The organism is Prescottella equi (genome assembly GCF_020171745.1).
Classification (GTDB): domain Bacteria; phylum Actinomycetota; class Actinomycetes; order Mycobacteriales; family Mycobacteriaceae; genus Prescottella; species Prescottella equi_A.
The window spans coordinates 55,904-168,680 of sequence record NZ_JAIVAH010000009.1; the positions used below are offsets into that span (position 1 = coordinate 55,904).

Sequence of the window (112,777 nt, forward strand, 5' to 3'; positions counted from 1 at the left end):
TCGCGACGATGCCGCCGGTGCGGAACTTCGCGGAGTACGGCGAGCCGACCATTCCGGCCAGGATCGCGGGGCGGCGGTCGTCACGCGGAACCTCGACGAAGATCTCCACGCCCGGTGCGGCCGCGGCGATCTCGTCGAGAGCGCCGAACAGCGCGTCCGGCGTCTGCCCCTCGGGAACACCGATCTCCATCGCGACCAGCTTCACGTCGTCGATCGCACGCAACTGCTCGAGCGCCGCCGGAACGGCGTCGGTGCCGGCGGGCACGGTCAGGCTCAGCTCGAGCTCGCCGTCCTGCTTCGCGACGATCTCGGGCAGCTCACCGAGGCGGGGTGCGGGGAACACGAACGGCCCCACCAGCGCAGCGTGATCGCTGCGCTCGTGCGCGAGGTGCGCGGGCACCGCGGCGTCCATCGGCGCGTTCCCCGGGGGGAACAGCGCCGCGTCGTCGCACAGGCCGGCCAGCAATGGAGAAATGGTCACTTGTTCGGCCCCCGCCCGGACCAGGACCACGCGTAGGCCTCGTCCTCGCACGCCAACGCGCCCTCACCGAGCTCGAGCGGACGGAAGGTGTCGACCATGACGGCGAGCTCGTCGAAGAACTCGACGCCGATGCTGCGCTCGTACGCGCCCGGCTGCGGGCCGTGGGCATGGCCGCCGGGGTGGATCGAGATCGAGCCCTGGCCAATGCCCGAGCCCTTGCGGGCCTCGTAGTCGCCGCCGACGTAGAACATGATCTCGTCGGAGTCCACGTTCGAGTGGTAGTACGGCACCGGGATCGCCAGCGGGTGGTAATCGACCTTGCGGGGCACGAAGTTACAGATGACGAAGTTGTTGCCCTCGAACGCCTGGTGCGCCGGCGGCGGCTGGTGCACGCGGCCGGTGATGGGCTCGTAGTCCGAGATGTTGAAGGTGTACGGGTACAGGCAACCGTCCCAGCCGACGACGTCGAACGGGTGGTTCGGGTACACCATGCGGGTGCCGACGATCGCGCCACCGGCGCGGTGCTTGACCAGCACCTCGACGTCGGTGCCCTCGGCGACCAGCGGTTCGGCGGGGCCGTGCAGGTCGCGCTCGCAGAACGGCGCGTCCTCGAGGAACTGGCCGAACTTCGACAGGTAGCGCTTGGGCGGAACGATGTGGCTGTTCGCCTCGATTGCGTACGCCCGCAGCGGCTCCGAACCCTGCGGCACCCAGCGGTGGGTGGTCGACATTGGGATCAGGACGTAGTCACCCGGGCGGGCGTGCAGTGCACCGAAGACGGTCTCGACGATCGCCTCGCCGGACTCGACGTAGACCATCTCGTCGCCGACCGAGTTGCGGTACAGCGGCGACTCCTTGGCGGAGACCACGTACGACAGGCGCACGTCGGCGTTGCCGAGGATCAGCCGGCGCCCGGTGACCACGTCGGTCTCGGCCCAGATCTCCTCGGGGAAGAGATCATGCAGCTTGAGGTGCCGCGGCTTGAGCGGGTGGTTCGGCGTGGTGGTCTGGTCGCGCAGCTCCCACACGGTCGCGTCGACGATGGCCGACGGGATGTGGCGGTGGTACAGCAGCGACGAATCGGAGGAGAAGCCCTCCTCGCCCATCAGCTCCTCGAAGTAGAGCTGGCCGTCCTCGTCCCGGTGCTGGGTGTGACGCTTCGGCGGAATGTTGCCGAGCTGTCGGTAGAACGCCATGACCGGCCTCCTGAGGTACTCGCGCCCGATCTCGGGCTGTGGTCGTCACCGTCGGCGAGACAGCAGCGCGGCTGTGGTGGTCACGGCCGCCGGTCCCTCTCCGAGGTTAGTAAACAGATTAACTAGTTTCGGGGCGTGAGCGCAACCACACGAGCGGTCTTCTCCTCACCCACCCCCCGCGTTTCGCGCACTTGTCGCGCCTCCACGCCCGCCCACCCCGCGTTTTGCGCACTTAACGCGCGGAGAGGGACCCCGGCGCAGCGATAAGTGCGCAAAACGCGGGAAGGCGGGAAAGAGGGAGATGCCGTGGGAGCGGCGGCGGTTCTAGTTGCGGCCGCGGACGTCGAACTGGCTGCGGTTGGTGATCAGCTTGTCGAGCAGCATCACGAGAATGTGCTGCTCAGCCTCGGTGAGCACACTCGCCCAGGCGTACTCGCGCTCGTTGTGCTCACGGTAGGTCGCGGCCATCTCGGCACGCCCCTGCTCGGTGAGCGACAACTGCACCGACCGGCCGTCGTGCGCGTCCGGCGACCGCTCGATCAGACCGCTCGCGACCAGCGTCTTCGCCAGGTTGGAGACGGCGGCGCGGCTCATACCGGTGAGCTTGGCGGCGCTCTTGGGCTCGATGGGCCCGGCCAGCCACGTGACGAACATCAGCCGGAACGCCGACCACGACAGGCCACGCGGGCGATGGACCGACGATTCCAGGTCGTAGGTGACGACGTTCGCCGCCCGGTTCAGGGTCAGTAAAACCTGCGTGGCCAAATGATGGGTGGACCCGAACTCCGTGCTCAGACGCGTATTGGCAAGGTCGATGAAGGACCAGAAGTCGAGCGACCCGGGCGCCGGCGTCGCCGAACCCTCCGCCGCCTGCGCGCTGCGCCCCTCGTCGCCGTTCATTCGGCCAGCCTATCGCGGCTGCGCAGCGGCTCGCGCAGCTCAAAACGTCGTACAGACTCCACCCAATTAGTATATCTATTTACTAGTTGGCGACGCTTCTGTGGCGCCGCACTCACTCCCGGCGGATCTTCGCCGCGCCCGTTCGGCCCTGTGCGCCAACGGGTTACCCATACGCAGCTTAAAGTCTGTACAAAGGACCGAGACCAGCGAAAGTGTCGCCCAGAACCGGGCGCGACGACCCCCCGAACAGGATGAACATGAGCACACTGCAGACCCTGGACCGTGGGCTGCGTGCACTCGACGTCGTCGCACAGTCCGCAGCCGGCATCTCGGTGGCCGACCTCGCCCGCGAACTCGATGTGCACCGCGCCATCTGCTACCGGATCGTCGCCACGCTCGAGGCGCACGGATTGGTCGCCCGCACCGCCGACGGCCGGATCCGGCTCGGCGTGGGCGCCGCCGTCCTCGCCTCGCGGTTCGAACCGCAGTTCGCCGGCGACGTCCAGCCCCTTCTCCACTCGCTCGCCAACGAGACCCGCGCGACCGCGTTCATCTCCGCAGCTCAGGGGCAGAACTGCGTCGTGATCATGGTGGCCGAGCCCGAGGCGACACTGCTGCGGGTCGGCTACCGCGTCGGCAGTAGCCACCCCCTCGACCGCGGGGCCGCCGGAATCGCGATCCTCGCGATGCGCCCCGAGAAGCCGAACGACTCCGACGAGGTCTGCCAGGCGCGGATCGACGGCTTCAGCCTCACCCGCGGACAGCTCGAGCACGGCGCGGTCGGCATCGCGACGGGTATCTGCCTGCCCGACGGCGTCGGCGCCACCACCGGGCTCGAGCGCAGCATCGGCGTCGTCGCGATCGACGGCCTCGACACCGACCGGGCCGCCGGCGCTGTTCAGCGCACCGCCCGCCACATCGAGCGCCTCATCACCGTCTGACAGGCACCCACCTGACGAGCACCACCCAGCGGCACCCGCACCTCGCGGGTGCCGCTTCTCGCGTTTTGCGCACTTGACGCGCCAAACCCCGGCCCTCGACTCGCGCTAAGTGCGCAAAACGCGAGGGGGCGGGGAGCCGGGGCGGTGAATCCCGGTGGCGGCGCGGGCATTCGGCCAGCTCAGGCCCGGTAGTTACAGACCACTTACGTCGTTACGGGGGCCGCACTTGACCCCGAATGTGACCGCACTTACTCTGTGCGAAGTTCGCTCACCGATACAAGGTGTGCACTATTCGTAAATGCGCAGTTGGCGCCAGTTTCACTTCAGACGGAGATGCAAGTCATGAGCGTGTGCCCGATCGACCACGCAGCCCTGCAGAGCACGGGCTGCCCGGTTTCCGCGAATGCCGCCGCCTTCGACCCCTTCACCGGCCCGTACCAGGTGGACCCGGCCTCGTCGCTGCGCTGGTCGCGCGACGAGGAGCCGGTGTTCTACAGCCCCGAGCTCGGCTACTGGGTGATCACCCGGTACGAGGACGTCAAGGCCGTCTTCCGCGACAACATCCTGTTCTCGCCGTCGATCGCGCTCGAGAAGATCACCCCGGTCTCGGACGAGGCGACGGCGACGCTCGCGAAGTACGACTACGCGATGGCGCGCACCATGGTGAACGAGGACGAGCCCGCGCACATGCCGCGCCGTCGCGTGCTGATGGATCCGTTCACCCCCAAGGAACTGGTCCACCACGAGCCGATGGTCCGTCGCCTCACCCGCGAGTACGTCGACCGGTTCATCGAGACCGGCCGGGCCGACCTCGTCGACGAGATGCTGTGGGAGGTCCCGCTCACCGTCGCACTGCACTTCCTCGGCGTGCCCGAGGAGGACATGGACGAGCTGCGCAGCTACTCGATCGCGCACACGGTCAACACCTGGGGCCGGCCCGCGGTCGAGGAGCAGGTCGCGGTCGCCGAGGCGGTCGGCAAGTTCTGGCAGTACGCCGGGACGGTGCTCGACAAGATGCGCAAGGATCCGTCCGGCCACGGCTGGATGCCGTTCGGCATCCGGGTCCAGCAGGAGCAGCCCGACGTCGTCACCGACTCCTACCTGCACTCGATGATGATGGCGGGAATCGTTGCGGCGCACGAGACCACGGCCAACGCTTCCGCGAACGCCTTCCGCCTGCTGCTCGAGAACCGCAGCGTGTGGGAGGAGATCGTCGCCGATCCGAGCCTGATCCCCAACGCCGTCGAGGAGTGCCTGCGCCACTCCGGTTCGGTCGCCGCGTGGCGCCGCCTGGTCACCGACGACACCACCATCGGCGGCATCGACATCCCGAAGGGTGCGAAGCTGCTGATCGTCACGTCGTCGGCCAACCACGACGAGCGCCATTTCGACAACGCCGACGACTTCGACATCCGTCGCGAGAACTCCAGCGATCACCTGACGTTCGGGTACGGCAGCCACCAGTGCATGGGCAAGAACCTCGCCCGCATGGAGATGCAGATCTTCCTCGAGGAGTTCACCAAGCGTCTCCCGCACATGGAACTGGTCCCGGACCAGGAGTTCACCTACCTGCCCAATACCTCGTTCCGCGGCCCGGATCACGTTCTGGTGCAGTGGGACCCGGCGAAGAACCCGGAGCGTTCCGACCCGTCGATCCTCGACGACCGCCAGCCGGTCAAGATCGGCGAGCCGTCGAAGACCAACATCTCGCGCACCGTCTCGGTCGACGCGATCACCCCGGCCGCCGACGGCGTCGTGCGCGTGACGCTGTCGGATCCATCGGGCAAGCCGCTGCCGAAGTGGACCCCCGGCTCGCACGTGGACGTCGAGCTGGGCGACCTGTCGCGGCAGTACTCGCTGTGCGGTGACCCGAACGACCTGTCGCACTACGAGATCGCGGTGCTCGAGGAGCCCGAGAGCCGCGGCGGATCGCGCTACGTGCACCGCACCCTGCAGGTCGGCGACACGCTGAAGATGCGCGGCCCACGCAACCACTTCAAGCTCGACCCGGACGCGCAGCGCTACGTCTTCGTCGCGGGCGGTATCGGCATCACCCCGGTCATCGCGATGGCCGACCACGCAAAGGCCACCGGCAAGGACTACGAGATCCACTACTGCGGACGCGATGTCGCGACGATGGCGCTGCTCGACCGGCTGACCGCCGATCACGGCGACAAGGTCGAGATCCACTCGAGTGCCGCGGGCAACCGCCTCGACATCCCGGCGCTGCTCGCGACGCCGGCCGACGGCACCCAGATCTACTCGTGCGGCCCGGAGCGGCTGCTCGCCGCGCTCGAGGAGGCCACCGCGCACTGGCCCGAGGACTCGCTGCACGTCGAGCACTTCACGTCGAACCTGGCCACGCTCGACCCCGCCAACGAGCACGCGTTCGAGGTGGAACTGCGTGACTCCGGCCTGACCATTCAGGTCGCGGCCGACCAGACGGTGCTCGACGCCCTGCGCGCGTCGAACATCGACATCCAGAGCGACTGCGAGGAGGGGCTGTGCGGATCGTGCGAAGCCCCCGTCCTCGACGGCGAGGTGGACCACCGCGACATGGTGCTCACCAAGACCGAACGGGCACAGAACAAGTCGATGATGACCTGCTGCTCACGCGCGTGCGGCAAGAAGATCAGCCTCGCGCTCTGATCCCCCCTCCCCCAGAATCTCTCCAGCACCCGAAAGGATCCGTCATGGGATCTCCGACCGTCACCGGGGCCGCCGTGCCGCCGGGCTCGGCCACCACCGACCAGCCCCCGAAGTCCAGTTTCAAGCGCGTCCTCACCGGCAGTATGGCCGGCGCCGTGCTCGAGTGGTACGACTTCGCGATCTACGGCATCCTCGCCGCGACCGTCCTCGGCCCGCTGTTCTTCCCCGGTGACGACGGCGTCGCGAAGCTGCTGCTGGCGCTCGCGACGCAGGGTCTCGGCTTCATCGCCCGCCCGTTGGGCGGCATCGTGTTCGGCCACCTCGGCGACAAGTTCGGCCGGAAGCCGATGCTGGTCACCACCTTCATCCTGCTGGGCACCGCGACGGCTGCGATCGGCCTGCTGCCGACGTACGACCAGATCGGCATCTGGGCCACGGTCCTGCTGGTGGTGCTGCGCATGATCCAGGGCTTCGCGCTCGGCGGCGAGTTCGGTGCCGCGGTGCTGCTGGTCAGCGAGTACGGCGAACCGAAGAAGCGCGGCTTCTGGGCGTCGTGGCCGCAGGCCGGAGCCCCGATGGGCACGGTGCTGGCGACCGTCATCGTCTCGGTCCTCGGCTTCTTCCTCAGCGACGACGCGTTCGACCAGTGGGGCTGGCGTGTGGCCTTCCTGTTCGCGATCCCGCTGCTGATCGTCGGCTTCTGGGTGCGCCGCGGCGTCGAGGAGTCCCCGGTCTTCAAGGCCGCACAGGAGCAGGCCGCGAAGGCGCCTGCCACGCAGGAACGTTCGTCGATCCTCGAGGCGCTGCGCAGCCCGCGCGCCGTGCTGATCGGCCTGGGCATGCGCCTCGGCGAGAACATCGCGTTCTACGTGTACACGGTCTTCGTCATCGCCTACGCCACCACGTACTTCGACTTCCACCGCGGCGACATCATCCTGGCCGTGACGTTCGCGTCGCTGTTCCAGTTCGTCGGCATGATCGGCGGCGGCGCGTGGTCGGACCGCGTCGGCCGCAAGAAGGCGATGCTCGTGCCCGCGATCATCCTCGTGGTGTGGGCGCCGGTGTTCTTCTGGCTGGTCCAGCTCGAGAGCCTGCCGATGCTCTGGCTCGGCGTGTGCGTGGGCGCGTTCTTCCACGGCATGCTCGCCGGCCCGGAGGCCGCGTGGATCACCGAACTGTTCCCGACCCGCTACCGCTACGCCGGCTCGTCGCTGGTGTTCCAGGGCTCGTCGATCATCGCGGGCGCCCCGGCCCCGTTCATCGCGGTCTGGCTGATCGAGAACTACGGTGTCGGCACGGTCGTCGGCTACCTGGTGGTGACGATGTCGATCACCGTGGTGGCGCTGTTGCTGAGCCGGGAGACCAAGGGCGTCGACCTCGACGCGGTCGAGTGATCTCGACCCCCGGGTCTGCGGATCCGACCTGACGACCGGGCCCCGGTCCGATCTCCCGCGTGGGATCGGGCCGGGGCCCGACTCGTTCGGCATACTCGACGACGGTAGTTACAGACAGGAGACTTCGAATGACCATCGCACACAAGCTCGTCGGTCACGGCCCGGTCAAGGTGATCGCGCTGCACGGCTGGTTCGGCACGTCCGAGGGTTGGGGCATGCTCCCCGAGCTCGTCGACACCGACGCCTACACGTACGCGCTCATCGACTACCGGGGCTACGGTGCCCGCAAGGACGAGGCCGGCGAGTACACCCTCGAGGAGATCTCGGCGGACACCCTGGCCCTCGCCGACGAGCTGGGCTGGGACCGCTTCGCGCTGATCGGTCATTCGATGGGTGGCGCCGCCGCGCTGCGCGTGCTGGCCGACGCCCCCGAGCGCGTGACCGCGGTCATCGGCATCTCCCCCGTGCCCGCGTCGGGTGTCCCGTTCGACGCCGACAGCCAGGCGCTGTTCACGGGTGCCGAGAACGAGGACGGCAACCGTTACGCAATCCTCGACTTCACCACCGGCAACCGGCAGTCGGCCACGTGGCTGCGTCAGATGACGCAGTTCTCGGTGGACCACACGACGCGGCCGGCGTTCGGTGCCTACCTGCGCGCGTGGGGCGGAGCCGATTTCGTCGACGCGCTGCCGCAGACGTCGATCCCGGTCAAGGCGATCGTCGGCGAGCACGATCCGGCACTGGGCGCCGAGACGATGAAGGCGACGTGGATGGCGCAGCTGCCGCAGTGCCAGCTGGACGTCCTCGCGAACGCCGGCCACTACGCGATGTTCGAGGCCCCGGTCGCGATGATCACCAGCATCGAGGCCGTGCTCTCCGAGCTGAGCTGAGTCGACGCCGGGTCACCCGGCGGGCAGACGGATACGACAGCGCCGGCACCCCCGCAGACGGGGTGCCGGCGCTGTCGGGGTTCGAGGACCCGGAGATGTTGCCGGTCAGGGCTTCCCGGTGAAGACCGGGTCCTCGAACGAGCGACGGGATCGAACCCAGGAGGGGGACAGGGCGTCCACGATCTCGTCGGTCACGGACTCGTCGAACACGACTATGCGGTTCGCGATGCGCCACTCGCCGTCGCGCCGCTCGAAGCGGTCGACGTAACGGCACTTGACGGTGGCCCGCGACTGCGGGCCGCCCGGAACCTGCGGCGCCTGCCGCAGGTAACACAAACAATACGACTCGACGTTCGCCGTGTCGCCGTCGAGGTCGATCAACACGTTGGTGACGTAGTGCAGCGACGAGTCGATGGTCGCGTGCCGGGACTCCATGTCCGCGATCAGACCGTCGACGGTGCCGATGTAGCCGCCGTGGTTGTCGATCGCATCCGGGAAGTAGCAGTCGGCCACCCGGGCGAAGTCCTTGCGGTCCACCGCGCGTGCGTAGCGGTACAGGACCTCGGTGATCTCCTGCTTGTCGCTGAGCGACATGTTCGTCTCCTCTCGTACGAACGGGCCCCGCCGGTGTCGCCACCGGCGGGGCCCGACGGGTCCGGACTAGTCGACGCGGAGCTCGATGCCCTTGGTCTCCTTGACGAAGAAGATCGCACCGAGGGTGAGCAGCGCACAGAACACGAAGTAGAACGCCGGCGCGAGGTTGTTGCCGGTGATGTCGATCAGCCACGTCGCGATGAACGGGGCCGTGCCACCGAGGGCCATGTTGGTGATGTTGTTGCCCAGGGCGAGACCGCTGTAGCGGACCGACGCCTTGAGCATCTCGACGTACGTCACGTACGACGCACCGTTGACCACCGACACCGCGATGAACAGGACCGACTGGCCCAGGACGGCCTGCCAGATGCTGCCGCCCGCCATGAGCATGAACATCGGGACGCCCAGGACGACGGCGGCGATGGTGCCGGTGAACAGCACGGGCTTGCGGCCGTAGCGGTCGGCCAGGTAGCCCGCGATCGGCAGCGTGATGACACCGAGGACCAGTGCCAGCGACGTGGACAGGAACGCGACGGTCGACGACTGGCCGCCGGCCTTCTGCAGGTACGTCGCCGCGTACACGGAGGCGATGTAGTAGCCACCGGTGATGAGCGCACCCAGGAAGATGATCTTCACCAGTGCCGGACCGGAACTGGTGAGCAGTTCCTTGACGGGCACCTTGGCGGTCTCGCCCTTGTCCTCGAGTTCCTTGAACTGCGGGGTGTCCTCCATGTGGTTGCGGATCCAGATGCCGATCACGCCGATGACGACGGAGAGCAGGAACGGGATTCGCCACGCCCACGACATGATCTGGTCGTGCGTGAACACCGAGGTGAGCGCCAGCGCGGTCAGCGACGCCACGAGCGAGCCGAGGTAGGTACCCGAGTTGACCATCGAGGTCTGGAACGCGCGCCACTTCGCCGGAGCGGACTCCGACACGAACGCGTTGGCGCCGCCCAGCTCACCGCCGGCCGCGAAGCCCTGGAGGCAGCGGGCCAGCACCAGGATCGCGGTCGCCCACACGCCGAGCGTGACGTACGTGGGCATCATGCCCATCGCCGCCGTCGCGATGACCATCAGCAGAATGGTCCAGGACAGGGCATTCTTGCGGCCGTACTTGTCACCGATGTGGCCGAAGAAGATGCCGCCGGGCACCCGGAGGAAGAACGCGACAGCGAACGTCGCGAACGTGCCGAGCAGGGCCGCGGTGTCGTTCTCCGAGACGAAGAACAGCGACGCGATGATGGTCGCCATGTAGCCGTAGATACCGAAGTCGTAGTACTCGACGACGGTGCCGACGATGGCCGCACGCACCACCTTGACGGTGGACTGCTTCGGCTGGGTCTCTGTCTGCACGGGATCCGGTCCTCGGGCGGGCTCGGGGTTACGAACCGCGGGCTCCACAATATCGTTCGTTGGCATGGATGGTCCTTTGTAAGTGTCTGGTGCGCAACACGCTCGGTGTCAGATTCCTGCAGTTGTCAGTGCCGTCGGTGTCGTCGATTCGCCGCGTGCGGTGCGCGCGGCGCCTATTCCGGCGATCCGGCCCATCGTGAGGGCGTTCGCCACGGCGTTGCCGCCGCCCACGTACCGGAGGCCGAGGATGCCGGCCCCGGCCTCGCCGGCCGCGAAGAGTCCGTCGACAGGACGACCGGTCCGATCCAGAACGGATGCATTGCTGTCGATCTCGACGCCCGCATGGGTGCAGACGAGTTCGGCAGGCAGCAACCGGGCGGCGTAGAACGGGCCCTCACCGATCGGGTCCGGGTTGGCGGTCGATCCCTTGTTCGCGAGGGTGCGATGACGCAGGAAGTCGTCGTCGACACCGTTCGGGAGTTGGTCGTTCCAGCGCGCCACGGCCGCTTCGAGAGCGTCGGCCGGCACACCCATCGCCCCGGCGAGATCCGTGAGCGAGTCGGCTCGGAGCGTACGTCCGGAGTCGGCCTCTTCGAGAATCCGCTCCGGAGCCCAATCAGTATAGCCCACAGGAAGATTCACGCGAGCCTTTTCGTCGAACACAACCCAGGCCCCACCCTGCTGGGCGTCGATGATCCCGGTGGAGACCGCGTACGACGCGTCCTCGTCCATGAACCGACGGCCGTCACCGTTGACGTAGATCCGCGACTTCGGCGGGAAGCCCGACTGCCAGTGGTGGTACCGCTGGAAGTAGGCGGTGGGCAGCATCAGGCCCCAGCCCTCGCCGGTGACCGATGCGTCGACCTGCTCACCGAACGCGAGGTGATCACCCTGGCTGCCCTCGGCGGCCACGACGAACAGCGAGTCGCCGCCCCGGTTCGCGAACGGGTACAACCGGTCGACCAAATCCTTGTTCTGCGCGAAGCCGCCACTGGCGATCACCACGGCCGACGCGTGGACCTCGATGTCGTCGGCGACGACACCGGTGACCCGGCCGTCCTCGACGAGCAGCGACTGCACTCGGGTGTTCATGACCACCTCGACGCCCCGGTCGCGGCGCGCTTTGTCGAGCACCTGGACCAGCCCGTAGCCCTGGTCCTTGGGTACGTGACCGCGCCAGACGTCCTCGACACCCGCCTGCGCCAGGCCCGGCATGTGCGCGTTGGCCGACTCCCGGGCGGGGATCTCCACGCCCAGACCGATGAGCCACTCCAGCGTGGGGCCGGCGTTCTCGCAGAACGTGCGGACCAGACCCGGCTTGAGCATCCAGTGGTTGAGGTCCATGTAGTGCTGGAAGAACTTCTCGGCGGTGTCCTCGATGCCGAGGCCGCGCTGGACACTGGTGCCGGCGGCGGTGAACAGGCCCGCCGACAGCTGCGTCGAGCCGCCCAGTTCGGTCTGCGACTCGAACAGCAGCACCGACGCGCCCTGCTCGGCCGCTGACACCGCGGCCGCGAGTCCCGCTCCGCCGCCGCCGATCACGACGACGTCCCAGTTGTCTTCACTCATGAGAGGACTCCTCCCGTTTCGGCGAGGATGCGGTGGTACAGCCCGTTGGACACCAGGCCGCCGTCGACCGTCACCTCGCTGCCGTTCATGTACGTGGACCGGTCGGACAGCAGGAACAGCACCGCGTTCGTGATCTCGTCGACGGTGCCCATGCGTCCGGCCGGAATGCTCTCCAGCGAGGCCTTGACGAAGGCGTCCGCTCCCCCGACGAGAGCGGTGCCCACCAGTCCGGGGTGCACGGAGTTCACCCGGATGCCCCACTGCGCGAACTGTCCGGCCGCCGACTTCGACAGCCCGGTCAGTCCCCACTTGCTCGATGCGTACGCCGGCGAGAAGTAGCCGACCTGACCGGAGATCGACGAGATGTTGACGATCGATCCGCCGCTGCTCTCCCGCATCAGCGGTGCGGCGGCCTTCATCCCGTAGAACGGGCCGAACAGGTTGATCCGCATGGTCAGTTCCCAGACGTCGTCCGGGGTGTCCATGAACTCGCGCCGACGGCTGATGCCGGCGTTGTTGACCAGACCACCGAGTTCGCCCTTGGTGGAGCGGATCTCGTCGATCACGCGGGTCCATGCGGCGGAGTCCGCGACGTCGAGCTCGTGCGCCGACGCGCTGCCGCCCGCGGCCTCGATCTCGGCGATCACCGCGGAGGTGTCCGCGACGTCGGCGACGCACACGTGCACACCGCGGGCGGCGAGCGCCTTCGCGTGGTTGGCGCCCATGCCGCCGGCGGCGCCGGTGACCAGGACGACGTTCGGGAAAGTCTCAGGAGTGGAGCCTGCGGAACGACCCATCGACTCAGACATGGCGCGAACCACCGTCGACGGCGATGGAGTGGCCGGTGACGTAGCGGGCGCTGTCCGAGAGCAAAAACAGCAGCGGCCCGAAGACCTCCTCGGGCGAGCCCAGGCGGTGCAGCGGAACCACGTTCAGCGCGTGCTCGAGTGCAGCAGGATCCTCGCGGACCCAGCGGGTCATCTCGGTGTCGATGTAACCGGGAGCGATCGCGTTGACGCGAATACCCTTGTCGCCCAGTTCGACCGCGAGCGACTCGGTGAGGTGTGCGACGGCCGCCTTGGACGTGCAGTACGCGCCGCGACCGCGACGGATGCGCAGCGCCGACACCGACGACATGTTCACGATCGCGCCGCCCTGGGTCATGTGGCGGGACGCGGCCTGCGCGCCGAACAGCACGCCCTCGACGTTGACGTCGAGGACCGCGGAGATCTGCTCGGGCGAGATCTCGTCGACCAGCGCGAACGGGAAGATGCCCGCGTTGTTGATCCAGAAGTCGATGCGGCCGAACTCCTTCAGCGCGGTCTGCGCGAGGGCCTCGTGCTCGTCGGCCTTGGTGACGTCGATGCGGGCACCGACGACGCGGCCGGGGGTCTCGGCGACCGAGTTCGCGGCGAGCGCGGCGTTGATCTCGTCCGCGGTGGCCGTCATCTGCTCTTCGTTGATGTCGGCACCGACGACGTTGACGCCGCGGGTGGCGAGACCGGCCGCGAAGGCTGCGCCCATGCCGCGGGCGGCGCCGGTGACGACAGCGACCTTGCCGGCCATCTCCGGGTACAGCACGGTCATCAGCGACGCGTCGGTGCGGCCGGGGTTCTGGGTGTCAGCGGTTTCGGTCATGATCGGGTGTTCCTCCAAAAACAATGTTCTGCAAAAGATTCGGGATGCTCGTTCGTCGAGCCCCGAGGTGTCAGGACTGCGGGGCCTGATCGTCCCGCCGGACGGCGCGGCGCGCGATGCGCCACTGGCCGTCCTCTCGCACCACCCGGTCGGTGACGGTGGTGAACCGCACCAGGCGGGACTCCCCGCCGATCCGGGTCGCGACGATCTGCAGGTAGGCGTGGACCTCGAGTTCGTCGTCGCCGACGCGCTCGGCGGCGATGTTGGTGATCACGTGCCGGTGCGCTTCCCCCGCGACGGACGCGTTGGTGAAGAACGCGTCGGCGAACTCGGTGAGCGCGGCCGCCCCGACGACGGGCGCCGGGTAGCTGGGCGAGTGGAACTCGCCGTCAGCCGTGAACGTGGCCGCCCACTCGGCCGCGTGCCCCTCGTCGATGAGGTGGCTCTGCCGGCCGTACAGCTGGTGAATCTCCACGATCGCGACTGCACCGACTTCGGCGCGGCTCTCGATCCCTGTCATGACGAACTCCTCGGTCACTCTCCGGCGCATCCCGATCGGGATTGCACCGCCCCCGCCATGTGTGCGATAATCGAACGCATAGTGCGATTAAGATGAAGCGTAGGTGTCTCGCCTCACACGCGTCAAGGGAGGGATCCATGGCCTCGGTCGGTTCCGATGAACAAATGAACGAAAGTCCTGGGAGAACGGGCGGCGTCCAGCTCGATTCGCGGATGTCGAAGACGCTGCACAACGGGCTCGAGATCCTCGAGTTGCTGACGCAGCACAAGTACGGGCTGACGGTCACCGAGATCGCGGAGGGCATCGGCGTGCACCGCACGGTCGCGGATCGCCTGGTGCGCACGCTCGAGGCGCACCGGCTGTGCCGGCGCACCGAGGGCAAGCGGATCCTGCTGGGCGCGGGACTGGTCACGCTGGCGGGCTCGGTGGAGCAGGATCTACGCGAACTCGCGCGTCCGATCCTCGAGGAACTGGCGGATTCCGTGGAGGCGACCGCGCACCTCGCGGTCCGGGAGGGCGAGGACTCGGTCCGCGCGCTCATGGTGATCGAGCCGCGGAACTCGCGCGCGCACGTCGGCTTCAACGCCGGTCAGATCGACCCGATCAACCGCGGGTCGGCGGGGTTGGCGATGCTCGCGGCGCTACCGCCGCGGGAGGGCGAACGCCCCGAGGTCACGCGTGCCCGCGAGCGCGGGTTCGCGGTGACCTCGGGGGAGGTGACTCACTCGGTCACGGGCATCTCGGCCACGCTGCCGAACCGGCGGCCGGCCGACCTGGTGAGCATCGGTGTCTCGGTGTTCGATTCGTCGGAGGAGCAGAAGCTGGGCGAGGCCGTCATGGCCGCGGCCCGACGACTGGGGGCGCTGCTGCTGCGCTGACCGACACCGATCACGGCGCGGCCGGCGACTGTCGACGCGTCATCGTCGAGGAGTATCCGCCGCCACCCGGGTACACCCAGTCGCCGGTCATCGTTCGATCGCCGTCGTCGAAGCTGCCTCGGAAGTACGCCGGGCTCCCCTGCGCGCCGGCCCAGATGGTCAGGGTGTCGCCCTCGAGTTCGTAGACGTAGTCGAAGGTGTTGCCCGCCGAGTCGTAGAACCGGGAGACGATCTCGTCGCCGACCGGCTCTCCGAACGGATGCAGGTGCCCGATCACCTCGAACCCGTCGACGCGCTCGCCGTACTGCTCGAGTTCGACGTGCTGGATGAGGAAGTGTCCGCCCGGCATCCACTCGTACCGCACTGTGCCCGCCGCTCCCCCGGTCACCGCCCAGGTGCCGACCAGCCGGTCGAGCGCTCGAACCCGGTCGCTGGGCAGCGGCGGCTCGTTCCGGCCGACGCCGCCGACCGTGCTGCTGCTGGTGGTGTCGCTCATGATGTGCTCCTTGTCCGGTTCGGAGCAGCGTCTCAGTGGCTGCTCTCGTGGGAACCTCGGAGCCGCGGTCGGATTCTCGACATCCGGACCGGAAAAATCTTCGCCGGTTTCCTGTCCGGTGATGTCGAAGGAGCGATCCCGGCTCCGTGGTGTCCGTGAAAGCCGTCCGAATCCGGACGGGCGGACACGACGACCGGAGGACATCATGGCCACCACGGCACTTCACGAGCACGCGACGCATCGATCGGCCGAGCAGACACGGCACCTGCTCACCGCCGCCGCGAGCGTCGGTCCGCTGTTCTACATCTCGTCCACGGTGCAGGCACTGACCCGGGACGGCTTCGACCTTCGCATCCACCCCCTCAGCCAGCTGGCGACGGGCGACCTCGGCTGGATTCAGGCGGTCACCTTCGTACTGGCGGGACTGGGTGTGCTCGCCCTCGCTGTCGCGCACCACCGCATCGTGACCGACGGTGTCGGTTCACGTGTCGTGCCGGTGTTCCTCGGCATCTTCGGGGCGGGGTTCGTCGTTGCCGGCTGCTTCCCGATGGACCCGCAGAACGGATTCCCGATCGGGGCACCGGCAGGTGCGGCGGACATGTCGTGGCACGCCGTCGTCCACTCGGCCGCAGCGGCCCTGTCGTTCCTCGCACTCGCGGCGGCGTGCATCGCACTGCTGGTCCGCTCGCTCCGCGCGCGACGCCGATGGGCTGCAGTGGGCCACGGGATCACCGCCGTGGTCTTGCTGCTGCCGATGTCCCCGGAGTCCGGCATCCAGATCGCGGCGACCGGGCTGGTCGCATTCACGTGGGTCACGGCGTATTCGCTCGAACTGCGCCGCGAGCTGTGAAACACATAGGCTGCCAAAGAGAACGAGCTACGGAGGAGAGCGATGAAGTTTCTGCTGCTCAGCTATACCCCCGCGGATGCGTGGGACGCCGATACCGCCGATGTCCCCAGCGATGACGCCCTGGCCGCGTTCGCCGCCTACCAGAAGTTCGAGGCCGAGCTTCGCGAAACAGGTGAGTTCGTCCTGAGCGAGGGCCTGGGCCACCCTGTGGTGTCGACGACTGTCCGGAAGACGGATGCGGGAGTCGTTGCCACGGACGGCCCCTTCGCCGAACTGAAGGAGGTGCTCGCAAGCTTCGCGATCATCGACTGCTCGAGCCTCGAGCGTGCGCGCGACATCGTCGCCCGAATGGTCGAAGTCCTCGGCGAGCCGATGGAGATCCGACCGATCATGGGTGACGACTTCGCCTGATGGAGCACCCGGCCCCCGCAGCGCGAACTGGGGAGCGGCGCATCGAGGACGTGCTGCGCGCCGAAGCGCCGCACGTGCTCGGCGCGCTGGTGCGCCGCTTCGGCAGATTCGAACCGGCTGAGGATGCCGTGCAGGAAGCTCTTCTCGCCGCGAGTCGCACCTGGCGACAGGACTCGATACCGGACGAACCTCGGAGCTGGCTCATCCGCGTCGGCTACCGAAAGATGGTCGATCTCATCCGGTCCGAGCAGGCAACCCTTCGTCGCGAGGAGCAGGTCGCGTCCAGCAACGCCGTACTCGTCGACCCCGACCGGACCGGGCCCGTCCTTCACGATCGTGATGACAGCCTGCACCTGCTGTTCCTGTGCTGTCACCCGGCACTCAGCGAAACCTCACAGGTCGTATTGACCTTGCGGGCGGTCGGCGGCCTGACCACGGCGGAGATCGCCCACGCCTACGGCGCCACCGAATCCACGACGGGAACGCGGGTCAGTCGGGCCAAGCAGACGTTGAGGAAGGCGGGAGCCCGCTTCGAGATCGCCGCCGACGCGGATGTCGCGCAACGTACTTCAGCCGTCATGCGCGTGCTCTACCTCATCTTCAACGAGGGCTACACCGCCACAGCAGGCGACGAACTCACCCGGGCCGATCTCACCGTCGAAGCGATCCGTCTGACGCGGATGCTGTGCGATCTACTGCCCGACGACCCCGAGGCCTCCGGGCTGCTCGCCCTGATGCTGCTCACCGATGCCCGTCGGTCCGCCCGCACCGGCACGGACGACGAACTCGTCACCCTCACCGACCAGGACCGCACACGGTGGGACGAGCGACAGATCGCAGAGGGCAGCCGACTGATCGAACAGGCCTGGGCGCGCAATCGTGTGGGGCCGTACCAACTCCAAGCCGCCATCGCCGCAACCCATGCAGACGCGAAGACCGCGGCCGACACGGACTGGCCCCAGATCGCAGCACTGTATCTGTGGCTCGAGCGGCTACACCCCACGACGCCGGTCCGCCTCAGTCGAGTCGTCGCCGTCGCACACGCCTTCGGCCCACGTCGCGGCATCGCACTTCTCGACGAGTTCGATCGCGTCCACGGGCTCACCGACGATCCTCTTGTCGCACAACGCGCCCACGCGGTTCGCGCACATCTGCTCGATCTACTGGGTGACACGAACCACGCCCGGGAACAGTTCCGCGCGGCCGCCGAGCTCACCTCCAACGAGATCGAACGCCGCTATCTGCAGCGCCGCGCCGGCGGACACGACAACGAGCACGACTGAAACGCCGTCGTCACCCGCCGCGAGGTCGGCGGGTCTCTTTGGCCCGCAGGGCGAGCCCGGCCGCGAGGGAGGCCACAGCGGCGGTCGTCAGCACCAGGGGGCTCATCGACCAGCCCCCGACATGGGTGGCGACGAACGCGACGGTCGGCGGTCCCACGATCGAGCCGATGTTCGACATCTGCACCACGAGGCCGTTGACCGGGCCGATCTCGCGCGGTCCGCGGGCGGCCGAGGGCACGGCGGCGAACACGGCGGCCGGCAGGAGACCGCCGAGGAGCGCGAAAGCGATTGCGGCGCCGTAGGACAGCCCGAACGGCGCCCAGCCGGCGTAGACGACGACTGCGGCCAGGCCCATCGACGTCGCGGCCACCGCGATCAGCGTGCCGGGGCGCACGCCCCGGTGCAGCAACACGCCGGAGCCGACGTTGCCGACGATGTTCCCGAGGACGACCAGGGCCGTGAGCACCGCGGCCGAGGTGTCCGCCCAGCCGCCGGACGCGTACATCGTGGGCAGGAACCCGATCACCGCGAGGTACTGCAGCGAGTAGGTGCCGAACGCGACGGCCAGCAGCACAGCGGCCGGATTACGCCGGACGGGAGACGGTTTCGCGCCGCCCGATGCGGTCGAGACCGCAGCCACGTGAGGCACCACCGCCACCACCAGGGCCGCGCACGCGAGCAGCAGTCCGGCGTTGACCGCCCACAGTCCGCGCCAGCCGACCGCGTCGATCACCCACGGGCCCAGCAGGATCGCCGCGAACTGTCCGAGTGGCATATAGATGCCCCACAGCCCCAGCGCGAAGCGGCGGTGTCGATCCCCGGCCGCCGCCGTGATGGTGGCGGGCGCCGACACCGCGACGCCCATGAAGCCGAGTCCCTCGAGGACCCGGGAGAACAGCAGCGCCGATGTACCCGGGCCGACCGCACCGAGCCCGGCGCCCGCCGCGAGGGCGAGCAGCGCGAGGGCCAGCATCCGGCGCCGACCCAACCTGTCGACGAATCCGCCTGCGGCACTGCCCAGCAGCGCACCCACGAACGTGTACGACGACAGCAGCACACCCGCCGCGGTCAGGCTCATCCCGAGGTCGTCGCGCACGGTCGGCAGCGCCACGATGACCTTGCCGACCTGGCTGGCGGCGAGCACACCGGCGAGCAGCGCGACCGCGACGACACTCCACGAAGACGCGACCGGGGCCGCCGGCGTCTGCCGTGCGGCCCCGGTCGTGGAGACCTGCTCAGCCACCGATGGTGGCGTCCGCGTTCCGGTCGGCCGGGACGGTGAGCGACGGATCGGCGGCGGCCGCGATGGCCTCCTCGAACTCGCGCTGTCCCACCTGCGAGCCGAGCACGAGGGCGAGGCGGGCGAGGAAGCCCTCGCGGTCGTTCTCGCCGACCTGGTCGAGGGCGTCGGACAGGCCCATCCACACGTTCTCGCGGCGCAGTTCGGCCGGGTCGATGGCCGGTCCGCTGTCGACGGCGGCGCTGGCACCGGCCGGGGCGTCGCCCAGGCTCAGGTGGCGGGCGACGTCCTCGATGCGTCCGACACCGTCGATGCGGCACAGCAGCAGGCCGTCGGGACGGATCACGAAGACCTCACCGTCGCGGGCGCCGAGTGCGGACGCGACACCACCGTCGGCATCGGGCACGACCGAGACGGACGCGTCGGAAGTGTCGCTGCCGATCAGGATGGCGCGCACCGACTCCGGCGCGAGCGCACCGGCAAGGGTCGCGGTCGCGGCGGCGAGGGCGGCGGCATCGACGTTCACGCCGAGGACCGCGAAACCGGTGCCGCGCAACTTGTTGAGCGACGTCTCGGTGCCGTCGGCGGTCACCACGCGACGGTCGTCGACCGGGTCGCCCGCGGCGACGCCCGCGACGTCGGCCGGGGTCGGCCACGTGATCGGCGAGATCCGCGAGTTGGTGGCGCTGGACTGACGCGGGTTGATGAGGTGGCTGAACTCGGGGCGGTTGACCGCCAGCGCGAGGATCGCGTCACGGGTCGTCAGGTAGCCGTGGCTGCCGGGCGACATGATGAGCGTGCTCTTGCCGGCGTTCGCGACGTTCTGCCGCCACGCGTCGTGACGCTCCACCGAGTACGCCTGCAGCAGTTCGACACCGGCGTTGCCCTGGATCACGGCGGCCAGCTGCCACGCGAGGGTCTCGGCGTCCTCCATGCCCGAGTTCAGGCCGCGGACACCGAAGATCGGCACCAGGTGGGCGGCGTCGCCGGCGAACAGCAGGCGGCCGTGCGTGAAGTCCTCGAGCGCGAGGGCACGGGCGCTGTAGAAGCCGTGCCACTCGAGCGTCCACGGCAGGTCGTTCTGCAACCACTCCAGGTGCCGCGTGATGCGGTCCCGGATGCGGTCCTCCTGCGTCTCGACCTCGGCGTCCTCGGACGGGTCGAGCTGGTAGTCGATGCGCCAGATGTCCTTGGGCTGCTTGTGCATGATGATCGTCGAGCCGGGGTTGCTCGGCGGATCGAACCAGACCATGCGCTCGGCCGGCAGCTCCGACTCCCAGTGGATGTCGGCGATGACGTAGCGACCGTCGTAGTTGTTGCCCTGCAGACGCAGTCCGGCCAGCTCGCGCATGCGGCTGCGACCACCGTCGGCGGCCACGACCCAGCGGGCGCGCAGGTGGCGCTTGCCGTCGGCGCACTCGACCTCGAGGGTGACCTCGTCGTCGGAGCGCAGCACGCCGGCGATGCTCGCGGACCAGTGCAGCGTGATGAGCGGGTTCGCCTCGATCGTGTCGACCATGATCTGCTCGAACTCCGACTGGGAGACGTTGATCATGGGCGGGCGCACGTCGTGGTCGGCGTTGCGCATCTGGAAGTGCAGGACCTGCTGGTCACGGTAGAAGCTGCGGCCACCGACCCACGGCAGCACGATCTTCTCGAGCTCGGCGCCGAAGCCGAGGCGCGCGGCGGCCTCGAGGCTGTGGCGGGAGATGCAGATCGCGCGGCTGCCGAACGACACCTGGTCGGCGGCCTCGATGATCGTGACGGGGATGCCGCGCTGCGCGAGTCCGAGCGCGACGGCCATGCCGACGGGGCCGGCGCCGACGATGACGACGGGCAGCGTCTCGTCGGTGGCCGTCATCGACTCGAACGCCGAGGGGGCGTACTTCTTGGGCTGGTAGTAGGTCGACACTGACTTACTCCGCTTCCTGCTCGATCGGACGGGAGGGCTTGGTACCGGGAACCTTCAGCACGAGGATGCTGGCGAGGCTGATCAGCGCGATCAGCACGAAGTACCCGGTGATCGCGAGCGACGTCTCGAAGCTCGCGTACAGCGCGGTGGCGATGATCGGGGCGAGGCCGCCGCCGAGGATGGCGCCGATCTGGTAGCCGAGGGAGGCACCCGAGTAGCGGATCGCGGGCGGGAACAGCTCCGCGAACAGCGCGGACTGCGGGCCGGCGCAGCAGCCGAGGGTGAAGCCGAGGCCGATCATCGCGAGGACCATGACGGGCAGGACGGCGGTGTCCATGAGCGGGAAGAACACGGCGGCGGCGATTACCAGGGCGATCGAGCTGCGCACGTAGACCGGACGACGTCCCATCGTGTCGGACTTCCACGCACTGAACGCCATGCCAGCCATCCAGAACGGGCACGAGCCGATCAGCAGGAACAGCATCGTGGTCTTGCTGAAGCCGAGTTCCTTCTCGCCGTACTTGAGGACGTAGACCATGTACGCGTAGGCGATGCCGTTGGTGGCGATGAACGTGCCACCGGCCAGCAGGACCGTCTTCCAGTGCTTGGTCAGGACCTCCATGATCGGCAGCTTGTTCGGCTGCTCCTGATCCTTGGACTCCTTGAACTCGCTGCTCTCCTCGAGGCCGAGTCGGATCCACATCGCGACCAGCACGAGGACGGCGCTGAGAAGGAACGGGATGCGCCAGCCCCACGCCTTGAACGTCTCGTCGCTCATGAACGCGGTGAGCGGCAGGTAGACGAGGTTCGCGACGAGGACGCCCGCCGGGACGCCGATCTGCGGCGCCGCACCGTAGAGGCCCTTGCGGCCCTCGGGCGCGTTCTCGGTGGCGACGAGCACCGCGCCACCCCATTCGCCGCCCACACCGAGGCCCTGGATGAAGCGCAGCGTCACCAGCAGGATCGGGGCGAAGACACCGATCGCCTCGTAGTTGGGGAGCACACCGATGCCGACGGTCGCGAAGCCCATGAGCAGCAGCGAGATGACGAGCATCGACTTGCGGCCGACGCGGTCACCGAAGTGGCCCATGACGACGCCACCGATGGGGCGCGCGATGAAGCCGACGGCGAGGGTCGCGAACGACGCCAGCGTGCCGGCGAGGTCCGAGGAGTTCGGGAAGAACTGGTGACCGAGCACGAGCGCGGCGGCGGTGCCGTAGATGAAGAAGTCGTACCACTCGATCGCGGTGCCGACGAAGCTGCCCAGCGCGGCCTTGCGGGCCTTGCGGTGCAACTCCTGCGGCGGGGCCGCAGCCATGGTTGCCGTCATGGTTCGGGTGCCTTTCAACTCTGGAGGCGCGCAGGGAAGAGCCCACCTGCACGCATGCCGACGAAGCGGCCTGCAGGACATCTTGACCTGGATCACATCGCGTGAAAAGCGCAAGAAAACGGGGTGAATGTGCAGAAATTCTGAGGTTTGTCACTCAGATGGGACGCACGCCCGGGTAGCGGACTCGCCACCGTTGAATCCTGCCTTGTTCCGGACCGATTGTCCCGTGTGAGAGTGGCTACACCGATGCCGTCTCAGTGGGCTGCGACATCCCCGGCGGCATCGTCGGTCTCCCCGTCGACAGCGAAGTCGACGAATGCGCGCGCGGTCCGGCTCAGGAGCGCATCCTGCGACCAGGCGAGAAGGATGTCGACCTCGGGCACCGGCGGCTCCACCTCCGGCCGCACGACGACGCCGAGCCCCTCGTACGTGACGTCGAGCTGCGGCCGCTGGATCAGCAGGGTCCAGCCGAAGCCGCGGCCGACCAGCGCGCGGGCGGTCTCGAAGTTCTTGGGACGAAACCGCACATGCGGTGTGAATCCGGCGCGGCTGCACATCTGCAGCGCGTGGAACGAGCTGGGCGGGGCGTCGAGCAGCACCATCGGTTCGTCGGCGAGTTCGGCGAGTTCGACGACCGGGGCGTCGGCGAGGCGGTGGTCGGCGGGCAGCAGGATCGCGGGCTGCCGGGTGTCCATCCGGGCGCGCCGCAGTTCCGGGGACAGGTCGAGGTCGTAGACGATCGCGAGGTCCAGTTCGCCCGATATCAGCCGCTGCTCGAGCCGGTCCTGGGTGTCCTCGACGAAGTCGACCGTGATCCGCGGGTGCAGCTGGTTGAACTCGTACAGCAGCCGGGGCAGCAGCGTCGGGCCGAGCGACGAGTAACAGCCGATCGCGAGCGGACCGGTGAGGACGCCCGCGGCGCCGGACGCCTCGGCGGCCAGGTCCCCGGCCTGCTCGAGCAGCGCCTTCGCGCGGGTCAGCACCCGTTCGCCGGTGGGTGTCAGCTGGACGCCGTGGGCGCGGCGGCGCACGCACAGCTGCGACTTGAGCCCGCGTTCGAGTTCGGTGATCGCGAGGGAGACCGCGGACTGCGAGACGTGCAGTCGGTCCGCCGCGGCCCGGATGGTTCCGGTCTCGGCGACGGCGACGAAAACGAACAGCTGACGCATCGTGTACGCCGGCGGCCTTGCCGAGCTGACCATGGTTACCTCCGGGCATCGATTCTCGCACGGGTTCCACAAACCCCGGCCGAGGGGAATACTCGCCAGTAGCTTTGTGGATAGGTTCTTCGATCGCTCTCTTCGAGGAGGCGGATCATGGTGGCACCGACCCAGGTGACGGAAGAACAGGCCCGAGCGGTCGCCGAGGAGGCGCGGGAGAGCGGCTGGGACAAGCCGTCCTTCGCCAAGGAATTGTTCCTCGGCCGATTCCCGCTCGACCTCGTCCATCCCTTCCCCCGGCCCGACGCCGACGAGGCGGCACGCACCGACGCGTTCGTCGCCGAACTCGAGCGCTACTGCCGCGGCCTGGACGGGTCGGTGATCGAACGGGACGCCCGCATCCCCGACGACTACGTCGCGGGTCTGGCCGAACTCGGCTGCTTCGGACTCAAGGTGCCGGTCGAGTACGGCGGGCTCGGCCTGTCCCAGGTCGCCTACAACCGCGCGCTCATGGTGGTGTCGTCGGTCCACCCGAGCCTGGGCGCGCTGCTGTCCGCGCACCAGTCCATCGGGGTGCCGGAACCACTGAAGCTGGCCGGCACCGACGAGCAGAAGAAGAAGTTCCTGCCGCGCTGCGCGAAGGGCGCGATCTCGGCGTTCCTGCTCACCGAACCCGACGTCGGGTCCGACCCGGCCCGGCTGGCCTCCACCGCCGTCCCCACCGAGGACGGCTCCGCGTACATCCTCGACGGCGTCAAGCTGTGGACCACCAACGGTGTCGTGGCCGAGCTGCTGGTGGTGATGGCGCGGGTGCCGCACCGGGAGGGCAAGCGCGGCGGGATCAGCGCGTTCGTGGTGGAGGCGGACTCCCCCGGCATCACCGTCGAACGCCGCAACGCGTTCATGGGTCTGCGCGGGATCGAGAACGGCGTCACCCGGCTGAACCAGGTACGGGTACCGGCCGAGAACCTCGTCGGACGCGAGGGTGACGGCCTCAAGATCGCGTTGACCACGCTCAACGCCGGGCGGCTGGCGATTCCGGCGATGTGTGCGGCGGCCGGGAAGTGGTCGCTCAAGATCGCGCGCGAATGGTCCGCCGAGCGGGTGCAGTGGGGCCGGCCCGTCGGCGAGCACGGCGCGGTCGAGGCCAAGATCTCGTTCATCGCGGCCACCACGTACGCGCTCGAGGCGGTGCTCGACCTGGCCGGCCGGATGGCCGACGAGGGTCGCAACGACATCCGCATCGAGGCCGCGCTGGCCAAGCTGTGGTCCAGCGAGATGGCCTGGCAGATCGCCGACGACCTGGTGCAGATCCGCGGCGGACGCGGCTACGAGACTGCGGCGTCGCTCGCGGCCCGCGGTGAACGCGCGGTGCCCGTCGAGCAGTTGCTGCGCGATCTGCGGATCAACCGGATCTTCGAGGGCTCGAGCGAGATCATGCGACTGCTCATCGCGCGTGAGGCCGTCGACGCGCACTTGGCGGCGGCGGGCGACCTGGCCGATCCCAAAGCCGACATGCAACACAAGGCGAAGGCGGCCCTCGGGGCCGGCGGCTTCTACGCCCGCTGGCTGCCGCACCTGGTCTCCGGCAAGGGCCAGCTACCCACCTCGTACGGCGAATTCGGTTCACTGGCAACGCATCTACGATTCGTCGAACGGAACGCGCGCAAGCTTGCCCGGTCCACGTTCTACGGGATGGCGCGCTGGCAGGCGGGCATGGAGAAGCACCAGTCGTTCCTCGGGCGCATCGTCGACATCGGAGCCGAGCTGTTCGCGATGTCGGCGGCCTGCGTGCGCGCGGACATGGAGCACGCGGAGGACCCGGTCCGCGGCGAGGCCGCCGTCGACCTCGCCGATGCTTTCTGCAAGCAGTCGAGGCTGCGGATCGACCGGCTGTTCGCGGCGCTGTGGGAGAACACCGACGACACCGACCACCGAATCAGCCGCGGCGTTCTCGGCGGCGAGTACACGTGGCTCGAGGACGGGGTTTTCGATCCGTCGGAGGGCACCGGGCCGTGGATCGCGTCCTGGGCGCCCGGACCGTCGACGGAGGAGAACGTGGCGCGCAGGTTCCCGACCACGACCGCTGAGGGAGCTACGACCTAGCGGGCGTTCAACGCTGCCCTGACATACGAAAGCGCCTCTTTCGCAGGAATTCCGAGCAGGTGCGCGGTCTCCGCGTAGGCGACGGCAGATCTCTGCGCGCGCATTCGCGGATGCGTGCCCACTTCGGCGATCCGCGTGCCCTGCCGTCCCGACGTCGTGATGATCCCGAGTTCCCGCAACTCCCCGTAGCTGCGGGCCACCGTCGTCGGCGAAACATCCAGCCGGGCAGCCAGTCCGCGCACTGTCGGCAGCAGAGCGCCCGCCGGCAGCGCGCCGTCGTGCACGCCGGCGACCACCTGGTCGCGCAGTTGCGCGTGGATGGGTACGGGCAATGACGGGTCGATAGAGAGGTTCATAGCCCTTCTTCGTGCGGTTCCGAGGTCGGTCTCGGTCCGGACCGGCCGTGCCCGATTCTATGGCTCCGACATCGGCTACGCCCGAACAGATTCGTCCGTCGGGCGTACACTTTTGCGCCAGAGATGCACTTTTGTGCCATCGATCGACCGCGGCGGGAGTGACTGTCGCGCATCGACTTCAGTTTCGCGCCAGGGGACTGCACGGTTGCGCCTGGCGCCCGACGCCCGGCGCGGACCTGGGTACCGTCGACGTCGCGTGCCGCCCACTCGCCGGCACGCCCACACACACCAGTCGAATCTTCGATACCAGCGGCCGAATTCGGCTGGCCGGCAACCCTTCGGCGAGAGCGTCGAGAGGATTCCGGGGGGCAGTGTTTCGAGCACATCGACTCTGCGGTGCGAGATCTCGATCGTGTTGGCTCACAAAGCCCTTGAAAGGAGTCGAGTTTGTCCACTCGCACACACAGACGGTGGGGCCGTCGAAGGCGCACGGCGTCCGGACCCCTGACTGCGACGGTCGTACTCTCGCTGACCGCTGCGGTGGTCGGGATCGGTGCGCCCGCCGCATCGGCCCAGCCCGCGGCAGCCCCCGCCGCATCGGGATCCGCTTTCGCCTGCGACGCCTACGGATACCTGTTCCAGAGCACTGCGGGCGGCGCCGGGCCCAACTCGGTCACCAAGATCGACTTGGCGACGGGACAGTCGATCCCGTCCGGCACCACACGCGTCCCGGTCAACGCGATCGGCTACAACACCCTCGACAACTACATGTATGGCTGGGACACCAGCCGACAGTTGCTGGTACGAGTGGCAGCCGACAACTCCGTGACGGACATCGGGGTTCCGCAGGGCGTGCAGGTCCGCTCGTACAACGCGGGCGACTTCGACGACCGCGGACACTACTGGCTGACCGACGGCACCGCAGGCAGCCCGTGGTACGAGATCGACCTGGCGCCGGGATCATCGACCTTCGGCAAGGTGCTCTCGTCCGGAACGATGCAGGGCCTGAACGGCATCCAGTACCCGTCAGACTTGACCTGGGTGAACGGCGCCCTGCACGGCGTCTCGACGACGACGGGTGCCCCCTCCGCGGCGGCACACCTGGTTCGACTCGACCCTGCGAGCGGCAAGATGGTCGACCTGGGTCCGCTCGCCGGCACTGACAGCAATGTCGGGTACGGCGCCACCTACGCGGACTCGAAGGGCTATCTGTACGCACTGAACAATCCGACCGGCAAGATCTACCGGATCGATCCCGTCACCAGGAAGACGATCCTTGCGGCGAACGGACCGGCATCGAGCCTCAACGACGGCGCCCGGTGCGCCACCGCGTCGATCCCGACCGTGACGGTCACCAAGACAGTCGACCGACGTGTCGCCGACGGCGACCAGTTCACGGTCGGTCTGGTGAACACTGCCGGCACGACGTTGACGTCGGCGACCACCACCGGCACGTCCGTATCGGCGTCGACGACCGACTGGCCCGTGAGCCAGGGCGCGACCTACACGATCACCGACGGCATGGCGCCCGGTTCGGTGAGCGGCCTGTCCGACTACTCGCCCTCCATCTCGTGTGTGGACGACACGACGGGACAGCCGGTCCAGGTCACGGGGAGCGGCCCCGGCTGGAAGCTGACCGTGACCGAGCAGCACGATTACGCGTGCAACGTCGTCAACACCGGACAGATCCCGTCGCTGGGTGTGAAGAAGTCCTCGACGACGACCGAGATCACCGAAGTGGGCCAGAAGGTTCCATTCGCGTTCGAAGTGACGAACACCGGCACCGTGCCGATGACGGACATCGCGGTGACCGACAAGCAGGCGGCGCCCGCGAAGGACGAGAACCTGAGCGCGATCTCTTGCCCGGAAACCGCATTGGCACCGGGCGCTTCCACTACCTGCACCGCGGAATACACCGTCGCACAAGCCGATTTCGACCACGGATCGATCGCGGACACCGCGACCGCCTCAGGCAAGACCCCTGCGGGCGAGTCGATCGAGAGCCCGGAGTCGGACGTCGAGATCGGAGTCACGGGAAAGGCTCCGGCGCTCGCGCTCGTGAAGTCGTCGTCGACGACCGAGATCACCGAGGCCGGTCAGAAGGTGCCGTTCTCGTTCGAGGTCACGAACACCGGCAATGTCACGGTGACCGAGATCGTGGTCACTGACACACAGGTCGCGCCCGCCGAGGACGAGAATCTCAGCGCGATCAGCTGCCCGGAGACCGCACTCGCACCCGGCGCTTCCACCACCTGCACTGCGGAGTACACCGTCTCGCAGGCCGACTTCGACAACGGGTCGATCGCGGACATCGCAACCGCCACCGGCCAATCTCCCGACGGTGATCCGATCCAGAGCCCCGAGTCGGGCTTCGAGGTCGGCGTTTCCGGCGCCGATCCGTCGCTGGCCGTCGTGAAGTCGTCGACCGTCACCGACATCACCGAGGTGGGCCAGAAGGTGCCCTACACCTTCAAGGTCGTCAACACCGGCAACGTCACCATCAGTGACATCGCGGTCTCGGACGAGCAGGTCGCACCCGCACGGAACGAAAACCTGAGCCCGATCTCGTGCCCGGCCACCACCCTCGCACCGGGCTCCTCGACGGACTGCACCGCCGAATACACCGTCTCCCAAGCCGACTTCGACAACGGGTCCGTCAAGGACATCGCAACCGCCACCGGCACGAGCCCCCAAGGCGAGTCGATCACGAGTCCCCAGGCCGAGAAGGAGATCGGCGCGACCGGCATCGACCCGTCGCTCGCCGTCGTGAAGTCGTCGACCGTCACCGACATCACCGAGGTGGGCCAGAAGGTGCCCTACACCTTCAAGGTCGTCAACACCGGCAACGTCACCATCAGTGACATCGCGGTCTCGGACGAGCAGGTCGCACCCGCACGGAACGAAAACCTGAGCCCGATCTCGTGCCCGGACACCACCCTCGCACCGGGCTCCTCGACGGACTGCACCGCCGAATACACCGTCTCCCAAGCCGACTTCGACAACGGGTCCGTCAAGGACATCGCAACCGCCACCGGCACGAGCCCACAGGGAGAGTCGGTCGAGAGCCCGGAGTCGGGCATCGAGGTCGGTGTCACCGGTGCCGTGGCGCAGCTGTCCGTGGTGAAGTCGTCGTCCGCGACGGCGATCAACGAGGTAGGCCAGAAGATTCCGTACACCTTCGACGTGGTCAACACCGGCAACGTGACGATCGACGACGTCAAGATCGTCGACGTCCAGTCGGCACCGGCCTCAGACGACAACATGAGCCCGATCTCGTGCCCGGACACCACCCTGGCACCGGGACAGTCGACGGCGTGCACCGCGGAGTACACCGTCTCGCAGGCGGACTTCGACCACGGCTCCGTCAAGGATGCGGCGAAGGCGACGGGTGAGTCTCCGAGCGGGGAGCCGATCGAGAGCGTTCCTTCGGAGAAGGAGATCGTCACCTCCGGCGCGAACCCCGAACTCACGGTGGTGAAGTCGTCGTCGGCGACGTCGCTGGGCAAGTCGGGCACCACGGTCCCGTACACCTTCGACGTGGTCAACACCGGCAACGTGACGATCGACGACGTCAAGATCGTCGACGTCCAGTCGGCACCGGCCTCAGACGACAACATGAGCCCGATCTCGTGCCCGGACACCACCCTGGCACCGGGACAGTCGATGGCATGCACCGCGGAGTACACCGTCTCGGACGCGGACGTGAAGTTCGGCGCCGTCACCGACGTCGCCACCGCGACCGGCCAGACGGTCACCGGCGATCCGATCGAGAGCCTGCCGTCGGAGAAGACCATCAAGAAGCAGGGCTTCACCGGCAGCATTCCGGGTGTCGGTTCGCTGGCCCTGGGGTCCCTCGGCCTCGGCTCGCTGGGACTCGGCTCGCTGGCACTGGGCTCGCTCGACCTGCCCACCGGATCGGCCGGCTCCACTCACGGATCCTCGAACGGCTCCGACGGCGGCTCGACCGGCACCCATGTCGAGCAGCCGAACCAGCCCGGCAACGGCAACGGCAACGGCAACGGCAACGGCAACGGCAACGGTGACAACGCCGGCCAGCACACCGGCACCGGCAACGGCCAGTCGGGCACCCAGTCCGGCAACAGCCAGTCCGGAAACTCCACCGCACAGGGCGCACGCATCGACTCCGGTGCAGGCGCAGGTGAATCCGGCATCGACACCGGATTCCTCGCCGCAGGCGGCGTGGCTCTCGTGGCCGCACTCGCCGTCGGCGGAACGATCCTCGCCCGACGTCGTAACGGCGCGGAGTGACCGTGACCGTCTGACGGACAACTGAACACGAAGAGCCGGACCGCAGTGGGGATCGCGGTCCGGCTCTTCGAGCTCGGTACGAAGGACCGCCGATTGCGGCGAGTTGTCACACGAGAGCAGGCAGCGAGGCCCAGAAGTCGCGCAGTTGCGCCGGGCTCATACCGTGTTTCTCCTTGATCGCGAGCCGCAGATAGGCCATCGACGGTGCACCACAGCGGTGCGCGATCTCCGTCAACGTCAGATGGGCGTACTCGACCTCACGCAACAGGATCTCGGCCTGCTCCACCCGTCGACTACGGATCTCCCGGGAGATCGACGTCGAATGTGATTCGAAGGCCCGGTGCAGGCTCCGCAGGGAGACGCCGAGTCGCTTCGCGAGCGACGGTGCGTTGAGATCCGGGTCGTGGAACTCGCCGGCGATCACCCGGATTGCCTCCCGATGCAGGGAGAACGGCGAATCGGCGATCGGGGCGTCGGCGTCGTGCGGCACCGACTGGCCGAGTAGATCCAGCACGGCCGTCTCGGCGTCGGCGGTGGTCCCCTCATCGAGGGTGGTCGACGGAAGACACAGCCAGTCGCACAGGGCGTGGAGCATCCACAACGGCAGTTCTGTCATGCGGTATCGGCAGCCAGACGGTTCCGGAAGTTCATGCACGGCATGGAAATCCAGCGGCATCCCGACGATCGCGAGATCGACCGGCGAGTAGGTGCTGAGCGTTCCCCGCGCGTGCTCGACGAACGTGTACATGCCGCCGCGGGGGGCGCGCCCGGGCGACCGGCCCCAACCGAGGTAGGCACCGGTGGTGAGCGGAACGAGAATGTAGGCGTATCCGGGACGTCGGACCTCGAAGTCGGCATGGGTTTGCCCGGGCACGACGATTCGGCTGATAGTCGTCCTGGCCAACGGAATCGAGACACCGCTCACGGAGAAATCCGTGACACGGGAAGTGACGTGGACCGAGTCCGAGAACTCGCAGATCGCCTCCGTACTGTCCACTTTCCATTCGTAGATCACCCAAGCCTCCCTCACCATCCACGCAGCGCCACTCGGAGTGACGCGGGCGCGAGTGCGGCCGGGAGTTCTCTACGACGGTATCCAGCTACAGCCGAGCACGACCGTTTGCATCGGACCACCGAAATACCGTCACATGCACTCGGTTTCGTTGTCGATGACTCGCTCGGCACCATGTGCAGCTCCGGTCCCCGACCGGTCGCCCCGAAGTGAGGTTAATGATCTTGTTCGTTACGCTACTGGGCGAAATGGGTGAAAGATCGGGGTGAAAACGAGAGTGTCGGGGGACGAGTCAGCGGGTGGCGGGCATCCGCTCGCGGTCGCGGAGCACATTGCCGCGACCCTGACGGCAGCAGTCGACAATGCGGATTGGAAGCAGGTCGCCCGGATTATTCGGGAACACTGGATAGTCCTGACCTACTCCCATTGGCAGCTCGGTCGCGAGGCTGTCCGCGCCCTGCCGGATTCGTACGCGTCCGCGGACCCGGTCATCCGCGCTGCCGAGGCGTTCTTCCTGGAACTGGGGACGGGCCACGCGGAGGTGCCGGATGTCGTACCGGTAGGCGAGGAGGAACTCGACGCTCTGGGGCGGTCCAATCACGCGTTCGACGTGCTCGTGGTGGGAACGACGCGGATCATCATCCACCGGATCAGCGGGCAGTACAGCGCCGCGAGCGAGTTGTCCGAGCGTCTTCGACGAATCGCGGCGATTGCCGCACGGGGGCCCCAGACGGCATCGGCCAAGGCGGCCCTCCCCTATCTCCGGCTGCAGTGGGCCATCACCAAGCAGCTGGTCGGCGAGCTCGACGAGTCGACCGACGAGTTCCGCTTGGCCTATCGCGGCGGCGAAGGGATGGGCATCGATTTCCTGACCCGAAACACGGCCGGATGCCTGGCCTTGAACAACATCGTCGCCGGCGACGTTCACAAGGCACTCGAGTGGTTGAAAATCGAAGAAAGATACGACAATTCGTCGCACTGGGCCGAAGATCGGGTACGAGTGAGCGGGCGGATCGCGCGCGCGCTCGTTTGCCTCGAGCGTGCCGACACCGCTGGAGCGCGCGAATCCCTCACTGAGCTCGGCGAGATCAGCGACAGTGAGGAACTGTGGGCGTTCGCGGCCCATGCGCACTGCCGACTGGCCCTCCTGTCCGACAACGCCGCGGAGGGGATCGATCGTCTCGCCCGCGCGATCTCGATTCACAAGTTATGGTACCGCGAGGAGACGCTCGGCTACCAACTCCTGACGGACTCGGCAGCGGAGTTGCACTGCGCGCTCGGCAACGGCACCGCGGCGCTCGCTGTTGCGGCGTCCGCTCCGCCGCAGTTGCAGCGGTTGGTCAGGGCGCGTGTCGCACTACTCGCCGGCGACCCCTCGTCCGCTCTGTCCGAGGCGTCGACGCTGTTGTCGAGCACTGGTGTGAGTCCGCGGTTCACGCTCGACGCGCTGATGATCACGATCTCGTCCGCGGTTGCGACCGCTCGGCACGAACTCGCGTCCGAGTATCTGAGTCGGGCGCTGAGTCTGGCCGAACTGACAGGGGCGATCCGCCCCTTCCTCACCCTCACCCAGGAATCGCTGGACTGGATCGCCGCGGCCGGTCTCGAGACGGAGCTGACCGTGTCGGGGTTCGACCCGACGACCGGACCACGGTTGTTCAGCGAACGTGTGACCACCGTGCGGCTGACTCAGCGGGAACTCGAGGTACTCCGCGAACTCGCGAGTGGGCGAACGATGACGATGATCTCCGTGCGGATGTTCGTGTCCATGAATACGGTCAAATCCCAGATTCGCAGTGTCTACCGCAAACTCGGCGTGCATTCTCGGGCCGAGGCGATCGAGACCGCAGTTCGTCTGCGGCTGCTCTAGCGGGTTCACCCGATGAGTTTCGAGTCCGCGCCGGGTCTGTCTTTGCAAGAGCCGCTTTCGCGAGCCGCTCACGGGCCCGGCGGTACAGACGATCACGAGGGGAGACCCTGTGGCACAAAGGATGAGAACGATCGAGGCGAACGGCGTCACCCTCGGGGTGGAGCACTTCGGGGACCCCACCGCACCGCTGATTCTGCTCGTGGGCGGCGCCACCATGCTCTCGTGGCCTGACGCCCTGTGTGCCGCTCTCGCCCGCGGCGGGCACCACGTAGTGCGGTACGACCTGCGCGATTGCGGGGCGTCGACGACCGTCGACCCCGAGTCTCCGGACTACACGTTGCGCGATCTGGCGTCGGACGCCGCGGCGCTCGCCCACGAACTCGACGCGCGGCCGGCGCATCTGGCGGGCATCGGTGTCGGCGGAATGGTGGCCCAGGTCGCGGCGCTCGATCATGCGGACGCTTTCGGCGCGCTCACGCTCGTCGGAACGCGGCCGGTCGCTCCCGGGCCGGTCGACAACGATCTGCCCGACCATGACAACGCGACCATGGACCGGTTGTTCTCACGGCGGAAGCCGGACTGGTCCGACCGCGCCGACGTGGCGGAGTTCGCCGCCGCCGGCGCCGAGATCCTCGGTGACGACCCCGCCGCGGCGCGCGTGACCGCCGAACGCATCTGGGACCGCACGCCGAGCACCGAGCCCGCGATCCAGATGGCGAGCCATCTGAGAATGGTGTTCTCCAAGCTCGACTGCGGACCGCGCTGGCGCGAACGTCTGCCCGAGCTCACGATCCCGGCACTGGTGGTGCACGGCAGTCACGACCCCTTCTTTCCCGTCGGCAACGGCGAAGCGTGCGCACGGGAGATCCCCGGGGCCCGGCTACTCGTGATGGAAGATGCAGCGACCGCGATTCCCGATGCAGCCACCGATGAGGTGGCGACGGCGATGCTCTCTCTGAGGCGGTGATCCCGAATCAGTGCGCTGCGTTCTTCTTCCGCTTCGGAATCAGGTGCGCAATCAGAACGACGATCGCGCCCAGGATCAGTCCGACGACGGCGGACGCCACCGTGCCCGCGGTCCACGACAGGACGCCGCCGAAGCCGCCGTGCACGAGTTCGCCGAACCAGTGTTCGAGGTCGTGCAGACGATCGGCCGGCCAGTGGAATCCGGCCTCGCCGACGTTGACGATCAGGATGTGGCCGCCGACCCACAGCATCGCGGCGATACCGACGACAGTGAGCACCGCCATCACCTTCGGCATCGCGGCCACCAGGCCGCGGCCGATCTTCTGACTGACGGTCGATTTGCGCTGCGCGAGCGCGAGGCCCACGTCGTCCATCTTCACGATCACGGCGACGACGCCGTACACCAGAATGGTGATGAGGATCGCGACGACGATCAGGACCATCAGTCGGGTGAGGAACGGTTCGTCCTCGACCGACGACAGCGCGATCACCATGATCTCGGCGGACAGGATCAGGTCGGTGCGGATCGCACTGCTGACCATCGTCTTCTCGCGCTCCGGCCCATCCTGCGCGGCCGCCGCGTCCTCGTCCTCGTGATGACCGCCGGTGAGCGCCTCGTAGACCTTCTCGGCGCCCTCGTAGCAGAGGAACAGGCCACCGGCGATCAGGAGATAGGGCAGGGCCTGCGGCAGGAACTGGCTGAGGATCATCGCCACCGGCAAGATGATCAGGAGCTTGTTGCGGATCGACCCGGTCGCGATCTTGCGGATGATCGGCAGTTCCCGCTTCGGCGAGAAGCCGTGCACGTAGCGGGGCGTGACGGCGGTGTCGTCCACGACCACTCCGGCCGCCTTGATGCTCGCCTTGCCGGCTGCGGCACTGACGTCGTCGATGGATGCCGCGGCCGCTTTCGCGATCGCTGCGACGTCGTCCAACAGGGCGACGAGACCACCAGCCACGAGAACCTCCCACTTTCGAATGTGTCGAGCCGGATGTGCTGAGCCGGTCGAACGACAAGACGTCGCGGCCCGACACGAAACTTACCGAACCAGTGTCGGTACCGTCGCGCACACTGGACGCCGTGAGAACGGTGCTCGTACCCGACAGCGACGGTGCCACGTTGATCCGGACCGACGAGTCCGGTCAGGCACTGCGCGATCCGCTGCGTGTCCGGGACGTGGCGGCCGCGGTCCGCGAGATCGAGGCCGCCGAGCGGCCACGCTGGGTGTGGGAGGACACCGCGCGGGTGTATCAGCCCCTGCTCGCGGCGGGGGTGCGGGTGGAGCGCTGTCACGATCTGGCGCTCACCGGCGCGCTGCTCGAGACGCGTGCGGGACGGTACGTCCCCGTGGCCGAGACCCCGCTCGACGACCGACTCGGACTGTTCGACGCGGTGCCGTGGACGGCACCCGACGTTCTCGTCGAGCGACACCGGCGGCAGGTCGAGGCGATCGAGGGCGATCCGCGGCTACGCCTGCTGGTGGCCGCCGAGTCCGCGGGCGGGCTCGCGGCCGCCGAGATGAGCCACGACGGGCTGCCGTTCTCCACCGACGCGCACCTGGCGCTGCTCGCCGACGCACTGGGCCCGCGCACCCGCGACGACATGCTGCCCGCGCGCCTGCACGAGGTGGCCGACGAGGTGTCGGCGGCGTTCGGGCGTCAGGTCAATCCGGCGTCGCAGCCCGAAGTGGTCGCGGCGTTCACGCGCGAGGGCATCGAACTGGCCTCGACCCGCAAGTGGCTGCTGCGCGAGATCGACCACCCGGCCGTCGAACCGCTGCTGCGCTACCGCGATCTGGCGAAGCTGCACAGCACCAACGGCTGGACGTGGCTGGACGCGTGGGTGCGCGGCAACCGGTTCCGGCCGGTGTACGTGCCGGGCGGGGTGGTGTCCGGACGCTGGGCCAGTCGCGGCGGCGGCGCACTGCAGATCCCGAAGGCGTTGCGCACGAGCGTGATCGCCGATCGGGGGCACACGTTCGTGATCGCCGACGCCGGGCAGCTCGAGCCGCGCATCCTCGCGGCGATGTCCGGCGATCCGCGGATGACGGCCGCCGCCGGCGCCGACGACCTCTACGCGCTCGTCGCGGCCGAGGCGTTCGGCGGCGACCGGGCCAAGGCCAAGATCGCGATCCTCGGTGTCCTCTACGGCGCCACCGCGGGCGAGGCCCGGGCTCTCCTGACGCTGCTGCGCAGGCGTTTTCCCACCGCGGTCCAGCTGGTCGAGGATGCGGCCCGCGCCGGTGAGCGTGGCGAGGTGGTGCACTCGTGGCTGGGCCGCGCGTGCCCGCCGCCGTCGGATTCGTGGTGGTCGAACGGCGACTCGCACGCCCGCGGCCGGTTCACCCGCAACTTCGTCGTGCAGGCCACCGCCTCCGAGTGGGCGCTGTGCCTGCTGGCCGACCTACGACGACGCCTGGCCGCCTCGCCCGGCGACGGCGAACTGGTGTTCTTCCAGCACGACGAGGTGATGGTGCACACCCGCCGGCCCGACGCGGCGGCCGCGCACGTCCTCGCGTCGGCAGCGGCGGCGACGCGACTGCTGTTCGGCGACACCGCCGTCCGTTTCCCGATGGACGTCGAGATCCGGGAGTGCTACGCGGAGCCGGGGTCGTCCGGATGACGGTCGGCACCGCCGTGGGACACCGTCCGCGGTTCTGCCGCCCCTCCGCGGATGGTGCTGTGCTGCACCGGAACGAACCGCTTCTTCGGAAGCAGGAACAGCCACGTGGCGAACACGAAGGGCGCCGTGCCCACCGGTAGCGAGATCGGCGAGAACGCCGACAGCAGTGCGGCGTGCACGACGACCGTCACCAGCACCCCGAAGATCGTGTAGGTCAGCACCCGCCACGACGGGTCGTAGAACACCGAACCGAGCGCGATCGCGGTGAGGACCGCGCTGAGCCCGTACAGCCCGTTGCCGATCGCCGTGGCGTCGGCGCCGAGCGCGAGTACCGTCACGGTCGCGACGGCCGATCCGATCAGCGCGAACAGTGCCGCCCAGCGCGACGCGATCAGCAGGGCGACGACGAAGACGATCCCCGTCACGGTGTCGTTGATCAGGAAGATCTGGGACACGTTCCGGAACAGCGTGTTCCACAGATATCCGACAGTGATGTCCACGTGCGCGGCGGCGTTCCCGATCGGCTGGGGGAACTGCGCCGCGGCCAGCGGTGACGTCCGGATGTGCAGGAATTGGAACGCGGCCAGCACGAGAAACCACATCACCAGGTTGAAAGGGAACGTCAGTGCCGGCACACCCCAGGTCTTGAACACGTTGGCGACCGCCATGAACGCGACGGTCGAGGCGGCCGCCCCGACCACCAGGTACACCCAAAGCAGGGCGCCGCCGGCCAGGAAGGTGGGGATCGCGGCACCGACGAGGATGCCGTTGTACCCGTACAGTCCGGCGCGCATCGACGCATCGTCCGAGTTCAGCAGCATGCCGGTGACCGTCGCGACGACCAGGCCCACCACCGCACCGATCGCCACCGAGAGCGAACCGGTGGCGATCGCACCCCAGAAGATTCCGGCCAGGAACAGCAGGCCGGTGGCCGCGTTGCCCTGGAACATGACCTGACCGGCACCCTCGAGATTGGTGTCCACGAAACGGACCACCGAGTGTCGTGCTGCCGCACGATTCCAGGTCGCGCCGATCGAGGACATCGCGGTCAACCCCACAGCGGCACAGGGGGAATGGGCGCATCCAGCACGGCTCGACGAACCAGTGCCCAGAACTCGCGCACCTGCGCACGCACCGGCGCGCTCTCTTGCCCGAGCACCTTGTAGATCAGGCCGGCGTCGTTCGGCAGCCGGTTCGCGCCGACGAACACCGAGTTCCGTCGACCCGGGACGATCCGGTCCAGGACCGCATCCGCGTGGTCCGTCGGGGTGAGCAGCACGACGTTGGCGAGCACGTCGTGGTCCCGCATGGCTCCGGCCAGGCGCACCGGTCGACCGTGCGGTTCGATCAGCAACTTCTCGGCGAAGAGCGCGTCCCCGCCGGGATGTCTCGCGGTGACGGCGTTGGAGTACACGTCGTACTCGAACAGTTCGCCGCCGGCGTGATACTTGCGGCCGGGCATCACGATCTCGGAGAACAGGAGCGTCGCCGTCGGATCGATCGTGATGTCGGTGCGCGCGACGTAGCGGGCGTGCCGGTGCGGGATCGTCATGCCCGGCATCAGTTCCAGGTACGAGTGTTCCGCCAACGTCACGGTCTGCATCTGGGACGCGAAGTTGGCGTCCATCTCGTGCACCTTCGTTGCCGACTGCGTCGTCACGTGCGCCGTCGCCCCGGGTCCCATCGCGATATCGATGTAGAGCCGGTCCCCCTGCAGCACACACCCGGTGGTGGAAATCATGTAGACACAGGGCATCCCGGGCAGCGCCTCGTCCCAGTACAGCGCCTGCTGCACCAGCAGCGGGGTCTTGCGGTACAGGTGCGCCAGGATCGACCGTCCGCCGCGATCCTCGAAACGCATGTCGAGGATCCCGGTCTTGCCGATCCGTCCCGACGGCGCCTGCCGAGGCTCGTCCTGGTACGGAACCAGCTCCGGGACCGGTGGGACCGGCCGTACCCTCATGTCGCGGCCGCCTCCGTCCGGCCCGGGCTGTCGAACAGGACGCCGTGCACGATCTGCTCCACCACGTCCGGAATCCCCTCACCGGTCATACAGTTGGTGAAGATGAACGGCTTTCCGTTCCGCATCAGCGCCGAATCGTGTGCCATCACCTCGAGATCCGCGTGCACGTACGGGGCCAGGTCGGTCTTGTTGATCACCAGGATGTCCGACTGCGAGATGCCGGGACCGTTCTTGCGCGGGATCTTGTCGCCGGCCGCGACATCGATGACGTAGATGAAGTAGTCCACCAGCGCCGGGCTGAACGTGAGGGTCAGGTTGTCGCCGCCACTCTCGATGAACACCACGTCGGTGCCGGGGAACATCCGTTCCATGTCCTCGACGGCCGCGAGGTTCATGCTGGGGTCCTCGCGGACCGCCGTGTGCGGGCAGGCGCCGGTCTCGACGCCGACGATCCGCTCCTCGACGAGGACGCCCTTGAGTGCACGACGGACGTGCTTGGCGTCCTCGGTGGTGACCACGTCGTTGGTGATCACCAGGACGCTCGTCCCGCGGTCGATGAACTCGGGGGTGATCGCCTCGATGAGGGCCGTCTTTCCCGATCCCACCGGACCGCCGATCCCGATGCGCGTGGTCTTCTTCATCGTCGTCCCTCCTAGGTCATGAACATTCGGACGTGGGCACGCACGTGGACGGCGGCCAGGACGTCGGCCATCGGGGCGAACGTCGCCATGTCGTCGAGCGTGTGGTCGGCGAGGGCGGCGTAGTCCCGTTCCGCGTTCCCGTTGACTTCGAACAGGATTCGCTGCGTTGCGACATGGTCCACCCGGAGCAGTCGCAGGGCGGCACCGAGCACGGTCGTCGCCGCCCCGTACTGGTGTGCCGCGAAGGCGTCCTGCTCGGGGCATTCCATCTCCGCGAACGCGATCCCGACACCCACCGGATACGTGCCCGGCGTCTCCCCCGCTTCGACGGCCGCGAGCCACTTGCCGAATGTCACGCCCGCGGTGAGCCCGCAGCCTAGTTCGGCGAGCTTCCTGCCCATACGCGTCGACATGGTGCGGGCCTCCTCGCCGAGTTTGCGCGCCAGCACCGCGTGGTCCGCCGCCAGCACCCGGTCGAAGTCGCCGTCGACCACCCCACGGTGCGCGGCGAGCACCGCGATCCCGTCGCACGTGGCTGCCTGCTGGACCACGGTGAGCACGAATTCGCGCAACGTCGCGGCATCGGTCACCACCGACTCGGCCACCGCGGACTCGAGCCCGTTGGAGAAGGAGAACGCCCCGACCGGGAACATCGAGTCCGCGAACTGGATCAACCGCATCGCCCGGGTGATCCCGTCGGCCGGCGCGGCGTCGATGCCATGCCTCTCAGGGCTGCGGGGCATGGGTGTGCCCTTCACCCTCACGCGCCGCCGCCCCGAACAGCCTGCGCGCCTCGTGTGGGGCGAGGTACGGGATCACCTCGGCGCCGGGCCGGAAGTCGTACTCGATGCCCTCGAACGCGTGCGTGCGCATCACCGACCCCATCACCGCCTTGTCGACGGTGAGCGGCACGTAGACGGTGGTCCCCTTGACCACCGCCGGCCAGTGCTGGTTCCCGATCGCGTGCCCCAGCTCCAGGCAGGTCTGCACCAGGACCTCCGGTGCCGCGTCACGAAGCCCGGACAGCTCGATCGCCATGACGTCCTTGAGGTGGATCCGTGCCACCACCAGCGTGCCGTGGTCCTCGTTGCGGGCCAGCACGTCCCCGTCGCGGAGTTGGACACCCCGTTCGAGCGAGAGTGCGATCTCGACGCCGTCCCGAGTCCTGCGCCGCAGCCGACTCTTCTGCGCCTCCCACTGATCGAGGACCAGCAGGTCCACCTTCGCGTTCTCCAGGCGGGACCGCCACTCGGGATCGTCGACGTTGCCGAGGACCGCTTCGACTCGAACGAGTCTGTCCTGCAATCCTTTTTCTGTCACGATGCCCCCCTAACTGAAGAAGTAGAGTTGACCGAGCCGAACGGATTCGGCGGGCTCGACGTAGGCGTGGGCCCCGTCCACCATCACCGCGAACGTCTCGGGATCGACCTCGATTCGCGGGGTGGCGTTGTTGCGCAACAGATCCCGCTTGGTGACGGTTCGGGTTCCCTCCACGGCCATCACCTGACGCTCGAGCCCGAGGCGCTCCTTGATCCCGCTGTCGAGTGCCGCCCGGGAGACGAACGACACCGACGTCTCCGCCAGCGCCTTGCCGTGCGCACCGAACATCGGCCGGTACTTCACCGGCTGCGGCGTGGGCAGCGACGCGTTGGGATCACCCATCGCGTACCAATTGATCATCCCGCCCTTGATGACCATCTTCGGTTTGGCACCGAAGAATCCCGGCTCCCACAGCACGAGGTCGGCGATCTTGCCGGGGGCCACCGAACCGAGGACGTGCGAGACCCCGAACGTCAGCGCCGGATTGATCGTCATCTTTGCGACGTAGCGCAGGACCCGAAAGTTGTCGTTGCCGTCGGCGTCCTCCGGGAGCTTGCCCCGCGCTCTCTTCATGCAATCGGCGAGCTGGATGGTACGCAGCCACGTTTCGCCCACCCGGCCCATCGCCTGCGAATCACTCGAGATCATCGAGATGACGCCCATGTCCTGCAGGACGTTCTCACCACCGATGGTCTCGGCCCGCACCCGGCTCTCCGCGAACGAGACGTCCGACGGCACTTTCGGATTGAGGTTGTGACAGACCATGATCATGTCGAAGAGTTCGGCCTGCGTGTTGATCCCGTACGGCAGCGTCGGGTTGGTCGACGCCGGCAGTACATTGTCCTCGCCCGTCACCCGCAGGATGTCCGGTGCATGCCCGCCGCCGGCACCCTCGCTGTGGTACGTGTGGATGGTGCGGCCCTCGAAGGCCGCGATCGTGTCCTCCACGTAGCCGGACTCGTTGAGCGTGTCGGTGTGGATCGCCACCTGGATGTCCATGGCGTCCGCCACCCGCAGCGCGGCACGGATCGCCGCCGGCGTCGATCCCCAGTCCTCGTGCACCTTCAGGCCTGCGGCACCGGCCTCGATCTGTTCCATCAGCGAGCGGTCCCCGGACGAGTTGCCCTTGCCCAGCATGCCGATGTTGACCGGCAGGCCCTCGTTGGCCTCGAGCATCTTCTCGATGTTCCAGGTTCCGGAGGTGATGGTGGTGCCGTTGGTGCCGTCGGTCGGCCCGAATCCACCGCCGAACAGGGTGGTCACACCGTTGCTCAGCGCCGCGTACGCCTGCTGCGGCGCGACGAGGTGGACGTGCGAGTCGATCCCGGCGGCGGTGAGAATCAGCTGCTCCCCGGAGATGGCGTCGGTGGCCGGACCGGTCGTCAGGCCGGGGGTCACGCCGTCCATGGTCCCCGAGTTGCCGGCCTTCCCGACCCCGACGATCCTGCCGTCCTTGATCCCCACGTCGGCCTTGACGACGCCGAGCAGTGCGTCGATCACCACCACGTTCGTGATCACCAGGTCCAGCGCGCCGTCCGCACTGCACGACGTGGGGTCCTGCCCCATCCCGTCCCGCAGCGTCTTGCCTCCGCCGTACAGCGCCTCGTCGCCGATCGTCCGCAGGTCCTCCTCGACCTCCACGAACAGGTCGGTGTTGCCGAGACGGATCTTGTCGCCTTTCGAGGGCCCGAACAGACCCGAATACTCCAGTCGCGAGATCTCGGTCATGCGCCACGAACCTTCCCACGTCGGATGAGCACGTACACCTCACGCGGTTTCGAAGCCGTACTCCTTCGCCAGTGCCACCGCCCGGGCCAACCGCGGCCGGTACTTCGCGTGCGTCGGCCCCCAACCGTCGACGAATCCCTGGAAGCCGTAAACGCGCTGCTTACCGCCGAAAGGAACGAGCGTGACTTCTTTCTCGTCACCGGGCTCGAATCGGACCGCGGTGCCGGCGGGAATGTCGAGTCGCCACCCGAACGTCGCCTCCCGGTCGAACGCCAGGGCGCGGTTGACCTCCATGAAGTGGAAATGCGAACCGACCTGCACGGGACGGTCACCGGTGTTGCGTACCGTCACCTTCCGACGCGGACGTCCCGGATTCAGTTCGACCGGTTCGTCACGTAACACATAGCCGCCCACTGGTATCGAACTCGCCGGCGCGACCTGCTCGGCGGGTTTCGAGGCCTTCGTCGACGGGCTGGTCTTGTCCGCCTTGTCGGTCTTACGGGCCTTGCCGGCCTTGTTCGTCTTGCTCATCTCGATCACCATCCCTACTGGATCGGCGAGTGCACCGTGACCAGTCGGCTCCCATCGAGGAACACCGCTTCCACCTGCACCCGCGGAATCAGTTCAGGCACGCCGTCCATCACGTCGTCCGCAGTGAGCACGTGCGACGCGTCGGCCATCACTTCCTCGAGCGTCTTGCCCTCCCGCGCGCCCTCGAGTGCCGCGGCCGAGATCACCGCGACCGACTCCGGATGATTGAGCTTGAGGCCCTTCGCCTTCCGCCTCAGCGCCACCTCCGCGAGCATGAGGATGGTCAGTTTGTCGAGTTCACGCGGCGTCAGATGCATGCCGGCCTCCTGTGCGGGACAGAACCACGCTACGACAGATCCTCGACGTTCTCGCGGCTTATGGAGATCGAGGGCGTAACGAGACGGACACTCGGTCATCGAGACTGCCCGTGCGGATTCGCCCTCGTCGGCACCAGACTCAGGGCCGCGATGCGGTGCCCGTCGAGCGCCTCGACGGTGAGTCGCCACCCGTCCACCTCGACGCGGTCACCGATCCTGGGCAATCGCTGGAGGCGGTGCAGGACGAACCCGGCCACCGTCTCGTACGGGCCCTTCGGCAGCGCTGTTCCCGTGTCGGCCTCGAAGTCCTCCACGAGCAGACGCCCGTCGATGTGCGCGGGACCCGTTTCCTCTGCGCCACCGTTCGGCTGGGGGTCGAACTCGTCGCCGATCTCGCCGACGACCTCCTCCACGATGTCCTCGAGCGTCACGATGCCCGCGGTGCCGCCGTACTCGTCGACGACGAGCGCGATCTGCGAATTGTCCTGGCGCATCACGGTGAGGGCGGCGAGGGCGGGCTTGGACCCGGGCAACCGCAGCAGGGGCCGCACCAGATCGCCGACGGTCTGCGCGTCGTCCCCGCGCACGAGCAGCAGATCGCGCAGGTGCACGAAACCGACTATGTCGTCGAGGGTTTCCGCGCGCACCGGGTAGCGGCTGTGCCCGAGCGCGAGGGCGTCGCCGCGAGCGCGTCGGACCGGAGTGTCGGCGCCGAGGAAGTCCACCTCGGGGCGCGGGCGCATCACCTCGACGAGCGATCGCCGAGCCACGTCGAACACCTCCGTGAGCACCCGGCGCTCCTCTTCCGCCACGGCGCTGTGCCCGGTCACCAGGTCCCGCAGTTCCTCGTGGGTGATCTCCTCGCCCCTGCGCGCCGGGTCGGCGCCGAGAACTCGCACCAGTGCATTGGTCGACACCGACAGCAGCCAGATCACCGGACGGACCAGCCCGGCGAACCGGTCGAGGGGCGGCGCCGTCACCAACGCCACCCCGGTCGCGTTCTGCAGCGCAATACGTTTGGGGACCAACTCGCCGAGCACCAGCGACAGGTAGGAGATGACGAGGGTGGTGCCGACGAGCGCCACCACGTCCGCCGCCGCGGCCGACAGGCCCCAATCCCGCAGCGTCGGGGAGAAACTCGGTGCGAGCGTCGAGGCACCGTACGCCGCCGAGAAGAACCCTGCCACGGTGACACCGATCTGCACCGACGACAGGAAGCGGTTGGGATTGCGCGCCAGCGCGACGGCGCGCTCGCCGCGGCGACCGTGCTGCTGCAGTGCGCTCAGTTGGCCCTCCCGCAGCGACACGAGCGCGATCTCGGTGGCCGCGAACACCCCACCGATCAGGATGAAGACCACGACCAGGACGAAGTTCAGCAGCATGCCGCCGGTCACACCCCGAGACTAGCGCCGCGCCGCCTCCCCGTCCCTACCTCGATTCCACGAGAATCCGTATCGTCGAGTCCGCGGGGCCAGCTCGACGAATCGTCCACGATCACAGACGTATCGGAGTGAATCATGAGGCTTGACGGAAAGGTCGCGATCATCACCGGTGGGGCCGGTGGAATCGGCCGCGGGATGTCGCGTGCGCTCACGAAGGAGGGCGCGAAGGTGCTCGCCGTCGACATCAACGACGACGCGGGCGCGGCGCTCGAATCCGAACTCGGCGATGCGGTCCGCTACCTGCACGCCGACATCTCGAAGGAGCCCAGTGCGGCGCAGATCTGCGCCGCGGCCGTCGATGCCTTCGGCTCCGTCAGCGTGCTGATCAACAACGCGCACGTCTCCCGCCAGGCGCCGTTCCTGGAGACAACGCAGGAGATGATGGATCTGTCGTTCGGCACCGGGTTCTACCCGACGTTCTGGCTGATGAAGGCCTGCTACGAGCAGTTGAAGGCCACGCAGGGATCCGTGATCAACTTCGCGTCCGGCGCCGGGATCGACGGCCAGCCGACGCAGACGTCCTACGCGGCGGCGAAGGAGGCGATCCGCGGGATCAGCCGGGTGGCCGCGAACGAATGGGCCGCCGACAACATCAACGTCAACCTCATCTCACCCCTCGCCCTGACGGAGGGCGTCGAGGCGTACATCGCGGCCAATCCGGGCATCGAGGAGGCGCTGCTGTCGCGAACCCCGCTGCACCGCTTCGGCGATCCCGAGGCCGACATCGGACGGGTCGCGGTGTTCCTCGCGAGCGACGACGCGTCCTACATCACCGGGCAGACGATCATGGTCGACGGCGGCAGCATCAAACTGCGCTGACCGGGCGGCGCGGGACCACGTGGCCCACGGCACGGACCGAGAGCAGTACACCCACCAGGGCAGCGCCCGACGCAGCTTTCGCTGCACGACCCAACCGGTCGGCACACGCCCACTCGTCAGTCACTGTCGAACCGTCGTCGGACACCGGATGCACGACGGATCCGCACACGATTTCGCGTTGGCCGACGCTGTCGACGCGCACGGTCTGGGTCTGGAACGCCTCCAGCCCCGCAGCCGACAGCGCTCCGGCTGCGAGAAGTGCGCAGCAGGTCGCGGACCAGAGCCGGCGCTCACCGCGGCATCGCGCGCGCCACCATCCGTACGTCACGAGGGCTCCCGCCACGGTGAGCAGGATCCAAGCCCACCATCCTGCGGCAAGCAGCACGCCGCAGGCGGCCGACGCGACGGTGACCCAGAAGGCGGCCGACCACCCCTCGGAAAGGTCGAACCATTCCGCGCGCCGCTCCCGGAGAGTCATTGTCCGATTCTCACAGCCGGACACCATGATCACCCGCAGGCGCCGCCATCCGGTCGATTCCGATTCCGGCGACGTATTCCGGCGACATATCGTGCGGAAGTGATACCCACAGGACGTAGGCGAATGCGCATCGGAGTGTCCGGAGCACACGGGACCGGCAAGACCACGCTGGTCGAAGAGCTGTGCAACCGACTGCCGGATCACACCCCGGTCGACGAACCGTATGTGCTGTTCGAGGAAGAGGGCCACGAGTTCGAATACCCACCCTCGGTAGACGACTACCGCCTGCAGCTCCGCCGCTCGCTGGTGATGCTGCGCACCGCTGCGCCGGGGGCGGTCTTCGACCGGACGCCGCTGGACTTCCTGGCGTATCTGACCGTGTGCGGCGTCGACGCGGAATCCGAGGCCGACGCGGACGAGTTGCGGGCGGCGATGTCCCTGCTCGACCTACTCATCGTCGTGCCCGTCACCGCGGAGACCGGGCGGCAGTTGCCGGCGGTCGAAATGCCCGAGCTCCAGCGTGCCGTCGATTCCGCACTGATGGATCTCGTCCATGCCGATCCGCTGGACGTGTGCGGGCACCTTCGGGTCGTCGAACTGACCGGGCCACTCACCACGCGAATCGAATCGGTCGTCACCGCCCTCTGATCGACTGACCCGAGCCACCGCTGCGTGTTGTACTGGTCTGCATTGGTTGTCCGGCTACGAATTCGTACGAGGAGCACCATGACACGAGTGGAGTCCGCCGGTGGCACCCCGCCCGGCTCGGTGTCCCGCGTGCGCCGCGGCTGGCCGGTGTTCACGGTCGTCGCGATCGCGATCGTCGCGTTCTTCCTGGGCGGACTGGGTGGTTCGTTCCAGGGCAAGCTCGCCGAGGTGCAGAAGAACGACAACGCGTCCTATCTGCCCGGCTCGGCCGAGTCGACGATCGTCGCGAACGAGAGCGCGAAATTCCTGACGGTGGAGACCATTCCGGGTGCCGTCGTCTTCCACCGCGACAGCGGCCTGACGGACGCCGACAAGGCCGCGATCGACCAGGCCCGGATCTCGATGGCGTCGGTGGAGGGCGTGGACGCCGACGGCGTGACGCCCACCCAGATCTCGACGGACGGCACCACCGCGTCGGTGTTCGTGCCGCTGATCGCGAAACAGGACGGAACCACCGTCCAGGGCAACGATCTCGCGGCCGCGGAACAGGACGTCATCGACGCCGCGCAGAACGCGGTGCCGTCGGATCTCGAGGTGCTGCCCGCCGGTCCCGGCGGTCTACTGGTGGCGTTCATCGACGCGTTCGAGGGCCTCGACAGCACGTTGCTGGGCGTCGCGCTGCTGGTGGTGATCCTGATTCTGCTGGTGGTGTACCGGTCACCGATCCTGTGGTTCTTCCCGCTGTTCTCGGCACTGCTGGCGCTGGGGCTGTCGTCGATGGTGATCTACCTGCTCGCCGACCACGAGATCCTCACCCTCACAGGGCAGAGCCAGGGGATCCTGTTCGTGCTGGTGATCGGCGCCGGCACCGACTACGCGCTGCTGCTGATCGCGCGGTACCGAGAGGAACTGCACTTCCACGACAACCGCTTCGACGCGATGATCAAGGCCTGGAAGGAATCCGCGCCGGCAATCACCGCGTCGGCGATCACCGTGATCCTCGGTCTGCTGTGCCTGAGCTTCTCGCAGCTCAACTCGAACAAGAGCCTCGGCCCGGTGGCCGCGATCGGCATCGCGTGCACGTACCTGGTGATGATGACGTTCCTGCCCGTCGCTCTGTCCGCGGTGGGCCGGTGGGTGTTCTGGCCGCGTAAACCGCGAACCGACGGTGCGACAGACCTTGCGACACACGGGCTGTGGGGGCGGATTGCCGACGTCGTGGGGCGCCGGGACCGGCCCGCATGGATCGGCGCCACGGTGCTGCTGGCCGTGCTGTTCGCGATCGGCATCGGCAGCCTGCAGACGTCCGGCCTCACCGCCACCGAGAACTTCACCAACGAGCCCGACGCCGTCCGCGGACAGGCGCTCTACGACGCCAACTTCGACCAAGGCGCGGGCGCGCCCGCCGTCGTCGCCACGAATGCGTCTGCCGTCGACGCGGTGATCGCCGCCGCGAGCGGCGTCGAGGGTGTGCGGCAGGGGCCGGGGTCGGTGTGCGTGCAGGTGGACGTCGAGAAGGTGAAGGCGCTGCTGCAGAACTCCGGCGGCAACGCGGCGCAGCAGTTGCCGCCCGGCTGCCCGCCGTCGCTGCTGAACGTCGCGCCGATCGACGGGCGGACCATCGTCAATGTGGCGCTTGCCGATTCGTACGATTCGCCGGAAGCCCTGCAGACAGTGGAACGCCTACGCGACACGCTGCACGCGGTGCCCGGCGCGGACGCGCTCGTCGGCGGCAGTTCGGCCGCGACGCTGGACGTGCAGACCGCGTCGGTGCACGATCGGAACCTGATCATCCCGATCGTCCTGGTCGTGATCTTCATCGTGCTCGCGGTCCTGCTGCGCGCACTGCTGGTGCCGCTGATCCTCATCGGGACCGTCGTGTTGAGCTTCGCCGCGACGCTCGGGGTGTGCGGATTCTTCTTCACGCACGTCTTCCACTTCGCCGGTGCAGACCAGTCGTTCCCGTTGTTCGCGTTCGTGTTCCTGGTTGCACTCGGGATCGACTACAACATCTTCCTCATGACCCGGGTCCGGGAGGAGACGGTCACGCACGGCACGAAGTCCGGGGTGCTGCGCGGGCTCGCGGTGACCGGCGGGGTGATCACGTCGGCGGGTGTCGTGCTGGCGGGCACGTTCGCCGTGCTCGGGGTGCTGCCGCTGGTGTTCCTCGCCGAGGTGGGTTTCGCGGTCGCGTTCGGCGTCCTGCTGGACACGATCGTGGTGCGCAGTGTGCTGGTGCCGGCGCTCTCGCACGACATCGGCCGGAAGATCTGGTGGCCGTCGAAGCTGGCGCGGGCGAAGGACTGAACGGTCAGTAGTCGGCGTCGGGGGCGCCGTCGCGCTTGTAGATCAACATCGTTCGCTCGAACGTCATCACCACCTCGCCGCGCTGATTGCGTCCGGTGGTCTCGACGGTGACGATGCCCTGCGTGGGCCGGCTCGCCGATTCCCGCTTGTGCAGCACCCGCGACTCGGCGTACAGCGTGTCGCCGGCGAACACGGGTGCGGTGACGCGCACCCGGTCCCAGCCGAGGTTCGCGACCACCTTGGCGCTGACCGTCCGCACGCTCATCCCGGTGAGGATCGCGACGGTGAGCGTGGAGTCGACCAGCAGCTTGCCCCACTCGGTGCGCGCGGCGTAGGCCGTGTCGAAGTGGACCGGCTGGGTGTTCATGGTCAACAACGACATCCAGATGTTGTCCGTATCGGTGATCGTCCGGCCGGGCCGGTGCTCGAAGACGTCGCCGGGGACGAAGTCCTCGTAGTACAGGCCCGACGTCTCGCGGTACCGACCCGGTGCGATCTCCCGGTGCGCGGGCAGCGGCTCGTCCACGACTGGCTCCTCTCGGGCGCGGATCGACGCTTCCAGGCTCGCACATCGGTTGACGGATCGGTGTGGAAGTGGTCGGCTGGTAGGTGATGGATGGCGCCCTCCGCACGCGCCGCGCTCCGGTACGCGCTCTCCACCGATGATGTCCTGCAGCCCAAACACTTTCGGGGCATCGTCTCTACCGCACGGCAACGTGACTCGTAGGGAAGGATTGAGATGGCGAACTACACCACCGACGACTCCGGTATCCCGGTACCCAGCGACGAACATTCACTGACCGTCGGACCGGACGGGCCGATCCTGCTCCAGGACTACTACCTGATCGAGAAGATGGCCCAGTTCAACCGCGAGCGGGTGCCGGAACGACAGCCACATGCCAAGGGCGGCGGTGCGTTCGGCACCTTCGAGGTCACGAACGACGTGAGCGCCTACACCAAGGCCGACCTGTTCCAGCCCGGCAAGAAGGTCGAGATGCTCGCCCGGTTCTCGACCGTCGCGGGCGAGCGGGGCAGCCCGGACACGTGGCGGGATCCGCGCGGATTCGCCCTGAAGTTCTACACCGAGCAGGGCAATTTCGACATGGTCGGCAACAACACCCCGGTGTTCTTCATGCGCGATCCCATGAAGTTCCAGGACTTCATCCGGTCGCAGAAACGCCGGGCCGACAACAATCTGCGCGATCACGACATGCAGTGGGATTTCTGGACCCTCTCCCCCGAGTCCGCGCATCAGGTGACGTGGCTGATGGGCGATCGCGGCATTCCACGCTCGTGGCGGCACATGAACGGCTATTCGAGCCACACCTACATGTGGGTGAACGCGAAGGGCGAACGGTTCTGGGTGAAGTACCACTTCAAGACCGACCAGGGCATCGAGTTCCTCACCCAGGAGGAGGGTGACCAGAAAGCAGCGACCGACACCGACTTCCACGTGCGCGATCTGTGGGAGTCGATCGAGGGCGGCAACTACCCCACCTGGACGCTGAAGATGCAGATCATGCCGTACGAGGAGGCGAAGACCTACCGGTTCAATCCGTTCGATCTCACCAAGGTGTGGCCGCACGCCGACTATCCACTGATCGACGTCGGCACCATGAAACTCGACCGCAACCCGGCCGACTACCACTGCGAGATCGAGCAGGCCGCGTTCGAGCCGAGTAGTTCGGTGCCCGGCACCGGACCGAGCCCGGACAAGATGCTGCTGGGCCGGTGGTTCTCGTACCCGGACGCGCACCGGTACCGCATCGGCTCCAATTACAAGGAGCTGCCGGTCAATTCGCCGCACGCCGCGCCGTTGCGTTCGTACACCAAGGACGGCCAGCTGAGACACCACAACCCGGGCGATCCGGTGTACGTGCCGAACTCGAAGGGCGGTCCGCACGCCGACATCGCGGTGGCCGGCGAGTCTCCGAGCTGGTACTCCGACGGCGAGATGGTGCACCAGGCGTACACGCTCCGCAAGGACGACGACGACTGGGGCCAGGCCGGCACGATGGTGCGCGACGTCCTCGACGACGCTGCACGAGACCGGCTGGTATCCAATATCGTCGGGCATTTGCTGGACGGCGTCACCGAGCCCGTGCTGGTGCGAGCGTTCGAGTACTGGCGCAACGTCGACAAGAGCCTGGGCGGCCGGATCGAGAAGGGGGTCCGCGCGGGGCAGGGGTAGGGCGACGGAAAAGGCCCGAATGTCTGATTGATCCTGGATCCGTGATAGACAGCTTCCCAGGGGAGCTGTCTGTTACGGGGAGGGACGACATTGGTCGACGACAACGAGGCGGGGACGTCCCGCACGGTGGCGGCGTGGACCTTCGGGCTGTCGTTGGTATCGGTGGTGGCCGTCGGCGTCGTCGTCGCGGGGTTTCTGCACAGCCCCGAGCCCGAACTGACGACCGCGCTGCCGACCACCACTCCATCGACCACCGAACCCGAGCGGCCCGAGTACACGTACGTCACGCCGCCGGTGACGTATCCGACGCAGATCCCCGGGTGCGATGTCGTCGAGCGTCCGGGCGAGAGCGAGTGGATCGCGTACTCGTCCCTCGACGAGTACGGCTACGACAACCCCGACTACCCGTGGTTCTCCGGTGCCAAGGCCGGCGCGATGTCGCAGGCACTGCGGGAGGCACTGCCGACCGGCGTCGAGGTGGCGTTCGCGTCGCCCGACCAGTCGCTGATCTTTCAACCGATCATGAGCGGCGAGCTCCCCGAGGACGGCGGGCCCGATTTCGGCGGCGACACCAACGCCGGCGCGACGGTGTCACGCAACGGGAAGAGCGGATCGCTGTCGGTCTCGGTCAAGCAGAGCAGCGATCCGCTCCCGGCGTGCGTCGCCGGCTACCTCGATGCCCGCAAGACACTCGCAGACGGCACCGTCGTCGACGTCCTCGATACCTGGTCCGAGACCAACGGGGTGCGTACCCTGTCGCGCAGTGCCCGCGCGTACGTGCCCGACGGCACCCGCGTCTCGGCCTACTCCTCCGATGCCGAGTACGGCGACGACGAGACGAACAGCGGAACCGTGCCGCTGACCGTCGACGAGCTGGTCTCGATCGTCACCGCACCCGGTCTGCACGTCACGGCGCCGGTCCCGCCCGGCACAGTCACGCCTCCGGAGTCCTGCTCGTCCCCGGTGGAGCAGGGTTCGGGCGCCGCGATCGACCGCGCCACCACCGAGCGGTTCGACGCGGTGCTCGCCGCGCTGCCCCTCGACGGCATCGCGCTCGACCGTCCGCTCGGAACGCTGTGGCCCGCCCGGTTGGACGACGGCGCCGTGTGCCAGTCGGTTCGAGTCACGACACCGGGACAGGAGTCGACGCTCGACATCGCGATAGCCGGCGGGCAGGAGTTGCCGTCGACCTCGGCAGCACCCGAACCGAGCGGCGCACGTGACCGCACCACGGTGCGGCAGCTTCCCGACAGGACCGTCGTCCAACAGAGCGAGCACAATTTCGCGTCGACGGGCATGCGTCCCGGCGCGGAGGCGAAGTCCACGACGCGGCGGGCCGTCACCGTCACCCGCCCGTCCGGCACCCTCGTTCGGGTGTCCTCCGGGGCGGACTCGCCCGCCGCGCCGCTGTCGTTCGATCAGCTCGACGCGATCGCGCTCACCCCCGGAATCGAGGTGCCGTGGTGAACCGGGAGATCCGCAACCTGCTCCTGGCGGGGGCGGTGGCCGTCGTGACCGTCACCGGCGCCGTCGTGACCGTCGCGCACGCGGGCGGCGACGGCACCCGCAAGATCACCGGAACCAACGATGCCGCACCGGGGTTGGGCTGGTCGGTGGACGCCGCCGCAGCGTACGGGCAGGCGTTCGCGGAGTTCCGGGATCCGCGTGGGGGAAGCGAATACGACTGGGGCAATCCTGGTTTCGTCGCTGCCGACGACACGATCGTCAGCATCGTGGGCATCTCGCACGGTGGTATGAGCCTGACGGACCCGGTGATGTTCGGCATCGACGCCGCCGACGGCGAGGTGCGCTGGCAGAGCCCGGCCGACGACCTCGGGGGCTGCGCGTCGACCCCCGTGGACGGTCGCCTCGTGTGCTTCACCGCGCCGCTCGCCGAGGACCCGGCCCTCGTCGGATTCGATCTCCGCACCGGCGAGGTCACCCGAACACCCACGGATTGGATAGTTTTCGCGGTCGCCGCCCATGACGACCGCCTGTATGTCGCGGAGGGCAACGTCGAGAACGACGACGTCCGCCTCCACGCCGGCACCCTCACCGATCCGGACGCGCAGTGGTCGCAGCCGTTCGCGATGGGCACCGGCTGGGACGACGATCTGACGGACGCGCTGGACGTCTCGCACGGTCAGGGACTGCTCACTCTCGGTCCGGACGTCGCCGGGTTCGATCTCGACAGCGGCCGGCCGACGTGGACCACGCGCCTGGAGGGCTGTTCGCGAATCGCTCCCAGCGACGGCGGTGTGGTGGTCCGGTTCCGCACCGAGTGCGACGGCTATCGGATCACCGGTTCCGACGCCATCGGCAGCGACGGACACACCCTCGTCTCCGTCGACGGTGCAGTGGCCCAGCGACTCTCGTTCGATCGACCCGCCGACGCGGACGTTCCACTGTTGTTCGGCGACGGCGCATACGATCGGCGGACCGGCGAGCGGCGGTGGACCAGCCCCGACCTGGTCGCCGCACGCGAACCCGACGAGTACAACGCGAGCACCACCCGTGGCACCGCGGTCGCGGTGGCGGGGGACGTCGCGATCCTGCGCGGCACGGGCGCGACGAGCACGGCGGCGCTGGATCTGCGCACCGGGGAACGGCTCTGGAGCCACGACGACGAGCGGTTCGGAACCGTCGCGGCACTGGACGGACCGTCGCTGCTGACCCTCGACGGCGAGGGAATCCGCGCCGTCGACACGAGGACCGGCGAATCGCTCTGGGACACCCCGTTCCTGAAGATCGACGACGACCGAGATGCCCTCGCTTCGAACGGCATGCTGGCCACCACGCAACCGGATCGCTACGTGTACGCCTCGGCCCGGACGATGATCGGGTTGCGCCCGCTGCCGCGGTAATGGCCGGGACCGCTCACAGGAACGCCTGGCTCGTCCACAGGTGGAACAGGGCGTAGGCCCGCCACGGCCGCCACGGTTCCGATGCCGCGGCGGCCTCGCGTGGCGTCTTCACGCCCAGCGCGCGGCGCAGCACCAGATCGCCGGACGGATAGGCGTCGCGGTCGCCGAGCACCCGCACCGACAGGTAGTCGACGGTCCACGGCCCGATGCCGGGCAGCGCCAGCAGGCGGGACCGGAACTCGTCGGGGTCGGCGTCGGGCGCAAGATGCAGTCCGTCCGCCGCGGCCGCGGCGAGGGCCTGCACGGTACGGGCACGGGCACCGGTGAGCCCGACGGCCTTCTGGATGATCGACGGATCCAGTGCGGCCAGCGCCTCGGGTTCGGGGAAGCTGACGAACCCGTCGAGCTCGGTCGGGGTGCCGAACGCAAACACGATGCGCGAGCCGAATGTCCTTGCCGCCGAGAGCGACACCTGCTGCCCCAGCACGGTCAGCACCGACGTCTCGAAGCCGTCGACGGAGCCGAGGACGCGCAGCCCGGGCCGGGCCGCGACGTGCGGTGCGAGCAGGGCGTGCCGCGAGAGTGCCTCGTCGACGACGTCGGGATCGGCGTCGAGGTCGAGCCAGCGGCGGACCAGCGCTTCGACGTGCGGGACGTCGTCGGGGTGCGCTGCTCGAATCTCCGCCGCGACGTGGTCGGAACCGTCGAACCGGACGCCCACTACCGCCGGCCCGCGCGGCGCGGGGACCACCCGGGTGTGCGTCCCGGTGTCGGCATCGTGGCGTTCGAGGCCGTCCACCGCGTGCGCCGCCAGGGCACCGAGCATCGGGGCCGTGGTGAACGGCGGGCGGAACGGCAGGGTGATCGCGTCGGTCAACGTTCGTCCTCCAACCCGGTGACCCGGAGCGTGATGTTGAGCCGACCGTTCGTCAGCCCGCAGTCGGGATCGGCGGTGCCCGGAAAGACCTTGGGCACACCGTGGTAAGCGAAGCGGGACGGCCCACCGAAGACGAACAGATCCCCCGACTGCAGTTCCACGTCCGCGTACGGCTTGTTCCGGGTGTCGGGGTTGCCGAAGCGGAAGGTGCACGTGTCGCCGATGCTCAGCGACACCACCGGGGCGTCCGCCCGCTCCTCCTGATCGCGGTGCATGCCCATGCGGGCGGTGTCGTCGTAGAAGTTGATCAACGCGGCGTCCGGCTCGTAGGCGGCACCCGCAGCCGAGTCGTAGGCATCGGAGACGGCCCGTTTCCCTAACTGCGCCAACCACTTCGGTACCGGCAGCACCCGACCGCCACCGGCGTCGTCGGCGGTGCGGCTGTAGCGGTACGGCTGCCAGTGCCAGCCCAGGCACACGGTCTGCACCGACATCGCGTGCCCGGTGGGCAGCCGGGCGGCCCGCATCGGCACCGGCCCACGCGCCCAGTCGCGGCACGCCCCCACCATCCGGCGCTGTTCGCCGAGGTCGAGCCAGTCCGGGACCAGCACGGCGCCGTCGGCGACGACCCGTCGCGGTCGGGGCAGCAGGGCCGACATCTACTCGGCCTCCTTCCGCTGCAACCGCTTCCACTCGTCGTACTTCTCGCGCAGGCACCGCGCGCACGGCCGGTAGCCGGCGGCGATCGCGGTGTCCTCGTCGGCGAAGAACACCCGCTGCGTCACGTAGCCACCGCGGGCGATGGCGCGGGCGGCGCCGGGGCAGTCGAGGGTGCCGTAGATGCGGTCCTTGCGGTGCCCGCCGAGCGCGCCGGGGGTGGCGCTCTCGTAGGGCTTCCCGTCCGCGCCGATCAATTTGTACAAAACCCTCACCTTCGTACAATTCTCATTCGGCATCGTGGAGGACCAGACCGAGCGTGCGCCGGACACCGCTGCGCACCGTGCTGACCCCGTGCCGCATCGGGGCCGCGGACCAGCCGCGCAGCGACTGCACCGGACGGTCGTTGGTGGTGAACACGAACGCGTGCCCCTGCCGCAGCACGGTGGCGGTGCCGCGGGACTGCGCGCGGGCCCGCTGCTCGACCAGCAGGAACTCACCACCCTCGTGGTCCACGCCGGGCTCGTCGAGTCCGATCACCACCTGCAGCGGAAACACCAACTCGCCGTATAGGTCCCGGTGCAGCGCGTTCCAGTCGTCCGGCCCGTACCGCAGGATCAGCGGGGTGGGTCGACGCTGCCCCGCCGTGTGGCACAGGGAGAGCCACTCGTCGAGGGTGTCGGGCCAGGGCGCCGGACGGCCCAGCCGCCACGCCCACTCCCGCGCGACGGGGAGAAGTTTCACGTAGAACCGGGCCCGCAGCTCGGCGATCGACGGCGGCAGCGGGTAGTCGAAGTACCGATAGCGGCCGGCGCCGTAGCGATGCCGGGCCATGTCGACCGTCGAGCGGAACAGCGCGTCGTCGTCGAAAAGCTCGGCGAGCTCCCGGCATTCGTCGGGTTCGAGGAGCGGACTGGCGCTCTGGGCGCCGCCGAACCGATCGAGCTCGTCGAGCAGCGGCGCCCAGTCGAGAGCGTCGACCCGGTCGGCGAGCGCGCTCACGCCGCCTCCAGTGTGAGCAGCGCGCGCTTGGTGTCGGCGCCGCCCGCGTACTGGCCCATGCTGCCGTCGCTGCGCACCACCCGGTGGCACGGCACGAACAGCGGTAGCGGGTTGGTGGCGCACGCCGAGCCGACCGCGCGGACGGCGCGGGGGCTGCCGGCAGCCTCGGCCACCTGTGCGTAGCTGGCGGTGCTGCCGTACGCGATGTCGGGCAGCCGGGTGAGGACGGTGCGCCGGAAGCCACTCGACAGCCGCAGATCCAGCGGGACGTCGAAGTGGGTGCGCCGGTGCGCGAAGTACTCGTCGAGCTGACGGGCGGCGGCGTCGAGCCGTCCCGGGGACTCGAGGATCCGCGGGCTGACCTGCTGGGCCAGCACCGCCAGCACGGCGTCGTGGTCCTCACGTGGATAGGCGACGCGGACCAGGCCGACGTCGGTGGCGGCGAGCAGCAGCCGCCCGACGGGGGTGTCGACGGACCGGTAGGCGAGGTCGAGCAGGCCGTCGCGGTCGGCGGCGGCGGCGAGGCGGGCGTGCAGGCGGCTCAGATCCGCGGGATCCACGCTCGGGGTCGGGATGGCGCTCATCGGATTGCTCCTTCCTGTGCGAATGGTGCGGTGTCGGCCGGGTAGGTGCGGCGGAGCCGGGCGATGCCGTCGGCGGCGGCGCGGCGGGCCGCGTCGGTGCTGTTGCCGAGGATCGCCGAGACCTCCGCGTACGGGAGTCCGGCCAGGTGGTGGTAGACGACGGCGGCCCGCTGCGTGAACGGCAGGTCGGCCAGCGCGTCCCACAGTTCGTGGTTCCACGCGCCGGGCAGATCCCGCGCCGACGCCCGGTCGGGCAGGTCGTCGGTGGGGACCGGCGTGCGCTGCCGCACCCGGTGCACGTCGACGGCCTTGCGGTGCGCGATGGTCACCAGCCACGCCTCGACGTTCGCGCCGGGCGCGAGGTCGGGGTAGGCCCGCAGCGCCGCCAGGAACGTCTCGGACCAGGCGTCGTCGGCGTCGACGGGACCGAGCAGCGCGCGGCACACCCGCAGCACCACCGGCCCGTGCTCGGTGACGATCTTCTCGAACGGTTTCAGTCCCACACCGGGTAGACGCTCCGGGTCGCCGGAACGTGAGGTTCGATCCGCGTCAGAACAGTCCATCCTGGATTCCCACGGACGCCGGGCTCTCCAGATCCAGCAGGAACTGTTTGCGCTCGAGCCCGCCGGCGTAGCCGGTGAGCGAGCCGTCGCTACCCACCACGCGGTGGCACGGGACGATGATGCCGATGGGGTTCCGGCCGTTGGCAGCGGCGACGGCCCGGATCGCGGCGACGTTGCCGAGATGCTCCGCGAGCTGCAGGTACGTCCAGGTCTCGCCGTACGGGATGGTCCGCAGCGCCGCCCACACCCGCTGCTGGAACTCGGTGCCGCGCGGCGCCAGCGGCACCGTGAACTCGGTACGTTCGCCGGCGAAGTATTCGGCCAGCTGCGCGGTGACGTCGTCGAAGCCGGTGTCGGTGCGCCGGCCGAACCGTTCGCTGTCGGGCAGGTGCCGCTGCAGGTGCATGTACAGCCCGCACAGGCCCTCGGGGTTGCGGACCAGCGTCAGCGGCCCAACCGGCGAATCGACGACGGTGTGTTCGGCATCCACGGTTCCGATCCTCCCAGCAACCACCGACAGTCCGCGAAATTCGGGCAGGATTGCAGGATGCCGCTTCTCCCCAACCCGCTCCAACTCGTCTCGACGGCCCAGAAGGCGGCGCAGTCGTCCCTGCAGTGGTCGGTGGACACCGCCGTGTTCGTCATCGGCCTGCCCACCCGGGTGTCCGCGCTGCTCGACGAGGCCGAGGGGCTGGTGCGACAGGTGTCGGGCGTGGTCGACGGCGCCGCCCGCGCGGTGGCCGCGGCCGACGCTGTCATCGCCGCGTGCGCCACGCTGGTCGACCGCACCGCCGTGGTCGCGGCCGAGACCGAGGTGGTGGTGGCGTCGGCGGCCCGCTCGTCGGCGATCGCCGACGAACTGATCGGCATCTACCAGCCGCTGGCGCTCACGGCCGCCCCGCTGGCGTCCCGATTCGTCGACGAGATCAGCGAGGAGGAGGTGCACGCCGCGGTCAAGCTGTTCGACCAGCTGCCCGAACTGACCGACCGGATGACCGCGCTGATGCCGATCCTCGCGACCCTCGACACCGTCTCGCCGGAGATCCACGAACTGCTCGAGGTGGTCAAGGACGTGCGGCAGGCGATCATCGGGGTGCCCGGATTCAAGTTCTTCCGGCGCCGCGGCGAGGACAAGCTGGGCGAGGGCGAGTAGGCGCGCCCGACGATGAAAGGCAGAACTGATGGAACCGCAACCGCACGGCACGCTCGTCCGCACGCCCGACGGCGTCGACCTGCGCCTCACCCGCACGTTCGACGCCCCGATCGCCGACGTCTGGGCGAGCATCACCGAATCCGACCGCACCGCAGCGTGGTTCGGCCCGTGGGAGGGAAAGCCCGGCGCCGGCAACACGATCCGCGTGCAGATGGCGTTCGAGGAGGAGGGTCCGCCCAGCGAGATGCGTATCGACGCGTGCGAGCCGCCGCGGCACCTGGAACTGTCCACCAGCGACGACGCCGGGGCGTGGCGTCTGGCCGTCGACCTGTGTGAGGCCGACGGCACCACCGAACTGACGCTCACCCACGTCGGTGTCCCGGCCGAGGCCGTCAGCGAGATCGGGCCCGGCTGGGAGTACTACCTGGACATGCTCGTCGCGGCACGCAAGGGCACGCCGCTGCCGGACTTCGCGGACTACTTTCCCTCCCAGTCCGGCTACTACCGGGACCTGGCCGCCGATCCCGGCTAGGTGGTGGCGGCCTGCGGGCGGAGGAACACGTCGTCGAGCGTGACCATCGACAGGTTCCGCTCCCGGATGATGTCGACGAGTTGGCCGTAGACCCGGGTGACCGGCAGATGGTTGGCGTGGCCGATGACGATCGACTGCGCGACGAAGTACTTGCGCGCGCACTCGAGCAGGTACTGCTCGGTGATCAGCCCCGAATCCGACAGCGAACCGTGCCACAGCGTCGGCACGGTGTAGCCGTGGTCGGCGGCGATCCGGTCGACGGTGGCGTTGCGGTAGCCGAACGGCGGCCGGTAGTACGGGGTGCCGTCGACGCCGAAGGCGTTGTGCAGGAACGTCTTGGTGCGCTGGAACTGTGACGCCGCCTCCCCGCCCGACAGCTTGGTCAGGTCCGGGTGGTCCCACGTGTGGCTGCCGAGTTGGATCTGGCCGCTCTCGACGAGTGGGCGCAGCGCGTTCTTGTGGACGGTCCACGAGTCGTAGACGGCGGTGACGAAGAACGTGAACCGGGCGCCGGTGTCCTTCGCGAACTGGATGTAGGCGCCCACCACGTCGGCGCTGGTGCCGTCGTCGACGGTGAGGGCGATGCTGCTGCCCGGACCGGGGATCGCGCTGAGGGCGCCCGGCGGCACCGCGACCCGCGCAGCCAACGGGGGTGGGCCCGGCAGCAGCGGCGGCGCCGGCGGGCTTGGGGGCGGTGCGGGCGTGGCCGGCGACGGCACCGCGATCTCCTCGCCGTGCGCGATGGTACATCCGGTCGTCAGCGATGCCGCGCCGGCCGCCAGTACGGCGAGGAATCGTCGTCTGTCCACGGGGCGAAGCGTAAGGACGCGGCTACCGGCGTCCCGTCAGTCACGCCGACCGGTGATGTTGTCGTGACTTTGCGCGCGAACGGATTTCGTGAGCAACGGCAACGTCCGGAACGGCACGATCTCCGACAGCACCACCACCGACACCGACCGGGCCACAGTCGACGAGTGATGCAGGGCGATCAACAGGGACTGGAGTTCGTCGTGCGACGCGGCCGCGACCCGGCACAGCACGTCGCCGACACCGGTGGTGGCCCACGCCTGGACCACCTCTGGGAACTCCTCGAGCTCCTTCGTCAACTGTCCGAGCGAGCCCTGTGCGATCTCGAGCGTCACGAACGCCTGCACCGGGTATCCGGCTGTGTGCAAATCGATTTCGGGCCCGTAGCCGACGATGATGCCCGCTTCCTCTAGCCGACGCAGCCGGGCCTGGACGGTCGCGCGGGCGACCCCGGCCCGGCGGGACAGCTCGAGGAACCCGATCCGTGGATCGTCGCGCAGGCGGGTGATCAGGTCGACGTCGAGCGCATCGAGTCGGTGCCCGCCCCGATCCATGGCGATGTCACGGGGTGACGCGGGAGCGGGCGACGATCACCGGGCACTGCGCGTGGTACAGCAGCGATTGGCTGGTGGAGCCGAGGAGCGCGCTCTCGAAGCCACCCCGACCCCGGCTGCCGACGACCATCGAACGGGCGGTGGCGCTGAGCGCGACGAGGTGCTTGGTGGGGCCGGCCTCCGCGATCACGGTCTCGACCTGCACCGACGGGAACTTGGCGCCCAGCGTCGCGATCAACCGTTCGATCCGGCCGCGGGCCTCCTCGTCGGCCTCCTTGGTGCCGCGGCGGCGGCGCGCGTGGACGGCCGTCATCTCGGCGTGCCGGATCGACGCCTCCTGCATCGCGGTGCCGACGACGATGTCGGCGCTGTCGGAATGGTCGACGCCGGCGACGACGGGACCCGAGGTGGGTGGGACGGGGCTGCCGTCGGCGCCGCGCACCACCGCGACCGTGCACTTTGCGTGATGCGCGAGCGACAGGGCCGTCGATCCGAGCACCATCCGTTCGAAGAAGCCCGCCCCCACCGAACCGACCACCAGCAGGCTCGCCTTCTCGGACAGGTCGACGAATGCCCGATTCACCCGGCCACGAAGCAGTTCCACCTCGACGTCGACGGTGTAATCCTCGACGGTGGCCACCTCCCGAGCGGCCTTGAGAGCCTCCCGCCCTGACGCTTCCTCTTCCTCGAGGTCGTCGGCGACGAACGGGAAGTCGTTCTCGGTGTCGATGACGTGCACCAGTTTCAGCGGCACCTTGCGGGCGTGGGCCTCGACGGCCGCCCACTTGACGGCGTGGATCGCGGCGTCGGATCCGTCGACGCCCACGATCACCGGCCGGGTCTCGTTCGCTGGTGACATCGTCCACTCCGATCGGCTCGAGTGTGCACGTTCGGTATCAGACTAACGGCGAAACCCGGCCGGTGGCGTGAGCTTGAGGCGGTGATCGTGGATACGGTCAGGAGGCGATTTCGTCCGATGGATCCTGATTGGTCCGGGCGCCCGCTGCCTCCTCGAGTTCCGCGAGGCTCGCGCGGATGAGCTCCAGGTAGTGGTCCAGATCCGGCATGGTCGCCTTGTCGGCGATCACGGTGAGCATCAGGCTGCCGTCCGCGGTCGTCACGACGAAGTGACGCAGATTGTCTCCGTCGACGGGAGGTTGGGCACCGATCACCGCCGACGCCGGTGCACCGTTGAGTGTGAAGCCCTCGATCGAGAAGGGCATGTTGCTCACCATCGTGTGCTGGCTCCGCGGACGAGTCGGATCGGGGATGCTCTTCTTGCGCGAGTATGCCATCAACCGCAGCAACGGCGGGGGCGCGGTCTCCATCGCCGCCAGCTGTCGTCGCACCGAGATGTGGGAGGTTCGGGTCTTCTCCGACTTCGATGACAGAGCGATGAGGGCAACTCGTTCGAGGGGATCCGTAATGCCGGTGTGCATGTCGACACTCATGATCGCCAACTGGTTCGCCGATTCCCACTCCTCGATCTTGCGCATGGATCGCGGCACCATCGCGACGAGCGAACCCTGATGAGGCTCGCCCTTCTCGGCGAGGTAACGCGCCAGGGCGCCGCCGATCACGGCGAGCAGAACATCGTTTGCGGTAGCGCCCGGAACAGCTGCCCGGAGACGACGAATCCCACTCGCGGGCAGAGTGACCGGCGCCAGTGAGCCGAACCCGCTCACCTTGCTGTTGAAGCGCGTGCCGGGCTGTTCGACCGCCGCCACCCACTGCCCGGACTTCGCGGCCTCGCTCACCTCACGGACGGCTGCTCGGTTGCCCGGAACATCCTCGGCGAACCGCCGGAGCGCCCGAGGAAATCCCAGCACCGACTTGGCGAACATGCGCGCCCGCAGAAGTCGCGTAGCCGGCGCAGGTTTAGCGGGAGCCACCTTGTCCGAGAAGATCTTCTCAGCCAACTGCAGGACCGCGAGCCCATCACCCGCGCTGTGGTGGGCCTTGAGCACGACGGCGGTCCGCCGACCGGACTGGCCGTCCATTCCGGTTATTCCGGTGAGGAAGTGCAGCTCCCACGGTGGACGCATGAGGTCCATGCGCGAGGTCAGCAGTGTGTCGAGATGCTGCTGCACGGGCGCCCAGCCCGGTTCCGTGATCGCGCGGACTCGCACATGCTGATCCAGATCGAGATTCGCGACCGGTTCCCAGTAAGGGTGCATAAGGCCGAGTGGAACGCGGCGGATCCGGTGCGTGAACATGCGGTTGTGACCGAGTCGCGCGGCCACCCATTCGACTGCGGCGCTCTGCGACAGCTCGGCTGGCAGCCGATCTGTGTCGAATAGATACACAGCGAGAAGGTGGCCGAGATGCCCGTCCGACTCGTTGTAGACGAAGTCGGCGTCGCGTGGACTGAACTGTTCGAACCCCACGGCCGGTCGCTCGGACGAAGGCATCAAGACTCCTATCGGGTCGACCCACGATTTCCGATCACACCAACGCTCGGAAACGCAATGTCGTCAACAAAGACGAAACCGAAGCCCTCGAACCCGCTGTCGGGCGCGAGGGCCTCGGTTTCGCAGTGTGAGCACGAACGCGCCCCGTTGCAGCCGGCAGCCGCGAATGGCGGCGCGCTCGCATCGATCGGACACCGGCTATTTCTGCGGTGGATTCTCGAGGACCTTGCTTCCCAGGCCGACCAGCCCGAAGATGTTGGCAATCACCGTGATCATCGAGTTGAGATACTGCTGCACCATGTCGAAGACCTTTCTCTAGATCGGGAGCGGCGGGTTCGGGTTGAGAGACAGAGCATTCAGGTACTGGGCTAGCGTGCCCACCAGATCGATAGACCCGAAACCGACCAGGTCGGTGCTGTAGGTGAGAGACAAATCGAACATGTTTTCCCCTCCTTCGTTACTGTCCGACGGTCGAGCCGAGAGTGGTGCCGACCGAGCTGAGGCCGGCCTCCAGGCTTCCAGCGACGCCTGATGAGCCCGCAGGCCACAGCGCGATCGCGTCGCCGACAATGTCGAAGATCGCATTGACGATGCCGTTGAGCCCATTACCGAAGGGGGCGGCCAGAGAACCCACATCGACACTCGTGACGAGGTCGACAAGACTTCCGGTATCCACTACGAATCACACTCCTTCAAGAATTGATCGATTAACTCGCATCAGGCGGGGAGGACCCAGCTGAAGTCGGTCGACAACTGCAGCGGGTAGAAGATCATATTTCCGATGATCATCTGTACGAGTTCATTCGTGAGCACCGGAGCCAGCGATCCAAGCGTCATTCATCTACTCCTTTTCTCAAAGATTTGGCGCGGCAGGACAGGCCTGCCGTCAGCTCATTTCCAGCAGGCCGGCCAGGGACCCGGTGAAGCCCTCAACGCCCGGCATCCAAGACCCGCTCCACACATCGGTCAGAAGACCGTTCAGCAACGTTGCCGTCGCATTCAGAAACGACACACTCATTCGAATTCCCATCCTCTCGGTCGGTGTTGAAACCACTCTTCGAACATCTGCACGGTGCCGCTCCCACCTTCCACGCGGTTGCGAAATCGAGCAGCACACAGGCACTCAGGAAGCTCACACGCCCGGGGCCCGATCGCCCCTCCCGAACCTCTTGCAGCCGTGATCGAAAGGAAACTAACCCATATGCGCCCCACTCGGGAGGCTTTTGCCCGAAACATTCCCGCGGTCCAATATTCAGGCCAAATCCCCAGGTCAGCACCACGCAGGAAGTGAAGTCTGCCCAGTGAACAGAGCGAGACTCACCCAGGGATCGAATTTGGACAACCGTCCAAATTCAACATCGATAAATGTACTGCAGTGCAATTTCGCGGGTTCGACGGGAAATCCGCGAAATCGACGACAAACATCGAGGGGCCGTCGGCGGCACACACCCGGCCGCCGGATTCTGTACAAATTGACCAGCCGAAACGCCCACCCGCATGGCAGATCGCTCAATCTGAGCAGCGCAACCAGCCGATATTGCCCGCGCCGGCGTCGTGCGGTGTGATCGACCCGTACCCGTCACGGGAGGTCCGTTCATGACCGTCGACCAGTCACTGACCCACCTCGACGACGCCGCGCTGCGACAGCTGCTCGGGCTCGTCGAACACGATCCGGCCGCCGATCCGTTCCCGGTGATCGGGTGGGACGCGATCGTGTGGGTGGTGGGCAACGCGACGCAGGCCGCGGCCTACTACCGGGCGGTGTTCGGGATGGAGCTCGAGGCGTACTCCGGCCCCGAGACCGGCAACCGCGATCACCGCGCCTTCGTATTGCGCAGCGGTGCCGTCAGATTCGTGCTCACCGGCGGCGTCGACCCGTCGAGCCCCCTGCACGACCACCACCACCGGCACGGTGACGGCGTCTACGACGTCGCGCTCGAGGTCACCGACGTCGACCGCTGCATCGCGCACGCCCGCGGCCAGGGCGCGCGGATCCTGGTCGAACCGCACGACGTCACCGACGAGCACGGCACCGTCCGCACCGCAACCATCGCCGCCTACGGCGAGACCCGGCACACGCTCGTCGACCGCTCCCGTTATTCGGGGCCGTACCTGCCCGGGTACGTCGTGCGCACCGGCACCGCGAGCGCTGTGCCGCAGGTGATCCAGGCGCTCGACCACGTGGTCGGCAACGTCGAACTCGGCAGGATGAACGAGTGGGTGGACTTCTACCACCGCGTCATGGGGTTCACCGATCTCGCGGAGTTCGTGGGCGACGACATCGCCACCGAGTACTCGGCGCTGATGAGCAAGGTGGTCGCGAACGGCAATCACCGCATCAAGATTCCGCTCAACGAGCCGGCCGTAGGCCGCAAGCGGTCGCAGATCGACGAGTTCCTCGAGTTCTATCGCGGCCCCGGATCGCAGCACCTGGCGCTCGCGACGTCGGACATCCTCGACGCCGTGGACCGGCTGGCGGCTGCGGGCGTCGAATTCCTGGCGACGCCGGCGTCGTACTACGAGGACCCTGCGCTGCGGGCCCGGATCGGCGAGGTGCGCGTGCCGATCGAGGAACTCGAGCGCCGCGGCATCCTCGTCGACCGCGACGAGGACGGCTACCTGCTGCAGATCTTCACCAAACCCATCGGCGACCGGCCCACAGTGTTCTTCGAACTCATCGAGCGGCACGGCTCGCTCGGGTTCGGCAAGGGCAACTTCCAGGCCCTGTTCCTCGCGATCGAACGCGAGCAGGAGCGGCGCGGCAACCTGTGACCGCGCCGCCCCTCTCTGGAATCAAATGCTCGTGATGCCCAGGTCCAGCGACATCTGCGAGCCGGTCACGGTGCGCGACCGGTCGCTGGCCAGGTACAGCACGACCTCGGAGACGTCGTCGACGCTGCACTTGCTGAGCCCGGCGAGCGGCCACTTGTAGTTGTCGAGGTAGCGCGGGAACTGGGAGAGGATCTTGCCGACGTTGGCGTCCTGGCCCATCGGGGTATCCACCGCACCCGGGTGGATCGAGTTGACCCGAATGCCGAACTCGCCCAACTCGATCGCCGCAGTCTTGGTCAGGCCGACCAGGCCGTGCTTGGCGGACGTGTAGTTCGACGTGCCCGGGCTGGCCTTGATGCCGGCCGCCGAGCTGACCACGACGATCGAGCCGCCGCGGCCGCCGTCGATCATCGCGGGCACCGCCGCCTTGAGGGTGCGCCACACACCGTTGAGGTTGATGTCGACCATAGTGGTCCACTGCTCCTCGGACATCTCCCAGAAGCGGTTCCACGTCGAGATACCGGCGTTGGCGACCACGATGTCGAGGCGGCCGAAGCGCTCCACACCGGCGTCGACGGCTGCCTGCAGGTCCGCCTGGTCGCGGACGTCGCCGATCGCGGTGACGATCTCGCGGCCCTCGGCGCGCACCAGGCGAGCGGTCTCCTCGAGATCCTCGGGCGTGGCCGCCGGGTAGCCGACGTCGTCGGACACGGACGCGCAGATGTCGAGCGCGATGATGTCCGCGCCCTCCCGCGCGAAGCGCACCGCGTGGTTGCGCCCCTGTCCGCGTGCCGCGCCGGTGATGAAGGCGACCTTGTTCTCGAGCAGTGCCATGCGAATCCCTCCGGATCCCTCGTCGTGCAGTATCTCGGCAGATTAAGGCGGCGACTCGAGCCCGCGGGCCGGCTTTCCGGTGACCGGGAACACAGCCGCGGATCGCCTCGATGGTAAATCGGCCCCGAAACATCGTGTAGTCTGAAATTACCGACGCGGGGTGGAGCAGCTCGGTAGCTCGCTGGGCTCATAACCCAGAGGTCGCAGGTTCAAATCCTGTCCCCGCTACAAATGAAAGACCCGGTATCGCACCTGCGATACCGGGTCTTTTGCTTTGCCCCGACGCCGGTGCCGCGCTCGAACTGACCTCCCGCACCCCCGATCGCGCGGGCGGGAGACGAGTCCGGGCGCGGGACTGCCCGGACGCGCACCCGCGTCGTCCGCCGCCGCGGCAGTCGAGCCGACCGCCGGCGTCACACAGGTTTTCCGAACAACACACACGAAATGCGCATCGAATCGGTGTGTGATGCCGGCAGAAGGTGTGTGACGCCGCCCCAGCAGCAGGGAGCAACCCGGAGACGAGCGCTGGCCCAGCCCAAGCTGCCCCTCCCCCGACACCCCTGTCGGCGGCTAGATTGCTTCTATGGCCGACCGCGATCGGGACACCCTCGGCAAGCCGCGCAACGCCCGGCCCCGGGACCGCCTGGGTCGGCCGCTCGAGTGGGGCGAGGAGGGATTTCCGACGATGCCCGACGACCTGGATCTCGATCCCGGCGAGGCGATCACCGAGGCGCAGCGCCTGCTCGACCACGACCTGCCGTTCCACGCGCACGAGGTGCTCGAGGCGGCGTGGAAGAAGGCGCCGCACGAGGAGCGCGGGCTGTGGCAGGGCCTGGCCCAGTTGGCGGTGGCGGTGACCCATCAGATGCGCGGCAACCCCGCGGGCGCGGTCTCTCTGCTCAGGCAGGGCCGGCACCGCATCGTCCCGTTCGAGGACAACCCGCCGCACGCCCTCGACATCACCGGCCTGGTTGCGTGGGCCGACCATCTGATCGTCGAACTGGACCGCGACATCCCGCCCGACACGATCCCGGTTCCACGTCTCCGGATGCCCTGATGGCCCATTCTGGTCAAATGACCGTTCTGCCGATGTTCCCCCTCGGCTCCGCACTGCTGCCCGGGGAACGGTTGCCACTGCACGTGTTCGAGCCCCGCTTCCAGGCGCTCGTCCGCGACTGCCTCACCGCGACCGAGGGTCCCGTGTTCGGCACCGTGCTCATCGCGCGCGGGCACGAGGTGGGCGGCGGCGACGTCCGCAACGACGTCGGCACCGCGGTGCGGATCGTCTCCCACATCGGGATCGGCGACGGCCGGTACGCGCTGGACTGCGTGGGAGAGGAGCGGATCCGGATCCAGCACTGGCTCGGCGACGACCCGTACCCGCGCGCCGAGATCGAGCCGTGGCCGGTGGATGCGTCGGGCCGCGCCTCGGACGACCAGCTCCAGCGCCTCACCGACAAGATCACCGAGCTGTACATCTTGCTCACCCGGATCCGGGAGCTGCGCGACGACCCACCACCCGCGCCGCCGCGCATGTTCGACGTGCTCGAGCGGCCCGGCGACCACCTGTACGCGCTCGCGTCGTGGGTGCCGATGGGGGCGGCGGACAAGTACGCGGTCCTGGCCGCCGACACCGCGGACGACCGGCACCGGGCGTTGACCGACGCGATCGACAACGCTCGCGAGATCGCCGAATTCCGACTTTCGGGGCGCCGGTGACGGGCGTCACACGTCGGATGCACTAGCGTCCAACCTCCGGGGAGTCCAGGGGAGGAGAAGACATGATTCACGTTCGGCACAAGGCGGTGGCCGTCGTTCCGGTCGATCTCGCGTTCGGTCACATCGACGACTACCGGAACGTGCCCGACTGGATGTTCGGGATCAGCCGGTTCGATCCGATCGGCGACCTCGACCAGGGTCTGGGCGCCACGTACGACGCGACGATGCAGCTGGGACCCAAGGCGCTGAAGTCGACGGTCGAGGTCACCGAGTGGGAGCGGGACCGGCTCATCACGCTGTCCTCGGTCGCCGGATTCGGCAACCGGTCCAGCTGGATGTTCACCCCGGTCGGCGACGACCGCACCGAGCTGTCCGTCGACTTCGGCTACGAGCTGCCGGGCGGGCTGGCCGGCAGGGCGCTCGGGAAGTTGATCGAGCCGTTCGTCACCACTGCGATCAAGCAGACCGAGGCGAACCTGCGCAAGCAGATCGAGGCGCTGGGGCGGTAGCTCAGGCCGAGTGCCGGCCGCGGTAACCCAGTGCGCGGCGGGCGAAGTCGAGGCTGAACGCGATCGTCATGGTCGACTCCTTCAGCACCGTGCCCATCACCGGGTAGGCGTGGATCTGGCCGCTCCACACGTGCGTCTCGACGGCCTGCCCGGCGTCCTCGAGCAGAGCGGTCATCGCCTCGACGTCGGGGCGCATCAGCTCGTACTGCGCGACGCTGAAGAACACCGGCGGGTACACGCGCGGGTCGGCCTCGATCGGCGAATCGGCGCCGACGATCGGGTCCGGGCCGCCGGCCCACTTGTCCTTGAGCGCCTCGACCTGATTCATCGGCAGGTAGGCGTCGCGGCGCATGTAGTCGGGGTCGTGCTTCTCGAGCGCCAAGTTGAGCAGCGGCGAGTACCCGATCACCGCGGCCGGGGTCACCATGCCGCGAGTTGCGGCCAGTTCGGCCACCTTCATCGCGAGGTAGCCGCCCGCCGAGTCGCCGGCGAGGATGATCTTCGTCGGGTCCTCGGCCTTGCCGAGCAGGTCGGTGTACGCGGCCATCGCGTCGTTGATGGACGTGCCGATGCCGCCGTAGGGCAGCTGCCGGTACTCGACGGAGATCACCGGGATGCCGGCCCGGGCCGCGAGCAGCGCGCACAGGCTGCGGTGAGTGGCCAAGCCGCAGAACACGAATCCGCCGCCGTGGAAGTACAGGACGGTCGCGCCCGCGAGCGCGTCGGTGGCCTTGCGGTGGTGGCTGATCAGTTCGCTCGGCACCCCACCGAGCGTCATCGGTTCGATCGTGACGCCCTTGGGCTTGGGTAACCGGTCGACGACCTTCTCGAGATGGCCGAGGGCCGCGATGCCGCGGTCGGTGGTGGGCCACGCCGCGAACAGTGGTTTGACGAAGATCCGCGCGATCCAGAACACCAGCCAGGCCAGCCAGCTCACCTTCCAGTGCCGGATGATCGTCGTCTCGCGCGTGCGCATCGTGCCCCCAGTCGTCGTTCCCCGCGGGTGGTTAGGCCCACCCCGCCCGCCACCCTAGAGTCCGACGCCGCAACCCGCAGCGACATCAAACCTGTAGCAGCGGAACCAGGAGTTCGTCGTCGGTGAGCGCGCCGTGCTGGCCCGCCAGCATCGACATCCGCGGTTCGGCCTCGCTGCGGACCACCGCGGTGGCACCGCGGGCGATCATCACGACGTCCCCAACCCGGCGCAGCGCGGCCGGGGTGGGGTCCGGTCCCAGCAGCCCGGCGGCGGCGACGTCGTCGCGGGTGCCGACCCAGGCCCGCGGCCCGAGCAGCTCCCGCCACCGGCTCAGGACGCCGGGGGCGCGCCCGGGTTCGGTGTGCACGTGCCGGCAGCGGGCCTCGCCCGTGAGCGCGACGACCCCACTCGACAGCGCCGGCTCCTTGTCGAAGTCGACGCGGTGCGGTGGGTCGACGGACACCATGCCGTGGTCGGCGGTCACCAGCAGGTTCACGTCGGGGCCGAGGTGCGCGACGAGGTCCTCGACGAACCGGTCGACGATCGTCAGCTGCGCCACCCACGGGTCGCTGCCCGGGCCGTACACGTGGCCGAGGGTGTCGATCTGGCTCAGGTAGCAGTAGACGAGGGTCCGCTCCCCCGCCGTCGCGGCGTGCACCGTCGAGTGCAGCAGGTCGCCGTATGCGACGGTCCCGACGAACCGGCCACCGCGCAGGACTGCGCGGGTGAGTCCGCTTCCGCCGAACTCGCGGGGCAGCACCGTCGTCGCGACCACGTCGGCGGCCGTCGCACGCTCGAAGGCTGTGGGTGACGGCTGGATCCGCTCCGGCACCACCTGGCCGAGCATGTCGCGGTGGTCGCCGACGCGCTGCCAGCGCAGCCAGTTGAACGGCCCGCCCGCCTCCGCGACGTCCGAGACGTACCCGGTGATCCCGTGCCGCCCGGACGGCAGCCCGGTGCCGAACGACGCGAGGCTCGTCGCGGTGGTGGTCGGGAACCCGGCCCGGATCGCACGCCCCTCGATGCCGTTGAGGAACGGTGCGGCATCGAGGTTGCGGCGCAGCAGGTTCCAGCCGAGGCCGTCGATCAGCAGCACCACGGTCCGATCGGACTCGGGCAGGCCCAGCCGGTTCGCCTCATCGGGCACGCCGAGCGAGGCGAGCACCGACGGCAGCACGTCGGCGAGCGTGGGCTCGGCGTACACGTCGCGCACGGGCAGGTCGTCCGACACGGGAGGCACTCGCAATCGTCGCTCGGCATGCTGGCGTCGCCCCCAACTGTAGGGGCGGCACATCGCGCAGTCGTCTCGAATGCGAAACCCGACGCCCCGGTGTTACGGCCTTCACCGACCGGACGATGCAATGATCATGAACAAGACCAGAATTGCCGTGACGGTGGGAATTGTCGGGATACTCGTTCTGCTCGGGGGCGGTGTGGCCGGCGCGAATCCGCCGGGCCCCGACCCGCTCGGCAGCCTGCCGCTCCCCCTCGCCGACGCCGTGCGCGCCGTCATCGCACCGTTCGTTCAGGCCCTCGTGGACGTCTACAACTTCTGGAGCGGGCTCTCGGGCTGACCCGGCAAATTCGGGCCGGCTCGACAATTGGCGCCGGAATCGGCACCACGAACGGGTCGGGAGTGCCAACCTGGGTCCATGAGTCCCCGATTCGTCCGTGCACGAGGTGATCACTGATGGCCCGACCGGTCCGCGTCGTCGTCCTCGGGTCCGGGTCGTGGGGCACCACGGTGGCCAAGCTCGCGGCCCACAACACCCCCACGCTGCTGTGGTCGCGCAACCCCGAGACCGCCGACGAGATCAACACCGAGCACCGCAACTCGCGCTACCTCGGCGAGCACGAGCTGCCGGAGAGCCTGCGGGCGACGTCGGACATCGTCGAGGCCGCGAACGAGGCCGACGTGCTGGTGGTGGGGGTGCCGTCGCACGCCATCCGCAGCACGCTGGGCCTGATCTCCAACGACGTGCGCGCGTGGGTGCCCGTGCTCTCGCTCGCGAAGGGCCTCGAACCGGGCACCCGGCAGCGGCCCACCGAGGTGATCTCCGAATGTCTGCCCGGCCACCCGGTCGGACTGCTCGCCGGCCCGAACATCGCCCGCGAGATCGCCGACGGCCTGGCCGCCGCATCGGTGGTCGCGACGCAGGACGAGGACGTCGCGACAGCGCTGCAACCGCTGTTCGCGTCCAAGGTCTTCCGCGTCTACCGCAACACCGACGTGCTCGGCTGCGAGCTGGGCGGTGTGCTCAAGAACATCGTGGCGATCGCGTCGGGCATGGCCGACGGCCTGGGCGTCGGCGACAACACCCGCGCGATGGTCCTGGCCCGCGGTCTCGCCGAGATGACCCGGCTCGGCGAGGCGATGGGCGCCAACCCGCGCACGTTCGCCGGACTCACGGGCGTCGGTGACCTCATCGCCACGTGCATGAGCCCGGCGTCGCGCAACCGGCGCGTCGGCGAGGCCATCGCGCGCGGGCTCACCGTCGACGAGGCGGTGGAGAAGCTGGGGCAGGTGGCCGAGGGCGTCAAGACCGCGCCGACCGTGATGGAACTGGCCCGCGACTACGACGTCGAGATGCCGATCGCCGCCGAGGTGGAGGCCGTCGTCGCCGGACGCCGGACACCCGAGGAGGCCTACCGTGGCCTGCGGAAAGTCCAGGCGGGCGGCGAGGACGAGGTGGCCTGACCGGCCCGACCGATTTGTCTTGAACACCGTTCAAGTTGCACACTGCTGACGTCAGGCGGTGAGGGGAGCGCTGCGGGAACCTCACGGATGGGATGCAGCGTGTCGGAGTCGGTTCGTCATACCCGGGTGCTGATCGTCGGCGCCGGATTCGCCGGACTCGGCATGGCCCTGCAACTCGCCCGCCGCGGCGAGCGCGACTTCCTGATCCTGGAGCAGGCCGACGCCGTGGGCGGCACCTGGCGGCAGAACACCTATCCGGGCTGCGAGTGCGACATCCCGTCGGTGCTGTACTCGTATTCGTTTGCCCCCAAGACGGATTGGACGTCTTCCCACGCCGCGCAGCCGGAGATCCTGGACTACCTGTCCGAGCTGACGGACCGGCACGACCTGGCCGATCACCTCGAGTTCGGCACCGAGGTGGCCGGGGCGCAGTGGGACGAGTCCGACTGCCGCTGGCATGTTTTCGACAAGACCGGACGCGAGTTCGTGGCGCAGTACCTGGTGATGGCGTCCGGGGCCCTGAACGTGCCGCGCATCCCGAAGCTGCCCGGCGCCGAGACGTTCGCGGGCGCGAGCATGCACTCGGCGGCCTGGCGCGACGACGTCGACCTCACCGGCAAGCGGGTGGCGCTGATCGGCACCGGCGCCAGCGGCGTCCAGTTGGCACCGCACCTCGCCGAGCGCGCGGCCGAGCTCCACGTCTTCCAGCGCACCCCGGCCTGGATCCTGCCGCGCCGGAGGTTCCGTGCCGCGGTCGCGGCGAGCCGACGGAGCACGCTGGCGCGCAGGCTGTTCCGCGCGGTCACCTACTGGGGCGGCGAGGTGCTCGGCGTCGGGCTCGGCCGTCCGCGACTGCTCGAGCGCACCCAGGCCCGCGCCCTCGCCCACCTGCGCAAGCAGGTGCCCGACGCGGCCCTGCGCGACGCGCTGACCCCCGACTACCGCATCGGCTGCAAGCGGATCCTGCGCTCCAACGACTTCTATCCCACGCTGACCCGCCCGGACACCACCCTGGTCACCGACCCGGTCACCGCGATCCACCCGGACGGGATCGAGACCGCTGACGGCACCCGCCGCGACGTCGACGTCATCGTGTACGCCACCGGGTTCCGCGTCGCGGGCGCGATGAACCGCATGCACCTGGTCGGCCGCGGCGGCGTCAGCCTGCTCGAACGCTGGCAGCGCGACGGCGTCCGCACCCACCTGGGCGTCACGATGTCCGGGATGCCCAACGCGTTCTTCCTGTCCGGCCCCAACACCGGCCTGGGCCACAATTCGGTGATCGTGATGATCGAGGCGCAGATCGCGCACGCGCTCGACGCGATGCGCCTGGCCGAACAGCACGGCGCGGGCGCCGTCGAGGTCCGCGCCGACGCCCAGAACTCGTTCGATGCGTCTCTGCGGGAACGGCTCTCGCGCGGCGTGTGGAGCACCGGTGGCTGCGCCAGCTGGTACCTGGACGCCCGCGGGTCCAACCACGCGCTGTGGCCGGGTTCGTCGTGGGACTACCGGCGGCGCACCCGGGTCGTCGATCCCGCCGACTACGAGTTGCTCCGCGCCGAATCGGAGCCGGCGGCCTGACGAGGTCGGAGAAAATGGTTGGACGCGATCCGGCGCCGGTTGCTAGCGTGTCCGCGACCGTGACTTCACGCCAGGAGGTGAGACCCATGTACGCAACGAACATGTGGGCGCTCCCACTCGTGTGCACGGTCGGGCGATTGACGTAGGTGTCGCCGGGAGCGCCGAAATTCAAGGCACTCCCGAAAGGCCACACCATGCATTTCACTTCCGAGACATCGTCGAACGGTGTCGTCGAACGCACCTTCACCCTGGACGAGATCACCGGCGTGCTCTGGTCGCCCGCATCCGGAACCGGCGGCGGGCCGCTGCTGCTGTCGGGGCATTCCGGCGGTATGCACAAGCGGGCGCCGGGGCTGGTGGCCGGCGCGCTACACAGCGTCGCCGCCCACGGGTTCACCGTCGCCGCCATCGACGCACCCGGGCACGGCGACCGCCCGCGAAGCGTCGAGGATCAACGGCGGGTGGACGCGATCCATCGGGCCCGGGCGGCGGGCGAGCCGCTCGCCCCGATCGTCGTCGAACACAACATGTCGGTGGCCGAGCGCGCGGTGCCGGAATGGCAGGCAACCCTGGACGCGCTGCAGGCGCTGCCCGAGATCGGCGCCGACGCGCAGATCGGCTACGGCGGAATGACGTTGGGCGTCACCACCGGGCTGCTGCTGGCGGCCGCCGACCCCCGGGTCGCCGCGCTGAGCCTCGGTGCGGTGTTCGTGAACGACGCCCTGATCGAGGTGGCACGACGGGTCACCGTCCCGGTCGAGTACCGGATTCCGTGGGACGACGAGGAAATCGAGCGCGCCTCCGGGCTGGCCCTGTTCGACGCCTTCGCCTCCACCGATAAGGCCCTGCACGCCCACCCGGGCCGGTACTTCGAGGTGCCCGAGCACGAGCGCGACAGCTCGGCCCGATTCTTCGCCCGGCATCTCGGCCGGACCGCCGGCGCGACATCGGACTGACGTGAGGCGGTGTCGGCGTCCGACCCTCGTGCCGGACGCCGACACCGCCACCAAGCGGCCGGTGGGGCCTGGCGGCGGATAGCGACTTGGGGGTTAGTCGCCCGACGGGAAGCCGACGATCGCCAGGTTGAGCGGAAGCTGATCCTTGCGCGGTTCCGCGGTGGCGAGCTTGTCCTGGAAGTACTTGCCGGAGATGTAGTCGTCCGCGTTCAGGACCTCTTCGAGCGGCACCTGACCCGAGTACTCGAAGTTGTCGAACACATACGGCAGCGAGTCGGCATTGAGCAGGCTCGGGCCGTTCATCAGCTGGAAGTGCAGGTGCGACGCGTTGGCATTGCCGGTGTTGCCGAGCTTGGCCAGTTTGTCACCCTTCTTGACCTTGTCGCCGGGCTTCACGAGCAGCGATCCCTCGATGAAGTGGGCGTACAGCGCGTAGACGCCCCCGCCGATGTCGAGGACGATGTGGTTGCCGTCCACGTTTTCGACCGTGAGCTTCGCGGCCAGCTCCGGGACCGACGCGGGCAGGGTGCCCGGGGCGTTGGCCTGCACATTGTCGAGCGTGGCGACCACCGTGCCGTCGGCCACCGCGTACACCTCGGACCCGTAGTCGACGTAGCTCTCGTTCTTCGTCTTGTCCCCGCTGTAGAACTCGCCCTGGTCGTTGGCCCGCTTCCAGTCGATCGCGAACCGTTGACTGTTGTTGATCTTGCCGTCGACCGGCAGCGGCGACGACCGGTGCGGGAGCCCGGGCAGGCAGCACCCGTTGAAGGCCACCCAGTTGTCGCCGCGCAGCGGCGGCGAGATCACGCGCGGCGACCCACCGTCGATGTCCAGCGGCATCGCCAGGTAGTCGACCGACGCCGGTTCGCGGGCGGCCGGTGACGCGGCGGCACTACCGTACAGGTGGTGCAGGACGCTCTTCGGCGCCTGATCCAGGGATTCGAAACTGAAGTCGAGGAACAGGATTCGACTCTCCTGCGGGGGAACAGCCGTGGACGTGGCCGGCGGCGCGGTGAGCATGCGAAGCCGATTGCAGTCGCCCACGGCGCAATTCGGATCGACCAGCGCGGCGCCGGAGAACGACGCGACAACCTTCGACGGGTCGGTTCCGTCCACCACGTCGATCTTGTCCAGCGTCGCCGGGACCGGCGTCGCATTGGTCAGCTGCAGGTCGTAGGCCACGTGATACTTGCCGTCGCTACCCAGGAACGGGAACGTGGGATCGCCGATCGGGGCGAGCACCAGCCCCGTGTACGCGTCCGGCACGGTGACGTTTGCGAGATCGGCTGCCGTCGTCGATGTTTCGCTCGATGGAGTCGCATCTTCGCTCGACGAGCAGCCGGCCACGAGCACCGCCAGCGCCACAGCGGCAATCGCCCCCGATCGGAGGGGCCGTTTCACGGTGGCAGACAACGCTGTGCTCATTTTCCGTCCTCGGTCTGGATGGAGCCGGCAAGCAAGAATCCGTGTTGCAGGGGCACAGTAACGCGCCGCGAGGGCGGCCATATGCACGAATGCACACTTTCACCTTTGACAATGATTTTCATTACCCGATAGACCTTGCGGCATGATTCGCATCGACCCCACCTCCCGACGCCTCACCGTCGCCGCGTCCGTCGCGACGTGCGCGGCCCTGCTCGCCGGCTGCTCGGGCGCCGACGACGGCACCACCACCGTGACCGCCGCCGCGGCCGCGAGCCCCGAGTCCACCTCCGCCAAGCCCGCGCAGGCCCGCGCCGCGACACCGCGACTGGCCGTCACCTACGACGGCGGACTCCACGTCCTCGACGCCGAAAACCTCTCGGTGGTAGGCGAATCCGAGCTGGCCGGGTTCAACCGGCTCAACCCGGCCGGCGACGAGCGGCACGTGATCGTCTCCACCGAGGACGGCTTCCGCGTGCTCGACACCGGGGCCTGGTCGGAGGCGCACGGCGACCACGCGCACCACTACACCGCCGCGCCCGCCCTCACCGACGTCACGTTCGACGCCGACAAGCCCGGCCACGTCGTTCGGCACGCGGGCCGGACCGTCCTGTTCGACGACGGCACCGGACGCGTCGACTCGTTCGACCCGACGACCCTCGCCGACGGCACGCCACAGACCACGACGTTCACCGCCTCCGTCGCGCACCACGGCGTCGCCGTCGAACTCGCCGACGGTGGACTGATCACCACGCTCGGCGACGCGAAGACCCGCACCGGCATCGTCGTCTACGACGCCGCCCGCACCGAGATCGCCCGCAGCGAGCAGTGCCCGGGCGTGCACGGCGAGGCCGTCGCCGCCGACGAGACCGTCGTGTTCGGCTGCCAGGACGGCCTGCTGATCTACCGCGACGGCGCGATCACCAAGGTCACCAGCCCCGACCCGTACGGCCGGATCGGCAACCAGGCCGGCTCGGAGGAGTCGACCGTCGTGCTCGGCGACTACAAGAGCGACCCGGACGCCGACCTGGAGCGTCCGACGCGGGTGTCGCTGACGAACACCGTCACCGGCGAGCTGCGCCTGGTGGACCTCGGCACCAGCTACACGTTCCGGTCGCTCGGCCGCGGCGCGTTCGGCGAGGCCCTGGTCCTCGGCACCGACGGCGCGCTGCACGTGCTCGATCCGACGTCCGGTGCGGTGCTCCGCACGGTCCCGGTGCTCGACCCGTGGACCGAACCGCAGGAGTGGCAGACGGCTCGTCCGGCGCTGTTCGTGCAGGGCTTCATCGCGTACGTGACCGATCCGGCCACCAACCGGATCCACGCCGTCGACTACGAGAAGGGCCAGGTCACCACCACCGCCGAGCTGCCGCACACCCCCGACGAGATCACCGGCGTGCGCGGCTGACGTTCACCCGGAGGGTTGCGTGTTTCCGGGAGTCGCGCTTAGACTCCTCGGTCATGCAGCGCATCCAGGTAGTAGTTCACCGCCGTAGCGGGGTCTGATTCGGACCGACCCCTCGCTGCGGGTCGTTGAGCTATCTACTTGTCGGTCCTTCCTTCACTTCAGGAAGACCCCCGAAAATGCGCACCTCACAGGCTTTCGCCACCACCACCTCCACGTTCTCGAACGATCCGTTCTTCCAGCGTTTCGGCATGCACTTGCCGCGCGACCTGCGCGCCCAGGCGCAGGGTCTGAGCTGGACCGAGTTCGCGCAGCGCTTCGCCCCCGCCGGCGGCCCGGTCCGTCTGGGCAGCTGGGCGTCGGAGCACCTCGGCGCCGGCCGGCACACCTTCATCGCCACCCTCGGGCTCGGCGACCGCATCTCGTCCGCGTCGGCGACCGCCACCGGCCCCATCGCGGCGCTCACGTCGATGCTGTTCGACGCCGGTTTCCAGCTCGAGATCCTGTCGTTCCACCAGCAGCGCACGTCGGAGGGCACGGCCACGTTCATCCTCGCCGAGCACGACGGCGAGCGCCGCTGGGCGATGGCCATCGCCGAGGACTGCAACGCGTCGGCGCGGGACGCGATCATCGCGGGCGCCAACCTGCTGCACCGCTGAAAGAAAGTTGATCTTCCGACCGATCCGGACGGGAGGCGGCACCGAATACCGAGTGACCGCCTCCCCCGGAAAGGACCACCCATGTCTGTCGCGAAGAAGCTCACCGCCGGACTGTTCGCCGCCACCGCCGCGGCCGTCGTCACCGCCGCGCCCGCCGCGGCCCAGCCCACCGGTTCCGCCGACCTGTGGCAGCCGCTCGCCCCGATCCCGTCGCTGGACGTCGCCCGCTACGCCGGCACGTGGTACCAGCTGGCCGCGGTCCCGCAGCCGTTCAACCTGGACTGCGCGCGCGACACCCACGCCACGTACGGCGTGCTCGACGCGTCGAACGTCAGCGTGAACAACTCCTGCACCACGTGGAGCGGCGGCACCAACGGCATCGTCGGCAATGCCCGCGTCAACGACCCGGTGACCAATGCCCAACTGCACGTGAGCTTCCCGTCGGTGCCGTTCCAGAACTCCCCGGACGGCCCCACCAACTACGTGGTCACCTATCTGGCCGACGACTACTCGTGGGCATTCGTCGGCGACCCGGCCCGCGTCTCCGGTTTCGTGCTCTCGCGCACCCCCGCGGTGAGCGCCGAGGGCTGGCAGCAGATCCGCAGCGTCGTCGAGTCGCGCGGCTACAACTCGTGCCTGGTGCTCACCTCGCCCACCACCGGCGGGCGCTCCGACATCGCCCCGCTCTGCACGATCTGACCGGACGCCGGGTTCGGCAGGATCGAGCAGGGGCCGGCCGGGTTCGGCCGGCCCCTGCTTGCGTGCGGTTCAGCCGACCGGCGAAGCCGCCGCTGCCGCGAGGACCTGGGCGAGGTCGGCGGGACGACTCCACATGGGCCAGTGGCCCGTCGGGAGATCGACGAGTTCGAGGTTCTCGAGGTTGGTGACCTCGGCGAACATGGGATGGCCGTCCTCGGCCAGCGCCATCAGCTGCGCACTCGGGAGTGAGCAGCACACCAGCGTCGTCGGAACCCGCAGGCGTGCATCGTTGTCGAGCTCCACGGTTTGGCGCAGCACGGGTCCGGGTTCGGGGACGGCTCGCAGCCGGAAGCGCGCGAGCACGTCGGCGCTCAGGCCTTCGATGCTGGCCTGCTCCCCGAGCGCCTCGAAGGGCGGCAGTGGAAGCTCTTCCAGTTCGTCCGGGGCGTCGGGGGCGAAAGCGGTGCCGGGCGCGACCGGGCCACTGTCGACCCAGATCACCCGGCCGACCAGCTCGGGGTGCCGGTCGAGCACCAGACTGACGGGAGCATTGGCTCCGCTGTGCGCCACGATGACCACCGGCTCGGCTTCGGCAGCCAGGACCCGCTCGATCGCCGCTACTTGATCGTCGAGAGTCCTCGACGCGCGTTCGGGGTCCGTCGCGTCGAGGCCGGGCAGGGTCATCGGGATGGCCCGCCGGCCCAGGTCGGTCAGGTGTTCCAGGACCTCGTCCCACGCCCAAGCCCCCAGCCAGTGGCCGGCGATCAAGACGGTCGTCGGGTCATTCGTGGTTGTCGTCATACCGCAATCCTCGCAAGCCTCTTGGACAACGGTATGTCACTATTTCTGGCATCATTTCGGATTGGACGGGAATTTGAGGCGAGCAGAGCGGCTCCACGCGTTGACGGAGATGCTGCGTCGAAGCGGCACTCGTGGATGCACGGCGGACCAACTGGCGAGCGAGTTCGGCGTGTCGGTGCGCACGGTCAAGCGGGACCTCGATGCACTCGAGAACAGCGGTGCGCCGATCTGGTCGCGTCCGGGCCCCGGCGGCGGATACGGTCTGGCCGCTCGATCCAACCTCCCGCCCATCAGCTTGACCCCGGCCCAGGCGGTGGCCCTTCTCACGGCGGTATCGGCCGCACCCGACGCACCCTATGCCGACCTCGCCTCGGCCGGCGTTCGGAAGATCTTGGATGTGCTCGATCCTCGGACCCGGAAGAAGGCCGACGAACTCGCGCGTCGCGTCTGGGTCGATGCCGAACCGACTGCCACGCGGGCGGTCAGATCGGCACTCGAGGAGGCGATGGCCGAGCAGTGCGTCGTGCGCATCCGCTACACCGCGCGTGACGGCAACAAGACCACCCGCGACGTCGAGCCGGTGATCTTCGCGTCCACGAATGGTCGCTGGTATCTGATCGGCTGGTGCCGGCTACGGGATGAAATGCGGTGGTTCCTGGTGACGAGCATCGAACACGCCGGCGTGACCAAGACTCGCTGTGGCGACCACGGCATCGACGAGATCGGCGGCCCCCCATCGACCGCCAGATCCGTGAGCCGCGGCGGTGAGTGAGGCAATCGATCACCATCCGGGTCGGTACAGCTAGGGAACCTCCAGCACCCCGAACCCGGCATGGATCTGCACCTGCGGCCACAGGTCACTCCGCGGTGGATGGACCGAATTGGACACGTCGGCGGACGCGACGACCGTGCCGCGTCCCGTGGCCGCCGTCGCGGGCACGTACCGGCACAACTCGTCGGGCGTGAGAGGTCGACCGGCCTCGATGGTCGGCTGCGCACGGAGGACGGTGTCGCCGGTGGCGCCCGTCGCCAGGTTCCGCCACGCGATCGACACATCGATGCAGTCGAGCGTGGAGATGGGCATGACGACCGTCGCCGACGGCGCCGCCGCGAAGGTCACCACGCCCGGGGCTGTCACCACCGACGACGGTGTCACCGCCGCAATCTTGTTCGGCACCCAGCAGATGAAACCCACGGTGCTGCACGCCGATACGAACGTCACCGGAACCTGGAACGGCGCGGGCGGAACCGGGGCCGCGGTCGCCATACCGGACGAACCGAGCGGAATCGCCACGGCGGCCGCCACTATCACGATACGGACGAACGGGCGACAAGCGGCGGAACAGCGCATGGCAGCATCTCCGACGAGGCAGATTTCCGGAGTCCGGGCGAATGCCAGCCTACGCGTCGGGATGCGGCCGGGTGCCGGGTTTCGCCGCCGCCGCGTACTCCCGCGCCGCGGCGCCGGTGATGTTGGCGAGCATGCCCTTGAAGATGACCCCGTGGAACGGCAGGATCGAATACCAGTACGCTCTGCCCGCAACGCCTTTCGGGAAGAAGATCGCCCGCTGCTCGAGCCGGGAGCGGTCCGGACCGTCGGGGACCACCCGCCACTCGAGCCACGCCCCGCCCGGCGTGCGCATCTCCGCGCGCAGCCGCAGCAGGTGGCCGCGCTCGATCTCCTCGACCCGCCAGAAGTCCAGCGGGTCACCGGTGTTGAGGTGTCGCGCGTCCCGCCGACCGCGGGTGAGCCCGACACCGCCCACCAGCCGGTCCAGCCAGCCCCGGATCACCCACGCCAGCGGGAAGGAGTACCAACCGTTCTCGCCGCCGATGCTCTCGAGCACCCGCCACAACGTGTCGGCGTCCGCGTCGCACTCCGCGCTGCGCTCGTCGGTGAAGACCACCTCCCCCGCCCAGTCCGGATCGGACGGCAGCGGATCGGACGGCGCCCCCACCGGTGACGCATTGGCCCAATTGGTCTCCACCTCACCGTTCTTGATGCGGCGCAGCGCCAACTGCACCGCGCGCCGGTACGGCGTCAGGCCCTCCTCGGGCGGCGCGATGACGTCGTCGATGTCGTGGTCGGCGGCGACGGCGTCGTTGTGCAGCGACTCGATGAGCGCCCGTCCCAGCCGGCTCGGGATGGGCGTGACCAGCCCGATCCACAGGCCCGCCAGCCGCGGCGTGAGCACCGGCAGCACCAGCACCCGGCGCCGGCGCAGGCCCGCCTCCTCGGCGTACACCTTCATCATGTCGCCGTAGGTGAGGACGTCGGGGCCACCGATGTCGTAGGCGCGGCTGCGCGGCAGCGGCGCGGTGGCCGCCGCCACCAGGTAGTACAGGACGTCGCGCACCGCGATCGGCTGGATCCGGTTGTTCACCCACTTCGGAGTCGTCATCACCGGCAGCCGGTTGGACAGGTGCCGGATCATCTCGAACGACGCCGACCCGGACCCGATCACCACCCCGGCCTGCAGCACCATCGTCGGCACCCCGGAGTCCATCAGGATCCGGCCCACCTGCGCGCGCGAGCGCATGTGCGGCGACAGGTCGGTGTCCTCGGGATGCAGTCCACCCAGGTAGACGATGCGTCCGACGCCACTGGTCTTCGCGGCGGCCGCCATGTTGGACGCGCCGATCCGCTCGGCCTCCACGAACTCCTCGGAGCCGCCCATCGAGTGCACCAGGAAGTACACGACGTCCATGCCCTCGGTCGCCACCTCCAGCGACTCGGGGTCCGTGAGATCGCCGCGGACGATCTCCACCTGTTTCGCCCACGGAATGTCGCGCAGCTTCTCGGGGGAGCGCACCATCACCCTGACGTCGTGCCCGGCGGCGAGCAGCCGCGGGGCCAGGCGCCCGCCGATGTAGCCGGTGGCGCCGGTGACGAGCACCCGCAGTCGCGACATCACTCCACGGTAACCTCCACACTCATGAGCGCGCTCGACGAACCGGTCCTCCTCGACACCGACGACGTGTACGGATACCTGCACCGTCCGGCCGGCGACGCGGTCGGCAAACTCGTTCTCGCGCACGGCGCTGGCGGCGACCTCGACGCAAAACTGTTGCAGGCCATGGCCACCGGATTCGCCGAACGCGGCTTCCTGGTACTGCGCTACAACCTGCCGTTCCGGCGGCGGCGCGCGGCGGGCCCGCCGAACCAGGCCCGCGCCGGCGAGGACCGCGACGGCATCGTCGCCGCGGCCGACGCGATCCGCGGCCTCGCCGACGGCCCGCTGATCCTGTCCGGGCACTCGTACGGCGGACGCCAGTCCACGATGCTCGCCGCCGAGCGCCCCGACCTCGCGGACGGTCTCGTGCTGCTGTCGTACCCGCTGCACTCGCCGGGCAAACCGGAGAAGCAGCGCACCGAACACCTTCCGGACCTTCGCTATCCGTCGCTGTTCGTGCACGGCGACCGGGACCCGTTCGGCACCCCCGACGAGATGCAGGCGGCCCTCGAACTGATCCCGGCCCCGCACCCGCTGCTGCTCATCGAGGGCGGCCGGCACGGACTCGACCCCGACCGGGCCGACGTCGTCGCGCGGACCGTCGCCGCGGCCGTGGAGCTGTTCGACATCGGGTGATCGGCGTCGTCGGGACAACGGTCAGGGCATCAGCGCGGAACTCCCGGCGCTGACGTCCAGCGACGTGCCGGTGACGTACCGCGCCTGCTCCGACACCAGGTAAAGCACGGCGTGCGCGATGTCCTCCGGCGCCACCCACGGCACCCGCATCGGGGTGATCGAGGCGTACCGCGACTCGACGGTCTCCCGGGTGGGGTGCTCGACGTCCGGAGCGAACAGTCCGTAGAACGCCTCGTTGTGCACCATCGGGGTGTCCACCGAACCGGGGCACACCGCGTTGACGGTGATGCCGTGGCGGGCGAGTTCCAGTGCCAGCGTCTTCACCAGGCCGATCACACCCCACTTCGCCGAGACGTAGTGCGACAGGTTGGGGATGCCGGTGTGGCCGCCCATCGACGACGTCGCGACGATCCGTCCGTACCCCTGTTCGATCATGTGCGGCGTCACCGCCCGCAGGGTCTTGAACACACCGGTGAGGTTGGTGTCGACCACGGCATCCCACATCTCGTCGGTGAGCTCCCACGTCTTCGCGAACGCGCAGACACCGGCATTCGCGACACAGATGTCGATCTTGCCGAGCTCGGCGATCGCAGCCGCGACAGCCGCGTCCACCGCCGCCCCGTCGCGCACGTCCACCACCGCGGTCCGGCACCGGACGCCGTGCGCCTCGACCAGGCGCCTGGTCTCGTCGAGTTCGTCGACGGTGGCCAGCGGGTACGGCACCGTCGCGACGTCGGCGCAGATGTCGATGCCGAAAATGTCCGCACCCTCGGCGGCGAGCGCCAGTGCGTGCGCGCGCCCCTGACCACGGGCGGCACCGGTGACGAACGCGACCCGGCCTTCGAGCTGTCCCATATCTCCTCCAAGTATCAACTGCCCCAGATCATTACCGGTCCGATGCCGGTTCGGTCCAGAGTTTCTTCCACACACCGGGCAGACAGCGACCGCTGGCCCGCACCGCCGGGACCAGCGACAAACCCCTGCCGGGACGACGTGGTCCTGGGTACGCTGAAGGCGACCAACTATCGGGAGGTCGAGGAATGCTCTACAGCGATATTCCGAGTCATGCCGAGGTGAGGCGGCTCGCCGAGGTCGAGGGCGGGACCTGCATCTCCATCTACACGCCCACCGAGGACGACATCCACGATCCGGGCAAGAGTCGCATCGAGTTCGCGAATCAGGTGAAGTCCGCGCTCGAACAGATAGACGACCACAAGGAACGGGTGGCGTTCGAGCAAGCGTTCGACGACCTGATCGAGGACGAGGCGTTCTGGTGGTACCAGGCGCGGACGCTCGTCGTGCTCGCGACAGCGGACCGGCTCCGGCGGTACCGGCTCCCCAACCGACTCGGAGCGTGTTCCATCGTCAGCGACCGCTTCTACATCAAGCCGCTGCTGCGCACGGTCACCTTCCCGCAGACGGCATACGTGCTGGCACTCGCCGAGGGCTCCGTCAGATTGATCGAGGTCACGGCCGATCAACCGCCGACGAGGGTCGACGTGCCGGGGCTGCCCAAGGACGCCGCGAGCTATGCCGGAGTGTCGTCGCTCGGCCGGACGACCGGCGGCCGTGTGCACGGTCGCGGCGGATCCTCCGCGGGCTCGGGAAGCGGGCGGGCGGCGCCGGACCGCGCGCCGGGACGCGTGCAGGGCGAGGAGGGCCGGAAGCTCCGCGTGCGCGAATACGCCCGGGCGATCGATCACGAACTGCGCAGTGTGCTGACCGGCCGCGACATTCCGCTGATCCTGGCCGCCGCCGAACCGACGTCCTCGATCTACCGCTCAGTGAACAACTATCACAAGCTCCTCGACGAAGGCATTCAAGGCAATCCGGAGGAAATGACCGACGAACAGATCGCTCAGACCACCCGCACGATCCTCGACGGGCACTACGCCCAGCAGCTCGCGGACACCCGCAAGCAGTTCGACGAGCTGCGCTCCAAGGGTCGGGCGCAGGTGGAGATCTCCGACGTCGCGCGGTCGGCGACGTTCGGTCGGGTCGAGACCCTGTTCGTCGACATCGAGGGCATCGTGCCGGGCACGGTCGATCCGGACACCGGAACCGTCGAACTCGCCGAGCTCAACGGCAACCACGAGTACGGCGTGGTCGACGAGATCGCCCGGCGTGCGCTGCTGACGGGCGCGAAGGTGCTCGCGGTTCGGTCCGGCGACGTCCCGGACGAGGTGCCGGCCGCGGCCATCCTGCGGTTCGCGCAGTAGCGCCCCGGAGGCTACTTCTCCTGCTGGGCGGCGAGGATCGTGGCCAGCACCGCTTCGACGTACCCGTCGACGGCCTCCTTCTCGACGCCCAGTTCGGCGAGAACGCCCGCCCGGTCCTCGAGTTCGAGCAGCGCGAGGAGGATGTGCTCGGTACCGATGTAGTTGTGCCCCAGCCGCAGTGCCTCCCGGAACGTGAGTTCGAGGGCCTTGCGGGCGCCGGCGTCGAACGGGATGAGGTCGGGTAGCTCGTCCACGCGAGGGGGCAGCACGGCGGCGGCCGCCGTGCGAATCGAATCCGGCTCGATTCCCTGCGCCGCAAGCGCCTTGACGGCGAGCGACTCGGGTTCCGAGAGGAGTCCCAGCACGATGTGCTCGGGGGTGATCTGGTCGTTGCCCGCCGCCCGCGCCTCGTTCTGCGCCGCCATCACCACGTTGCGGGCGCGCGGGGTGAAGCGGCTGAAACCCTGGCTCGCATCCAGATCGGACGGCTCCTCGGGACCCTTCGGCACGAAACGCTTCTGGGCGGCCTGCTTGGTGACACCCATGCTGCGCCCGATGTCGGTCCAGGAGGCGCCCGAGCGCCTGGCCTGATCCACGAAGTGGCCGATGAGGTGATCGGCCACCTCGTCGAGGTGTTCCGCGGCGAGGACCGCGTCGGTCAACTGTTCGAGGGCATCGGTGTGCACCTTCTTGATTGCTTCGATGAGATCGTCGAGCCGCACGGGGTTCGACATGCGCGTCGGATCGGTCATGCGACAACCGTAGGTTGACGATCGCGTGGCGTCAACCCCGGGTTGTCGATTTCGTTGCTACTCGTGTGCTACCCGAGCCGGCCGCTCGGCACCTATCGTGAGGAGACCGATCGTCGTCGACGAAGGAGTCCGCAATGCCCGACTACGGCAACGACATCCGGTTCGGCTACTTCCTCGTTCCCGATGCGGACGCGGCGCAGGGTCTCCTCGACACCGCGGCGGTGCTCGACCGCGTCGGGTTCGACCTCGTCGGCATCCAGGATCATCCATACCAGCGTCGCTTCCTGGACGCGTGGACACTGTTGTCCGCCATCGCGGCCCGCACCGAGAACCTCACGGTGTTCCCTGACGTCGCGAGTCTGCCGCTGCGTCCACCCGCCGTACTGGCGAAGGCCGCGGCCAGCCTCGACCTGCTCACCGGGGGCCGCGTCGAGCTGGGTCTGGGCGCGGGCGCGTTCTGGGACGCGATCGCCGCGATGGGCGGTCCCCGGCGCACACCGGGCGAATCCGTGCAGGCGCTGCGGGAGGCGGTGTCGGTGCTGAAGCTGATGTGGAGCGGTGAACGCGCCATCCGGTTCGACGGCGACTTCTACTCGGTCGATGGGGTGCATCCCGGCCCGGTGCCCGCCCACCCGATCGGCGTCTGGATCGGCGGCTACAAACCGCGGATGCTGCGTCTGATCGGAGAGATCGGCGACGGCTGGCTGCCGTCCCTCGGCTACATCGACGACGCCGGGATCGCTTCGGCCAGTGCGGCGATCGACGACGCGGCCACCGCCGCCGGGCGCGACCCCGCACGGATCCGCCGAATCCTCAACGTGGGCGACGAGATCCCGCGCGACGATCTGCCGCGGCGGCTGACCGCGCTCGCGCTCGACCACGGCATCGACACGTTCGTCCTCGGCGGCGCCGCGAGCGACGAACAGCTGACCTATCTCGCGCAGGAGGTGTTCCCGCAGGTGCGGGACGGCGTCGCGGCCGGACGGTGAAGACGCGGGCCCGGCGGAGGGCCCGCGTCTCCGACTGTCAGATCAGCGCGACCGCGGCGAAGGCCGCGAGGGCGACCAGGCCCGCACCCGTGACCACCTGGACCCGGCGGTCGACGACGCACATCGCCGATAGGAAGCCCGGCATGGATCCGCCGCGGCGGGTGTGCACGATCGCGAGCAGGCTCGGCATGCAGCGGCCGAGGCTGACCAGCGTGAAGAGCGCGGCACCCAGGGCCGGCGATCCGGCGGCGATCACCCCGAGCGCCAGCAGGTAGTAGGCGCTGGACCGGATGAAGATCACGAATCCGGGCCCGATCATGGCACCGAACAGCAGCGACACCTTCCACGGCGCCATCGACCGGCGCAGGTGCCGCGGCAGCTGACGCCGGCGCATCGGGGCGGGCAGCGTGACCAGGCCCATCTCGTGCAGGCCGTACGCGAACGCCAGCACCGCCCAGACCCCGACGGCCCAGGCGATCGGAATCGCGCCCGCCGCGACCGCACCCAGCGCGCCGAGCAGTGCGCCGGTGGGCGCACCCGTCGCGATCGAACCGAGCGCATGCCAGCCCAGTCGGCGCACCGGCGTCGACGAGCCCTTGCGACCCGGCTGCTTCGGCGCGGCGACCACGCCGGCCACCGACATGCCGCACGTCGACCAGTTGGCGGCGAGCGCGGTGAGCGCGCCCGCCCCGACCACCGACGCGATCAGTGCCGAGCCGGCCGCGGGCGCGACCAGCGCACCGACGCCGGCGCCGAGCACAGCGCCGCCACCGACCAGTGCGGCGCGGGCCGGCATCGACACCGCCCGCTGCAGCGTCGGCCGGATCTCCGGGACGTCGGTCGCGATCGGGGCGTGCGCGAGCGACTCGCGCGTGAGTGTTTCTGTCATCGAAATCCCTCTTCCATGTGAGCGAATTGGTTTGTCCGTCAACCGGTCACGGTGACGGTTCCGGTCATGTACCGATGGACCGAACAGTGGTACTCGTAGATGCCCGGGGCGTCGAAGGTGTGTTCGTAGCTCCCTTCGCTCGTGATGCCGCTGTCGAACACGCCGTCGGAGCCGACGTGGTGGAGCAGCCCGCCGTCCTCGAACCGCCACTGCACCGTGCCCCCGACCGGCACGGTGACGTCCATCGGCCCGAAGTGGACGTTGCGGACCACCACGACGGCATCTGGGCCGGCGGCCTGTGCGTCCGCGCACCCCGCCGCCAGCGACAGCAGCACGGCGGGCGCTGCGAGCCAGCGCCGGTTCATTCCGTCACGACGACCGTGCCGACCATCATCGGGTGCGGCGTGCAGTGGTAGTCGAAGGTGCCCGCGTCGTCGAAGGTGTACTCGTAGGTACCGGTGGTGAGCAGTTCGCTCTTCAGTTCACCCGCGAGCGGACCCTCGCCGGCGACGTCGTGCGGCAGGCCGGAGTCGTCGAACTTCCACTGCACGGTCTGACCCTTCTCGATGGTGACCTGGGCCGGCGTGTAGGACATGTTCTTGACCTCGATCACCGCGGCCGGCGCACCGCCGCCCGCATCGGCCTCCCCGCTGCTGCACCCGGTGACCAGCGCGGCCGTCGTGATCAGGCCCGCGGTGAGTGCGACGAGTTTCTTCATGATCGGTCCTCTCACCGGATGTACCGCAGGTTCGCGGTCATTCCGGCCTCGAAGTGGTAGGCGTTGTGGCAGTGGAACATCCACTCGCCCGGATTGTCGGCGTCGAACTCGATCGCCAGTTCGGTGCCGGGCAGCACGTTGACGGTGTCCCGGCGCAGCCCCCCGTACGCAGGGACGGCGAACGTGTGCCCGTGGGTGTGCATCGGATGCCACATCGACGACGAGTTCACCATCGTGATGCGCACCCGCTCGCCCTGCTTCATGACGAGCTTGCCCGCGTCGGCACCCGCCATGCCCCACACGTACCGGTCGCCGGCCTGGATGAGCTCGACGCGGTAGTCCCGATCCGGGCTGCGCTCCTCGAGCCGCACCGCATCCACCGGACGAAGCTCGCTCTCCGGCACCAGTCTCCCGGAAAGTTCCGGAACAGCCCCGCCCACATCGGGATTCAACAGCGGGACGGCGTCGGGCGTGCGCAGCACCGTAGACGCGTAGCCGTCCCGGCCCTCGACCTTCGCGACCACCGGCCACGCGCCCGAACGGACCGTCACCAGCACGTCGACGCGCTGCGCCATGCCGACGATCACAGTGTCCGCGGTGGCCGGCTGGACGTCGAATCCGTCCACGGCCACGATCGTCAGTTCGTGGCCCGCGACCGCGAACCGGTACGGAGTCTCCGCTGCGGCGTTGATGATCCGCAGCCGGAGCCGCTGCCCGGCCGGCGACTCGATCACGGCCGGGTCGTTCGGTGGGCGCCCGTTGATCAGGTGCATCGGGTAGGCGATGTGCTGGGTCATACCGCCCAGCACGGCCGAGTCCCCGTGGCCCTGCGCCACCAACTGCTGCGCCACGCCCATCTCACCGTCGGAGTGGGCCATGGGTGCGGCCGCGGCCCCGCCGTGACCGCCGTGCCCGCCGGCGATCGCCGGGTTGAGTGCCATCAGCACCGCGTCCGGCGTGGTTCCCAGGCCGTCGATCCAATCGTCCAGCACCAGAACCGCATCCGCGTCGGCGCCGGTGCGGTCGTCCGGGTCCTCGACGATCATCGCGCCGAACAGTCCCCGGTCGGCCTGCAGGCCACTGTGCGAGTGATACCAGTACGTGCCCGGATCGGGCGCGACGAAGTCGTACTCGAACGTGCCCCCGTTCGCCCCGATCGCCGGCTGGGTCACCGGGGCCGCACCGTCCATGTCGTTGCGGATCCGGATGCCGTGCCAGTGCAGCGTGGTGTCCGCGGGCAGCCCGTTGTCGACCGACACCCGCACCCGGTCGCCCTTGCCGAGCCGCAGCTCGGGGGCCACCGCGTTGCCGCCGTACGTCCAGGTGTCCACCACGCGGCCACCGAGGTCGACCGCGCCGACGGCGGCCGCGAGCGCAAACGACGCCGTCGCCCCGCTCGCGGCGCGGGCCGCCTCCGCCTGCGCGACCTCCGGATCGGTGGGCAGGATGTAGTCGAGGTTGCCCGACGACGCCTGCGCGCCCGACGTCCCGGAACTGCAACCCGCGGAGGCCAATCCGAGTGCCCCGAGCCCGACCGCGCCGACGCCGAGCGAACCCAGCCGCAGGAATCGACGGCGGTCGAGCACCGGGCCGCGGTCGGGCCGAATCATCGGAGCACCTGGGGAGTGAGGAGCGTGCCGATGTCGTCGACGGTGCCGGTGACCGGGGCGCCACTGACCTTGTTGCCGTTCGCCGCGTCGATGCCGACGATCGTCTTCTTGGTCTCGCCGTCCACCTCGGGGCCGTCCCCGAGCACGTACAGCGTGCGGCCGTCGACCGAGTACGCCATGCTGTCGATCCCGGTCAGCCCCAGTGCGGCGAGGTCGAGTGTCTTGACCGGCGCGAACGTGGTGGCGTCGTGCAGTTCGATCTTCACGACGTCGCCGCCGCGCGCCGAGTGCGGGTGGATCTCGGTGTCGGTGTACTCGATCGCGACACGGGTGCCGGTGTTGTCGATCGCGTTGCCGGCGAAGCGGCCGCCCTCCTGCCCGGCGTTGCCGATCGGGGCCACCACCGACGGGGGCAGTCCGTTCGCGAAGTCGAACACGTACACGTCGCCGTTGCCGCCGACGAGCAGCGCCTTCTTCGCGTCCGCGGCCCACGTGACCTCGCGGGCGCTGACGAAGTCGTCGGGCAGCACCTTGGCACGCTTGGTCTCGGTGGGGACGCCGGCGTCGTCGATGGAGATCTGGATCAGCTCGCGGGTCTCCTCGCACACGCTGTAGAGCTCGTGGCCGTCGAGCCACGTGAACGGCCCGCACCCGATGATCTGCAGCGCGCCGCTCTCCTTCTTCGCTGCGAGATCGACGACACGAACCCCGTACAGCCCGTCGTCCCACGTCACGAAGTACTTGCCGTCGGACGTCACCGCACTCGAACCGGGACGCGAGTGGACGCGGGCGTAGTCGGGCAGCATCGCCTCCGACGGCTCGAGCAGGTTGCCGGAGTACGTGCTCACCGTGAAGTCGGCCGCCCCCCTGGAACCGCGCGGACGCCACACCTCGGCGGCGAGCACGGCCGGGTCGCTGGTCTTCTCGCCGACGAAGCCGTGGATCACCGGGTCCCAGATGCCGGGGCCCACGACGATCCGGCCCGCGGCGACACCGGTCGCCGGGTCGATCACGTTGACACCCAGCTCGAGCTTGCCGAATCCGCCGGCCACGGCGAGGAGTTCGTTCGCCCTGGCGGGCTGGACCTCGCCGACGTGCAGCGGTTCCGGAATGCTGGTGCCGATCGCCTGATCGTCGTGCCCCAGCGAGATCCCCTCGCCGGGCGCGGTGAACGGGACGCTCGGGTAGGTGACCTCGCCGGCAGAGGCCCCCGAGGACTCCGAGGCCTCCGATTCGCCGGCGGCGGTGTCGGACGAGCACGCGGCCAGTGAGAGGACCAGCGCCACAGGGACGGCGGCTGCCGCGCCGCGAACGAGGCGGCGTGAAACGTCGGTCATGATCCGGCTCCGACCTTGGGACGGGCGGCGGGACGCGTCTGGCAGTCCTCGCCGATGATCGGCGCCATCGTGCAGGTGTACGACTGGGATTCGTCGGACACGCACCAGATGATCTCCTGGTCGTAGCTGCCCGAGACCGGGTTGTACATGATTGCCTGCATGTCCGGCTCACCGCAGAACGCATTGGAACACGAAGGCGCGCCGCAGCAGTCGTAGTACGCGATGAGGTACGTCTTGCCGGTGTCCGGGTTGGTGCAGCACCCCACCCAGAACTCGGCGCCCGGCTTGCTGCCCGGCGCGCACGTGGTGACGCCGCCGCCGTTGCACGCGGCGCACGACGTGCCGTCCATGTTGCACCAGCGCCAGTACTCGCACTCGGCGGGATCCTTGCCGTCGTACACCGGTACGAGCGGGTCCTTGTCGGGCGTCGGCGCGGGCGGCGGTGCGGCCTCCTGCGCGAACGCGCTCCGGGTGACCGGCAGCGAACTGATCAGCGCCACACCGGAAACGCCCATCGTCCACTTGCCGATCCGGCTGATCATCGAACGGCGGGAGACCCGCTCGGACATCCGCCGCCCGGCGCGGCTGGCGAGACTACCACCTTCGCCGGCCATCCATGCGGTCTGCGCCTTCACGGTGTCCTCGTCGACCGGATACCGGTTCTCGTACATCTCCGGACCGTCGTGTATCGGTTTGTCGGCCATGCGTTCTCTCCGTTCTCGATAGGGGGTTTCAGACGTGCGCGGCGAGGTTGGCCTTCGCCTGCTCGTGCAGGTGCTGGAGCGACGGGGTTCCGGATTCGAGTGCGTTGAGCAGACTTTCGACCTGCGCCATGTGGTTGCACAGGCCCTTCGACCGGATCTTGCCGTGCTCGTCGAGAATGACGCCGTACGGCGTGGTGCCCACCTGGTAGGCGATGCCGACGTCGCGGCCGTCCACGTAGCTGAGCTCGCTGCCGATGCCCGAGCCGGCCAGGAACTGCGCATGCTCCTCCGGCGTCCCGTCGGAGACGATGACGATCTCCAGGTCCTTCTCGGCCTTCGCCATCGCCCGCAGCCCGGGGAGCAGGCTCTTGCACGTGGAGCAGGTGGGCGCGGTGAACAGCAGCAGCTGCGGCTTGTCCCGGTGCCCGCCGATGCCGACGGTGCGCCCCAGATGGTCGGTGAGGCCGCGGAACGACGGCGCCACCTGCTCCACCTTGGGACCGGTGTCCATCATCCGGGCGCCCAGCGGGCCGAGGCGCACCTGCACACGTCCGATCTCGCGGGCGAGCGCCAGCACCATGAGGAACAGCACCGCGACGGCGACCGCCAGGACCACGACGGCGATGAGGAGGAAAGTGTTCATTGTCGATCCTTGTCGTGAGGGAACATCGGTCAGTAGCGCGAGATCGCCGATGCGACACGCAATTCGATGGAGGCCTTGCTCAGGTGCGCGTCGACGGGCCGGCGTCCGAGGTGGACCACCGAGCGCAGTTGCACGGCCGCGACGATCGCGGCCAGCGCCACGAGCACGCCCGCGACCGCCAGCACGTGCTCGGCCGGTGTCGGGGCCGACGAGGTCGTGGCCGCGAGCGCCCCGGCGACGACGGCCAGCGTGGCTGCCCGCACCGCGTGGAACCAGCCGATCCGCGGCGCCTCGCCCTCGTTCCCGAACGCGAAACAGCCGCAATCGAGTTCGCGGCGTCCTCGCAGCAGGTTGACGGTGAGCCCGACGCAGAAACCGGTGAAAAGCACCGCAGCGACCGCCGCCGCGATCCGCGGGGCGAAGCCCGCGATCAGGGCCACGCCGAGCGCGATCTCCACCGACGGCAGCGTCGCCGCCACCAGTCGCTCCAGCGGCGCCGGCAGGATCCGGTAGCCGCGGACCACCCGCAGCAGACCCTCCCGGTCCCGCACCTTCGGCACTCCGGCGAGCAGCAGTACACCCCCGACAGCCGCCGCGATCATCGTCCACAGCATGGGTGGATCCACCTCCTTCTCCAACGGTGTGGACCCATCGTTGCCAGCCCAGAAGTCGCCGTCGCGACGGTGGCGAAACGTTCCGTCGCACCACGAGTGGGGCCGGGAAGAATGCGATTCCCACTTGCGAATCGCACATTGTTCGCAAAGGTAACCGGGCCGAAACACACCGGGGTTAGCTTGCGTCTGTACCACCGGGCGTACAGACGGGACGAGAGCCGTGACAGCTGCACTCCGGGCAGCGATTGCCCGCGCACAGGAGGCGGAAAGCCCACCGGAACAGGTGTATTCGCCGCTCCGCGCGCTCGGGCGCCGGCGACTCACGCTGAGCGACCTGATCGGCCAGTCGCTGTCGACCATCGCGCCGGCCACCGGGATGGTGTTCATCGCGCTGTGGATGACCGCGTACCGCCCCGGACTCGGTGGCGTCCTCGTGATCGCCGCGACGACGGCGGCGGTGGGACTGGTCGCCGTGTGCATCACCCAGTTCACCCGCCGCCTCGCGGCCGCCGGATCGCTCTACAGCTTCGTGTTCCAAGGCCTCGGTGCCCGCGCGGCGCTCGCGACCGGCGCCGCTCTCATCGTCGGCTACCTCGGCATCTCGATCTCCGTCATGTCGCAGGCCGCGGGCAGTCTGCTCGACATCGCCGACCTCCTCGGCCTGCGAATCGGCGGCACCGCGCCGTGGGTGGTCACGATCGCGCTGCTCGCGGCGGTCGTCGGTGCCATCACGGTGCGGGGCGTGCGGTTCGCGACCCGGGCGATCCTGGTGATCGAGGCCCTCTCGCTCGTCCTGATCGTCGCGATGATGATCGGCACACCGGCCGAAACCCCCTCGGCCACCGAGCACCTCCCGCCGACACCCGTGAGCCTGCTGCCGTTCCTCGCGATGCTCACGGTGCTGTCCATGGCCGGCTTCGAGAGCGCCGCGTTCTTCGGCCCGGAAGCCAAACGCCCCCTCGTCACCGTCACACGCACCGTCCTCGTCTCCCCCGTCCTCGTCGGCGTCCTGTTCGTGTTCGCCGCCGCCGCATCGCTCCTCGGCCACGGTTCGGTGATCGTCGGCGCCTACTTCGACGGCACCGCATCCGGCGCGTCGTGGGGGGTCGTCCTCGCGGTGAAGGCGGGCATGACGTGCTCGTGGTTCGCCTCCACCCTCGGCTGCGCGCAGGCGGGCTCGCGGCTGCTGTACTCGATGGGCGTCGAACGCGTGCTGCCCCCGGCACTCTCGCGCGTGCACCGCCGGTTCCGCACACCGCACGTCGCGGTCGCGCTGTTCACGGCCGCGAGCCTGATCGGCGCGGCGCTCTACGCGGTACGCGCACAGGCGGACTCCGCGATGTTCGACGGCGTCGTCGAGGTCGGACTGGTCACCGCCTACACGCTCGTCGCCTTCGCGTCGCTGCGCTTCCTGCGCCGCATCGGCGAGCACACCGCCGTCACCCGTGCGGCCGCCGTGTTCGTCACCGTGCTCGGCGGCGGTCTGCTCGCGTGCCTCGTCGTCGACGGCACCGTGCACGACGTGTGGATGGTGCCCGCGACGCTCGCGCTGGTCGGGTCGTCCGGTGTCGTGTGGCACGAGGTGCTGCGCCGGTCCCGGCCCGGCAGCCTCGCCACGGTGGGCGCGTTCGACTCGGTGGAGACGTCCGACATCCTCCCCGGCGCCGGCGTCCTGGTGATCGACGAGGACGGCCGACGGCACATCGTCGCGAGCGGCGGCCACGGCGTGCGGCAGGCCCGGGACGGCGGACGGTGATGCCGTCCCGCACCCCGGTCCGGACCGAGGACACGCACTTCAGCGGGCAACAACCGCAGGCCGTCCAGCGGGCACTCGGAATGCTCGAGGCGGTGGCACACCTGGGGCCGGGAACGACAGCGAAGGAGATCGCGCGTTTCGCGGGCGTCCCGCCGGCAACCGCGTACCGAATGCTCAATCTCCTGGTCGCCGAGGGCTTCCTCGTGCGGGTGCCGGACCTGTCCGGCTTCGCGCTGGGACGGCGCACCGCGGAGCTGGCGCAGGCCGCCGCCGACACCGGCCCGCTGCCGTCGCTGCACGAGGCCGTCGAGGAACTGCGGTCGCGAACCCGCTTCGCGATCCACGTCGCGTCGTTCGCCGGGGGTCGGCTGCGGATCGTCGACCGCGATCCGGACCACGAGATCGCGGCCGTCGGCATGCTCTCGAAGCACCTGCACGCGAACGCCCTCGGCAAGGTGATGCTCGCGCATCTCCCGGACGTGCACCCCGACCCGGACCTCCGACGACTGACGGAGTTCACGATCTGCGACCCCGACGAGCTGACCCGGCACCTGCGCGCCGTGGCGCGGGACGGTTTCGCCCACGAGTGCCAGGAATCGCGGCTGGGCCGGGCCGCGCTCGCGGTTCCGCTGCACGACCGGTCCGGGTGCGTCGTCGGTGGGCTCTACCTGCAGGGCGCCGACGGTCGCGTCCAGCCCGACGACGAGCTGATCCGCTTCCTCGTCGACGGCGCCGACCGTCTCACCGGGATGGTCTGATTCAGTCCTCGGCGGTCACGAAGCCCTGCTCCACGAGCCACTGCCGGGCCACCGCCGCGGGATCCTTGCCCTCGACGTCCACCCGCTTGTTGAGTTCGGTGATCGCGTCGTCGGTGAGCACCGCCGAGATCGGCGCCATCACCTCGGCGACCTCCGGGTAGCGCTCGGCGAAGTCCTCGCGCATCGTCAACGCCGGGTTGTACTTCGGGAAGAACTGGCGATCGTCCTCGAGCACCACCAGGTCGAGGGCGGCGATCCGGCCGTCGGTGGTGAACACCTCGCCGAACTTGCACTGGCTGCCGTCCGCGGTGGCCTGGTAGATGATGCCGGTCTGCAGGATCCGCCGCTCCGCGCGCGCCGGGTCGAACCCGTACGCGGCCGCCATGCCCGGGAAGCCGTCCTGGCGCACGTTGAACTCGGTCTCGACGCACGTCGTGGCCGCGGCCGGATCGCGTTGCACCAGAGCGGCGTAGTCGGACAGCGTCCGCACCCCGGTGCGTTCCGCGGTGGCCCGGCTGGTGGCCAGCGCGTACGTGTTGTTCATCGGCGCCGGATCGGTCCACACCATCCCGTTGCGTTCGAGGTCCTCGTCGCGGACGGCCTCGAACTGCGCGCGGGAATCCGGGATCGGCTGTTCGTGGCCGAGGTAGTTGATCCAGCCGGTGCCGGTGTACTCGTAGCTGACGTCGATCTGCCCCGCCAGCTGCGCGTCCCGGGTGCTGTTGGAGCCCTGGATGTTCGTCAGGTCGCGGACGTCGGCGCCGGCCGCGGACAGCGCGAACTCGATGATGTAGCCGAGGATCACCTGCTCGGTGAAGTCCTTGGAGCCGACCGTGATCCGCGCGCCGTCGAGTTCGGGGACGGGCTGGATACTGCCGGGGCCGACCTTCAGCGGCACGGCGCCGCCGGATTCGAGGCCGCACGACGCGAGCAGCGCGCTCGCGAGCACCACCGCGGTGCCGGCCAGGACTCGTCGCATCATCTTCATGTCAGCGCAGTCCCTTCGGCCCGAGGTACGTCTCGGCGAGCGCACCCAGCCAGTCGACGAGCAGCGCGAGCGCCACCGCGAGCACCGCACCCACCACGAGGGTCACGTTGTCGCGCAGCTTGTATCCGGTGTCGATGAGGATGCCGAGACCACCGGCACTCACCAGGAAGCACAGCGTCGCGGTACCGACCGCGAGAACCAGCGAGGTACGCAGGCCCGCCAGGATGTACGGCACCGCGAGCGGGAACTCCACGCGGCGCAGCACCGTCAGCGCCGACATGCCCTGTCCGCGTCCGGCGTCGACCAATGCGGGATCCACCTCCTGGTAGCCGAGGATCGTGTTCCGCAGCACCGGGAGCAGCGAGTAGAACGCGATCGGCAGCACCCCGATCCAGAATCCCGTCGTGCGGGTCGCCAGGTAGAACAGCACCAGCAGACCGATCGCGGGCGCCGCCGCACCGATGTTCGCGATACCGACGAAGATCGGTGCCAACCGGGTGAACCCGGGCCGGGTGAGCAGCGTCCCGAGAGGCACCGCGAGGGCCAGCACGATCAACACCACCACGACCGTGATGAGCACGTGCTGCCACGTGAGCGTCGCGATGTTGGCGACGTTGATGCTCGCCTTCTGCGTCGCGTTCAGGTCCCGGCTGAACGCCCAGCCCAGCACGCCGCCGACCAGGATCAGCACCAGCACCGGCTGCACCAGCAGCCGCATGCGTTCGGCACGAGCGGCTGCCTGCTGGCCTGTGGCGGTGGTCATTTCGACGCTTCCCCGGCGATGTGGTCGTCGGCGTGCTCGTCCCGCACGTCCTGGAGCGCATGGACGAGGGTGTCGATCGTGACGATGCCGGCGTACTCGCCGCGGCGGCCGGTGACCGCGGCCGACGCGCTCGCCTGCACCAGCAGTGCCTCGAGGGCGTCCTGCAGCGTGGAGGTGAGCGACACGTTCTCGCCCACCGGATCGCCGACGTCCTCGAGCGAACCCGCCGTCGCGAGTTGTTCGGGCGAAACCCACCGGAGCGGGCGATCGCGCGGATCGAGGATCAGGCCCCAGGGTGCGTCCTGCTCGGCAAGCTCGCGGCGCAGTTCGGCAACCGAGCCGTTCCGGTAGGCGGTGGGGCACTGCGCCAGTTCGATGTCGCGGACCCGCGCCAGGGTGAGCTGCTTGAGCGACGCGTCGGCGCCGATGAAGCCGGCAACCATGTCGTTGGCCGGATTGGCCAGGATCGCTTCCGGGGTGTCGTACTGCATGATGTGGGACTGATTACCCAGCACCGCGATCCGGTCTCCGATCTTGACCGCCTCGTTGAAGTCGTGGGTGACGAACACGATGGTCTTGCCGAGATCGGACTGCAGCCGCATCAGCTCGTCCTGCAGCAGTCCGCGCGTGATCGGATCCACCGCGCCGAACGGCTCGTCCATGAGCAGCACCGGAGGATCCGCCGCGAGCGCTCGGGCGACACCGACGCGCTGCTGCTGACCGCCCGACAACTGCCGCGGATAGCGGTCGCGGTAGGTGTCGGGGTCCAGACCGACCAGGTCGAGCATCTCGTCGACCCGCTCGGTGGTGCGCTTCTTGTCCCACCCCACCAGTCCGGGCACCGTCGCGACGTTCTTCGCGACCGTGAGGTGCGGGAACAATCCCGCCTGCTGGATCGAGTAGCCGATGCCGCGACGCAGCCGGTCCGCGTCGATCGAGTGGGTGTCCCGTCCGGCGATCGTGATCTTGCCCGACGTCGGCTCGATGAGCCGGTTGATCATCCGCATCGTGGTGGTCTTGCCGCAGCCGGACGGCCCCACGAACACGACGGTCTCGCCGGCGGGAATGGTCATCGACACGTGGTCGACGGCCGGGTCGTCCTGTCCGGCGTACTGCTTGACGACGTCGTCGAGCACGATCTCGACTCCGGTGCCGGTGCGTTCTTCGGCGGGTAGAAGGTCAGTCACGAAGCCCCCTCGAGGTGGTGAGGCGCCCGAGCAGGACGAGCAGTCCGTCGAGGACGAGCGCCAGGATGACGATGAGCACGGTGCCGGTGAGGGCCTGTGGAACGGCGGTGGGACTGCCGACACGGGACAGCCCCGAGAAGATGAGGTTGCCCAGCCCGGGTCCCTTCGCGTAGGCCGCGATCGCGAGGATGCCCATGAGCATCTGGGTGCTCACCCGGATGCCCGCCAGAATCGACGGCCAGGCCAGCGGCAACTCGATGCGGCCGAGCACCCTGAGCCGGTTCATCCCGACACCGCGGGCGGCATCGGTGATCGCCGGATCCACCGAGGCCAGCCCGATGATCGTGTTCCGGATGATCGGCAACAGGCCGTACAGGACCAGGGCGGTCACGGTGGGTGCGACGCCGAGGCCGAGGATCGGGATGAGGAGGCCGAGCAGGGCGAACGACGGCAGCGTGAGCACCGTGCTGGCCAGGCCCGTCGCCACCGCCGACCCGATCGGGCTGCGGTAGACGGCGATACCGATGAGGACCGCGATGACACCCGCGATCACCACCGACTGGACGACCGCACTGACATGCAGATACGAGTCCGTGAGCAACTGTTGGCGCCGCTCGGACACGAAATCCCACAGGGTCTGGAAATCCAATCCAGAACCTCCCTTCAGCCGCGACAAGGCCCGAAAGAGACCCGCCCACTCACTGCGGACGGGCCTCCCTCGGGCCGCGCGGCACTGCGCTTGCCCTCAACACTGCCCCGGAATCACGGTTTCTGCTTGGCAATCGGCCGATACGTTCGGGCCGACCCGTCGGTTCGGATACCGGAACTCGCTACCGAACGCGATCGAGATACGAGAGCGGACGCACCGCGATCCGCACGAGAGCGAGCGGATTGTCGTCACCGGCCGTGCGGTTGGCGCCCATCGCGCCGCACGCACCGCACCGGTGGACGATCAGCCACTCGCCACCCCCGCGCACCGAGATGGAGATCGGGTCCATCCGGCCGCCGCACGACGACGCGCGGTCGCCGGGGACGGCCCGATCGACGTGCCGGCTGCACAGGCACGTCGGACAGTGATTGCGGTGTGCGGTGCCCGGCGCCCGCATCGGAACATCCAATCCGCAACCGAGACAGCGGAAGGACGTCCCGCGCCGCGCCGGGCCGTCCCGATGGACGGGCTTGGCCCGCTGCGGGCGTTCGGTTCTGCCGTTCCTGCGTGACACGTCGAATCGCCTCCCGCCGCGTCAGAGTTGCGCGAGGTGTTCGAGCGGGAACGGCGGCTGCGCCAACGGTTTCACCGCGATGCGGATCAACAGCAGCTGGTTGTCGTCCGAGGCCACGGGACCGGCCTCGAGACGATCGCAACCGGTGCACCGGTGGATCAGCATCCAGTCACCGTCGCGTTGCACGGCGACGGCGATCGGATGGGTGCGGGCGTCGCACTCCCCGTGCCTGCCGGCGAGGCAGTTGGGACAGTGCGTCCGTGGCAGAGCGCCCGGAGTCGAGGTGGACACCGTGAGTCCGCAGCGGACGCACGTGAAGGTGGACAGGTGTGAAATTGGCGTGCCACTGTGGGACACGGGAAACTCCTCTGTGAGATCGACTGGGCGGCAATGGTTGCCGAGCCTCATCGACCCCGCGGAAGAATCACACCGGACAGGGGATCCGATGTCGGGTACGGATCACCGGCCGGAGCGGTTCGCGGGATCGCGAAGGAGCTCGGCGGCTGTCCGGGGCATAATTCACCACTTCCATGCGCGTAGGGACCGGCTGACGTGCCGGATGCGCGAAACCCTAGGACGGGCCCAGTCGGAGCGCAATCGAATTACCGCACCGTCGCGGCCGCCGCCGGACTTCGGGACGAGCGGGGTCAGGACAGGTAGCGCGGCTGCGGCTCGCTCTTGTGCGACCAGTCCCAGCCGATCTCGTGTTGCGTGCGCGCGTCGAGGTGTGCCTCGCGCACGGCTCCCGCCCGCTCCAGCCGGACGATGATGGATTTGGACGTGGGGCAATTGCTCTTCAGCGCAGTCGAATCCAGTGGGACGAGCGGATTGGTCTCGGGATAATAGGCCGCTGATGTGCCGCGCGGGATGTCGTACTCGACGATGCGGAAGTCCGGCGCGTACCGGGCACACTCGTCGTCGTCCCACTTGGTCAGCAGGTCCACCCGGTCGCCGTCGTCGTAGCCGAGGGCGGCGATGTCGTCGCGGTGCATGAAGATCACGCGGCGCCCGCCCTCGATTCCCCGGTAGCGATCGCTGAGCCCGTAGATCGTGGTGTTGAACTGGTCGTGGCTGCGCAGCGTCTGCAGGATCAGATGCCCCGGAGGCACCTGCATCACCTCGATCGGCGCGACGTCGAACTCCGCCTTGCCCGAGGGTGTCTCGAAGGATCGCGAGTCGCGGGGCGGGTGCGGGAGGATGAACCCGCCGGGACGGCGCACGTTCACCTCGTAACCCTCGCATCCCGGCACCACCTTCGAGATGTGCAGCCGGATCTTCGCGTAGTCGTCGCGCATCCCGAGCCAGTCGAGCCCGTAGCGGTCACCGAGTGTCGCGTGCGCGATCTGCGTGACGATGGCCGTCTCCGATTGCAGGTGCGAGCTCGCCGGATCGAGCGGCCCGCGCGACGCGTGCACGGCGCACACCGAGTCCTCGACCGAGATGAATTGTTCCCCGCTCGCCTGGACGTCCTTCTCGGTGCGCCCCAGCGTCGGGAGGATGAGCGCCGTCTCGCCGGTGACGAGGTGCGACCGGTTGAGCTTGGTCGAGATCTGCACCGACATCCGGGTGTTGCGCATCGCGGCCGCGGTGACGCGGGTGTCCGGGGCGGCCTCGACGAAGTTGCCACCGAGTCCCATGAAGAACTTGGCCTTCCCGTCCCGCATCGCGCGAATCGAATCGACGGTGTCGTAGCCGTATTCGCGGGGCGGATCGAACCCGAACTCCAGCTGGAGCGCGTCGAGGAAGCTCTGCGGCGGACGTTCCCAGATCCCCATCGTCCGGTCGCCCTGGACGTTGGAGTGGCCCCGCAGTGGCAGCAGGCCGGCACCGGGCCTGCCGATGTTGCCCTGCGCGAAAGCGACGTTGCACACCTCCTTGATGATCGCGACCGCGTTGCGGTGCTGGGTCAGGCCCATCGCCCAGCAGAAGACCGTGGCCTTCGAGTCCCGCAGCATCTGTGCGGCCCTGGTGATCTCGGCGCGGGAGAGCCCGGTCGACGCGCCGACCTCGTCCCAGTCCACTGCGCGCACATGGTCCCGCCACGCCTCGAACCCGTGCGTGTACGTCTCGATGAACTCGTGATCGAGCGCGTCCCACTCGACGAGCAGCGAGCCGATCGCCTGCATCAGGGCGAGATCGCCGCCGAGCTTGATCTGCAGGTGGTAGTCGGAGAGATCCGTTCCCCGGCCGATCACCCCGCTCGGGGTCTGCGGGTTCTGGAAGTGCAGCAGACCCGCCTCCTTGAGCGGGTTGATCGACAGGATCTTCGCGCCGCGCTTCTTCGCGACCTCGAGATGAGTGAGCATCCGCGGGTGGTTGGTTCCGGGATTGTGCCCCTGCAGCACGATCAACTCGGCCTCGTGGACGTCCTCGAAGACCACGCTGGCCTTGCCGATCCCGATAGATTCGGCGAGCGCGATCGACGTGGACTCGTGGCACATGTTGGAGCAGTCCGGCAGATTGTTCGTGCCGTACGCCCGGACGAACAATTGGTACGCGAACGCCGACTCGTTGGACGCCCGGCCGGACGTGTAGAAGATCGCCTCGTCGGGATCCAGGGACTGCAACTCCCGCCCGATCAGGGCATACGCGTCGGACCAGTCGATCGGTTCGTAATGCGTCGCCCCGGGGCGCTTGATCATCGGGTGCGTGATCCGCCCCTGCTCGTTCAGCCAGTACTCGCTGTGCGAGGCGAGATCGGCGATCGAGTGCCGCGCGAAGAACTCCGGCGTCACCCGCCGGAGGGTGGCCTCGTTCGCGACGGCCTTCGCGCCGTTCTCGCAGAACTCGGCGGGGTGCCGGTGCCCGGGCTCCGGGTCGGGCCACGCGCAGCTCATGCAGTCGTAGCCGCCGACCTTGTTCAGCTCGAACAGTGTCTCGCCGGTCCGGACGATGCCCATGTTCTCGAGCGACCGCTTCATGGACACCGCGACGGCGGGGACTCCGGCGGCCTTCGTCTTCGGCTTTCCGACCTTCAGATCGGATTCGTCGTAATCCGGACGTTCTTCCTTTTCGCGCCTTCGCATCTCGACCTCCACCTCGCTGTCGGCCTCTCGTCCACGGTAGGACACTTCGGCACGCGGGGCGCGATACCGGGAAGGTTGTTGCGAGAGGAAGTCAGCGGGCGTCGATCCCGTCCAGCACGAGTCGCACGAGATAGTCGACGAAGTCGTCCGCGCCCCACTCCGGCCGGGACAGGGTCAGCGTCGTGAGCGCACCGCGCAGCGTGTCGAGCACGAGGGCACCGTCCGCCTCGGGCCTGATCTCGCCGGATTCGATCGCCCGGGTGAAGACCTCGACATACCGCGCCCGCACCGGCCCGATGAACCGGCGTTCGGCCTCGTCCTGCAAGGCGGGATCTGCCACCATGTCGGCGATCAGCCCCGGCATCCCCCGCCGGTACTCGGGCAGCAGCTGTAGCGACACCATGTCGCGAACCATCGCCGTGAAGGTCTCCTCGAAGGATGCGTCGGGCTCGATTGCTCGCGCCGACGCCGGTTCGCGCCGGAACAACACCTCCTGCACCAGCGCGGCCTTCGTTCCCCACCACTGGTAGAGCAGCGGACGCCCGACGCCCGCCCGACGCGCCACCGCGGCGAGCGTGAGCGCCTCGTAACCGTCCTCGACCAACACCTGCGCGGCGGCGTCGAGCACCGCCCGATGCCGCTCGGGATCACGCCGCCGCCCCCGTCCGGGGCCGTCCTCGACCACTTCGCATCCCTTCTCCGGAAATCGTCGCCAAATTAACTTACATCGTGTAAGGCTAATAGAAGGACGATTCGAACGAAGCGGAGCCCGAATGACTTTGATCGACGTCGCACGGCCGGTACCGGACGTCGCGATCCTCACCCTGAACCGCCCCGAGCGCCTCAACGCCCTCAGCTTCGGCCTCGTCGGCGATCTCCACGCCGCACTGGACGAACTCGAGCGCGACAACACCTGCCGGGTCGTGGTCCTCACCGGGGCCGGGCGCGGCTTCAGCGCGGGACTCGATCTCAAGGATCCCGTCCGGACGGCACCGACCGCGGCCGGGCTCACCGGGCCCGCCGCCGGCATGCGCACGCAGGAGTACATCGCCTCGCTGGTTCCGCGCCTGCAACGCCTCCCTCAGACGGTGATCGCCGCGATCAACGGTCCCGCGTTCGGCGGCGGTCTGGCTCTCGCGGCGGCCTGCGACCTGCGGATCGCGTCGACGTCCGCGCGCTTCGGCGTGCAGTTCATCAAGATCGGTATCTCGGGCTGCGACATCGGGATCAGCTACACACTGCCCCGGATCGTCGGCGGCGGCCGGGCCACCGAACTGATCACCACCGCGCGCGAGTTCGACGCCGCCGAGGCCGAACGCATCGGCTTCGTCACCCGAATCGTCGACGACGCCGAACTGCTCCCCGCCGCACTCGAACTCGCGGCGACGCTGTGCAACCACAGCCCGTTCGCGCTGGCGATGACCAAACAGGTGCTCACCGCGAACGCCGCCGCCGGCAGCGTGGACGCGGCGATCGCTCTCGAGAACCGCACCCAGATCCTGGCCGGTACCGGCGGCGAGTTCGCCGAGGCCGCAGCCGCATTCGTCGAACGTAGACCGCCCGCGTGGGCACGGACAGGAGAGCGAGCATGAACCGCGAAACACTGAACACCCTCTTCGACCTCACCGGACGCACCGCGGTCGTCACCGGCGGCACCCGCGGCATCGGCCTGGCGATCGCGGAGGGGTTCGCGGCAGCCGGTGCCGACGTCGTCGTGGCCAGCCGCAAGGCCGACGCGTGCACCGAGGCCGCCCGGCACCTACGGAGCCTGGGCGGCAACGCGATCGGAATCGCCACGCACATGGGCGAGCTCGACGACCTGACCGCCCTCGCGGAGGGTGCCGCGGACGAGTTCGGCGGCATCGACATCCTGGTCAACGCCGCCGCGAATCCGCTCACCCTGCCGCTCGGCAAGTTCACCCCGGAGGCCTGGTCCAAGTCGTACGACGTGAATCTGCGCGGCCCGGTGTTCCTGACGCAGGCCGCGCTGCCCTACCTCGAGGCCAGCAAGCACGCCGCCGTCATCAACGTGATCTCGGTGGGCGCGTTCATGTTCTCGCCCAAGGTCGCCATGTACGCGGCGGGCAAGAACGCACTGCTGTCGTACACGCGGTCCATGGCCGCCGAGTTCGCGCCGCGCGGTATCCGCGTCAACGCCCTCGCCCCCGGCTCCGTCGACACCGACATGGTCCGCAACAATCCGCCCGAGGCGATCGAGGCGATGCGGCAGATGTCGTTGCAGCAGCGCATCGCAGCACCGGACGAGATGGTCGGCCCGGCGCTGCTGCTCGCCTCCGACGCCGGCAGCTACATCACCGGGCAGGTGATCGTCGCCGACGGCGGGTCCGTCGCGCACTGACGACGATGTGACCCGTACCACTGAGCGAGAACCACCCTTCCCTTCGGGCGCCGATCGCGCGATGGTCCGTTGCGGGCCGGACAGTCCGGCCCGCAACGGATTTCGGAGGACGTATGGCACGGCTCGACGGCAAGGTCGCGATCATCACCGGAGCGGCGCAGGGCATGGGAGCGGCCACGGCCCGGCTGTTCGTCGCCGAGGGCGCCCGCGTGCTGCTCGGGGACGTGCTCGACGAGAAGGGGCGCGCGCTCGCGGAGGAACTCGGCGACGCCGCGATCTTCACCCCGCTCGACGTGAGCAGCGAGTCCGCGTGGGAGGCGGCCACCGCGCTGGCCGTCGACCGCTTCGGCGGCCTCGACATCCTCGTCAACAACGCCGGCGTGATGCACTGGGCGCCGATCGAGGAGCTCGACGTCGCCCGGACCGAGCGCCTGATCGACGTCAACGTCCTCGGAAACCTGCTGGGCGCCAAGTCCGTCGTCCCGATCATGAAGAAGGCCGGACGGGGCGTGATCGTCAACATCTCCTCCGTCGACGGGCTGCGCGGCGTCAACGGGCTGGCCGCGTACACGGCGAGCAAGTGGGCGGTGCGCGGGCTCACCAAGGCGCTCGCGTACGAGCTGGGGCCGTCGGGCATCCGCGTGTGCTCGGTGCATCCGGGCGGTGTGGACACCACGCTCGGCAATCCCGGCGGCCTGGTCGGTGACGACCTGCAGAGCAAGTACACCGGCGTGCCGCTGCAGCGCATCGGCGAGTCCGAGGACATCGCTCGGGCCACCCTGTTCGTCGCGAGCGACGAGGCGTCGTACATCTCGGGCGCGGAGCTGGCAGTGGACGGCGGCTGGTCCGCCGGCACCTACTACCCGGGCTTGCCGGGCACGCCGTCGGCGCTGATGCCGAACTGACCACTGCGGGCCGACCGGGGCGGTCCCGACGGCGGCGGCCACAATGTACGCCGTGTGTTCCGAGATCGCCCCGCCCCGCTCCACCCCGAGATCCACCCCCAGCGGGCGCGTACCTCGCATCCATCCGGCCTGGTTCGTCGCCGTCGTCGCGTTCCTCGCCCTGGTCGGCGCCGCCAGTTTCCGGGCGGCGCCGTCGGTGCTCATCGATCCGCTGCACGACGACTTCGGCTGGTCCCGCGCGAGCATCTCCGCGGCGGTCTCGGTGAACCTGGTGTTGTACGGACTGACCGCCCCGTTCGCCGCGGCGCTGATGGAGCGCTTCGGCATGCGCCGCATCGTCTCCGCGGCACTGGTGCTCGTGTCGCTGGGCAGTGGACTGACGATCTTCATGACCACGACGTGGCAGCTGATTCTGCTGTGGGGCGTGCTGGTCGGCCTCGGCACCGGATCGATGGCGCTCGCGTTCGTCGCGACGGTGACCGACCGCTGGTTCGTGACGCGCCGGGGACTGGTCACCGGCGTCCTCACCGCGGGCGGCGCGGCCGGCCAGTTGGTGTTCCTGCCGGTGCTCGCGGCCCTGTCCGAACGCTACGACTGGCAGACGGTGTCGCTCACGGTCGCCGTCGCGGCACTCGCGGTGGTGCCGCTGGTACTGGTGTTCCTCCGGGACCGCCCGGAGGACGTCGGGGTGACGCCGCTGGGGGCGCCGGCCGACTACGTCCGGCCGCAGACGCCGTCGGCACCGGGAGGCGCCCTCGGGCGCGCACTCGGGGTGCTCCGGTCCGCCGCGCGGACCCGCGTGTTCTGGTTGCTGGCCGGCACGTTCGCCATCTGCGGCGCCAGCACCAACGGACTGGTCGGCACGCATTTCGTGCCGGCCGCGCACGATCACGGCATGCCCGTCACCGCGGCGGCGAGCCTGCTCGCCGTCATCGGCATCTTCGACCTCGTCGGCACCATCGCGTCGGGGTGGTTCACCGACCGGTTCGACTCCCGCAAGCTGCTCGGGATCTACTACCTGCTGCGCGGCCTGTCGCTCATGGTGCTGCCGATCCTGTTCGCGGAGACCGTGCACCCACCGATGATCGCCTTCATCATCTTCTACGGGCTCGACTGGGTGGCCACCGTGCCGCCGACCGTCGCGCTGTGCCGCAAGCACTTCGGCGCCGACGGCCCCATCGTCTTCGGGTGGGTGCTCGCGTCGCACCAGATCGGCGCCGGGCTCGTCGCCTTCCTGGCCGGCATCGTCCGGGACCGGTTCGGCGGCTACGACGCGGCGTTCTTCGTCGCGGGCGGACTGTGCGCGATCGCGGCCGTGATGGCGCTCGCGATCACGAAATCATCGGACCGTGACGAGCCGGAGATGGCGAGGCCCGCCGCCGCCTCGTAACGTGGGATCGGGGCGCAGACCGCCGATCACCCCCGAGGAGTTCACATGAGCGGCAAGCGAGTACTGATCGTCGTCACGAGCGTCGGCGAGTACGAGAGCGTCGGCTACCGCACCGGACTGTGGCTGGGCGAGTTGACGCACTTCTGGGACTACCTGCACGACGCGGGCGGCACGGCGACGATCGCCAGCATCTCCGGCGGCCCCGTCCCGCTCGATCCGGAGAGCCTGACCCAGGACGTCCTGAACGACTTGGGAACCGGAACACGTTACGCAGACCGGACATTCATGGACCTGCTGGACAGCACCGTCGCGATCGCGGACGTGACCGCCGGCGACTACGACGCCATCTATCTCACAGGCGGGCACGGCGTGATGTTCGACTTCCCGGACAACCCGGACCTCGCCCGCCTGCTACGGGAGTTCCACGAGACGGGCAAGGTCGTCTCGGCCGTGTGTCACGGGCCCGCCGGACTGCTCGGGGCAACCCTCTCGAACGGCGAGTACCTGATCGCGGGCCGCAACGTCACCGGATTCTCCTGGCCCGAGGAAGAATTCGCCCGCCGGGCCGACGCGGTGCCGTTCAGCCTCCAGGAGAGGCTCGAAGATCGCGGCGCCGTGTACTCCTTCGCGGCCGAACCCTTCGCGCCACACGTGGTCGAGGACGGACGCCTGGTGACCGGGCAGAATCCGGCGAGCGCACGACCCGTGGCCGAAGCGGTTGTGAAGCAACTCGGCTGAGCGTCACCCACATGTGACCCGATTCGCCGGGTGTCGGCGCACGGCGCCCGGCTATGTTGAGGCGGTGCGCTCCGATCAGGACGACACGATCGACGATCCGGGTCCACGCCGCCGGCGCAGGACGGTCACGGCCCTGCGCGTCGCGGCGGCCACCGCGGCGACCGCCGTCCTGGTGGTGACCGGCCTCGGCTGGGCTGCCCACCACGAGTTGACGACCGGCATCCTCCGGTCCGGCGCCCTCGACGTCCTGACCGGCGGCGACCGCAGATCGGAACACGGCGATGCGAACATTCTGCTGATCGGCCTCGACAGCCGAAAGGACATGCACGGCAACGATCTACCCGCGGAATTCGTCACCGACGAACTACATGCCGGGGACAGCGACGCCGGCGGGTACAACACCAACACGCTGATCCTGCTGCACGTCCCGGGAGACGGCAGCCGGGCCACCGCGGCCGCGATCCCCCGCGACGATTACGTCGACATCCCCGGCTACGGCAAGCACAAGATCAAGGAGGCATACGGGATGGCGAAGGCGGACGCCGACGCCGACCTCGAGGAGCAGGGCGTGACCGACCCGACCGAACGCGAACAACGATCCCGCGACGCCGGACGCCGGTCCACGATCGAGACCGTGCAGAAGCTGCTGCGGGTACCCATCGACCACTTCGCCGAGGTCAATCTCGTCGGCTTCTACGACATCGCCAAGGCGCTCGGGCCGCTCGAGGTGTGCCTCAATGCACCGGTCGACGACCCGTACTCCGGCGCGAACTTCCCGGCCGGCAGACAAATGCTCGATCCGTCGCAGGCACTGTCGTTCGTGCGGCAACGGCACGGCCTCGACAACGGCGACCTCGACCGCACCCGCCGGCAGCAGGCGTTCCTCACCGCCGTCCTCCGCAACCTCGATTCGGGCGGCATGTTCGGCAGTGTCTCCAAGATGCGTGGCCTGTTCGACACGGTCAAGAGCGACGTCGTCGTCGACGACGACCTCGATCCGGTCTCGTTCGCCTTCCAGGCACGCAACCTCACCCGGGGCGAACTCGACTTCTACACCCTGCCGATCGAGGGGTACCAGACCATCGACGGCCAGGCGGTGAACATCGTGGACCCGAACCGGATGCGCGCCGAGGTGTCCAGCCTGTTCGCGGGCGACGGGCCGCTCCCGACAACGACCTCCGCCACCACGACCACGACCACGACCACTCCGCCCGCGACGTCGTCGCGAACCGCCCGATCGGGATCGCACACCACCACGACGACCGAGGACACCAGCACGCCGCTGGAAGCCCCGCCGCCGGAAGCACCCGTCGCGGCGGACGACAGCAGCGGCATTCCCTGCGTCGACTGACCTGCTGCCGTCCCCGCTACGGCAGCAGTACGAACTTCCCGCGGGCGTGCGGTTCCTGCAGCGCCCGATGCGCCTCCGCCGCCTCCGCGAGCGGGAACCGGGTGCCCACGACGACGTCGAGCCCGCCGTGCGCGGCCATGTCCACCAGCACCGGACGCGCCTCGCGGCGGATCCGTGCACTGCGCTCGCTGATTCCGTCGATCGTGCGGAAACCGTCACGGGCCGCACGGCCGAACGCGACGAGACTGACGATCCGCTCCCGGTCCACGTCCAGTGCCAGCGACTCGTCGATCACCTCGTCGGCGCCGACGGTGTCCACCACCGCGTCGACCCCGTCCGGGGCGAGTTCGTGAATCCGTGCCGCCAGATCCGGGCCCGGCGATACGGGAACGGCACCGAGGGTGCGGAGGAAATCGTGGTGGACGGGCCACGCGACACCGATCGCCACGGCACCCCGGGCCACCGCCAACTGGACCGTCAACTCGCCGACACCACCGGCCGCGCCCTGGATGACGACGGTGTCGCCCTCACCGACCTCGGCGACCTCGAGTGCCTCGTAGGCCGCGGTGCCCGCCGCCAGCAGACACGACGCGTCCTCCCACGACATCGAGTCGGGTTTCGGCAGTACATCCTCTGCCGAGAGCAGTACCAGGTCCGCGTAGGCGCCCTCGCCGGCGTAGACGATCACCTCGTCACCGACCCGGACGGAGTCGGTGCCGGCACCGACCTGCAGGACTACGCCGGCACCCTCCACGCCCGGGCGGATCGGCAACCGGGCGGGGTCGACACCGAACGCTCCGCTGTACAGCTTGTAGTCGAGCGGGTTCACCCCGATCGCCCGCATCTCGACGACCACCTGACCCGGCCCCGGGGGCGGGATGTCCTGGTCGATCACCTCGAGGACCTCGGGTCCCCCGTACGCGGTCGCGACCACGGTTCTGGCCATGCCCGAACAACCGTGGCGCGACCGCGACTTATTCCCGTCAGGGAACCGTTCAGTTCGACGCGGCCGCTTCCGCCACGCGACGCTCGATGTTCTCGGCGACCTCGCGCCGCCAGGCCGCGACGGGCTTGGTGGTGTCCATCTCGAACTCGAAACGGTTGGTCATGTCCGGGGTGATGTCGGCGACGTCGACGTAGAACTGCTCGTACCAGCGACGCAGCTGGTAGACCGGGCCGTCCTCCTCGCACAGCAGCGGATTCTCGATGCGCGTCTTGTTCTTCCAGATCGCGACGTCCTGCTCGAATCCGATCGTGATGTACGACGCCATCGCCGTCGCGAGCTCCTGCGCCTTCTCGCCGCGGATGTCGTCGGTCTGCTTGACCTTGATGCCGTACATGAGCACGAACTTGTTCGGCGCGATCGGGTAGTGGCAGTTGAGCAGGATCGAGTCGATGTCGAAATCCGGGTAGTGGTAGGTCAACTCGTCGATCATGAAGGACGGGCCGTAGTACGCGGCCACCGAGCTGTTGCCCGTCGACGCCGCCTGACCGTCCTTGGTCGGCCGGGCCATGTCCTCGCGTCCGACACCCTCGTAGTACTGCGTCGCGGTGTGGCCCTCGAAGATGTTCTTGAACTTGATGGGGAAGCCGTAGTGCACGTAGAAGAAGTGCGCCATGTCGACCACGTTGTCGATGATCTCGCGGCAGTTGGTGTCGATGGTGATCTGCTTCCACACCCAGTCGGTCCACTCCTCGCCGGGAGCGGTCATGTCCGGGATGGTGACCTCCGCCGGCGGCTGGTTGCCCTCCGGGTCGTGCCAGACGAACAGCAGGCCGTCCTTCTCCATCGTCGTCCACGCGCGGGTCTTGGCGAGCGGGGGAACGCGGCGGGCGTAGGGGATGTCGGTGCACTTGCCGTTGCCGTTCCAACGCCAGTCGTGGAACGGACACGCCACCGAGTCGCCCTTGATCTCACCCTGGCTCAGATCGCCGCCCATGTGTCGGCAGTAGGCGTC

The 112,777-nt window shown here is 68.7% G+C and carries 113 protein-coding genes and 1 tRNA gene (2 of these 114 cut by a window edge); 45 read left to right on the plus strand and 69 right to left on the minus strand.

The genetic code is table 11. The features are described from left to right. The 3 genes from LCL87_RS06985 to LCL87_RS06995 all read right to left on the minus strand — a co-directional run. A protein-coding gene (locus tag LCL87_RS06985) for a hypothetical protein (protein ID WP_225018077.1) crosses the window boundary here: on the minus strand, positions 1-481 show its 5' portion. Its footprint begins 431 nt before the window's first position; 481 of the gene's 912 nt are visible here — the first part of the coding sequence; it begins with the start codon at positions 479-481; its stop codon lies beyond the left edge, outside the window. Beyond that, positions 478-1,677, minus strand: a complete 1,200-nt coding sequence (locus tag LCL87_RS06990; protein WP_225018078.1) for a homogentisate 1,2-dioxygenase domain-containing protein — start codon at positions 1,675-1,677, stop codon at positions 478-480. Before LCL87_RS06990 ends, LCL87_RS06985 begins: the two co-directional genes overlap by 4 nt. A 324-nt stretch (positions 1,678-2,001) precedes the next feature. Then, a complete protein-coding gene (locus LCL87_RS06995; protein ID WP_225018080.1) occupies positions 2,002-2,577 on the minus strand; it encodes a MarR family transcriptional regulator in 576 nt (191 codons plus the stop codon). Positions 2,578-2,834: 257 nt separating this feature from the next. Between LCL87_RS06995 and LCL87_RS07000 the strand changes: the two genes are divergently transcribed. The 4 genes from LCL87_RS07000 to LCL87_RS07015 all read left to right on the plus strand — a co-directional run bounded on the left by LCL87_RS07000 (position 2,835) and on the right by LCL87_RS07015 (position 8,451). Beyond that, positions 2,835-3,518 carry a helix-turn-helix domain-containing protein gene (locus LCL87_RS07000; RefSeq protein ID WP_225018082.1) on the plus strand — a complete coding sequence of 228 codons (684 nt, stop codon included), beginning with the start codon at positions 2,835-2,837 and terminating at the stop codon, positions 3,516-3,518. 342 nt (positions 3,519-3,860) lie between these two features. After that, positions 3,861-6,167: a cytochrome P450/oxidoreductase gene (locus LCL87_RS07005; protein ID WP_225018084.1), complete on the plus strand. Its 2,307-nt coding sequence runs from the start codon at positions 3,861-3,863 to the stop codon at positions 6,165-6,167. Positions 6,168-6,211: 44 nt separating this feature from the next. Continuing rightward, complete coding sequence (locus LCL87_RS07010) at positions 6,212-7,561, plus strand: MFS transporter (RefSeq protein ID WP_225018086.1); 1,350 nt, start codon at positions 6,212-6,214, stop codon at positions 7,559-7,561. Positions 7,562-7,689: 128 nt separating this feature from the next. Beyond that, positions 7,690-8,451 (plus strand): alpha/beta fold hydrolase, encoded by a 762-nt coding sequence (locus tag LCL87_RS07015; protein WP_225018088.1) that lies wholly within the window; start codon positions 7,690-7,692, stop codon positions 8,449-8,451. A gap of 105 nt (positions 8,452-8,556) precedes the next feature. On the opposite strand, the gene LCL87_RS07020 is transcribed toward LCL87_RS07015, so the two are convergent. The 6 genes from LCL87_RS07020 to LCL87_RS07045 all read right to left on the minus strand — a co-directional run bounded on the left by LCL87_RS07020 (position 8,557) and on the right by LCL87_RS07045 (position 14,128). Next, positions 8,557-9,045: a nuclear transport factor 2 family protein gene (locus LCL87_RS07020; RefSeq protein ID WP_225018089.1), complete on the minus strand. Its 489-nt coding sequence runs from the start codon at positions 9,043-9,045 to the stop codon at positions 8,557-8,559. A 66-nt stretch (positions 9,046-9,111) separates the two neighbouring features. Continuing rightward, the gene (locus LCL87_RS07025) at positions 9,112-10,401 is read right to left on the minus strand and encodes an MFS transporter (RefSeq protein ID WP_225018090.1); all 1,290 of its coding nucleotides are present in this window, start codon (positions 10,399-10,401) and stop codon (positions 9,112-9,114) included. 108 nt (positions 10,402-10,509) lie between these two features. Beyond that, positions 10,510-11,970 carry an FAD-dependent oxidoreductase gene (locus LCL87_RS07030; RefSeq protein ID WP_225018091.1) on the minus strand — a complete coding sequence of 487 codons (1,461 nt, stop codon included), beginning with the start codon at positions 11,968-11,970 and terminating at the stop codon, positions 10,510-10,512. Continuing rightward, on the minus strand, positions 11,967-12,779 hold the full coding sequence (locus tag LCL87_RS07035; protein WP_225018092.1) for an SDR family oxidoreductase: 813 nt from the start codon (positions 12,777-12,779) through the stop codon (positions 11,967-11,969). The genes LCL87_RS07030 and LCL87_RS07035 overlap by 4 nt, the downstream gene beginning before the upstream one ends. Then, positions 12,772-13,608, minus strand: a complete 837-nt coding sequence (locus LCL87_RS07040) for an SDR family oxidoreductase (RefSeq protein ID WP_225018094.1) — start codon at positions 13,606-13,608, stop codon at positions 12,772-12,774. The genes LCL87_RS07035 and LCL87_RS07040 overlap by 8 nt, the downstream gene beginning before the upstream one ends. A 70-nt stretch (positions 13,609-13,678) precedes the next feature. Further along, positions 13,679-14,128 carry a nuclear transport factor 2 family protein gene (locus tag LCL87_RS07045; RefSeq protein WP_225018096.1) on the minus strand — a complete coding sequence of 150 codons (450 nt, stop codon included), beginning with the start codon at positions 14,126-14,128 and terminating at the stop codon, positions 13,679-13,681. A 164-nt stretch (positions 14,129-14,292) separates the two neighbouring features. Here LCL87_RS07045 and LCL87_RS07050 point away from each other — a divergent pair, with 164 nt between their 5' ends. Then, the gene (locus LCL87_RS07050; protein ID WP_225018097.1) at positions 14,293-15,006 is read left to right on the plus strand and encodes an IclR family transcriptional regulator domain-containing protein; all 714 of its coding nucleotides are present in this window, start codon (positions 14,293-14,295) and stop codon (positions 15,004-15,006) included. A gap of 10 nt (positions 15,007-15,016) precedes the next feature. Here LCL87_RS07050 and LCL87_RS07055 read toward each other — a convergent pair whose 3' ends face one another. Beyond that, the gene (locus LCL87_RS07055) at positions 15,017-15,502 is read right to left on the minus strand and encodes a hypothetical protein (protein WP_225018099.1); all 486 of its coding nucleotides are present in this window, start codon (positions 15,500-15,502) and stop codon (positions 15,017-15,019) included. 205 nt (positions 15,503-15,707) lie between these two features. Here LCL87_RS07055 and LCL87_RS07060 point away from each other — a divergent pair, with 205 nt between their 5' ends. The 3 genes from LCL87_RS07060 to LCL87_RS07070 are packed head-to-tail and all read left to right on the plus strand — an operon-like array spanning position 15,708 to position 18,046. Then, positions 15,708-16,352, plus strand: coding sequence for a DUF998 domain-containing protein (locus LCL87_RS07060; RefSeq protein ID WP_225018101.1), 645 nt, complete (start codon positions 15,708-15,710; stop codon positions 16,350-16,352). A gap of 42 nt (positions 16,353-16,394) precedes the next feature. Next, complete coding sequence (locus LCL87_RS07065) at positions 16,395-16,763, plus strand: YciI family protein (RefSeq protein WP_225018104.1); 369 nt, start codon at positions 16,395-16,397, stop codon at positions 16,761-16,763. Continuing rightward, positions 16,763-18,046, plus strand: coding sequence for a sigma-70 family RNA polymerase sigma factor (locus tag LCL87_RS07070; RefSeq protein WP_225018106.1), 1,284 nt, complete (start codon positions 16,763-16,765; stop codon positions 18,044-18,046). Before LCL87_RS07065 ends, LCL87_RS07070 begins: the two co-directional genes overlap by 1 nt. Positions 18,047-18,056: 10 nt before the next feature. Here LCL87_RS07070 and LCL87_RS07075 read toward each other — a convergent pair whose 3' ends face one another. The 4 genes from LCL87_RS07075 to LCL87_RS07090 form a co-directional block, all read right to left on the minus strand. Further along, complete coding sequence (locus LCL87_RS07075; RefSeq protein WP_225018108.1) at positions 18,057-19,289, minus strand: MFS transporter; 1,233 nt, start codon at positions 19,287-19,289, stop codon at positions 18,057-18,059. Next, the gene (locus LCL87_RS07080) at positions 19,282-21,198 is read right to left on the minus strand and encodes an FAD-dependent monooxygenase (protein ID WP_225018110.1); all 1,917 of its coding nucleotides are present in this window, start codon (positions 21,196-21,198) and stop codon (positions 19,282-19,284) included. The genes LCL87_RS07075 and LCL87_RS07080 overlap by 8 nt, the downstream gene beginning before the upstream one ends. A 4-nt stretch (positions 21,199-21,202) precedes the next feature. Further along, entirely contained in the window at positions 21,203-22,528 is a 1,326-nt protein-coding gene (locus tag LCL87_RS07085) for an MFS transporter (protein ID WP_225018112.1), read from the minus strand. A 254-nt stretch (positions 22,529-22,782) separates the two neighbouring features. Further along, positions 22,783-23,730, minus strand: a complete 948-nt coding sequence (locus tag LCL87_RS07090; protein WP_225018114.1) for a LysR substrate-binding domain-containing protein — start codon at positions 23,728-23,730, stop codon at positions 22,783-22,785. Between the two features lie 114 nt (positions 23,731-23,844). Here LCL87_RS07090 and LCL87_RS07095 point away from each other — a divergent pair, with 114 nt between their 5' ends. After that, positions 23,845-25,794, plus strand: a complete 1,950-nt coding sequence (locus LCL87_RS07095; protein WP_225018115.1) for an acyl-CoA dehydrogenase family protein — start codon at positions 23,845-23,847, stop codon at positions 25,792-25,794. Here LCL87_RS07095 and LCL87_RS07100 read toward each other — a convergent pair. Beyond that, complete coding sequence (locus tag LCL87_RS07100; RefSeq protein WP_225018118.1) at positions 25,791-26,150, minus strand: GntR family transcriptional regulator; 360 nt, start codon at positions 26,148-26,150, stop codon at positions 25,791-25,793. The genes LCL87_RS07095 and LCL87_RS07100 overlap by 4 nt on opposite strands. Before the next feature lie 447 nt (positions 26,151-26,597). Here LCL87_RS07100 and LCL87_RS07105 point away from each other — a divergent pair, with 447 nt between their 5' ends. Next, a complete protein-coding gene (locus LCL87_RS07105; RefSeq protein ID WP_225018131.1) occupies positions 26,598-30,419 on the plus strand; it encodes a CLIPPER-2 domain-containing protein in 3,822 nt (1,273 codons plus the stop codon). 106 nt (positions 30,420-30,525) lie between these two features. Here the strand turns inward: LCL87_RS07105 and LCL87_RS25790 are convergent, their stop codons facing one another. Further along, a complete protein-coding gene (locus tag LCL87_RS25790) occupies positions 30,526-31,344 on the minus strand; it encodes a helix-turn-helix transcriptional regulator (RefSeq protein ID WP_225018133.1) in 819 nt (272 codons plus the stop codon). Between the two features lie 364 nt (positions 31,345-31,708). On the opposite strand from LCL87_RS25790, the gene LCL87_RS25795 reads away from it, so the two are divergent. Both LCL87_RS25795 and LCL87_RS07120 read left to right on the plus strand, forming a co-directional pair. Continuing rightward, the gene (locus LCL87_RS25795) at positions 31,709-33,301 is read left to right on the plus strand and encodes a LuxR C-terminal-related transcriptional regulator (protein ID WP_225018135.1); all 1,593 of its coding nucleotides are present in this window, start codon (positions 31,709-31,711) and stop codon (positions 33,299-33,301) included. A gap of 121 nt (positions 33,302-33,422) precedes the next feature. Beyond that, positions 33,423-34,268: an alpha/beta fold hydrolase gene (locus tag LCL87_RS07120; protein WP_225018137.1), complete on the plus strand. Its 846-nt coding sequence runs from the start codon at positions 33,423-33,425 to the stop codon at positions 34,266-34,268. A gap of 7 nt (positions 34,269-34,275) precedes the next feature. Here LCL87_RS07120 and LCL87_RS07125 read toward each other — a convergent pair whose 3' ends face one another. Further along, entirely contained in the window at positions 34,276-35,226 is a 951-nt protein-coding gene (locus tag LCL87_RS07125) for a DUF808 domain-containing protein (RefSeq protein ID WP_225018139.1), read from the minus strand. Between the two features lie 122 nt (positions 35,227-35,348). Here LCL87_RS07125 and LCL87_RS07130 point away from each other — a divergent pair, with 122 nt between their 5' ends. Beyond that, the gene (locus LCL87_RS07130; protein ID WP_225018140.1) at positions 35,349-36,890 is read left to right on the plus strand and encodes a bifunctional 3'-5' exonuclease/DNA polymerase; all 1,542 of its coding nucleotides are present in this window, start codon (positions 35,349-35,351) and stop codon (positions 36,888-36,890) included. Here the strand turns inward: LCL87_RS07130 and yut are convergent. The 9 genes from yut to LCL87_RS07175 form a co-directional block, all read right to left on the minus strand. Next, positions 36,863-37,873 (minus strand): urea transporter, encoded by a 1,011-nt coding sequence (yut, locus tag LCL87_RS07135; protein WP_510850706.1) that lies wholly within the window; start codon positions 37,871-37,873, stop codon positions 36,863-36,865. The two genes, LCL87_RS07130 and yut, sit on opposite strands and share 28 nt — an antisense overlap. Before the next feature lie 65 nt (positions 37,874-37,938). Then, entirely contained in the window at positions 37,939-38,853 is a 915-nt protein-coding gene (locus tag LCL87_RS07140; protein ID WP_225018144.1) for an urease accessory protein UreD, read from the minus strand. Further along, positions 38,850-39,494 (minus strand): urease accessory protein UreG, encoded by a 645-nt coding sequence (gene ureG / locus LCL87_RS07145; protein WP_225018146.1) that lies wholly within the window; start codon positions 39,492-39,494, stop codon positions 38,850-38,852. Before ureG ends, LCL87_RS07140 begins: the two co-directional genes overlap by 4 nt. Before the next feature lie 11 nt (positions 39,495-39,505). Continuing rightward, positions 39,506-40,237 carry an urease accessory protein UreF gene (locus LCL87_RS07150; RefSeq protein WP_225018148.1) on the minus strand — a complete coding sequence of 244 codons (732 nt, stop codon included), beginning with the start codon at positions 40,235-40,237 and terminating at the stop codon, positions 39,506-39,508. Further along, entirely contained in the window at positions 40,221-40,814 is a 594-nt protein-coding gene (locus LCL87_RS07155) for an urease accessory protein UreE (protein WP_225018149.1), read from the minus strand. The genes LCL87_RS07150 and LCL87_RS07155 overlap by 17 nt, the downstream gene beginning before the upstream one ends. A 9-nt stretch (positions 40,815-40,823) precedes the next feature. Next, entirely contained in the window at positions 40,824-42,542 is a 1,719-nt protein-coding gene (locus LCL87_RS07160) for an urease subunit alpha (protein ID WP_225018151.1), read from the minus strand. Between the two features lie 39 nt (positions 42,543-42,581). After that, positions 42,582-43,073 carry an urease subunit beta gene (locus LCL87_RS07165; protein WP_225018152.1) on the minus strand — a complete coding sequence of 164 codons (492 nt, stop codon included), beginning with the start codon at positions 43,071-43,073 and terminating at the stop codon, positions 42,582-42,584. 14 nt (positions 43,074-43,087) lie between these two features. After that, positions 43,088-43,390: an urease subunit gamma gene (locus tag LCL87_RS07170; protein WP_225018154.1), complete on the minus strand. Its 303-nt coding sequence runs from the start codon at positions 43,388-43,390 to the stop codon at positions 43,088-43,090. A gap of 95 nt (positions 43,391-43,485) precedes the next feature. Further along, positions 43,486-44,784 carry a hemolysin family protein gene (locus LCL87_RS07175; RefSeq protein WP_225018156.1) on the minus strand — a complete coding sequence of 433 codons (1,299 nt, stop codon included), beginning with the start codon at positions 44,782-44,784 and terminating at the stop codon, positions 43,486-43,488. Between the two features lie 123 nt (positions 44,785-44,907). On the opposite strand from LCL87_RS07175, the gene LCL87_RS07180 reads away from it, so the two are divergent. Then, a complete protein-coding gene (locus LCL87_RS07180) occupies positions 44,908-45,651 on the plus strand; it encodes an SDR family oxidoreductase (protein ID WP_225018158.1) in 744 nt (247 codons plus the stop codon). On the opposite strand, the gene LCL87_RS07185 is transcribed toward LCL87_RS07180, so the two are convergent. After that, positions 45,638-46,129: a hypothetical protein gene (locus tag LCL87_RS07185; protein ID WP_225018160.1), complete on the minus strand. Its 492-nt coding sequence runs from the start codon at positions 46,127-46,129 to the stop codon at positions 45,638-45,640. The genes LCL87_RS07180 and LCL87_RS07185 overlap by 14 nt on opposite strands. Positions 46,130-46,252: 123 nt before the next feature. Between LCL87_RS07185 and LCL87_RS07190 the strand changes: the two genes are divergently transcribed. Next, positions 46,253-46,777: an AAA family ATPase gene (locus tag LCL87_RS07190; protein ID WP_225018162.1), complete on the plus strand. Its 525-nt coding sequence runs from the start codon at positions 46,253-46,255 to the stop codon at positions 46,775-46,777. 78 nt (positions 46,778-46,855) lie between these two features. Continuing rightward, the gene (locus LCL87_RS07195; protein WP_225018163.1) at positions 46,856-49,084 is read left to right on the plus strand and encodes an MMPL family transporter; all 2,229 of its coding nucleotides are present in this window, start codon (positions 46,856-46,858) and stop codon (positions 49,082-49,084) included. Between the two features lie 4 nt (positions 49,085-49,088). Here LCL87_RS07195 and LCL87_RS07200 read toward each other — a convergent pair whose 3' ends face one another. After that, positions 49,089-49,610, minus strand: coding sequence for a MaoC/PaaZ C-terminal domain-containing protein (locus tag LCL87_RS07200; RefSeq protein ID WP_225018164.1), 522 nt, complete (start codon positions 49,608-49,610; stop codon positions 49,089-49,091). A gap of 213 nt (positions 49,611-49,823) precedes the next feature. Here LCL87_RS07200 and LCL87_RS07205 point away from each other — a divergent pair, with 213 nt between their 5' ends. The 3 genes from LCL87_RS07205 (at position 49,824) to LCL87_RS07215 (ending at position 54,139) form a co-directional block, all read left to right on the plus strand. After that, a complete protein-coding gene (locus tag LCL87_RS07205; RefSeq protein WP_225018165.1) occupies positions 49,824-51,275 on the plus strand; it encodes a catalase in 1,452 nt (483 codons plus the stop codon). A gap of 90 nt (positions 51,276-51,365) precedes the next feature. Further along, positions 51,366-52,742: a hypothetical protein gene (locus LCL87_RS07210; RefSeq protein ID WP_225018166.1), complete on the plus strand. Its 1,377-nt coding sequence runs from the start codon at positions 51,366-51,368 to the stop codon at positions 52,740-52,742. After that, the gene (locus LCL87_RS07215; protein WP_225018167.1) at positions 52,739-54,139 is read left to right on the plus strand and encodes an outer membrane protein assembly factor BamB family protein; all 1,401 of its coding nucleotides are present in this window, start codon (positions 52,739-52,741) and stop codon (positions 54,137-54,139) included. Before LCL87_RS07210 ends, LCL87_RS07215 begins: the two co-directional genes overlap by 4 nt. A gap of 13 nt (positions 54,140-54,152) precedes the next feature. Here LCL87_RS07215 and LCL87_RS07220 read toward each other — a convergent pair whose 3' ends face one another. From LCL87_RS07220 to LCL87_RS07250, 7 genes are read right to left on the minus strand one after another with little or no spacing between them, the layout of a single operon-like run. Then, positions 54,153-54,965, minus strand: coding sequence for an AlkA N-terminal domain-containing protein (locus tag LCL87_RS07220; protein ID WP_237691872.1), 813 nt, complete (start codon positions 54,963-54,965; stop codon positions 54,153-54,155). 47 nt (positions 54,966-55,012) lie between these two features. Next, a complete protein-coding gene (locus LCL87_RS07225; protein ID WP_225018168.1) occupies positions 55,013-55,675 on the minus strand; it encodes an alpha-ketoglutarate-dependent dioxygenase AlkB in 663 nt (220 codons plus the stop codon). Beyond that, a complete protein-coding gene (locus LCL87_RS07230; RefSeq protein ID WP_510850707.1) occupies positions 55,676-55,939 on the minus strand; it encodes an Ada metal-binding domain-containing protein in 264 nt (87 codons plus the stop codon). A gap of 22 nt (positions 55,940-55,961) precedes the next feature. Then, positions 55,962-56,675, minus strand: a complete 714-nt coding sequence (locus tag LCL87_RS07235) for a 2OG-Fe(II) oxygenase (RefSeq protein ID WP_225018171.1) — start codon at positions 56,673-56,675, stop codon at positions 55,962-55,964. Next, entirely contained in the window at positions 56,672-57,259 is a 588-nt protein-coding gene (locus LCL87_RS07240) for a methylated-DNA--[protein]-cysteine S-methyltransferase (RefSeq protein ID WP_225018172.1), read from the minus strand. The genes LCL87_RS07235 and LCL87_RS07240 overlap by 4 nt, the downstream gene beginning before the upstream one ends. Next, complete coding sequence (locus LCL87_RS07245; RefSeq protein ID WP_225018173.1) at positions 57,256-57,762, minus strand: sigma-70 family RNA polymerase sigma factor; 507 nt, start codon at positions 57,760-57,762, stop codon at positions 57,256-57,258. The genes LCL87_RS07240 and LCL87_RS07245 overlap by 4 nt, the downstream gene beginning before the upstream one ends. A gap of 46 nt (positions 57,763-57,808) precedes the next feature. Continuing rightward, entirely contained in the window at positions 57,809-58,312 is a 504-nt protein-coding gene (locus LCL87_RS07250) for a methylated-DNA--[protein]-cysteine S-methyltransferase (protein ID WP_225018174.1), read from the minus strand. A 57-nt stretch (positions 58,313-58,369) separates the two neighbouring features. On the opposite strand from LCL87_RS07250, the gene LCL87_RS07255 reads away from it, so the two are divergent. Next, the gene (locus LCL87_RS07255; protein WP_225018175.1) at positions 58,370-58,975 is read left to right on the plus strand and encodes a ribulose 1,5-bisphosphate carboxylase large subunit; all 606 of its coding nucleotides are present in this window, start codon (positions 58,370-58,372) and stop codon (positions 58,973-58,975) included. A 28-nt stretch (positions 58,976-59,003) separates the two neighbouring features. Continuing rightward, positions 59,004-59,507, plus strand: a complete 504-nt coding sequence (locus LCL87_RS07260) for an SRPBCC family protein (RefSeq protein WP_225018176.1) — start codon at positions 59,004-59,006, stop codon at positions 59,505-59,507. On the opposite strand, the gene LCL87_RS07265 is transcribed toward LCL87_RS07260, so the two are convergent. The 7 genes from LCL87_RS07265 to LCL87_RS25805 all read right to left on the minus strand — a co-directional run bounded on the left by LCL87_RS07265 (position 59,504) and on the right by LCL87_RS25805 (position 64,297). Beyond that, the gene (locus tag LCL87_RS07265) at positions 59,504-60,316 is read right to left on the minus strand and encodes a polysaccharide deacetylase family protein (RefSeq protein WP_225018177.1); all 813 of its coding nucleotides are present in this window, start codon (positions 60,314-60,316) and stop codon (positions 59,504-59,506) included. The two genes, LCL87_RS07260 and LCL87_RS07265, sit on opposite strands and share 4 nt — an antisense overlap. Positions 60,317-60,352: 36 nt before the next feature. Beyond that, complete coding sequence (locus LCL87_RS07270) at positions 60,353-60,868, minus strand: Lrp/AsnC family transcriptional regulator (RefSeq protein ID WP_225018179.1); 516 nt, start codon at positions 60,866-60,868, stop codon at positions 60,353-60,355. Positions 60,869-60,875: 7 nt separating this feature from the next. Next, complete coding sequence (locus tag LCL87_RS07275; RefSeq protein ID WP_225018181.1) at positions 60,876-61,727, minus strand: universal stress protein; 852 nt, start codon at positions 61,725-61,727, stop codon at positions 60,876-60,878. 97 nt (positions 61,728-61,824) lie between these two features. After that, positions 61,825-63,279 (minus strand): wax ester/triacylglycerol synthase domain-containing protein, encoded by a 1,455-nt coding sequence (locus LCL87_RS07280; RefSeq protein ID WP_225018184.1) that lies wholly within the window; start codon positions 63,277-63,279, stop codon positions 61,825-61,827. A gap of 315 nt (positions 63,280-63,594) precedes the next feature. Then, on the minus strand, positions 63,595-63,720 hold the full coding sequence (locus tag LCL87_RS25800; RefSeq protein WP_510850708.1) for a hypothetical protein: 126 nt from the start codon (positions 63,718-63,720) through the stop codon (positions 63,595-63,597). Between the two features lie 16 nt (positions 63,721-63,736). Beyond that, the gene (locus LCL87_RS07285) at positions 63,737-63,955 is read right to left on the minus strand and encodes a hypothetical protein (RefSeq protein WP_225018186.1); all 219 of its coding nucleotides are present in this window, start codon (positions 63,953-63,955) and stop codon (positions 63,737-63,739) included. Between the two features lie 210 nt (positions 63,956-64,165). Further along, complete coding sequence (locus LCL87_RS25805) at positions 64,166-64,297, minus strand: hypothetical protein (protein ID WP_510850709.1); 132 nt, start codon at positions 64,295-64,297, stop codon at positions 64,166-64,168. A gap of 578 nt (positions 64,298-64,875) precedes the next feature. On the opposite strand from LCL87_RS25805, the gene hppD reads away from it, so the two are divergent. Continuing rightward, complete coding sequence (gene hppD, locus LCL87_RS07290; protein ID WP_225018187.1) at positions 64,876-66,051, plus strand: 4-hydroxyphenylpyruvate dioxygenase; 1,176 nt, start codon at positions 64,876-64,878, stop codon at positions 66,049-66,051. Positions 66,052-66,072: 21 nt separating this feature from the next. On the opposite strand, the gene LCL87_RS07295 is transcribed toward hppD, so the two are convergent. Continuing rightward, positions 66,073-66,885 carry a mycofactocin-coupled SDR family oxidoreductase gene (locus LCL87_RS07295; RefSeq protein ID WP_225018189.1) on the minus strand — a complete coding sequence of 271 codons (813 nt, stop codon included), beginning with the start codon at positions 66,883-66,885 and terminating at the stop codon, positions 66,073-66,075. 154 nt (positions 66,886-67,039) lie between these two features. Here LCL87_RS07295 and LCL87_RS07300 point away from each other — a divergent pair. The 4 genes from LCL87_RS07300 to LCL87_RS07315 all read left to right on the plus strand — a co-directional run bounded on the left by LCL87_RS07300 (position 67,040) and on the right by LCL87_RS07315 (position 69,113). Beyond that, positions 67,040-67,113, plus strand: a tRNA-Met gene (locus LCL87_RS07300). Between the two features lie 355 nt (positions 67,114-67,468). After that, positions 67,469-67,942 (plus strand): DUF309 domain-containing protein, encoded by a 474-nt coding sequence (locus tag LCL87_RS07305; protein WP_225018190.1) that lies wholly within the window; start codon positions 67,469-67,471, stop codon positions 67,940-67,942. 17 nt (positions 67,943-67,959) lie between these two features. Then, positions 67,960-68,604, plus strand: coding sequence for an LON peptidase substrate-binding domain-containing protein (locus tag LCL87_RS07310; protein ID WP_225018192.1), 645 nt, complete (start codon positions 67,960-67,962; stop codon positions 68,602-68,604). Positions 68,605-68,666: 62 nt separating this feature from the next. Next, positions 68,667-69,113: an SRPBCC family protein gene (locus LCL87_RS07315; RefSeq protein ID WP_225018193.1), complete on the plus strand. Its 447-nt coding sequence runs from the start codon at positions 68,667-68,669 to the stop codon at positions 69,111-69,113. Between the two features lies 1 nt (position 69,114). Here the strand turns inward: LCL87_RS07315 and LCL87_RS07320 are convergent, their stop codons facing one another. Continuing rightward, positions 69,115-70,089: an alpha/beta hydrolase gene (locus LCL87_RS07320; protein WP_225018194.1), complete on the minus strand. Its 975-nt coding sequence runs from the start codon at positions 70,087-70,089 to the stop codon at positions 69,115-69,117. 85 nt (positions 70,090-70,174) lie between these two features. Next, entirely contained in the window at positions 70,175-71,329 is a 1,155-nt protein-coding gene (locus LCL87_RS07325; protein WP_225018195.1) for an alkaline phosphatase family protein, read from the minus strand. Between the two features lie 127 nt (positions 71,330-71,456). Here LCL87_RS07325 and LCL87_RS07330 point away from each other — a divergent pair, with 127 nt between their 5' ends. From LCL87_RS07330 to LCL87_RS07345, 4 genes are all read left to right on the plus strand, one after another. Continuing rightward, on the plus strand, positions 71,457-71,663 hold the full coding sequence (locus LCL87_RS07330) for a hypothetical protein (RefSeq protein ID WP_225018196.1): 207 nt from the start codon (positions 71,457-71,459) through the stop codon (positions 71,661-71,663). Between the two features lie 116 nt (positions 71,664-71,779). Further along, the gene (locus LCL87_RS07335) at positions 71,780-72,787 is read left to right on the plus strand and encodes an NAD(P)H-dependent glycerol-3-phosphate dehydrogenase (RefSeq protein ID WP_225018197.1); all 1,008 of its coding nucleotides are present in this window, start codon (positions 71,780-71,782) and stop codon (positions 72,785-72,787) included. A 99-nt stretch (positions 72,788-72,886) separates the two neighbouring features. Then, on the plus strand, positions 72,887-74,368 hold the full coding sequence (locus LCL87_RS07340) for a flavin-containing monooxygenase (RefSeq protein WP_225018198.1): 1,482 nt from the start codon (positions 72,887-72,889) through the stop codon (positions 74,366-74,368). A gap of 194 nt (positions 74,369-74,562) precedes the next feature. After that, a complete protein-coding gene (locus LCL87_RS07345; protein ID WP_225018200.1) occupies positions 74,563-75,324 on the plus strand; it encodes an alpha/beta hydrolase in 762 nt (253 codons plus the stop codon). Positions 75,325-75,417: 93 nt separating this feature from the next. Here the strand turns inward: LCL87_RS07345 and LCL87_RS07350 are convergent, their stop codons facing one another. Beyond that, positions 75,418-76,749, minus strand: coding sequence for a M23 family metallopeptidase (locus LCL87_RS07350; RefSeq protein WP_225018202.1), 1,332 nt, complete (start codon positions 76,747-76,749; stop codon positions 75,418-75,420). 142 nt (positions 76,750-76,891) lie between these two features. On the opposite strand from LCL87_RS07350, the gene aztD reads away from it, so the two are divergent. From aztD to LCL87_RS07365, 3 genes are all read left to right on the plus strand, one after another. Beyond that, the gene (aztD, locus tag LCL87_RS07355; protein ID WP_225018204.1) at positions 76,892-78,154 is read left to right on the plus strand and encodes a zinc metallochaperone AztD; all 1,263 of its coding nucleotides are present in this window, start codon (positions 76,892-76,894) and stop codon (positions 78,152-78,154) included. Positions 78,155-78,330: 176 nt separating this feature from the next. Next, positions 78,331-78,810 carry a 2-isopropylmalate synthase gene (locus LCL87_RS07360; protein WP_225018206.1) on the plus strand — a complete coding sequence of 160 codons (480 nt, stop codon included), beginning with the start codon at positions 78,331-78,333 and terminating at the stop codon, positions 78,808-78,810. Between the two features lie 81 nt (positions 78,811-78,891). After that, complete coding sequence (locus tag LCL87_RS07365) at positions 78,892-79,509, plus strand: lipocalin family protein (protein ID WP_225018208.1); 618 nt, start codon at positions 78,892-78,894, stop codon at positions 79,507-79,509. Between the two features lie 69 nt (positions 79,510-79,578). On the opposite strand, the gene LCL87_RS07370 is transcribed toward LCL87_RS07365, so the two are convergent. Beyond that, positions 79,579-80,310, minus strand: a complete 732-nt coding sequence (locus LCL87_RS07370; protein WP_225018210.1) for an alpha/beta fold hydrolase — start codon at positions 80,308-80,310, stop codon at positions 79,579-79,581. Here LCL87_RS07370 and LCL87_RS07375 point away from each other — a divergent pair. Beyond that, on the plus strand, positions 80,297-81,082 hold the full coding sequence (locus LCL87_RS07375) for a WYL domain-containing protein (protein WP_225018212.1): 786 nt from the start codon (positions 80,297-80,299) through the stop codon (positions 81,080-81,082). The two genes, LCL87_RS07370 and LCL87_RS07375, sit on opposite strands and share 14 nt — an antisense overlap. A gap of 30 nt (positions 81,083-81,112) precedes the next feature. Here LCL87_RS07375 and LCL87_RS07380 read toward each other — a convergent pair whose 3' ends face one another. Together LCL87_RS07380 and LCL87_RS07385 are read right to left on the minus strand one after the other, a co-directional pair. Next, positions 81,113-81,604, minus strand: a complete 492-nt coding sequence (locus LCL87_RS07380) for a hypothetical protein (RefSeq protein WP_225018214.1) — start codon at positions 81,602-81,604, stop codon at positions 81,113-81,115. Positions 81,605-81,710: 106 nt separating this feature from the next. Then, positions 81,711-83,222, minus strand: coding sequence for an SDR family oxidoreductase (locus LCL87_RS07385; RefSeq protein WP_225018216.1), 1,512 nt, complete (start codon positions 83,220-83,222; stop codon positions 81,711-81,713). Between the two features lie 24 nt (positions 83,223-83,246). Here LCL87_RS07385 and LCL87_RS07390 point away from each other — a divergent pair, with 24 nt between their 5' ends. After that, on the plus strand, positions 83,247-83,900 hold the full coding sequence (locus tag LCL87_RS07390; protein ID WP_225018218.1) for an alpha/beta fold hydrolase: 654 nt from the start codon (positions 83,247-83,249) through the stop codon (positions 83,898-83,900). Between the two features lie 21 nt (positions 83,901-83,921). Here LCL87_RS07390 and LCL87_RS07395 read toward each other — a convergent pair whose 3' ends face one another. Beyond that, the gene (locus LCL87_RS07395; protein ID WP_225018220.1) at positions 83,922-84,755 is read right to left on the minus strand and encodes a mycofactocin-coupled SDR family oxidoreductase; all 834 of its coding nucleotides are present in this window, start codon (positions 84,753-84,755) and stop codon (positions 83,922-83,924) included. 185 nt (positions 84,756-84,940) lie between these two features. Here LCL87_RS07395 and LCL87_RS07400 point away from each other — a divergent pair, with 185 nt between their 5' ends. Next, entirely contained in the window at positions 84,941-86,119 is a 1,179-nt protein-coding gene (locus LCL87_RS07400; protein ID WP_225018222.1) for a baeRF11 domain-containing protein, read from the plus strand. 11 nt (positions 86,120-86,130) lie between these two features. Here LCL87_RS07400 and LCL87_RS07405 read toward each other — a convergent pair whose 3' ends face one another. Continuing rightward, on the minus strand, positions 86,131-86,871 hold the full coding sequence (locus LCL87_RS07405) for a Clp protease N-terminal domain-containing protein (protein WP_225018224.1): 741 nt from the start codon (positions 86,869-86,871) through the stop codon (positions 86,131-86,133). Between the two features lie 134 nt (positions 86,872-87,005). Between LCL87_RS07405 and LCL87_RS07410 the strand changes: the two genes are divergently transcribed. Then, entirely contained in the window at positions 87,006-87,860 is an 855-nt protein-coding gene (locus tag LCL87_RS07410; protein ID WP_225018226.1) for an LLM class flavin-dependent oxidoreductase, read from the plus strand. A 37-nt stretch (positions 87,861-87,897) separates the two neighbouring features. Here the strand turns inward: LCL87_RS07410 and LCL87_RS07415 are convergent, their stop codons facing one another. Genes LCL87_RS07415 through LCL87_RS07450 form a run of 8 tightly spaced genes read right to left on the minus strand, consistent with a single transcriptional unit; the run spans position 87,898 to position 94,375 of the window. Beyond that, a complete protein-coding gene (locus LCL87_RS07415; protein ID WP_225018228.1) occupies positions 87,898-88,749 on the minus strand; it encodes a methylamine utilization protein in 852 nt (283 codons plus the stop codon). 38 nt (positions 88,750-88,787) lie between these two features. Then, positions 88,788-89,114, minus strand: a complete 327-nt coding sequence (locus LCL87_RS07420; protein ID WP_225018230.1) for a cupredoxin domain-containing protein — start codon at positions 89,112-89,114, stop codon at positions 88,788-88,790. After that, on the minus strand, positions 89,111-89,467 hold the full coding sequence (locus LCL87_RS07425; protein WP_225018232.1) for a plastocyanin/azurin family copper-binding protein: 357 nt from the start codon (positions 89,465-89,467) through the stop codon (positions 89,111-89,113). The genes LCL87_RS07420 and LCL87_RS07425 overlap by 4 nt, the downstream gene beginning before the upstream one ends. An 11-nt stretch (positions 89,468-89,478) precedes the next feature. Continuing rightward, positions 89,479-91,077 carry a multicopper oxidase family protein gene (locus LCL87_RS07430; RefSeq protein ID WP_225018233.1) on the minus strand — a complete coding sequence of 533 codons (1,599 nt, stop codon included), beginning with the start codon at positions 91,075-91,077 and terminating at the stop codon, positions 89,479-89,481. Then, the gene (locus LCL87_RS07435) at positions 91,074-92,414 is read right to left on the minus strand and encodes a hypothetical protein (RefSeq protein WP_225018235.1); all 1,341 of its coding nucleotides are present in this window, start codon (positions 92,412-92,414) and stop codon (positions 91,074-91,076) included. Before LCL87_RS07435 ends, LCL87_RS07430 begins: the two co-directional genes overlap by 4 nt. Further along, positions 92,411-93,118, minus strand: a complete 708-nt coding sequence (locus LCL87_RS07440; protein WP_225018237.1) for a methylamine dehydrogenase light chain — start codon at positions 93,116-93,118, stop codon at positions 92,411-92,413. Before LCL87_RS07440 ends, LCL87_RS07435 begins: the two co-directional genes overlap by 4 nt. Before the next feature lie 28 nt (positions 93,119-93,146). Beyond that, positions 93,147-93,761 (minus strand): redoxin domain-containing protein, encoded by a 615-nt coding sequence (locus LCL87_RS07445; protein WP_225018240.1) that lies wholly within the window; start codon positions 93,759-93,761, stop codon positions 93,147-93,149. Between the two features lie 29 nt (positions 93,762-93,790). Then, positions 93,791-94,375, minus strand: coding sequence for a MauE/DoxX family redox-associated membrane protein (locus LCL87_RS07450; protein WP_225018334.1), 585 nt, complete (start codon positions 94,373-94,375; stop codon positions 93,791-93,793). 220 nt (positions 94,376-94,595) lie between these two features. Between LCL87_RS07450 and LCL87_RS07455 the strand changes: the two genes are divergently transcribed. Beyond that, positions 94,596-96,131, plus strand: a complete 1,536-nt coding sequence (locus LCL87_RS07455) for an APC family permease (RefSeq protein WP_225018242.1) — start codon at positions 94,596-94,598, stop codon at positions 96,129-96,131. After that, positions 96,131-96,889: an IclR family transcriptional regulator gene (locus LCL87_RS07460; protein ID WP_225018244.1), complete on the plus strand. Its 759-nt coding sequence runs from the start codon at positions 96,131-96,133 to the stop codon at positions 96,887-96,889. The genes LCL87_RS07455 and LCL87_RS07460 overlap by 1 nt, the downstream gene beginning before the upstream one ends. A 1-nt stretch (position 96,890) precedes the next feature. On the opposite strand, the gene LCL87_RS07465 is transcribed toward LCL87_RS07460, so the two are convergent. The 8 genes from LCL87_RS07465 to LCL87_RS07500 all read right to left on the minus strand — a co-directional run bounded on the left by LCL87_RS07465 (position 96,891) and on the right by LCL87_RS07500 (position 104,761). After that, positions 96,891-97,877: a glycine betaine ABC transporter substrate-binding protein gene (locus LCL87_RS07465; protein WP_225018246.1), complete on the minus strand. Its 987-nt coding sequence runs from the start codon at positions 97,875-97,877 to the stop codon at positions 96,891-96,893. Position 97,878: 1 nt separating this feature from the next. Then, positions 97,879-98,640: an ABC transporter permease subunit gene (locus LCL87_RS07470; protein WP_225018248.1), complete on the minus strand. Its 762-nt coding sequence runs from the start codon at positions 98,638-98,640 to the stop codon at positions 97,879-97,881. After that, positions 98,637-99,827, minus strand: coding sequence for an ATP-binding cassette domain-containing protein (locus LCL87_RS07475; protein WP_225018250.1), 1,191 nt, complete (start codon positions 99,825-99,827; stop codon positions 98,637-98,639). Before LCL87_RS07475 ends, LCL87_RS07470 begins: the two co-directional genes overlap by 4 nt. Then, positions 99,820-100,476, minus strand: coding sequence for an ABC transporter permease (locus LCL87_RS07480; RefSeq protein WP_225018252.1), 657 nt, complete (start codon positions 100,474-100,476; stop codon positions 99,820-99,822). The genes LCL87_RS07475 and LCL87_RS07480 overlap by 8 nt, the downstream gene beginning before the upstream one ends. A gap of 181 nt (positions 100,477-100,657) precedes the next feature. Continuing rightward, entirely contained in the window at positions 100,658-101,050 is a 393-nt protein-coding gene (locus tag LCL87_RS07485; protein WP_225018254.1) for an RNHCP domain-containing protein, read from the minus strand. A 21-nt stretch (positions 101,051-101,071) separates the two neighbouring features. Next, complete coding sequence (locus LCL87_RS07490) at positions 101,072-101,458, minus strand: RNHCP domain-containing protein (RefSeq protein ID WP_225018257.1); 387 nt, start codon at positions 101,456-101,458, stop codon at positions 101,072-101,074. Positions 101,459-101,697: 239 nt separating this feature from the next. Further along, positions 101,698-104,076, minus strand: a complete 2,379-nt coding sequence (locus LCL87_RS07495; RefSeq protein ID WP_225018258.1) for an FdhF/YdeP family oxidoreductase — start codon at positions 104,074-104,076, stop codon at positions 101,698-101,700. 91 nt (positions 104,077-104,167) lie between these two features. Beyond that, positions 104,168-104,761: a TetR/AcrR family transcriptional regulator gene (locus LCL87_RS07500; protein ID WP_225018260.1), complete on the minus strand. Its 594-nt coding sequence runs from the start codon at positions 104,759-104,761 to the stop codon at positions 104,168-104,170. An 88-nt stretch (positions 104,762-104,849) separates the two neighbouring features. Here LCL87_RS07500 and LCL87_RS07505 point away from each other — a divergent pair, with 88 nt between their 5' ends. From LCL87_RS07505 to LCL87_RS07530, 6 genes are all read left to right on the plus strand, one after another. Beyond that, positions 104,850-105,668, plus strand: coding sequence for an enoyl-CoA hydratase-related protein (locus tag LCL87_RS07505; RefSeq protein WP_225018262.1), 819 nt, complete (start codon positions 104,850-104,852; stop codon positions 105,666-105,668). Then, entirely contained in the window at positions 105,665-106,435 is a 771-nt protein-coding gene (locus tag LCL87_RS07510) for an SDR family oxidoreductase (RefSeq protein WP_225018264.1), read from the plus strand. The genes LCL87_RS07505 and LCL87_RS07510 overlap by 4 nt, the downstream gene beginning before the upstream one ends. Positions 106,436-106,548: 113 nt before the next feature. Beyond that, positions 106,549-107,340, plus strand: a complete 792-nt coding sequence (locus LCL87_RS07515) for a glucose 1-dehydrogenase (protein WP_225018266.1) — start codon at positions 106,549-106,551, stop codon at positions 107,338-107,340. A 52-nt stretch (positions 107,341-107,392) separates the two neighbouring features. Further along, positions 107,393-108,730, plus strand: coding sequence for an MFS transporter (locus LCL87_RS07520; protein WP_510850710.1), 1,338 nt, complete (start codon positions 107,393-107,395; stop codon positions 108,728-108,730). Between the two features lie 45 nt (positions 108,731-108,775). Continuing rightward, positions 108,776-109,468, plus strand: a complete 693-nt coding sequence (locus LCL87_RS07525; protein ID WP_225018270.1) for a type 1 glutamine amidotransferase domain-containing protein — start codon at positions 108,776-108,778, stop codon at positions 109,466-109,468. A 64-nt stretch (positions 109,469-109,532) separates the two neighbouring features. Continuing rightward, entirely contained in the window at positions 109,533-110,819 is a 1,287-nt protein-coding gene (locus LCL87_RS07530) for an LCP family protein (protein WP_225018271.1), read from the plus strand. Positions 110,820-110,835: 16 nt separating this feature from the next. Here LCL87_RS07530 and LCL87_RS07535 read toward each other — a convergent pair whose 3' ends face one another. Together LCL87_RS07535 and LCL87_RS07540 are read right to left on the minus strand one after the other, a co-directional pair. Next, positions 110,836-111,765, minus strand: a complete 930-nt coding sequence (locus LCL87_RS07535; protein WP_225018273.1) for an NADP-dependent oxidoreductase — start codon at positions 111,763-111,765, stop codon at positions 110,836-110,838. A 49-nt stretch (positions 111,766-111,814) separates the two neighbouring features. Further along, on the minus strand, positions 111,815-112,777 hold the 3' portion of the coding sequence (locus LCL87_RS07540) for a 3-ketosteroid-9-alpha-monooxygenase, oxygenase component (protein ID WP_225018275.1). 192 nt of this gene lie beyond the right edge of the window; only the last 963 of its 1,155 coding nucleotides appear in the window; its start codon lies beyond the right edge, outside the window; its stop codon occupies positions 111,815-111,817.

What these genes read in the sequence shown, in the direction of transcription:
- LCL87_RS06990 (WP_225018078.1), bottom strand. Translation starts at nt 1,677, where the DNA reads ATGGCGTTCTACCGACAGCTCGGCAACATTCCGCCGAAGCGTCACACC.
- LCL87_RS06995 (WP_225018080.1), bottom strand. Translation starts at nt 2,577, where the DNA reads ATGAACGGCGACGAGGGGCGCAGCGCGCAGGCGGCGGAGGGTTCGGCG.
- LCL87_RS07000 (WP_225018082.1), top strand. Translation starts at nt 2,835, where the DNA reads ATGAGCACACTGCAGACCCTGGACCGTGGGCTGCGTGCACTCGACGTC.
- LCL87_RS07005 (WP_225018084.1), top strand. Translation starts at nt 3,861, where the DNA reads ATGAGCGTGTGCCCGATCGACCACGCAGCCCTGCAGAGCACGGGCTGC.
- LCL87_RS07010 (WP_225018086.1), top strand. Translation starts at nt 6,212, where the DNA reads ATGGGATCTCCGACCGTCACCGGGGCCGCCGTGCCGCCGGGCTCGGCC.
- LCL87_RS07015 (WP_225018088.1), top strand. Translation starts at nt 7,690, where the DNA reads ATGACCATCGCACACAAGCTCGTCGGTCACGGCCCGGTCAAGGTGATC.
- LCL87_RS07020 (WP_225018089.1), bottom strand. Translation starts at nt 9,045, where the DNA reads ATGTCGCTCAGCGACAAGCAGGAGATCACCGAGGTCCTGTACCGCTAC.
- LCL87_RS07030 (WP_225018091.1), bottom strand. Translation starts at nt 11,970, where the DNA reads ATGAGTGAAGACAACTGGGACGTCGTCGTGATCGGCGGCGGCGGAGCG.
- LCL87_RS07035 (WP_225018092.1), bottom strand. Translation starts at nt 12,779, where the DNA reads ATGTCTGAGTCGATGGGTCGTTCCGCAGGCTCCACTCCTGAGACTTTC.
- LCL87_RS07040 (WP_225018094.1), bottom strand. Translation starts at nt 13,608, where the DNA reads ATGACCGAAACCGCTGACACCCAGAACCCCGGCCGCACCGACGCGTCG.
- LCL87_RS07045 (WP_225018096.1), bottom strand. Translation starts at nt 14,128, where the DNA reads ATGACAGGGATCGAGAGCCGCGCCGAAGTCGGTGCAGTCGCGATCGTG.
- LCL87_RS07050 (WP_225018097.1), top strand. Translation starts at nt 14,293, where the DNA reads ATGAACGAAAGTCCTGGGAGAACGGGCGGCGTCCAGCTCGATTCGCGG.
- LCL87_RS07055 (WP_225018099.1), bottom strand. Translation starts at nt 15,502, where the DNA reads ATGAGCGACACCACCAGCAGCAGCACGGTCGGCGGCGTCGGCCGGAAC.
- LCL87_RS07060 (WP_225018101.1), top strand. Translation starts at nt 15,708, where the DNA reads ATGGCCACCACGGCACTTCACGAGCACGCGACGCATCGATCGGCCGAG.
- LCL87_RS07065 (WP_225018104.1), top strand. Translation starts at nt 16,395, where the DNA reads ATGAAGTTTCTGCTGCTCAGCTATACCCCCGCGGATGCGTGGGACGCC.
- LCL87_RS07070 (WP_225018106.1), top strand. Translation starts at nt 16,763, where the DNA reads ATGGAGCACCCGGCCCCCGCAGCGCGAACTGGGGAGCGGCGCATCGAG.
- LCL87_RS07085 (WP_225018112.1), bottom strand. Translation starts at nt 22,528, where the DNA reads ATGACGGCAACCATGGCTGCGGCCCCGCCGCAGGAGTTGCACCGCAAG.
- LCL87_RS07090 (WP_225018114.1), bottom strand. Translation starts at nt 23,730, where the DNA reads ATGGTCAGCTCGGCAAGGCCGCCGGCGTACACGATGCGTCAGCTGTTC.
- LCL87_RS07095 (WP_225018115.1), top strand. Translation starts at nt 23,845, where the DNA reads ATGGTGGCACCGACCCAGGTGACGGAAGAACAGGCCCGAGCGGTCGCC.
- LCL87_RS07100 (WP_225018118.1), bottom strand. Translation starts at nt 26,150, where the DNA reads ATGAACCTCTCTATCGACCCGTCATTGCCCGTACCCATCCACGCGCAA.
- LCL87_RS07120 (WP_225018137.1), top strand. Translation starts at nt 33,423, where the DNA reads ATGAGAACGATCGAGGCGAACGGCGTCACCCTCGGGGTGGAGCACTTC.
- LCL87_RS07140 (WP_225018144.1), bottom strand. Translation starts at nt 38,853, where the DNA reads ATGAGGGTACGGCCGGTCCCACCGGTCCCGGAGCTGGTTCCGTACCAG.
- ureG (WP_225018146.1), bottom strand. Translation starts at nt 39,494, where the DNA reads ATGAAGAAGACCACGCGCATCGGGATCGGCGGTCCGGTGGGATCGGGA.
- LCL87_RS07150 (WP_225018148.1), bottom strand. Translation starts at nt 40,237, where the DNA reads ATGCCCCGCAGCCCTGAGAGGCATGGCATCGACGCCGCGCCGGCCGAC.
- LCL87_RS07160 (WP_225018151.1), bottom strand. Translation starts at nt 42,542, where the DNA reads ATGACCGAGATCTCGCGACTGGAGTATTCGGGTCTGTTCGGGCCCTCG.
- LCL87_RS07165 (WP_225018152.1), bottom strand. Translation starts at nt 43,073, where the DNA reads ATGAGCAAGACGAACAAGGCCGGCAAGGCCCGTAAGACCGACAAGGCG.
- LCL87_RS07170 (WP_225018154.1), bottom strand. Translation starts at nt 43,390, where the DNA reads ATGCATCTGACGCCGCGTGAACTCGACAAACTGACCATCCTCATGCTC.
- LCL87_RS07180 (WP_225018158.1), top strand. Translation starts at nt 44,908, where the DNA reads ATGAGGCTTGACGGAAAGGTCGCGATCATCACCGGTGGGGCCGGTGGA.
- LCL87_RS07185 (WP_225018160.1), bottom strand. Translation starts at nt 46,129, where the DNA reads ATGACTCTCCGGGAGCGGCGCGCGGAATGGTTCGACCTTTCCGAGGGG.
- LCL87_RS07190 (WP_225018162.1), top strand. Translation starts at nt 46,253, where the DNA reads ATGCGCATCGGAGTGTCCGGAGCACACGGGACCGGCAAGACCACGCTG.
- LCL87_RS07195 (WP_225018163.1), top strand. Translation starts at nt 46,856, where the DNA reads ATGACACGAGTGGAGTCCGCCGGTGGCACCCCGCCCGGCTCGGTGTCC.
- LCL87_RS07205 (WP_225018165.1), top strand. Translation starts at nt 49,824, where the DNA reads ATGGCGAACTACACCACCGACGACTCCGGTATCCCGGTACCCAGCGAC.
- LCL87_RS07220 (WP_237691872.1), bottom strand. Translation starts at nt 54,965, where the DNA reads ATGCTCGGTGCCCTGGCGGCGCACGCGGTGGACGGCCTCGAACGCCAC.
- LCL87_RS07225 (WP_225018168.1), bottom strand. Translation starts at nt 55,675, where the DNA reads ATGTCGGCCCTGCTGCCCCGACCGCGACGGGTCGTCGCCGACGGCGCC.
- LCL87_RS07240 (WP_225018172.1), bottom strand. Translation starts at nt 57,259, where the DNA reads ATGAGCGCCATCCCGACCCCGAGCGTGGATCCCGCGGATCTGAGCCGC.
- LCL87_RS07255 (WP_225018175.1), top strand. Translation starts at nt 58,370, where the DNA reads ATGCCGCTTCTCCCCAACCCGCTCCAACTCGTCTCGACGGCCCAGAAG.
- LCL87_RS07260 (WP_225018176.1), top strand. Translation starts at nt 59,004, where the DNA reads ATGGAACCGCAACCGCACGGCACGCTCGTCCGCACGCCCGACGGCGTC.
- LCL87_RS07270 (WP_225018179.1), bottom strand. Translation starts at nt 60,868, where the DNA reads ATGGATCGGGGCGGGCACCGACTCGATGCGCTCGACGTCGACCTGATC.
- LCL87_RS07275 (WP_225018181.1), bottom strand. Translation starts at nt 61,727, where the DNA reads ATGTCACCAGCGAACGAGACCCGGCCGGTGATCGTGGGCGTCGACGGA.
- LCL87_RS07280 (WP_225018184.1), bottom strand. Translation starts at nt 63,279, where the DNA reads ATGCCTTCGTCCGAGCGACCGGCCGTGGGGTTCGAACAGTTCAGTCCA.
- LCL87_RS25800 (WP_510850708.1), bottom strand. Translation starts at nt 63,720, where the DNA reads ATGTTCGATTTGTCTCTCACCTACAGCACCGACCTGGTCGGTTTCGGG.
- LCL87_RS25805 (WP_510850709.1), bottom strand. Translation starts at nt 64,297, where the DNA reads ATGAGTGTGTCGTTTCTGAATGCGACGGCAACGTTGCTGAACGGTCTT.
- hppD (WP_225018187.1), top strand. Translation starts at nt 64,876, where the DNA reads ATGACCGTCGACCAGTCACTGACCCACCTCGACGACGCCGCGCTGCGA.
- LCL87_RS07295 (WP_225018189.1), bottom strand. Translation starts at nt 66,885, where the DNA reads ATGGCACTGCTCGAGAACAAGGTCGCCTTCATCACCGGCGCGGCACGC.
- LCL87_RS07305 (WP_225018190.1), top strand. Translation starts at nt 67,469, where the DNA reads ATGGCCGACCGCGATCGGGACACCCTCGGCAAGCCGCGCAACGCCCGG.
- LCL87_RS07310 (WP_225018192.1), top strand. Translation starts at nt 67,960, where the DNA reads ATGACCGTTCTGCCGATGTTCCCCCTCGGCTCCGCACTGCTGCCCGGG.
- LCL87_RS07315 (WP_225018193.1), top strand. Translation starts at nt 68,667, where the DNA reads ATGATTCACGTTCGGCACAAGGCGGTGGCCGTCGTTCCGGTCGATCTC.
- LCL87_RS07320 (WP_225018194.1), bottom strand. Translation starts at nt 70,089, where the DNA reads ATGCGCACGCGCGAGACGACGATCATCCGGCACTGGAAGGTGAGCTGG.
- LCL87_RS07330 (WP_225018196.1), top strand. Translation starts at nt 71,457, where the DNA reads ATGAACAAGACCAGAATTGCCGTGACGGTGGGAATTGTCGGGATACTC.
- LCL87_RS07335 (WP_225018197.1), top strand. Translation starts at nt 71,780, where the DNA reads ATGGCCCGACCGGTCCGCGTCGTCGTCCTCGGGTCCGGGTCGTGGGGC.
- LCL87_RS07345 (WP_225018200.1), top strand. Translation starts at nt 74,563, where the DNA reads ATGCATTTCACTTCCGAGACATCGTCGAACGGTGTCGTCGAACGCACC.
- LCL87_RS07350 (WP_225018202.1), bottom strand. Translation starts at nt 76,749, where the DNA reads ATGAGCACAGCGTTGTCTGCCACCGTGAAACGGCCCCTCCGATCGGGG.
- aztD (WP_225018204.1), top strand. Translation starts at nt 76,892, where the DNA reads ATGATTCGCATCGACCCCACCTCCCGACGCCTCACCGTCGCCGCGTCC.
- LCL87_RS07360 (WP_225018206.1), top strand. Translation starts at nt 78,331, where the DNA reads ATGCGCACCTCACAGGCTTTCGCCACCACCACCTCCACGTTCTCGAAC.
- LCL87_RS07365 (WP_225018208.1), top strand. Translation starts at nt 78,892, where the DNA reads ATGTCTGTCGCGAAGAAGCTCACCGCCGGACTGTTCGCCGCCACCGCC.
- LCL87_RS07370 (WP_225018210.1), bottom strand. Translation starts at nt 80,310, where the DNA reads ATGACGACAACCACGAATGACCCGACGACCGTCTTGATCGCCGGCCAC.
- LCL87_RS07385 (WP_225018216.1), bottom strand. Translation starts at nt 83,222, where the DNA reads ATGTCGCGACTGCGGGTGCTCGTCACCGGCGCCACCGGCTACATCGGC.
- LCL87_RS07390 (WP_225018218.1), top strand. Translation starts at nt 83,247, where the DNA reads ATGAGCGCGCTCGACGAACCGGTCCTCCTCGACACCGACGACGTGTAC.
- LCL87_RS07395 (WP_225018220.1), bottom strand. Translation starts at nt 84,755, where the DNA reads ATGGGACAGCTCGAAGGCCGGGTCGCGTTCGTCACCGGTGCCGCCCGT.
- LCL87_RS07400 (WP_225018222.1), top strand. Translation starts at nt 84,941, where the DNA reads ATGCTCTACAGCGATATTCCGAGTCATGCCGAGGTGAGGCGGCTCGCC.
- LCL87_RS07405 (WP_225018224.1), bottom strand. Translation starts at nt 86,871, where the DNA reads ATGACCGATCCGACGCGCATGTCGAACCCCGTGCGGCTCGACGATCTC.
- LCL87_RS07410 (WP_225018226.1), top strand. Translation starts at nt 87,006, where the DNA reads ATGCCCGACTACGGCAACGACATCCGGTTCGGCTACTTCCTCGTTCCC.
- LCL87_RS07415 (WP_225018228.1), bottom strand. Translation starts at nt 88,749, where the DNA reads ATGACAGAAACACTCACGCGCGAGTCGCTCGCGCACGCCCCGATCGCG.
- LCL87_RS07420 (WP_225018230.1), bottom strand. Translation starts at nt 89,114, where the DNA reads ATGAACCGGCGCTGGCTCGCAGCGCCCGCCGTGCTGCTGTCGCTGGCG.
- LCL87_RS07425 (WP_225018232.1), bottom strand. Translation starts at nt 89,467, where the DNA reads ATGAAGAAACTCGTCGCACTCACCGCGGGCCTGATCACGACGGCCGCG.
- LCL87_RS07430 (WP_225018233.1), bottom strand. Translation starts at nt 91,077, where the DNA reads ATGATTCGGCCCGACCGCGGCCCGGTGCTCGACCGCCGTCGATTCCTG.
- LCL87_RS07435 (WP_225018235.1), bottom strand. Translation starts at nt 92,414, where the DNA reads ATGACCGACGTTTCACGCCGCCTCGTTCGCGGCGCGGCAGCCGCCGTC.
- LCL87_RS07440 (WP_225018237.1), bottom strand. Translation starts at nt 93,118, where the DNA reads ATGGCCGACAAACCGATACACGACGGTCCGGAGATGTACGAGAACCGG.
- LCL87_RS07445 (WP_225018240.1), bottom strand. Translation starts at nt 93,761, where the DNA reads ATGAACACTTTCCTCCTCATCGCCGTCGTGGTCCTGGCGGTCGCCGTC.
- LCL87_RS07450 (WP_225018334.1), bottom strand. Translation starts at nt 94,375, where the DNA reads ATGCTGTGGACGATGATCGCGGCGGCTGTCGGGGGTGTACTGCTGCTC.
- LCL87_RS07460 (WP_225018244.1), top strand. Translation starts at nt 96,131, where the DNA reads ATGCCGTCCCGCACCCCGGTCCGGACCGAGGACACGCACTTCAGCGGG.
- LCL87_RS07465 (WP_225018246.1), bottom strand. Translation starts at nt 97,877, where the DNA reads ATGAAGATGATGCGACGAGTCCTGGCCGGCACCGCGGTGGTGCTCGCG.
- LCL87_RS07470 (WP_225018248.1), bottom strand. Translation starts at nt 98,640, where the DNA reads ATGACCACCGCCACAGGCCAGCAGGCAGCCGCTCGTGCCGAACGCATG.
- LCL87_RS07490 (WP_225018257.1), bottom strand. Translation starts at nt 101,458, where the DNA reads ATGAGGCTCGGCAACCATTGCCGCCCAGTCGATCTCACAGAGGAGTTT.
- LCL87_RS07495 (WP_225018258.1), bottom strand. Translation starts at nt 104,076, where the DNA reads ATGCGAAGGCGCGAAAAGGAAGAACGTCCGGATTACGACGAATCCGAT.
- LCL87_RS07505 (WP_225018262.1), top strand. Translation starts at nt 104,850, where the DNA reads ATGACTTTGATCGACGTCGCACGGCCGGTACCGGACGTCGCGATCCTC.
- LCL87_RS07510 (WP_225018264.1), top strand. Translation starts at nt 105,665, where the DNA reads ATGAACCGCGAAACACTGAACACCCTCTTCGACCTCACCGGACGCACC.
- LCL87_RS07515 (WP_225018266.1), top strand. Translation starts at nt 106,549, where the DNA reads ATGGCACGGCTCGACGGCAAGGTCGCGATCATCACCGGAGCGGCGCAG.
- LCL87_RS07525 (WP_225018270.1), top strand. Translation starts at nt 108,776, where the DNA reads ATGAGCGGCAAGCGAGTACTGATCGTCGTCACGAGCGTCGGCGAGTAC.
- LCL87_RS07535 (WP_225018273.1), bottom strand. Translation starts at nt 111,765, where the DNA reads ATGGCCAGAACCGTGGTCGCGACCGCGTACGGGGGACCCGAGGTCCTC.